Source organism: Streptosporangium sp. NPDC000396 (assembly GCF_042898655.1).
Lineage (GTDB): Bacteria > Actinomycetota > Actinomycetes > Streptosporangiales > Streptosporangiaceae > Streptosporangium.
Map to the genome: position 1 here is coordinate 1 of NZ_JBIAZA010000029.1, position 113,472 is coordinate 113,472.

General features: G+C 69.9%; 103 protein-coding genes and 1 pseudogene (1 of these 104 only partly in view). 38 read left to right on the forward strand and 66 right to left on the reverse strand.

Annotated elements, in window-relative coordinates:
- The first annotated feature begins 198 nt into the window (after positions 1 to 198).
- The gene (locus ACFY2X_RS35605) at positions 199 to 1,278 is read left to right on the forward strand and encodes an NAD(P)H-binding protein (protein WP_389947329.1); all 1,080 of its coding nucleotides are present in this window, start codon (positions 199 to 201) and stop codon (positions 1,276 to 1,278) included.
- A gap of 93 nt (positions 1,279 to 1,371) precedes the next feature.
- Here ACFY2X_RS35605 and ACFY2X_RS35610 read toward each other — a convergent pair whose 3' ends face one another.
- The 5 genes from ACFY2X_RS35610 to ACFY2X_RS35630 all read right to left on the reverse strand — a co-directional run bounded on the left by ACFY2X_RS35610 (position 1,372) and on the right by ACFY2X_RS35630 (position 5,603).
- On the reverse strand, positions 1,372 to 2,301 hold the full coding sequence (locus tag ACFY2X_RS35610) for a cation diffusion facilitator family transporter (protein WP_389947331.1): 930 nt from the start codon (positions 2,299 to 2,301) through the stop codon (positions 1,372 to 1,374).
- 43 nt (positions 2,302 to 2,344) lie between these two features.
- Entirely contained in the window at positions 2,345 to 3,451 is a 1,107-nt protein-coding gene (locus ACFY2X_RS35615) for a bifunctional phosphoglucose/phosphomannose isomerase (RefSeq protein ID WP_389947333.1), read from the reverse strand.
- A complete protein-coding gene (locus ACFY2X_RS35620; RefSeq protein WP_389947334.1) occupies positions 3,448 to 3,621 on the reverse strand; it encodes a Trm112 family protein in 174 nt (57 codons plus the stop codon). The genes ACFY2X_RS35615 and ACFY2X_RS35620 overlap by 4 nt, the downstream gene beginning before the upstream one ends.
- Positions 3,622 to 3,625: 4 nt before the next feature.
- Entirely contained in the window at positions 3,626 to 4,978 is a 1,353-nt protein-coding gene (locus tag ACFY2X_RS35625) for a phosphomannomutase/phosphoglucomutase (RefSeq protein ID WP_389947336.1), read from the reverse strand.
- Positions 4,979 to 5,234: 256 nt separating this feature from the next.
- Positions 5,235 to 5,603: a DUF3499 domain-containing protein gene (locus tag ACFY2X_RS35630; RefSeq protein ID WP_271216885.1), complete on the reverse strand. Its 369-nt coding sequence runs from the start codon at positions 5,601 to 5,603 to the stop codon at positions 5,235 to 5,237.
- A 227-nt stretch (positions 5,604 to 5,830) separates the two neighbouring features.
- Here ACFY2X_RS35630 and ACFY2X_RS35635 point away from each other — a divergent pair, with 227 nt between their 5' ends.
- Positions 5,831 to 6,226, forward strand: a complete 396-nt coding sequence (locus ACFY2X_RS35635; protein ID WP_389947338.1) for a metallopeptidase family protein — start codon at positions 5,831 to 5,833, stop codon at positions 6,224 to 6,226.
- A gap of 220 nt (positions 6,227 to 6,446) precedes the next feature.
- Here the strand turns inward: ACFY2X_RS35635 and ACFY2X_RS35640 are convergent, their stop codons facing one another.
- From ACFY2X_RS35640 to ACFY2X_RS35655, 4 genes are all read right to left on the reverse strand, one after another.
- Positions 6,447 to 7,862, reverse strand: a complete 1,416-nt coding sequence (locus ACFY2X_RS35640; RefSeq protein ID WP_389947340.1) for a DUF5719 family protein — start codon at positions 7,860 to 7,862, stop codon at positions 6,447 to 6,449.
- A complete protein-coding gene (locus ACFY2X_RS35645; protein WP_389947342.1) occupies positions 7,859 to 10,717 on the reverse strand; it encodes a glycosyltransferase in 2,859 nt (952 codons plus the stop codon). Before ACFY2X_RS35645 ends, ACFY2X_RS35640 begins: the two co-directional genes overlap by 4 nt.
- Before the next feature lie 156 nt (positions 10,718 to 10,873).
- Complete coding sequence (locus ACFY2X_RS35650) at positions 10,874 to 11,134, reverse strand: WhiB family transcriptional regulator (protein WP_012888122.1); 261 nt, start codon at positions 11,132 to 11,134, stop codon at positions 10,874 to 10,876.
- Positions 11,135 to 11,357: 223 nt separating this feature from the next.
- Positions 11,358 to 13,301 carry a hypothetical protein gene (locus ACFY2X_RS35655; RefSeq protein ID WP_389947344.1) on the reverse strand — a complete coding sequence of 648 codons (1,944 nt, stop codon included), beginning with the start codon at positions 13,299 to 13,301 and terminating at the stop codon, positions 11,358 to 11,360.
- A gap of 238 nt (positions 13,302 to 13,539) precedes the next feature.
- Here ACFY2X_RS35655 and cofD point away from each other — a divergent pair, with 238 nt between their 5' ends.
- From cofD to ACFY2X_RS35670, 3 genes are all read left to right on the forward strand, one after another.
- Positions 13,540 to 14,544, forward strand: a complete 1,005-nt coding sequence (gene cofD / locus ACFY2X_RS35660; RefSeq protein ID WP_389947346.1) for a 2-phospho-L-lactate transferase — start codon at positions 13,540 to 13,542, stop codon at positions 14,542 to 14,544.
- A 5-nt stretch (positions 14,545 to 14,549) separates the two neighbouring features.
- Positions 14,550 to 15,860: a coenzyme F420-0:L-glutamate ligase gene (locus ACFY2X_RS35665; protein WP_389947512.1), complete on the forward strand. Its 1,311-nt coding sequence runs from the start codon at positions 14,550 to 14,552 to the stop codon at positions 15,858 to 15,860.
- Between the two features lie 196 nt (positions 15,861 to 16,056).
- Positions 16,057 to 17,400: an FAD-binding oxidoreductase gene (locus ACFY2X_RS35670; protein ID WP_389947348.1), complete on the forward strand. Its 1,344-nt coding sequence runs from the start codon at positions 16,057 to 16,059 to the stop codon at positions 17,398 to 17,400.
- A 13-nt stretch (positions 17,401 to 17,413) separates the two neighbouring features.
- Here ACFY2X_RS35670 and ACFY2X_RS35675 read toward each other — a convergent pair whose 3' ends face one another.
- The 7 genes from ACFY2X_RS35675 to ACFY2X_RS35705 all read right to left on the reverse strand — a co-directional run bounded on the left by ACFY2X_RS35675 (position 17,414) and on the right by ACFY2X_RS35705 (position 27,224).
- Positions 17,414 to 19,111 carry a substrate-binding and VWA domain-containing protein gene (locus ACFY2X_RS35675; protein ID WP_389947350.1) on the reverse strand — a complete coding sequence of 566 codons (1,698 nt, stop codon included), beginning with the start codon at positions 19,109 to 19,111 and terminating at the stop codon, positions 17,414 to 17,416.
- A gap of 131 nt (positions 19,112 to 19,242) precedes the next feature.
- Positions 19,243 to 21,831, reverse strand: a complete 2,589-nt coding sequence (locus ACFY2X_RS35680) for a bifunctional FO biosynthesis protein CofGH (protein ID WP_389947514.1) — start codon at positions 21,829 to 21,831, stop codon at positions 19,243 to 19,245.
- A gap of 312 nt (positions 21,832 to 22,143) precedes the next feature.
- Positions 22,144 to 23,040: a DNA-3-methyladenine glycosylase family protein gene (locus tag ACFY2X_RS35685; RefSeq protein ID WP_389947516.1), complete on the reverse strand. Its 897-nt coding sequence runs from the start codon at positions 23,038 to 23,040 to the stop codon at positions 22,144 to 22,146.
- An 88-nt stretch (positions 23,041 to 23,128) separates the two neighbouring features.
- Positions 23,129 to 24,223: a sugar phosphate nucleotidyltransferase gene (locus ACFY2X_RS35690; RefSeq protein WP_389947352.1), complete on the reverse strand. Its 1,095-nt coding sequence runs from the start codon at positions 24,221 to 24,223 to the stop codon at positions 23,129 to 23,131.
- A 17-nt stretch (positions 24,224 to 24,240) separates the two neighbouring features.
- Positions 24,241 to 25,362, reverse strand: coding sequence for a glycosyltransferase family 4 protein (locus ACFY2X_RS35695; protein WP_389947354.1), 1,122 nt, complete (start codon positions 25,360 to 25,362; stop codon positions 24,241 to 24,243).
- A gap of 99 nt (positions 25,363 to 25,461) precedes the next feature.
- Entirely contained in the window at positions 25,462 to 26,388 is a 927-nt protein-coding gene (locus ACFY2X_RS35700; RefSeq protein ID WP_389947356.1) for a lysylphosphatidylglycerol synthase domain-containing protein, read from the reverse strand.
- The gene (locus ACFY2X_RS35705) at positions 26,385 to 27,224 is read right to left on the reverse strand and encodes a class I SAM-dependent methyltransferase (RefSeq protein ID WP_389947358.1); all 840 of its coding nucleotides are present in this window, start codon (positions 27,222 to 27,224) and stop codon (positions 26,385 to 26,387) included. The genes ACFY2X_RS35700 and ACFY2X_RS35705 overlap by 4 nt, the downstream gene beginning before the upstream one ends.
- A 140-nt stretch (positions 27,225 to 27,364) precedes the next feature.
- Between ACFY2X_RS35705 and ACFY2X_RS35710 the strand changes: the two genes are divergently transcribed.
- Positions 27,365 to 28,330, forward strand: a complete 966-nt coding sequence (locus tag ACFY2X_RS35710) for a lysylphosphatidylglycerol synthase domain-containing protein (protein ID WP_389947360.1) — start codon at positions 27,365 to 27,367, stop codon at positions 28,328 to 28,330.
- On the opposite strand, the gene ACFY2X_RS35715 is transcribed toward ACFY2X_RS35710, so the two are convergent.
- The 3 genes from ACFY2X_RS35715 to ACFY2X_RS35725 form a co-directional block, all read right to left on the reverse strand.
- Entirely contained in the window at positions 28,285 to 29,358 is a 1,074-nt protein-coding gene (locus ACFY2X_RS35715; protein WP_389947362.1) for a glycosyltransferase family 4 protein, read from the reverse strand. The genes ACFY2X_RS35710 and ACFY2X_RS35715 overlap by 46 nt on opposite strands.
- Before the next feature lie 3 nt (positions 29,359 to 29,361).
- Positions 29,362 to 30,255: a glycosyltransferase family 2 protein gene (locus ACFY2X_RS35720; RefSeq protein WP_389947364.1), complete on the reverse strand. Its 894-nt coding sequence runs from the start codon at positions 30,253 to 30,255 to the stop codon at positions 29,362 to 29,364.
- 206 nt (positions 30,256 to 30,461) lie between these two features.
- The gene (locus ACFY2X_RS35725; protein ID WP_389947365.1) at positions 30,462 to 32,585 is read right to left on the reverse strand and encodes a hypothetical protein; all 2,124 of its coding nucleotides are present in this window, start codon (positions 32,583 to 32,585) and stop codon (positions 30,462 to 30,464) included.
- A gap of 119 nt (positions 32,586 to 32,704) precedes the next feature.
- Between ACFY2X_RS35725 and ACFY2X_RS35730 the strand changes: the two genes are divergently transcribed.
- The 5 genes from ACFY2X_RS35730 (at position 32,705) to ACFY2X_RS35750 (ending at position 39,916) form a co-directional block, all read left to right on the forward strand.
- Positions 32,705 to 34,210 (forward strand): hypothetical protein, encoded by a 1,506-nt coding sequence (locus tag ACFY2X_RS35730; protein ID WP_389947367.1) that lies wholly within the window; start codon positions 32,705 to 32,707, stop codon positions 34,208 to 34,210.
- Between the two features lie 157 nt (positions 34,211 to 34,367).
- Positions 34,368 to 35,957 carry an LCP family protein gene (locus ACFY2X_RS35735; protein WP_389947369.1) on the forward strand — a complete coding sequence of 530 codons (1,590 nt, stop codon included), beginning with the start codon at positions 34,368 to 34,370 and terminating at the stop codon, positions 35,955 to 35,957.
- 233 nt (positions 35,958 to 36,190) lie between these two features.
- Positions 36,191 to 38,014: an acyltransferase family protein gene (locus tag ACFY2X_RS35740; protein WP_389947371.1), complete on the forward strand. Its 1,824-nt coding sequence runs from the start codon at positions 36,191 to 36,193 to the stop codon at positions 38,012 to 38,014.
- 49 nt (positions 38,015 to 38,063) lie between these two features.
- Positions 38,064 to 39,194 carry a glycosyltransferase family 4 protein gene (locus ACFY2X_RS35745; RefSeq protein ID WP_389947373.1) on the forward strand — a complete coding sequence of 377 codons (1,131 nt, stop codon included), beginning with the start codon at positions 38,064 to 38,066 and terminating at the stop codon, positions 39,192 to 39,194.
- Positions 39,179 to 39,916, forward strand: coding sequence for an acetoacetate decarboxylase family protein (locus tag ACFY2X_RS35750; protein WP_389947375.1), 738 nt, complete (start codon positions 39,179 to 39,181; stop codon positions 39,914 to 39,916). Before ACFY2X_RS35745 ends, ACFY2X_RS35750 begins: the two co-directional genes overlap by 16 nt.
- A gap of 20 nt (positions 39,917 to 39,936) precedes the next feature.
- Here ACFY2X_RS35750 and ACFY2X_RS35755 read toward each other — a convergent pair whose 3' ends face one another.
- The 7 genes from ACFY2X_RS35755 to ACFY2X_RS35785 form a co-directional block, all read right to left on the reverse strand.
- Positions 39,937 to 40,812, reverse strand: coding sequence for a sugar kinase (locus ACFY2X_RS35755; protein ID WP_389947377.1), 876 nt, complete (start codon positions 40,810 to 40,812; stop codon positions 39,937 to 39,939).
- Between the two features lie 239 nt (positions 40,813 to 41,051).
- Positions 41,052 to 41,933 (reverse strand): glycosyltransferase family 2 protein, encoded by an 882-nt coding sequence (locus ACFY2X_RS35760; protein ID WP_389947518.1) that lies wholly within the window; start codon positions 41,931 to 41,933, stop codon positions 41,052 to 41,054.
- Positions 41,934 to 42,128: 195 nt separating this feature from the next.
- The gene (locus ACFY2X_RS35765) at positions 42,129 to 42,896 is read right to left on the reverse strand and encodes a CDP-alcohol phosphatidyltransferase family protein (protein WP_389947379.1); all 768 of its coding nucleotides are present in this window, start codon (positions 42,894 to 42,896) and stop codon (positions 42,129 to 42,131) included.
- Positions 42,874 to 43,914: an iron-containing alcohol dehydrogenase family protein gene (locus ACFY2X_RS35770; RefSeq protein WP_389947520.1), complete on the reverse strand. Its 1,041-nt coding sequence runs from the start codon at positions 43,912 to 43,914 to the stop codon at positions 42,874 to 42,876. The genes ACFY2X_RS35765 and ACFY2X_RS35770 overlap by 23 nt, the downstream gene beginning before the upstream one ends.
- Before the next feature lie 5 nt (positions 43,915 to 43,919).
- Positions 43,920 to 44,654, reverse strand: a complete 735-nt coding sequence (locus tag ACFY2X_RS35775; protein WP_389947522.1) for a sugar phosphate nucleotidyltransferase — start codon at positions 44,652 to 44,654, stop codon at positions 43,920 to 43,922.
- Positions 44,655 to 44,757: 103 nt separating this feature from the next.
- Entirely contained in the window at positions 44,758 to 45,381 is a 624-nt protein-coding gene (locus ACFY2X_RS35780; RefSeq protein ID WP_389947381.1) for a DUF5941 domain-containing protein, read from the reverse strand.
- An 87-nt stretch (positions 45,382 to 45,468) separates the two neighbouring features.
- Positions 45,469 to 47,280: a CDP-alcohol phosphatidyltransferase family protein gene (locus ACFY2X_RS35785; RefSeq protein ID WP_389947383.1), complete on the reverse strand. Its 1,812-nt coding sequence runs from the start codon at positions 47,278 to 47,280 to the stop codon at positions 45,469 to 45,471.
- Between the two features lie 155 nt (positions 47,281 to 47,435).
- Between ACFY2X_RS35785 and ACFY2X_RS35790 the strand changes: the two genes are divergently transcribed.
- On the forward strand, positions 47,436 to 48,848 hold the full coding sequence (locus ACFY2X_RS35790) for an SDR family NAD(P)-dependent oxidoreductase (RefSeq protein WP_389947385.1): 1,413 nt from the start codon (positions 47,436 to 47,438) through the stop codon (positions 48,846 to 48,848).
- Positions 48,849 to 48,898: 50 nt separating this feature from the next.
- Positions 48,899 to 50,677 carry a CDP-glycerol glycerophosphotransferase family protein gene (locus ACFY2X_RS35795; RefSeq protein ID WP_389947387.1) on the forward strand — a complete coding sequence of 593 codons (1,779 nt, stop codon included), beginning with the start codon at positions 48,899 to 48,901 and terminating at the stop codon, positions 50,675 to 50,677.
- A gap of 22 nt (positions 50,678 to 50,699) precedes the next feature.
- Here ACFY2X_RS35795 and ACFY2X_RS35800 read toward each other — a convergent pair whose 3' ends face one another.
- Positions 50,700 to 51,731: a glycosyltransferase family 2 protein gene (locus ACFY2X_RS35800; protein WP_389947524.1), complete on the reverse strand. Its 1,032-nt coding sequence runs from the start codon at positions 51,729 to 51,731 to the stop codon at positions 50,700 to 50,702.
- 66 nt (positions 51,732 to 51,797) lie between these two features.
- On the opposite strand from ACFY2X_RS35800, the gene ACFY2X_RS35805 reads away from it, so the two are divergent.
- The 5 genes from ACFY2X_RS35805 (at position 51,798) to ACFY2X_RS35825 (ending at position 55,657) form a co-directional block, all read left to right on the forward strand.
- Positions 51,798 to 53,309 carry an LCP family protein gene (locus ACFY2X_RS35805; protein ID WP_389947389.1) on the forward strand — a complete coding sequence of 504 codons (1,512 nt, stop codon included), beginning with the start codon at positions 51,798 to 51,800 and terminating at the stop codon, positions 53,307 to 53,309.
- A gap of 57 nt (positions 53,310 to 53,366) precedes the next feature.
- Positions 53,367 to 53,717 carry an STAS domain-containing protein gene (locus ACFY2X_RS35810; protein ID WP_389947390.1) on the forward strand — a complete coding sequence of 117 codons (351 nt, stop codon included), beginning with the start codon at positions 53,367 to 53,369 and terminating at the stop codon, positions 53,715 to 53,717.
- 139 nt (positions 53,718 to 53,856) lie between these two features.
- A complete protein-coding gene (locus tag ACFY2X_RS35815) occupies positions 53,857 to 54,225 on the forward strand; it encodes a hypothetical protein (protein WP_389947392.1) in 369 nt (122 codons plus the stop codon).
- A gap of 261 nt (positions 54,226 to 54,486) precedes the next feature.
- Positions 54,487 to 55,326, forward strand: a complete 840-nt coding sequence (locus ACFY2X_RS35820) for a glycerophosphodiester phosphodiesterase (RefSeq protein ID WP_389947394.1) — start codon at positions 54,487 to 54,489, stop codon at positions 55,324 to 55,326.
- A gap of 58 nt (positions 55,327 to 55,384) precedes the next feature.
- The gene (locus tag ACFY2X_RS35825; RefSeq protein WP_389947396.1) at positions 55,385 to 55,657 is read left to right on the forward strand and encodes a CopG family transcriptional regulator; all 273 of its coding nucleotides are present in this window, start codon (positions 55,385 to 55,387) and stop codon (positions 55,655 to 55,657) included.
- On the opposite strand, the gene ACFY2X_RS35830 is transcribed toward ACFY2X_RS35825, so the two are convergent.
- Positions 55,637 to 57,007 (reverse strand): FAD-dependent oxidoreductase, encoded by a 1,371-nt coding sequence (locus ACFY2X_RS35830; protein ID WP_389947398.1) that lies wholly within the window; start codon positions 57,005 to 57,007, stop codon positions 55,637 to 55,639. The two genes, ACFY2X_RS35825 and ACFY2X_RS35830, sit on opposite strands and share 21 nt — an antisense overlap.
- 348 nt (positions 57,008 to 57,355) lie before the next feature.
- On the opposite strand from ACFY2X_RS35830, the gene ACFY2X_RS35835 reads away from it, so the two are divergent.
- The 6 genes and pseudogenes from ACFY2X_RS35835 to ACFY2X_RS35860 all read left to right on the forward strand — a co-directional run bounded on the left by ACFY2X_RS35835 (position 57,356) and on the right by ACFY2X_RS35860 (position 61,985).
- On the forward strand, positions 57,356 to 57,823 hold the full coding sequence (locus tag ACFY2X_RS35835) for a hypothetical protein (protein WP_389947400.1): 468 nt from the start codon (positions 57,356 to 57,358) through the stop codon (positions 57,821 to 57,823).
- Positions 57,824 to 58,234: 411 nt separating this feature from the next.
- Positions 58,235 to 58,969, forward strand: coding sequence for an HAD family hydrolase (locus tag ACFY2X_RS35840; protein ID WP_389947402.1), 735 nt, complete (start codon positions 58,235 to 58,237; stop codon positions 58,967 to 58,969).
- Between the two features lie 305 nt (positions 58,970 to 59,274).
- Complete coding sequence (locus ACFY2X_RS35845) at positions 59,275 to 59,859, forward strand: hypothetical protein (RefSeq protein WP_389947404.1); 585 nt, start codon at positions 59,275 to 59,277, stop codon at positions 59,857 to 59,859.
- 135 nt (positions 59,860 to 59,994) lie between these two features.
- Positions 59,995 to 60,378 (forward strand): hypothetical protein, encoded by a 384-nt coding sequence (locus ACFY2X_RS35850; protein WP_389947405.1) that lies wholly within the window; start codon positions 59,995 to 59,997, stop codon positions 60,376 to 60,378.
- A gap of 91 nt (positions 60,379 to 60,469) precedes the next feature.
- Positions 60,470 to 61,343 (forward strand): annotated as a pseudogene (locus ACFY2X_RS35855) (IS5 family transposase).
- Between the two features lie 75 nt (positions 61,344 to 61,418).
- Positions 61,419 to 61,985, forward strand: coding sequence for a DUF4291 domain-containing protein (locus ACFY2X_RS35860; RefSeq protein ID WP_389947407.1), 567 nt, complete (start codon positions 61,419 to 61,421; stop codon positions 61,983 to 61,985).
- Positions 61,986 to 62,101: 116 nt separating this feature from the next.
- Here ACFY2X_RS35860 and ACFY2X_RS35865 read toward each other — a convergent pair whose 3' ends face one another.
- From ACFY2X_RS35865 to ACFY2X_RS35880, 4 genes are all read right to left on the reverse strand, one after another.
- Positions 62,102 to 62,641 carry a GNAT family N-acetyltransferase gene (locus ACFY2X_RS35865; RefSeq protein ID WP_389947409.1) on the reverse strand — a complete coding sequence of 180 codons (540 nt, stop codon included), beginning with the start codon at positions 62,639 to 62,641 and terminating at the stop codon, positions 62,102 to 62,104.
- A gap of 437 nt (positions 62,642 to 63,078) precedes the next feature.
- The gene (locus tag ACFY2X_RS35870) at positions 63,079 to 63,771 is read right to left on the reverse strand and encodes a hypothetical protein (protein ID WP_389947411.1); all 693 of its coding nucleotides are present in this window, start codon (positions 63,769 to 63,771) and stop codon (positions 63,079 to 63,081) included.
- A gap of 1,119 nt (positions 63,772 to 64,890) precedes the next feature.
- Positions 64,891 to 65,241, reverse strand: a complete 351-nt coding sequence (locus ACFY2X_RS35875; RefSeq protein WP_389947413.1) for a DUF4240 domain-containing protein — start codon at positions 65,239 to 65,241, stop codon at positions 64,891 to 64,893.
- Between the two features lie 165 nt (positions 65,242 to 65,406).
- Complete coding sequence (locus ACFY2X_RS35880) at positions 65,407 to 66,570, reverse strand: acyl-CoA dehydrogenase family protein (RefSeq protein WP_389947415.1); 1,164 nt, start codon at positions 66,568 to 66,570, stop codon at positions 65,407 to 65,409.
- Positions 66,571 to 66,736: 166 nt separating this feature from the next.
- Here ACFY2X_RS35880 and ACFY2X_RS35885 point away from each other — a divergent pair, with 166 nt between their 5' ends.
- Entirely contained in the window at positions 66,737 to 68,038 is a 1,302-nt protein-coding gene (locus ACFY2X_RS35885) for a UDP-glucose dehydrogenase family protein (protein ID WP_389947526.1), read from the forward strand.
- 176 nt (positions 68,039 to 68,214) lie between these two features.
- Here ACFY2X_RS35885 and ACFY2X_RS35890 read toward each other — a convergent pair whose 3' ends face one another.
- The 5 genes from ACFY2X_RS35890 to ACFY2X_RS35910 all read right to left on the reverse strand — a co-directional run bounded on the left by ACFY2X_RS35890 (position 68,215) and on the right by ACFY2X_RS35910 (position 72,333).
- Positions 68,215 to 68,451, reverse strand: a complete 237-nt coding sequence (locus ACFY2X_RS35890; protein ID WP_389947417.1) for a DUF397 domain-containing protein — start codon at positions 68,449 to 68,451, stop codon at positions 68,215 to 68,217.
- On the reverse strand, positions 68,436 to 69,263 hold the full coding sequence (locus ACFY2X_RS35895) for a helix-turn-helix transcriptional regulator (protein ID WP_389947418.1): 828 nt from the start codon (positions 69,261 to 69,263) through the stop codon (positions 68,436 to 68,438). Before ACFY2X_RS35895 ends, ACFY2X_RS35890 begins: the two co-directional genes overlap by 16 nt.
- Before the next feature lie 187 nt (positions 69,264 to 69,450).
- The gene (purE, locus tag ACFY2X_RS35900; RefSeq protein WP_389947419.1) at positions 69,451 to 69,951 is read right to left on the reverse strand and encodes a 5-(carboxyamino)imidazole ribonucleotide mutase; all 501 of its coding nucleotides are present in this window, start codon (positions 69,949 to 69,951) and stop codon (positions 69,451 to 69,453) included.
- 67 nt (positions 69,952 to 70,018) lie between these two features.
- Positions 70,019 to 71,176, reverse strand: a complete 1,158-nt coding sequence (locus ACFY2X_RS35905; RefSeq protein WP_389947421.1) for a 5-(carboxyamino)imidazole ribonucleotide synthase — start codon at positions 71,174 to 71,176, stop codon at positions 70,019 to 70,021.
- A gap of 206 nt (positions 71,177 to 71,382) precedes the next feature.
- A complete protein-coding gene (locus tag ACFY2X_RS35910) occupies positions 71,383 to 72,333 on the reverse strand; it encodes a hypothetical protein (RefSeq protein WP_389947423.1) in 951 nt (316 codons plus the stop codon).
- A gap of 293 nt (positions 72,334 to 72,626) precedes the next feature.
- Here ACFY2X_RS35910 and ACFY2X_RS35915 point away from each other — a divergent pair, with 293 nt between their 5' ends.
- The gene (locus ACFY2X_RS35915) at positions 72,627 to 73,106 is read left to right on the forward strand and encodes a GtrA family protein (RefSeq protein WP_389947425.1); all 480 of its coding nucleotides are present in this window, start codon (positions 72,627 to 72,629) and stop codon (positions 73,104 to 73,106) included.
- On the opposite strand, the gene ACFY2X_RS35920 is transcribed toward ACFY2X_RS35915, so the two are convergent.
- The 9 genes from ACFY2X_RS35920 to ACFY2X_RS35960 all read right to left on the reverse strand — a co-directional run bounded on the left by ACFY2X_RS35920 (position 73,090) and on the right by ACFY2X_RS35960 (position 80,302).
- Positions 73,090 to 74,367 carry an ATP-binding protein gene (locus ACFY2X_RS35920; protein ID WP_389947426.1) on the reverse strand — a complete coding sequence of 426 codons (1,278 nt, stop codon included), beginning with the start codon at positions 74,365 to 74,367 and terminating at the stop codon, positions 73,090 to 73,092. The genes ACFY2X_RS35915 and ACFY2X_RS35920 overlap by 17 nt on opposite strands.
- A gap of 3 nt (positions 74,368 to 74,370) precedes the next feature.
- The gene (locus tag ACFY2X_RS35925) at positions 74,371 to 75,039 is read right to left on the reverse strand and encodes a response regulator transcription factor (RefSeq protein ID WP_012888073.1); all 669 of its coding nucleotides are present in this window, start codon (positions 75,037 to 75,039) and stop codon (positions 74,371 to 74,373) included.
- A gap of 249 nt (positions 75,040 to 75,288) precedes the next feature.
- Positions 75,289 to 75,771: a bacterioferritin gene (gene bfr, locus ACFY2X_RS35930; RefSeq protein ID WP_389947428.1), complete on the reverse strand. Its 483-nt coding sequence runs from the start codon at positions 75,769 to 75,771 to the stop codon at positions 75,289 to 75,291.
- A 15-nt stretch (positions 75,772 to 75,786) separates the two neighbouring features.
- The gene (locus ACFY2X_RS35935) at positions 75,787 to 75,966 is read right to left on the reverse strand and encodes a bacterioferritin-associated ferredoxin (RefSeq protein ID WP_389947527.1); all 180 of its coding nucleotides are present in this window, start codon (positions 75,964 to 75,966) and stop codon (positions 75,787 to 75,789) included.
- Between the two features lie 145 nt (positions 75,967 to 76,111).
- Entirely contained in the window at positions 76,112 to 76,729 is a 618-nt protein-coding gene (locus ACFY2X_RS35940; protein WP_389947430.1) for an MBL fold metallo-hydrolase, read from the reverse strand.
- The gene (locus ACFY2X_RS35945; RefSeq protein ID WP_389947432.1) at positions 76,726 to 77,811 is read right to left on the reverse strand and encodes an S-(hydroxymethyl)mycothiol dehydrogenase; all 1,086 of its coding nucleotides are present in this window, start codon (positions 77,809 to 77,811) and stop codon (positions 76,726 to 76,728) included. The genes ACFY2X_RS35940 and ACFY2X_RS35945 overlap by 4 nt, the downstream gene beginning before the upstream one ends.
- 94 nt (positions 77,812 to 77,905) lie before the next feature.
- On the reverse strand, positions 77,906 to 78,898 hold the full coding sequence (locus ACFY2X_RS35950) for an adenylate/guanylate cyclase domain-containing protein (protein WP_389947434.1): 993 nt from the start codon (positions 78,896 to 78,898) through the stop codon (positions 77,906 to 77,908).
- Between the two features lie 45 nt (positions 78,899 to 78,943).
- On the reverse strand, positions 78,944 to 79,444 hold the full coding sequence (locus ACFY2X_RS35955) for a PH domain-containing protein (protein WP_389947436.1): 501 nt from the start codon (positions 79,442 to 79,444) through the stop codon (positions 78,944 to 78,946).
- A 33-nt stretch (positions 79,445 to 79,477) separates the two neighbouring features.
- A complete protein-coding gene (locus tag ACFY2X_RS35960; protein ID WP_389947438.1) occupies positions 79,478 to 80,302 on the reverse strand; it encodes a biotin--[acetyl-CoA-carboxylase] ligase in 825 nt (274 codons plus the stop codon).
- A 170-nt stretch (positions 80,303 to 80,472) separates the two neighbouring features.
- Between ACFY2X_RS35960 and fdhD the strand changes: the two genes are divergently transcribed.
- From fdhD to ACFY2X_RS35975, 3 genes are all read left to right on the forward strand, one after another.
- Positions 80,473 to 81,318 (forward strand): formate dehydrogenase accessory sulfurtransferase FdhD, encoded by an 846-nt coding sequence (fdhD, locus tag ACFY2X_RS35965; protein WP_389947440.1) that lies wholly within the window; start codon positions 80,473 to 80,475, stop codon positions 81,316 to 81,318.
- A gap of 72 nt (positions 81,319 to 81,390) precedes the next feature.
- Positions 81,391 to 82,353: a sensor histidine kinase gene (locus ACFY2X_RS35970; RefSeq protein WP_389947442.1), complete on the forward strand. Its 963-nt coding sequence runs from the start codon at positions 81,391 to 81,393 to the stop codon at positions 82,351 to 82,353.
- Between the two features lie 123 nt (positions 82,354 to 82,476).
- Positions 82,477 to 83,160 (forward strand): response regulator, encoded by a 684-nt coding sequence (locus ACFY2X_RS35975; protein ID WP_389947444.1) that lies wholly within the window; start codon positions 82,477 to 82,479, stop codon positions 83,158 to 83,160.
- A gap of 9 nt (positions 83,161 to 83,169) precedes the next feature.
- Here the strand turns inward: ACFY2X_RS35975 and secY are convergent, their stop codons facing one another.
- The 3 genes from secY to ACFY2X_RS35990 all read right to left on the reverse strand — a co-directional run bounded on the left by secY (position 83,170) and on the right by ACFY2X_RS35990 (position 86,343).
- The gene (gene secY / locus ACFY2X_RS35980) at positions 83,170 to 84,465 is read right to left on the reverse strand and encodes a preprotein translocase subunit SecY (RefSeq protein WP_389947446.1); all 1,296 of its coding nucleotides are present in this window, start codon (positions 84,463 to 84,465) and stop codon (positions 83,170 to 83,172) included.
- A gap of 204 nt (positions 84,466 to 84,669) precedes the next feature.
- Positions 84,670 to 85,527 carry an alpha/beta fold hydrolase gene (locus ACFY2X_RS35985; RefSeq protein WP_389947448.1) on the reverse strand — a complete coding sequence of 286 codons (858 nt, stop codon included), beginning with the start codon at positions 85,525 to 85,527 and terminating at the stop codon, positions 84,670 to 84,672.
- A 90-nt stretch (positions 85,528 to 85,617) separates the two neighbouring features.
- Entirely contained in the window at positions 85,618 to 86,343 is a 726-nt protein-coding gene (locus ACFY2X_RS35990) for an alpha/beta fold hydrolase (protein WP_389947450.1), read from the reverse strand.
- Between the two features lie 196 nt (positions 86,344 to 86,539).
- Here ACFY2X_RS35990 and ACFY2X_RS35995 point away from each other — a divergent pair, with 196 nt between their 5' ends.
- Positions 86,540 to 87,493, forward strand: a complete 954-nt coding sequence (locus ACFY2X_RS35995) for an alpha/beta hydrolase (protein ID WP_389947452.1) — start codon at positions 86,540 to 86,542, stop codon at positions 87,491 to 87,493.
- Between the two features lie 71 nt (positions 87,494 to 87,564).
- Complete coding sequence (locus ACFY2X_RS36000; RefSeq protein WP_389947454.1) at positions 87,565 to 88,344, forward strand: alpha/beta hydrolase; 780 nt, start codon at positions 87,565 to 87,567, stop codon at positions 88,342 to 88,344.
- Here ACFY2X_RS36000 and ACFY2X_RS36005 read toward each other — a convergent pair.
- Entirely contained in the window at positions 88,319 to 90,616 is a 2,298-nt protein-coding gene (locus ACFY2X_RS36005; RefSeq protein ID WP_389947456.1) for a helix-turn-helix domain-containing protein, read from the reverse strand. The two genes, ACFY2X_RS36000 and ACFY2X_RS36005, sit on opposite strands and share 26 nt — an antisense overlap.
- Positions 90,617 to 90,938: 322 nt before the next feature.
- Here ACFY2X_RS36005 and ACFY2X_RS36010 point away from each other — a divergent pair, with 322 nt between their 5' ends.
- Positions 90,939 to 91,469, forward strand: a complete 531-nt coding sequence (locus tag ACFY2X_RS36010; RefSeq protein WP_389947458.1) for a GNAT family N-acetyltransferase — start codon at positions 90,939 to 90,941, stop codon at positions 91,467 to 91,469.
- A 330-nt stretch (positions 91,470 to 91,799) separates the two neighbouring features.
- Here ACFY2X_RS36010 and ACFY2X_RS36015 read toward each other — a convergent pair whose 3' ends face one another.
- The 4 genes from ACFY2X_RS36015 to ACFY2X_RS36030 all read right to left on the reverse strand — a co-directional run bounded on the left by ACFY2X_RS36015 (position 91,800) and on the right by ACFY2X_RS36030 (position 97,479).
- Entirely contained in the window at positions 91,800 to 92,246 is a 447-nt protein-coding gene (locus ACFY2X_RS36015) for a GNAT family N-acetyltransferase (RefSeq protein ID WP_389947460.1), read from the reverse strand.
- A 165-nt stretch (positions 92,247 to 92,411) separates the two neighbouring features.
- Complete coding sequence (locus tag ACFY2X_RS36020) at positions 92,412 to 95,051, reverse strand: phosphoenolpyruvate carboxylase (protein WP_389947462.1); 2,640 nt, start codon at positions 95,049 to 95,051, stop codon at positions 92,412 to 92,414.
- Positions 95,052 to 95,116: 65 nt separating this feature from the next.
- Positions 95,117 to 96,724: a hypothetical protein gene (locus ACFY2X_RS36025; protein WP_389947464.1), complete on the reverse strand. Its 1,608-nt coding sequence runs from the start codon at positions 96,722 to 96,724 to the stop codon at positions 95,117 to 95,119.
- Positions 96,700 to 97,479 carry an ABC transporter ATP-binding protein gene (locus ACFY2X_RS36030; RefSeq protein ID WP_389947466.1) on the reverse strand — a complete coding sequence of 260 codons (780 nt, stop codon included), beginning with the start codon at positions 97,477 to 97,479 and terminating at the stop codon, positions 96,700 to 96,702. Before ACFY2X_RS36030 ends, ACFY2X_RS36025 begins: the two co-directional genes overlap by 25 nt.
- A 122-nt stretch (positions 97,480 to 97,601) precedes the next feature.
- Here ACFY2X_RS36030 and ACFY2X_RS36035 point away from each other — a divergent pair, with 122 nt between their 5' ends.
- The 5 genes from ACFY2X_RS36035 to ACFY2X_RS36055 all read left to right on the forward strand — a co-directional run bounded on the left by ACFY2X_RS36035 (position 97,602) and on the right by ACFY2X_RS36055 (position 102,452).
- Positions 97,602 to 99,194 carry an acyl-CoA carboxylase subunit beta gene (locus tag ACFY2X_RS36035; protein ID WP_389947529.1) on the forward strand — a complete coding sequence of 531 codons (1,593 nt, stop codon included), beginning with the start codon at positions 97,602 to 97,604 and terminating at the stop codon, positions 99,192 to 99,194.
- Positions 99,191 to 99,388, forward strand: a complete 198-nt coding sequence (locus ACFY2X_RS36040) for an acyl-CoA carboxylase subunit epsilon (RefSeq protein WP_389947468.1) — start codon at positions 99,191 to 99,193, stop codon at positions 99,386 to 99,388. Before ACFY2X_RS36035 ends, ACFY2X_RS36040 begins: the two co-directional genes overlap by 4 nt.
- 101 nt (positions 99,389 to 99,489) lie before the next feature.
- Entirely contained in the window at positions 99,490 to 100,431 is a 942-nt protein-coding gene (locus tag ACFY2X_RS36045) for an NYN domain-containing protein (RefSeq protein WP_389947470.1), read from the forward strand.
- 120 nt (positions 100,432 to 100,551) lie between these two features.
- Positions 100,552 to 101,955, forward strand: coding sequence for an AlkA N-terminal domain-containing protein (locus ACFY2X_RS36050; protein WP_389947472.1), 1,404 nt, complete (start codon positions 100,552 to 100,554; stop codon positions 101,953 to 101,955).
- The gene (locus ACFY2X_RS36055; protein WP_389947474.1) at positions 101,952 to 102,452 is read left to right on the forward strand and encodes a methylated-DNA--[protein]-cysteine S-methyltransferase; all 501 of its coding nucleotides are present in this window, start codon (positions 101,952 to 101,954) and stop codon (positions 102,450 to 102,452) included. Before ACFY2X_RS36050 ends, ACFY2X_RS36055 begins: the two co-directional genes overlap by 4 nt.
- A gap of 65 nt (positions 102,453 to 102,517) precedes the next feature.
- Here the strand turns inward: ACFY2X_RS36055 and ACFY2X_RS36060 are convergent, their stop codons facing one another.
- Positions 102,518 to 103,687 carry an MFS transporter gene (locus ACFY2X_RS36060; RefSeq protein ID WP_389947476.1) on the reverse strand — a complete coding sequence of 390 codons (1,170 nt, stop codon included), beginning with the start codon at positions 103,685 to 103,687 and terminating at the stop codon, positions 102,518 to 102,520.
- Positions 103,688 to 103,815: 128 nt separating this feature from the next.
- On the opposite strand from ACFY2X_RS36060, the gene ACFY2X_RS36065 reads away from it, so the two are divergent.
- On the forward strand, positions 103,816 to 104,253 hold the full coding sequence (locus ACFY2X_RS36065; RefSeq protein ID WP_389947478.1) for a MarR family winged helix-turn-helix transcriptional regulator: 438 nt from the start codon (positions 103,816 to 103,818) through the stop codon (positions 104,251 to 104,253).
- An 87-nt stretch (positions 104,254 to 104,340) separates the two neighbouring features.
- Here ACFY2X_RS36065 and ACFY2X_RS36070 read toward each other — a convergent pair whose 3' ends face one another.
- The 11 genes from ACFY2X_RS36070 to ACFY2X_RS36120 all read right to left on the reverse strand — a co-directional run.
- Positions 104,341 to 105,279, reverse strand: coding sequence for a hypothetical protein (locus tag ACFY2X_RS36070; RefSeq protein ID WP_389947480.1), 939 nt, complete (start codon positions 105,277 to 105,279; stop codon positions 104,341 to 104,343).
- Positions 105,276 to 105,905, reverse strand: coding sequence for a hypothetical protein (locus ACFY2X_RS36075; protein WP_389947482.1), 630 nt, complete (start codon positions 105,903 to 105,905; stop codon positions 105,276 to 105,278). The genes ACFY2X_RS36070 and ACFY2X_RS36075 overlap by 4 nt, the downstream gene beginning before the upstream one ends.
- Positions 105,906 to 106,057: 152 nt before the next feature.
- On the reverse strand, positions 106,058 to 109,012 hold the full coding sequence (locus ACFY2X_RS36080; RefSeq protein ID WP_389947483.1) for a BTAD domain-containing putative transcriptional regulator: 2,955 nt from the start codon (positions 109,010 to 109,012) through the stop codon (positions 106,058 to 106,060).
- Between the two features lie 44 nt (positions 109,013 to 109,056).
- Positions 109,057 to 109,458, reverse strand: coding sequence for a pilus assembly protein TadG-related protein (locus ACFY2X_RS36085; RefSeq protein WP_389947485.1), 402 nt, complete (start codon positions 109,456 to 109,458; stop codon positions 109,057 to 109,059).
- Between the two features lie 118 nt (positions 109,459 to 109,576).
- On the reverse strand, positions 109,577 to 109,993 hold the full coding sequence (locus ACFY2X_RS36090; protein WP_389947487.1) for a TadE/TadG family type IV pilus assembly protein: 417 nt from the start codon (positions 109,991 to 109,993) through the stop codon (positions 109,577 to 109,579).
- Entirely contained in the window at positions 109,954 to 110,085 is a 132-nt protein-coding gene (locus ACFY2X_RS36095; RefSeq protein WP_389947489.1) for a hypothetical protein, read from the reverse strand. The genes ACFY2X_RS36090 and ACFY2X_RS36095 overlap by 40 nt, the downstream gene beginning before the upstream one ends.
- 66 nt (positions 110,086 to 110,151) lie before the next feature.
- A complete protein-coding gene (locus ACFY2X_RS36100; RefSeq protein WP_389947491.1) occupies positions 110,152 to 110,577 on the reverse strand; it encodes a TadE/TadG family type IV pilus assembly protein in 426 nt (141 codons plus the stop codon).
- Positions 110,552 to 110,794, reverse strand: coding sequence for a Flp family type IVb pilin (locus ACFY2X_RS36105; protein ID WP_389947493.1), 243 nt, complete (start codon positions 110,792 to 110,794; stop codon positions 110,552 to 110,554). The genes ACFY2X_RS36100 and ACFY2X_RS36105 overlap by 26 nt, the downstream gene beginning before the upstream one ends.
- 2 nt (positions 110,795 to 110,796) lie before the next feature.
- On the reverse strand, positions 110,797 to 111,726 hold the full coding sequence (locus ACFY2X_RS36110) for a type II secretion system F family protein (RefSeq protein WP_389947495.1): 930 nt from the start codon (positions 111,724 to 111,726) through the stop codon (positions 110,797 to 110,799).
- Positions 111,719 to 112,606 (reverse strand): type II secretion system F family protein, encoded by an 888-nt coding sequence (locus tag ACFY2X_RS36115; RefSeq protein ID WP_389947497.1) that lies wholly within the window; start codon positions 112,604 to 112,606, stop codon positions 111,719 to 111,721. The genes ACFY2X_RS36110 and ACFY2X_RS36115 overlap by 8 nt, the downstream gene beginning before the upstream one ends.
- A protein-coding gene (locus ACFY2X_RS36120; RefSeq protein WP_389947499.1) for a CpaF family protein crosses the window boundary here: on the reverse strand, positions 112,603 to 113,472 show its 3' portion. It continues 432 nt past the right edge of the window; the window shows 870 of its 1,302 coding nt (coding positions 433–1,302); the start codon falls outside the window, past its right edge — the gene reads right to left on this strand; it ends in the stop codon at positions 112,603 to 112,605. The genes ACFY2X_RS36115 and ACFY2X_RS36120 overlap by 4 nt, the downstream gene beginning before the upstream one ends.

The following is a 113,472-nucleotide window of genomic DNA, read 5'->3' on the forward strand; positions in this document are numbered from 1 at the left end:
GGCGGAGGCCACGCGCCCCCGGCGGACAAGGGCTAACCCCCCCCCCCCCCCCCGCGCGCCCGCGCCCCCCCCCCCCCCCCCCCACCCCCCCCACCCCCCCGCCACCCCCCCCCCCCCCCGCCCGCCCCCCCCCCCCCCCCCCACCACCCCCCCCTCGACTGATGTTGGCGTCATGGGGGCGACCGTAGCGTCGGCGTCATGCATGAGACGATTCTGGTGACCGGGGCCACCGGTCACACCGGTGGACATGTGGTACGGCAACTGCACGAGCGCGGCGGGGTGACGATCAAGGCGCTGAGCAGAAATCCGGAGCAGGCGACGTTCCCCGACGGGGTGCGGGTGGTCAAGGGGGACCTGGGTGATCCCGGCTCTCTTGACGAGGCGCTGGAGGGAGTCGACAAGATCTTCCTGGTGTGGCCGACGATGTTCACCGAGCACTCGCGGAACGTGGTGATCCCGAAGCTGGCGGCACAGGCGCGCAGGATCGTCTATCTGTCGTCGGCCGGTTCGGAGACCCACGGCGACGCTGACAACGCCTCACACGCCCGGATCGAGCGGCTGATCAGGGAACACGCCAAGGAGTGGACGTTCCTGCGGTCCGGCGGGCACATGAGCAACGACCTGGGGACTCCGGTGCCCACGGACGGCGTGGTCCGCGGGCCGTTCCTGAGCTGGGCGCGGTCGCAGATACATCCCAAGGACCTGGCGGCGGTGGGAGTGCACGCGCTGCTCACCGACGACCTGCTGAACACGGCCACGCCGATGCTGACCGGCGACGAGCTCATGACCGGCGCCGAACGGATCAGCATCGTGGGCGAGCTGGTCGGCAGGCCGGTGACGAAGGTGGAGGAGATCCCGCCGGAGCAGGCCAGGGAGTGGTTCCTCGCGTGGGTGCCGCCGGAGGACGTGGACTCCGTCGTGAAGGCCATGAAGGAGGTCTCCGCACGGCCCGAGCCGGTGGTCCCGGCGATCCGGGAGATCCTCGGGCGCCCGGCCACGTCCTATCGGGAGTGGATACTCGACTATCTTCCCGCGTTCGTGGAGCCGACGGCCGAAGGGGTGGGGCTGGCCTTCGTCAGTCTGGCCAACAAGGGCGAGACTGACGCGATCACCCGGCACCTGCTGACTTCGGGGCAGGTGAGCGGCCCCGTCGAGGGGCCGTACCTGCAGGCGGGCGGCGACCGCTTCGCCGTGCGGTTCACCGCCGACTCCACGATCGGTGTCTACACGGTGCGCGACGGGCGGATCGTCAGTGAGGAGAGGTTCTCTTCGCGGTGAAGTAGAGGAGGGCGTCCGGCGCAGCTCACCCCTCAACCGTCCCGAGCTCCGGAATCGCTCATCCGGAGCTCGCAGGGGCCGTGATCTGGGGGGTCAGACGGAGCCGTTGACCTTGGATCTGTCCAGGTCGGGCTCAAGGTAGATGACGCGGGCCTCCGGCACGGCGGCCCGGATGCGCTGCTCCGCCTCGTCGATGCCGCGGGCCACCTCGGCGGCCGTGTCGTCGTGGTCCACCGCGATCTTGGCGGCGACCAGGATCTCCTCCGGCCCCAGGTGGAGGGTGCGCATGTGGATGACCCGGGCGACCTCGGGCGTGCTCTCCAGAGCGTCGCAGATCTGCCTCAGGACCTCCGGGCCCGCACCCTCGCCGATCAGCAGCGACTTGGTCTCGATCGCGAGGATGACCGCGATGACGGCGAGCAGGACGCCGATCGCCATCGTGCCGACGCCGTCCCAGACGCCGTTGCCGGTGACCACGGCCATCGTCACGCCGAACAGCGCCAGGACCAGGCCGACCAGGGCGCCTAGGTCCTCCAGGACGATGACCGGAAGCTCCGGCGACTTGGACCGGCGGATGAACTGCACCCACGACTGGCTGCCGCGGATCGCGTTGGACTCCTTGATCGCGGTGCGGAAGGAGAACGACTCGGCGACGATCGCGAAGATCAGCACCCCGAAGGCCACGACGGGCGTTTCCACCGGGTGCGGGTCACTGATCTTGTGCCAGCCCTCGTAGAGGGAGAACAGCGCACCGATCGTGAACAGCACGACCGCCACGACGAAGGCGTAGAAATAGCGCTCCCGCCCGTAGCCGAAGGGATGCTCCGGGGTCCGCTTCCGCTCCGCCCGCTTACCCCCGACCAGCAGCAACACCTGGTTGCCCGAGTCGGCGAGGGAGTGGATCGACTCGGCGAGCATCGACGAGGACGTCGTGATCAGATAGGCCACGAACTTGGCCGCCGCGATCGCGAGGTTGGCGGCCAACGCCGCGATGATTGCCTTAGTACCGCCGCCCGCGCTCACGACAGCCTCCGCCTCATATATCCGAAAAAGACCAGACAGGATCCTATTGGGAAATTCTCGCCTTCAGTTCCGTTATCGCCGATACGGGGGTCGGGTCGATCCCGTACCCGAGGGCGAGGTACGTACTCGCGTAGTCGCCCAGCTCGATCAATGTCGCGAGGCGCTCCAGCGGATGCGTCCCCTCGGCGGCGACCTGGGTCACCCGCACACCACGGTCATCCGCCAACCGAATCGAAGCCTCGCGCCGCCGCGTCACCTGCGGATGTTCTTCCACGTCGTTCAGCACGAACAGGCGCAGTGACCGCCCGGCGTCGTCGGCGAAGATGTCACGCGTGGCCAGCGGGCCGTCGAACGCCACCACCTGGTTGTGGTTAGCCTCGGGAATCTCACCCCAGATGGCCGGGTATTTGCCGTTCTCGTTGAGCTGGCAGGCCCACCGGTAGGCCGCGACGGCGGCCAGCGAGGAGGACCCCCAGATCATCGGCACCGTCTCGGCCATCTCCAGAGCCAGCGACTTGCCGGGGTTGATGAACGACTCGCTCGTCGGGCGGCACCGATGGGCGACATCCTCCAGGCGCTTGGCCACGTTCTCGAACACGTCGCCGTCCGCCTGGACCAGACCCAGCTCCGCGGCGACGACGATCGGCGGAACCGACAGCCCCCAGACCGCGGCACGCGGCTGCCCTCCCGAGGCGACGGGCACGAACGGTGCGCCCGCCTGCTGGGCGATCGCGTGGAGGGGCGAGCCGGGGCTGCCCAGCACGAGCAGGCGGCACCCGCGGCGGACGGCCTCCGTCGCCACCGCGAGTGTCTCCTCGGTCTTCCCCGAACACGAGACCGCGATCACCAGATCGGTGCCGCCGACCCAGCCCGGCAGCCGGTAGGACCGCACGGTCACGATCGGCAGCGGAGCGCCGTAGCCGCACACCGCGTTCAGGATGTCACCGGCGATGCCCGAGCCCCCCATGCCCGCGACCACGATGGCCCGGGGACGGCCGTCCCTGACCAACGACGAGAGGTCTGTCTCCCGCGTGGCTCGATAGGAGGTGCGGACCTGCGCCGCCGAGGCCGCCACCGCAGGCAGCATGCCCGACGGATCACCGTCGGCCAGCTGCTGCTGATCGTCGAGCCGATCGGGCTCCCAGCTCACGACTTTCGCGCCTCGTCGACCAGCAGCACCGGGATGTCGTCCCGGACCGGATACACCAGGCCGCAGGAGGCGGATGTGCAGAACAGCTCATCCGCCTCGGGCTCGACGCGCAAAGGCGATTTGCAGCTCGGGCAGGCCAGGATCTCCAGCAGCCATTCGTCGATCTTCACTCGTTCAGCTCCTTACCACAGCGAGAACTTCGTCCCTGATCGCTGCCATCTGAATCTCGTCGGCCGCCTCGGCGTTCAGCCTGAGCAGCGGCTCGGTGTTGGACGGACGAAGATTGAACCACCATCCAGAGCCGGAGATGGTCAGACCATCCAGACTATCGAAGGTGACACCGTCACGACCGGCGAACGCCTCGCGGACCCGCGCCATCGCTCCCGCCTGGTCGGCGACCGTACTGTTGATCTCTCCGGAGGCCGCGTAGCGGGTGTAGTCCGTGAGGATCTCCGACAGCGGCCGGTCCTGCTCTCCCAGCGCGGCCAGCACGTGCAGCGCGGCCAGCATGCCGGTGTCGGCGGACCAGAAGTCCTTGAAGTAGTAGTGCGCGGAGTGCTCGCCGCCGAAGACCGCACCGGTCCTGGCCATCTCGGCCTTGATGAACGAGTGGCCCACCCGGGTGCGGACCGGCTCGCCGCCGTGCTCGGTGACGATCTCCGGGACGCTCCGGGAGGTGATCAGATTGTGGATGATCCTGGCGCCGGGGTGTTTGGCCAGTTCGCGCGCCGCGACCAGGGCGGTGATCGCTGACGGGGAGACCGATTCACCACGCTCGTCGATGACCCAGCAGCGGTCGGCGTCGCCGTCGAAGGCCAGGCCGATGTCGGCGCCGACGTCGAGCACGGCCTTCTGCAGGTCGCGCAGGTTCTCCGGCTCGATCGGGTTGGCCTCGTGGTTGGGGAAGCTTCCGTCCAGCTCGAAGTAGAGGGCGGTCAGCTCAAGGGGGAGCCCTTCGAACACCACCGGGACGGTGTGCCCGCCCATGCCGTTGCCCGCGTCCACCACGACCTTCAGCGGCCGGATGCCGGACACGTCCACCAGCGTGCGCAGGTGGTCGGCGTAGCCCTCCAGAAGGTCACGCTCGGACACGGTCCCGCCGCCGTCGCCGCCGACGCCGGAGGCGACGAGCTCGGCCGCCCGGTCGCGGATCTCGGCGAGCCCGGTGTCGCCGCCGATCGGCACGGCACCGGCCAGGCACATCTTCATGCCGTTGTATCGGGCGGGGTTGTGGCTCGCGGTGAACATCACGCCGGGCAGGGCGAGGCTCCCGCTCGCGTAGTAGAGCAGGTCGGTGGAGCCCAGACCCGCGTTGATCACGTCGACCCCGCGCGAGGTCACCCCTCGGGAGAAGGCCGCTGCCAGCGGCCGGGACGAGACGCGCATGTCGTGTGCCACCACGACGGTCTCGGCGCCGGTCACCTCCGCGAAGGCCGCGCCTATCGCCTCTGCGGTCTCCTCGTCGAGCTCATCCGGCACGACGCCGCGAACGTCGTACGCCTTGAAGATCTTGGCGAGGTCGCCCACTCCAGCTCCGCCCCTTGTGTCGTGTCTGCTGGCCCCAGCCTAGGCCCTGTCCCTGAGATCTTCCGCCCACTGTGGTCGCCCCGGCGGCGCCTTGCCATGTCGTCGCCCCGTCCCGCGGAAACGCTACGCGAACTCCGCGTTCGCCGCAGGGCGTGAGGGCTTGCCGCCCCGGGCACGACTCCCCCTCCGCCTCGCGGGGCGCCGTCCGGGCGACCGCGGCAGGCGGAGAGGTCCACAGAATCAGGCCCTGGCCGGATCAGCGGTCGCGTTGAGGCTGAGCGGAGCGGAGCACTCGCAGGTGACCGCGGCGCCCAACCTCGACCCCCTGGCCGACCGGCTCCGTGCCATTCGTCGGAGCGGGCCTGGCGGCCTCGCGGACCGCGTTGGCGAGTGCTTCGAGATCGTCCGTGCTCGGCGGCGCGCCGTCGGTGGGCAGGCGGACGACCTCCCAGCCCCGAGGCGCGGTCAGCCGCTCGGCATGCTCGGCGCACAGGTCGTAACAGTGCGGCTCGGCGTACGTCGCCAAGGGCCCGAGAACGGCGGTCGAGTCGGCGTAGACGTACGTGAGCGTGAATACGGCAGGCTGACTGCACGCGGTGCGGGAACAGCGGCGGACGGGGCTCACGGTGGGACCGTATCCGGTAAGCGTCCGAGGCGCCACTATCTGAGCGCTCTTAACGAGCGTGTCGCCACAATTCGGACACGTGTCCCCGCTTCCACCCGCCTGTACGGCTTATGCCCCCTGTCACGACCTCTTCCCTGCCTTGCTCCAGGCGCGTCTAAGCTTGGCCCGTGAGCTCGGCACCCGGCGGACCCCGCCCTCCCCGCAAGCGCGACCGGCACGGTCGCGGCATGCGCGGCCCACTGGCGCCCTCCCACGTGCCGATCTCCAAGTCGCGCAGCGAGCGCTTCGACGATCTCGTCCTGGACGCCGTGGACCGGCTCAAACCCCGCTGGAGCAGCCAGCTGGCGGCGGTGGAGTTCGCGGTTGAGGAAGTGCCTCCGGCCAGCGAGCTGGGCGACGGACCGGGGCTGCTTTCCGGCGAGCCGATCCCCTTCGGCCGATCCGAGCCCGCCACGGGCAACCGCCCGGCCGTGGTGATCATCTATCGACGTCCCCTGGAGGCCAGGGCACGCGATCGCGACCAGCTCGGCGCGATGGTGCACGACGCCGTGGTGGAGCAGGTCGCCGGGCTCCTGGGCCTGTCTCCGGAGTCGGTGGACCCGGGCTACGACGAGCGCGACTGAGCCGCGGCCAGGTTTCGGGGCCGGGCCCTCAGGGCGGCGCGAACCCCGGGCGGCACGGGTTCAGGACGGCACAAATCCAGAACAGCCCGGATCCGGAACAGCCCGGCACGGTACGACCCAGGCGACACGACCCAGGCGACACGACCCAGGCGACACGACCCCGGACGGCACAGGCTCAGGGCAGCACGGCTCAGAACAGCACGGCTCAGGACAGCACAGCTCAGGGCAGCACGGTCGCCACGGACTCGGTGATCGGCGGAACCAGCGCCCACATCCGGGCGGCGGCCAGCGGCTGGATGGTGAGCGCCAGGCCGTCCTTGATCCGCTCGTCCATCACCCGCCCGCCGTACACCGGGCCGGAGCCCGGCAGGGGCAGCACGACCACCGCGAAGGCGTCGTCCCGCGTGGGCAGCTTGACCTCCTTGGTGCGGGAGGCGGTGATGGTCACCTCGAACGGCTCCGGTGCCTCGCCCTTCTGCGGCAGCACCTGCACGCTCACCTTGCCCGGGGCGTTCGGCGCGGACAGCAGCAGCCGGGAACTCTTCTTCTTGCCCGTGCGGTTGTCGGCGACCACGCTGCCGAGGTCGATCGGGGCCGCCCCTGCGGTGAAGGCCACGTCGCTCTTCTTTCCGGTCCCGGTGACGATCAGTCCGGCCACGATCGGCGTCTCCGAGGTGAGCACGAGCGCCGAAGGCTGCCCGCCGATGCCGGTGGACAGGTCGAGGGTGGCGACGGACCCGGCGGCCACCTCGACCAGCTCGCGATCCTTGAGCGCGTAGGTTCCGTCCGGGGTCAGCGCCTGGACCTCGACCAGCGTGTCGGCCTCGCCGATGGAGGCGACCAGCAGCTCACGCCTGCCCCCGCCGCCCGGGATGCCCGGCACCACGACCCGGGTGGCCGGGGCGGCGGAGACCGGCAGCCAGTCGACGCCCCGCCCGCCGTTCATGATCGCCCGAGCCGCGGCGGTGACCCGGCTGGAGCTGGTGCGCACCTCGATCGCCATGACGAGCGGCGAGGGAGCCAGGTCCTTGACCTTGATCGTACGGTTCTCGCCCGGCTTGAGCGTGAGCCAGCCGCCGGAGTCGCCGACCACCGGGCCCTCGCCCGCGTAGACCATGATTTCCACGGTGGCCGGGGCGAGGTCCGCGTTGGTGAGGTGGAGCGTGACATCGGCCGCGGCCGGACCCGGTCCGACCAGCCAGGTGCTCGCCGCCGGCTCCACACACCGCACTCCGGCCAGTCCCCGGTGCTTGCCCGACTTCTCCTTCCGGGTCTGGGCCGACTCCAGGCCGGCGGCCATGCTCCCGGTGGCCGCCACGGTGAGCGGCCCCGACTTGGCGGGGGCCTTCTCGTGCCGGAGCACGCCGGGGACGTTCAGGGTGTCCACGGTCGTGCCCCCGGTGGTGAGCGTCGTGGTGCCCTGGCCTTTCCCGCCCGGCGGGGTGACGACGCTGACGGTGGTCTCGGCGGGGTCGGGGCAGACGGTCGTCACGGAGGCGACGGGCACCTTCCGGGGACCGGGCGCGGGGGTGACCGCGGCCTTCGGCTGGGTTGCGAAGGCCACGCCGTACAGGGCGATCAGGGCCACCATGACCAGGCCGAGCAGACTGAACCGGTTTTCGATCAGGGATTTCACCGGGCGGCCAGCTCTCTGACGGACTCGGACGGGTCTTGCGGAGGGTGACCGTCGGCGGTCCGCGAACCGGGGGCGGCCAGGACCAGGACGACCAGCACGATCACGGCCTGGGCCCAGAGCCAACGGCCGTGCCAGGGGTCGCCCCGCGGGGCCGGGGGCGTGGCGACCGGCTGGGTCAGCCGCCACATGCCGAGCGAGCGGGACAGGCTCATCCTGGCCAGTGCGGGCTGGGAGTCCAGCGCGCTGCTGATCTCCGGGCTCACCGGGGAGGCCACCACGACGAACCGCACACCGTGGGCGGCCAGCACGCGGGCGTCGTCGCCGCCCCTGCCGGAGACCAGTCCGGCCGCCGCCAGGCCGACACGTTCCCGTGCCCCCTGCGACGCGGGGATGTCGGACTCGCCGATCACCGGAGTACGGCCGCGCAGCACGGTGAAGGTCACGCCGTTCTCCCGGGCGCGCAGGAGCAGGGTCCGCTCGCCGTTACGCGAACTGACCTCGGCCAGCGCGGGCATCACGTCGCGCACGTTTCCGCTGATCGGGCCGTCGACGCCCTTCGCGATCCACAGGCCCGCCGCGAGCAGCGGGGTGGAGAAGGCGATCGCCACGACGACGAACGCGGCGATCCTGCGCAGACCACCCGCGAGCCGGAACTCGACGATCCTGTCGGCGGTGAGGGCGGCCACCACGAGCATGCCGGTGGCGGCGAAGGCCAGCGGGACACCCGGCCACGCCGGGGCCTGGGCGTCGCCGTTCAGGGAGGTGACCGGGGTCCGGCTGACCAGGATCCCCACCAGCACGCCGAAGAGCGCGACACCCCAGCCGATCGCGATGATCATCCGGTTACGGCGCATCAGCAGCGCGGCCAGGCAGGCGGCGATGAGGCCGCCGGTCACCCAGAGCGGCGGCATGCCGGGGCCGCCGGGGCTGAGAAGCAGCAACGACTGGGCGGGCAGCGCGGCGTCGACCAGAGCGGGCTGGTGCAGTCCTGCCTCCAGCAGGAGCTGGCCCGGGTTCCTGACGATCTGGGCCAGCCAGGGGAACAGCAGCACCACCGGAACGCCGAACGCGATGATCACGGAGATGACGACGCCCCGGCGGGGAAAGGCCAGCGCGGCCAGCCCGCCGAGAACCAGCGTGAGCGGGTAGACGAGCGGCGCGAAAGCCGTGCCGACGGCGAGAAGGAGACCGAGGCCCCAGGCGGCCCGGCGGGCCCGGCGGCTCTCGCCCACGAGCAGGGTGGTCGCCAGCGCCGCGTAGACGGGCAGCAGCACGAAGACCACGGCGGTGCCGAGCCGTCCGGCGGCGATCACGCCGGTGGCCACCGGGAGAAGCGCGTAGGAGGAGGCCAGCCAGATACGGGTCCACCGGCTTGGGATCATCGACCGGGTCGCCGCGTAGGCCGAGAACCCGGCCAGCGGCACGCAGCCGAGCAACAGCACCGAGACCGCGAGCCAGGTCTTGCCCAGCAGCACCGTGGACAGTGCGGCCAGCACCGCGACGTACGGCGGGGCCCACGCGTCGCTGCCCAGGCCCGCCTGGTGATAGCTCTCGACGTAGAGCTCCCACAGGTCCGAGGCACCGCCGATCACCGGGACCAGCGCGCCGCCGCCCAGCCTGGTGCCGCCGATCAGCGCGCGCTCGGCGATCAGGGTGACCACGGCCAGCGCCATGAAGAGCAGAACGCCCGGGTTGCCGAAGATCCGCTGCATGGCCCCGGCGTCGGTGAGCAGTTCCTCGCCGTCCTCCTGCGCGGCGGCCACGGCGTGGTGCCGGCCGGCCGACTCCACGAAGCCGGACCCGGACAGGTAGCTCTGAAGCCGGTCCATGAGCCGCCGATAGCCCGCGCCCGGCGGTGTGAGCAGGCGCCTGATCGCCGTGTAGTTCTGTTTACGGCCCCGGGCACGGGCGCGGCGAGCCTTGATCATGCGGCTGGGATGGGCGAGCACCGAGCCGAGCGCGACGGCCTCGTCCAGCGCGTTGGCCGGCTGTTTGGCCACCAGGAACAGCAGCGTGCGGAAGGCCGAGCCGACGAGGTTGCGCACCAGCGCCCACAGCAGCTGCCGGAACGGCAGGTTCGCCATGACCACGAAGATGGCGTTGCGGCGGTCGAGACGACGGGGGTGGTCCCCGCTGACGATGATGCGGCGCCGCCGCCGGGCGGCGGCCTCGGCGTGCCAGGCGACCGCCTGCGTGACGTTCTGCACCCGGTGGCCGGCGTTCCTGACCCGCCAGCATAGGTCGAGGTCGTCGCGGAACAGCGGCAGGAAGGGGTCGAGACCGCCGACCTCGTCCCACACGTCCCGGCGGATCAGCATCCCCGCGGTGGAAACCGAGAGCACGTCCCTGATCCCGTCGTACTGCCCCTGGTCGAACTCCCGGTACTCCAGCCCGGTGTCCCTGCGGCCGGTCCGGTCGACGGTGACACCGGCCTCGACCAGAATCCGCCTGTCCAGCCAGTCACGAAGCTTGGGGCCGAGCACCCCGGCCTTGGGGTCCTGGTCGGCGGCCCAGAGCAGGGCCTGCAGGGCTCGGGCGTCCGGCGCGCAGTCGTCGTGGAGCAGCCAGATCCACTCTCGCCCCTCCGCGGGTCCGAGCCGGTCCAGCACCTCGGCGACGGCCTGGCCGAAGCTCGTCGAGCGCGGGAGGGTGAGCACGGCCCTCGGGCCGAGGGCACTCGTCAGGAGCTCGGCGCTGCCGTCCCGGCTGCCGTTGTCCACCCCGACGGCCCGGTCGACCGGCCGGGTCTGCCTGAGCAGCGCGTCGAGGGTCTCGCCCAGCCAGCGGGCGCCGTCATGGGACACGACGATCGCGGTGACGGTGTGCTGGAGACGGGGGGAATCGGTGATGGACATGCGTCCCGTGGTTCAGGAGGGGTGATGATTGGCGCGACAACGATACGGCACCTATGTCTACCTATGTCTCGTGCATGAGAAAAGGGTCACGTGACCGACGATCACGTGACCCCTGGATATCGTCAAGCGCTCCGCAACGAGCGCCATAACTTCTTGTCAGACTGCCTCACGCTTGATCCGGCGGCGTTCCCGCTCGGAGAGTCCACCCCAGATGCCAAACCGCTCGTCATGCTCAAGCGCGTACTCAAGGCACTCAGCACGCACCTCACAAGAGCGGCAAACCTTCTTGGCCTCCCGAGTGGATCCCCCCTTCTCCGGGAAGAACGCCTCCGGGTCGGTCTGCGCGCACAAAGCGCGTTCCTGCCAGCCAAGCTGCTCTTCAGCGATGCTGTCCTGTGCGATGACCAGGTCGGCCACTGCACACCTCCCTGCCGCTCGCAAATGGAGCCCCCCTATGAACGCATCCCTCTTACCCACCTTGAGGAAGGCGTAACAACACGTGTGTAATTACACGCGCGTGTCCGGTGTGGCGTCAAGCGGCATGCCGGTATCCCGGGGAAAGACCTGCTCTCCCCGGTTCTGAGTCGTGTGCCTGCCACGACGGCAATTGCCCAGGCGATCGTGACGATCGCCTGGGGGTTCAGTGCTCTCGGCGGTCGGAACCGTACCAGGACATATTCTGCTCCTGACCGGGGCCCACCCTCTCTCTATCGGGGGTTTCCTCTCCCGTGACCTGAACCGAGCGCTCCGGCTTGTATATCGCGGTGGGGTCTATCGCAGGCTGCGAGTCCCACGGCCGCAGGGAGAGACTGGGATCACTGAGAGGATCACCCTGGTAGGCGTTGGGGTCGAAGCGGAGCGTCGTCTCGGCCGGTGACTCCCAGTGATGACCGGCCTGCTGGTGAGCGGACTGCTGGTGGTACGGCTGCGCCGGAGCCGGGGTCTGCGGGACCTGGGGGGTCTGCGGGTGTCCGAACGGGTCGTCGTAGGTCCCGCTCGCCTGGCTCGCCTGCGGGCTGGTGTACTCCGGGACGCGCAGCTGCGGCTCGGTCCCCTGAGACTGCTGCTGGTAGCTCTCCGCCTGCTGGTAGGCCTGGGCCATCTGCTGGGAGCGGGGGTCCACCGGGTCGGGGGCCGGGTAGTGCAGGTTGGGCTCGGTCTGCGGGGCGAACTCCGCGCCGGAGTAGCCGGTGAAGGGCTGGCCGTAGTTCTCCGGCGGCTTCGGGAAGGACGACTGCGGCTGGCTGTCGAACGACGCGTGCGGGTGGCTGTCGGCCGGTGCGTACGGCGCGGACGCCGGAGCCTCGGACGGCGCCGGGTAGAAGGGAACCTGCTGCTCAGGCTGGGGAGCGTAGCCGGGAAGCTGGGTGTCAGCCGGCTGGGCATAGCCCGGAAGCTGAGCGTCGGCCGGCTGGGCGTAGCCCGGAACCTGGACGTCGGCGTAGCCCTGCGACTGCGGCTGCGCCTGGGGCTGCTCCATGGGGGCGGCGTAGATCGGGGGCTCGTAGGCCGCCGCCGGCTCGTACGGCTTGGCCGGAGCCGGCGGCTGGACGTCCGCCGGCACGTATGGGCTGGGGGTGTAGGTCTCCGCCGGGGTGGGAGAGGCGGACAGCACCTGCGGGGCGGGGTGCGCGTGGGCCGGAGCGGCCGGAGCGGGAGCGTAGGAGGCGGGCTGGGCGCCGTACGGCTGGCTCGGCTGGCTCTCCACCGGCGGCGTGACCTGGGGGTAGCCGTCGCCCGTCTGCGGAGCGTAGCCCTGCGCCTGCTGCTGGCCGTACTTCTCGGAGGCCGCGGTGGAGCTGGGCGCGGGCGGGAGCGCGTAGGGAGGCTGCGGGACGGGGGCGGGCTGGGCCTGCTGCGGGTGGGCGTGCCCGCCCTGCGGGGCCTGGTCCTGAAGCGGGAAACCCGGCTGCGGGACAGGAGCCCCCTGGGGGGCGTGGTCGTGAGACGGGAAGCCCGGCTGCGAGGCGTGCCCGCCCTGCGGTGCCTGGTCCTGGAGCGGGAAACCCGGCTGCGGGACAGAGGCGCCCTGGGCATAGGCCTGGCCACCCTGCGGGGGTGCGTACTGCTCGTAGGGGCGCTGCTCCTGGAGCGAGCCGAACCCGCCCTCGGCCCCGAAGCCGCCGGCCTGGGGTTTGGCCGAGATCGCCTTTGGCAGCAGGTAGAGCAGGGCGATCACGGTGAGGGCCAGGGCCGGTGTGCTGACGAGGAGGAACTCCACCCTCTCGCGGAAGTCCGTACGGCCGGCGAAAAGGCCGCCGAGCAGACCGATCGTGCCGAACAACGTCGACAGCGCGAGCGTGCCCGAGGCCACCTGCGCCATCAGCTTCAGCCGCCCGATCACCGGGCCGAAGTGGCTGGCCAGCAGCATGGCTCCGACCAGCAGCGCGGCGGCCACGGGCGAGGCGAGCTCGTCCAGGTAGCCGGCCGCGCGGGTCGCGAAGGACGACCCGAAGGACGACGACACCCCGAACAGTAGCCGTTCGATGCCGACAAGGACGCCCGCGGACGCCGCGGCGACCATGAGCCACGCGGCCGGTTCTCGGAGCCGGTCGGCCTCGACATTGATCACAACTACCCCCATAGGGTCTTTTGGTAAACCCGGGCCAGTTTTGCACATGGCTGACTCCAGCGTCGGGAGTCCCAGCAGGCCCATAAGTCTCAAAAGAGTTTCATTACATCACATTGGCGTATATTTCGGGCATCCGTTAAGGCACACCTGCCAGCGGAGACAGCCCTCGTAACGATCAAGACAAGACCGCTCCCATCCGGGCCACAGGACTTCGGACGGGTACGTGCGGGTCAGTGGAAGACTGGATGGCATGCGCATTGTGTCCCTCGCCGGCGGAATCGGCGGCGCCCGTTTCCTGCGCGGTCTGCTCGCCGCGGCCCCCGACTCCGAGATCACCGTCATCGGCAACACCGGCGACGACATCGTCCTCTACGGCCTCCAGGTCTGCCCCGACCTCGACACCGTGATGTACACCCTCGGCGGCGGCATCAACGAGGAACAGGGGTGGGGTCGCCAGGAGGAGTCGCACGTCGTCAAGGAGGAACTGGCCGCCTACGGCGTCGAACCGCAGTGGTTCGGCCTGGGTGACCGCGACTTCGCCACCCACATCGTGCGCACCCAGATGCTCGACGCCGGGTATCCGCTGTCGGCGGTCACCGAGGCGCTGTGCGCGCGCTGGAAGCCGGGCGTGCGGCTGATCCCGATGAGCGACGACCGGACCGAGACCCACGTGGTCATCTCCGACGAGCGGGGCCGCCGGGCCGTCCACTTCCAGGAGTGGTGGGTACGGCTGCGCGCCTCCGTCCCGGCCGAGCAGATCATCCTGGTCGGCGCGGACCAGGCCCGTCCCGCCCCCGGCGTGCTGGAGGCCATCGCCGAGGCCGACGTGGTGATCCTGCCGCCGTCCAACCCGGTGGTCAGCATCGGCACGATCCTTCAGATCAAAGGCATCCGCGAGGCCCTCGTGTCCAAGACGGTCGTCGGCGTCTCCCCCATCGTCGGCGGCGCCCCGGTCCGGGGCATGGCCGACGCCTGTCTCACCGCCATCGGCGTGGACACCACCGCCCAGGCGGTCCTGGAGCTGTACGGCGCGCCTCTGGTGAACGGCTGGCTGGTCGCGGAAGAGGACGCGGGGGTTCACCTCGACGGCGTCCGCGTCGAGTCCCGCCCCCTGATCATGCATGACGTCGAGTCCGCCGCGGCGATCGCCAGGGCGGCCCTCGACCTGGCCACGGAGCTGGCGGCCTCCTCGGGGAAGACGGCCGCACCCGCCGGATCGCGGGACGTCGAGTCGCAGAAGGAGGAAGCACAGTGAGCAGGATCCGCCGCGTGCGGGAGGAACGGCCCGAGGCCAGGGTGGAGATCTTCCCCGCTCCCGGGATTCCCGAGGTGCAGGAGGGCGACGACATAGGCGAGCTGATCGCCACCGCCGTACCCGACCTGCGCGCCGGCGACATCCTCGTGGTCACCTCCAAGATCTCCAGCAAGGCCGAGGGCCGGGTTCGCCGGGGTGTCAGCCGGAACGAGGCGATCACCGCCGAGACCCAGCGAGTCGTCGCCCGCCGGGGCGAGACGGTGATCGCGCAGACCACCCACGGGTTCGTCATGGCCGCCGCCGGAGTGGACGCCTCCAACACCGAACCCGGCACCGTCGTGCTGCTGCCCGTCGACCCGGACGCCTCCGCCGTGGCCATCCGGAGGAGCATCCGCGAACGGCTCGGCGTGCCGGTCGGCGTGATCATCTCCGACACCTTCGGCCGCCCGTGGCGCAACGGCCAGACCGACCTCGCGATCGGCGTGGCCGGAGTGACCCCCGCGCTCGACTACCGGGGCCTGTCCGACGACCACGGCAACGCGCTGGAAGTCACCCTGACCGCGGTCGCCGACGAGTTCGCCGCGGCCGGAGACCTGGTCAAGGGCAAGCTCGCGCAGACTCCGGTGGCGGTGATCCGGGGCATGGCGGAGTACACGACCGAGGAGGACGGCCCGGGCATCCGCGAGCTGGTCCGCCAGTCCGAGGAGGACATGTTCCGATACGGCTCGCGCGACGTGGTCTTCACCCGCAGGACCATCCGCGAGTTCTCCGACGAGCCGGTGGACGGCGCCAAGGTCCGCCGGGCGGTGGACGCGGCGATCGCCGCCCCCGCCCCTCACCACACGACTCCCTGGCGGTTCGTCCTCCTGGAGTCGGCCGAGATTCGGGAGAAACTGCTCGACGCCATGCGTGAGGCGTGGATCGCCGACCTGCGCGGCGACGGCTTCTCCGAGGAGTCGATCACCAGGCGGGTCAAGCGTGGAGACGTGCTGCGCGCGGCGCCGTACCTCGCGGTGCCCTGCCTGGTCATGGACGGCTCGCACACCTACCGCGACGACCGGCGCAACGCGGCCGAGCGGGAGATGTTCGTGGTCGCGACGGGTGCCGGGGTGCAGAACTTCCTGGTCCAGCTCGCGGTGGAGGGCCTGGGATCGGCCTGGGTCTCCTCCACGATGTTCTGCCGCGAGGTGGTCCGTGAGGTGCTCGACCTGCCCCCGGCCTGGGACCCGATGGGTGCCGTGGCGATCGGCCGCCCGGCCGCCCCGCCCCGCGACCGCGCGCCCAGGAACGCCGCCGACTTCATCGTCACCCGTTAGCCGCACCGGTGCGATTGGCCGCCCGCGCCGGTGAGAGGCGCGGCGACGGCGAGCGCGTCTTCCGGATCCAGCCGAACGTCATCGGGACTTGAGGTCGACCTGAAAACGGACTTCAAGTCAGTCTCAAGTCGCGTCCAAACCGCGTACGTCAGAGTAGAGGCAACGCAAAAGCGAGGGCGACGAAAAGGGATTGACCGTGACATTCGAGAACGACCTGCGGCGCGCTGTCCAGGGACGCGTGCTGGTCGCCGGTGACGAGGGCTTCGAGCAGGCCAGGCGGCCGTGGAACCTGGCTGTGGACCAGCCGGTCAGGGCCGTGGTGGAAGCCGTGGACGCCGACGACGTGGCCTCGCTGGTCGGCTACGCCCGCCTCGCCGGGCTGACCGTCTCCACCCAGCCCAGCGGCCATGGCGCGACCGGTGACGTCGAGGACGTGATCCTGCTCCGCACCGGGCGGCTCGACGGCCTGGAGCTGCGGCCCGAGTCGCGCACGGCCCGGGTCGGAGCGGGTGTGAAGTGGGGCGAGGTGCTGACCGCCGCGAGCCCGCACGGCCTGACCGGGCTGGCCGGAAGTTCACCGGTGGTCAGCGTGGTCGGCTACACCCTCGGCGGCGGGCTGAGCTGGTTCAGCCGCCGCCACGGCTTCGCCGCCGACAGCGTCCGCGCCTTCGACGTCGTCGACGCCGATGGCTCCCGGGCCAGGGTGACCGCCGACTCCGACGCCGAGCTGTTCTGGGCGCTGCGCGGCGGCGGCGGCGACTTCGCGCTGGTGACCGCCGTCGAGTTCGACCTGCACCCGGCGCCCCACCTGTACGGCGGGCGCATGATGTGGCCCGCCGAGCGGGCCCCCGAGGTGCTGGCCGCCTTCCGGGAGATCACCGCCGAGGCCCCCGAGGAGCTCACCGCCTGGTTCGACCTGCTGAACTTCCCGCCGCTGCCCCAGCTTCCCGACCTCCTGCGCGGCCGGGCCGTGGTGACGGTGGACGTCACGTTCCTGGGCGAGACCGGCGAGGCCCAGACCCTGCTGCGCCCCCTCGACAAGATCGATGGGGTGATCATGGACAACCGGGGCTCGCTTCCCGTGGCCGACCTGGGCGACATCTGCGCCGAGCCGACCGACCCGGGCCCCGCCCTGTTCCGCGGCGAGCTGCTGACCGACCTGGACGACGAGGTGGCGGCGGTGCTGCTGGCCGGGCCCATCGACCCGCTGGTCAGCGTGCAGGTGCGCCATCTGGGCGGGGCCCTGGCCCGCCCGGCTCAGGGCGGCGGAGCCTGCGGGCACGTGGCCGAGCCCTACTCGATCTCCATGATCGGTGTCTCGGCCACCCCTGAGCTCGGGGACGCCGTACGGGCCCGCCAGGACGAGATCGCCCGCGCGCTCGTGCCGCACACCAGCGGACGCAAGCCGCACACCTTCCTGGGAGCCGGAGAACGGGCCGCGGCGGCCTTCCCCGGCGACGTCCTGGCCCGGCTCTGCGACGTCAAGCGCGCCCGCGACCCTCACGGCGTGTTCCGCAGCAACTATCCCGTCCTCGACTGACCCGCCGAGGTGATCACGGCGTCCTGCGGCAGGTGGGGTGACACAGACGTCTGGCCAGGGCCGAGAGGAAGACGTCGATGATCTCGCTGGGCTGCTGGGCGACGTGCAGGGAGCCGTTGGTGACACCGGCCACCTGGGCCAGGGTGGCTCGGTCGAGGTCGTCGCCGAAGGCGAGCACGACGATCTGGACCGGGTGCTGCGGATTCCACTCCTCGCGGAGCGCCCGCAGCAGTTTGCCGCTCGACATGCCCGTGCCGTCGTCCCTGCCCGCGGTGATGACCAGCAGGGTGTTGTTCATCTTCTCGTCGTAGGCGTCGGTCACCTCGCGGAACCCGGCGAGGATCGCGTCGTAGAGGGAGCTGGACAGCTTCGGGTCGGCGCGCAGCGTCCGGGTGAGCTCTTCGAGGCGGCTGCGCCGGATGACCTGGCCGCCGTCGGCCTCCATGATCGGGCCGAGCCGTACGTGCTCGCGGTGGTTCCGGCCCTTGGCCGCGGCGAACTCCCACATGCCCATCTGGGTGGAGTTGGGGAACAGCTGCAGGCCCAGCCGGGCCGCTTCGAGCGCGACGGTGAGCTTGGACTTCCCGCTCTCCCCCCTGATCGGCTGGGCCATGTGCCTGCTGGTGTCGGCCAGGACCAGGATGTTGGTCGGCGGGGCCAGCCTGCTCCACGCCTCCAGCGCGTCGTCGATCATCTGGGGCAGGATGGTCGGGCGGGTGCGGGGTGCCTCGGTGGGAATGTCCGGACCGGGTGAGTACGGTCCCTGGGTCCCGTCAGCCGAGCGGAAACCCGCCCGCCGTACGGCGTCCTGGGTCTCCGGGGAGCGCAGCCACGCGGCGAAGGCCCGCGACCCGCTCGCCTTCGCCCTGTCGGCCGAGGTGACCACGTAGGGGTAGTCCAGGTTGATGGTCCCCTCGCGGGGGTGGAGCGCGACCACCGGGTCGCCGGACGGCAGGCGGTTGTGCACCCACACGCTCTGCTCGGGGACGATGACGACCGGGCGCTTCCAGAAGGAGCGGTCGTCGACCGCGGCGAGCATGGTCCGGTAGTCGGGCGCCGACCCCGCCTGGGCCCAGCGGACGAACGCGGTGAGCGACCGGTCGGCCTCCGGCCCGGTTCCGACGACGTCCCTGGCCGCGGCCACCGTGGCGATCCCGGCCCCGGCGAGCGAGGGGTCCGGGACGCGGACCACGTCGGGCTCCTTCTCGGTGGGCTTGATCCGCCCGCGGGTGGTCGCCGGGAAGACCATCCGCCAGTTCATGTCGGTCTTGTCGACCGCGAAACGCTGGGCGAGGGACTTGCGGGTGGCGAAGACCAGGGGCGAGGTCGCCATCACGGTCTCGGTGCCCGCCAGGTCTCCGGCGCCCTGCTTGCGCGCGAGCCGGATCCAGGCCGAGGAGTCGGCGATCCAGCCGTCGGGGCGCTCGCTGAGCACCCCGGCGGTGTCACCGATCAGGGTGCGCAGCACGGTGGCCGGCGGCTGCTCCGTGACCTGTACCAGGACGCACCGGCCCTCGACGCCCGTCTTGCTCTGGTTGAACCGCCCGGCCGCCTCCATGACGGTCGGCGCGATGTCCACCGCGGCGGCGACGTCGACCAGGACCGGGTCCCGCCCCGAGCAGGCGCCGCCCTCCCGGCCGAACACCAGCACCAGGCTTCCAATGAGGGCGACCACGACCGCGACCGCTGCCAGCGAAAGACGGAGACGCAACTGCCGATGGCGCCTGTCGGCGCCGACGGCTACACGGTGTCGACCGGAGGGCACACGCGGACCTCTCGCTTCAGGGGAAAGACGATTGTCGCAACAAACCCCTTATACAACGCAAGCAAATGTAGAACTTGTTACAACCTCTCAAGCGGGAGGAAGGTGCGCACGCTCTGGCAGACGCCGTCGCTCGCCGCGGCCGCGGCCACCCGCTCGGAGTCCGGCACGCCGTAGGAGGTGGTCCGCTGCCGGATCCGGCGGCCGGTCGGGGCGACCATGGCCTCGATCTCGGTGATCGTCTTGAAGGAGCCGTTCTCGGACCCCGCCATGCGGCTGATCGTCTCCTCCATCAGCGTGCCGCCGAGGTCGTTGACCCCGCCCTGGAGCACCTGACGGCACAGGTCGTCCCGGAGCTTCACCCAGGAGCACTGGATGTTTTTGATCGCGCCGTGCAGGAGGATCCGGGCCAGCGCGTGCACGGCCCGGTTCTCCCGCGCCGTCGGTCCGGGCCTGGCGATTCCGGCCAGGTAGATGGGCGCGCTGTGGTGAACGAACGGCAGCAGCACGAACTCCGAGAACCCGCCGGTCTCCTCCTGGATGCGGCGGATCAGCCGGATGTGCTGGACCCAGTGGGCGTGGTTGTCCACGTGGCCGTACATCATCGTGGAGGTCGTCGGGATGCCGACCCGGTGCGCGGTGGAGATGACCTCGACCCACTCCTTCGTGGGCAGTTTGCCCTTGGTCAGCACCCATCGCACGTCGTCGTCGAGGATCTCGGCCGCCGTTCCGGGGAGCGAGTCGACGCCCGCCTCCCTGGCCGCGATCAGCCACTCCTCGACGGACAGGTTGGTACGGCTGGCGCCGTTGATGACCTCCATCGGGGAGAAGGCGTGGACGTGCATCTCCGGCACCCGCGCCTTGACCGCCCTGGCGATGTCGAAATAGGCACTGCCGGGAAGGTCCGGATGGATGCCGCCCTGCATGCACACCTCGGTCGCGCCCGCCTGCCACCCCTCCCAGGCCCGGTCGGCGACCTGGTCGAGGGAGAGGGTGTAGGCGTCGGCGTCGGTGCGGCGCTGCGCGAAGGCGCAGAAGCGGCAGCCGGTGTAGCAGACGTTGGTGAAGTTGATGTTCCGGTTGACCACGTAGGTCACGTCGTCCCCGACCGCCTCCCTGCGTAGGTCGTCGGCGATCCGGCAGAGCTCCTCCAGCGCCGCGTCGTCGGCTCCCACGCCGTTCTGGTCACCGGCCGCGTCGAGGAGGGCGAGCGCCTGCGCGTCGGTCAGCCCGGCGGGGTCGTCCGCGGCCTGCCGCAGCGCCTGCCTGACCTCTCCGAGGTGCACGCCGGGCCCCGCGCCGGGCGCGGAAGCGGGCGCAGAGGCGGGAAGGCGTTCCTTGAGGGCCTCCCAGTCGCCGTAAACGTGGTCGAAGTCGTCGCGGCGGTCGCCGCTGCGGCCCTCGGTGTCGATGGCCGTGTGCAGGTCGGTACGGCCCAGCGAGACGAAACCGCCGTCCGGCTCCTGCCAGGGCCGGCCGACGATGACGGCGTCCTCGCGGGCGAGGCCGGTCCGCGGGTCGGCGAGGGCGGCCACGTGGGCGTGGAGGCGGGGGTCGAGCCAGGGCTCACCGGCCAGCACGAATTCGGGATAGATGGTCAACCGCTCGCGCAGGGCGAACCCGGCGGTGGCCGTGTGGGCGGCGAGGTCGTCGATCTGGGGCCAGGGGCGTTCGGGGTTGACGTGGTCGGGGGTGAGGGGCGAGACCCCGCCCCAGTCGTCGATGCCGGCCCTGATCATCAGGCCGTACTCGGCGTCGACCAGGTTCGGCGGGGCCTGGACTCGCGCCTTCGGTCCCATCACCAGCCGGGTCACCGCGATCGTGGCGGCCAGCTCCTGCAGGTCGGCGTCCGGCATGCCCCGCATGGCGGTGTCGGGCTTGGCGCGGAAGTTCTGGACGATGACCTCCTGGAGCCCGCCGTACTCACGCGCCACCTTGCGCAGCGCGAACAGCGACTCGGCCCGGTCCTCGACCGTCTCGCCGATGCCGATGAGGATGCCGCTGGTGAACGGCACGTTCGTCCGCCCCGCGTCCTCCAGCACGCGCAGCCGTACCGCGGGGTCCTTGTCCGGTGATCCGTAGTGCGGCTGCCCCTTCTCCTCGAACAGCCGCCGCGAGGTCGTCTCCAGCATCATGCCCATCGACGGTGCGACCGGCTTGAGCCGCTGCAGGTCACGCCAGGTCATGACGCCGGGGTTCAGGTGCGGCAGGAGGCCTGTCTCCTCCAGCACCCTGATGGCCATCGCCCGGACGTAGGACAGCGTGTCGTCGTAGCCGTGCGCGTGCAGCCAGTCGCGGGCCTGGGACCAGCGGTCCTCCGGCCGGTCGCCCAGGGTGAACAGCGCTTCCTTGCAGCCCATCGCCGCGCCCTGCCTGGCGATCTCCAGCACCTCGTCGGGGCTCAGGAACATGCTGTCCAGCTTGTGCGGGGCGGTGGCGAACGTGCAGTACCCGCATCGATCGCGGCAGAGCCGCGTCAGTGGGATGAAGACCTTCCGGCTGTATGTGATGATCCCTTGCCGTCCGACGGCCTCCAACCCCGCGTCCCTGACCCGCCCGGCGTATCCGAGCAGGGTGTCGAGGTGCTCGTCTCTCGCGTGCAGCAGAACGGTGGCCTCGGCCAGGTCGAGAGCTTTTCCGTCACGGGCGCGGGCCAGTGCCCGGCGCATCGCGGTATCGGTGGGGTTCACGCTCATGGCCGCACATTACGGGGCGTCGTTCCTGAAACTGGCGCCGGGTTCCGGTAGCGCCTCAACACTTCAGGATTACTAAACCTTCCACTGAAGAAAGTCTCGATAGACGTAAATGCTTGCACTTACATACAATGGAGACATCCAACCGGAACTCCCCTCAGGAGCCGAAAATGATCTGGATTCTCCTGGCACTCGTCGCGCTCGCCATCATCGCCCCGCTGGTCGGAGCCGACACGCGCGACGGCCGCGACTGGCAGCCCAGCGAGCCCGCGCCGGAATACGGCTGGCTCAGAACGAGCGATAGTCGCGTGCGGGCATACGAGGGCCGCGAGCGGGTGGCCGCTCACCGCCCAACTCCAATAGCTTGCTGACCCGGTGCCGATGACCCCGGTAGGGGGCGAGCAGTCGCAGCATCCCCGCGTCATCGGCCCGCCGTCCGGTCAGCGACCAGCCGACCAGCGACGGCAGGTGATAATCACCCACCGAGATCGCGTCCGCGTCGCCGTGCGAACGCTGGCGCACCTCGGCCGACGTCCAGACCCCGATCCCGGGCAGCGCCCGCAACAGCCGATCCACGCCGGCGCTGCCCCCGGCCGCCTCCAGCTTCGCGGCGTGCCGGGCGGCGTTCGCGATCGTCCGCGCCCGTACGGCCTCCGCACCCGCCCGGTGCCAGTCCCACGACGGGATCGACCGCCACACCTCCGGCTCGGGGAAGACCCTCATTCCCTCGGGCGCGGGCCCCGGCGCGGGCTCGCCGTACCGGCCGAGCAGCCACCGCCACGCCCGCCAGGCCTCGCGGGAGACGACCTTCTGTTCGAGCACGGCGGGCACGAGAGCCTCCAGCACCCGAAAGGTCCGCCCAATCCGAAGCCCTTCGTGACGCCTGGCCGCGTCGCGGACCACCTCATGCTCGGGAACGAAGCCCGAGACGTCGTCGTCGGCGCCGAGCAGCGCGGGCAGCGTCTCCAGCAGCCACTCGGCTCCCGGCCCCCAGGCCTCGCCCAGGACGTGCCCGCCGCGGGCGGCCACCCGTAACGTTCCGGGGCCGTCGGGGGTTCGCGACGTCCGCCAGACGGCTCCGTCGGACGTCTTCCGCCAGGCGGGATCCCCGCTCCCGCGCCGATGCGGCCTCAGGGTCAGCTCCAGGTCGAGCGGGCCGCCCGGACACCACTCGCGCTCCCTCATGACGTTCACGGCGCTCCGCCGCCGGCGGACCCCGCCGAACCCCGGAAACCGCCGTTCGTCCCGGTCATCTCGCGCGAGCCGTACGGGATCAGACGTCGCTGGAGAAGCGGACGGCGCACTCGGGCAGCACGACGCCCGGCCAGATGCGGCTGCCCGCCATGAGCTCGTTGCCGGGACCGACCACCGCGCCGTCGCCGATGACCGCGTCGCGCAGGACCGCCCCGGAGGCGACACGGGCGCCGATGCCGATCACCGAGTCGACCACCGTCGCCCCCGAATGGATCAGGCAGTCGTCTCCGAGGATGCTGCCGGAGACCCGCGCGCCCGACTCCACTACCGCGCGGGCGCCGACCACCGAGCCGCCGTCGACCTTGGCCTCGGGCGAGATCATGGCGCCGGGCAGGGCGAGGAGGTCACCGGTGGGGCCGGGCAGGGCGGGTGAGGCGAGACGGCCGAGGACCAGGTCGCGGGAACCCCGCACGAAGGCGGCGGGCGTGCCCACGTCGAGCCAGTAGGACGCGTCGGCGTAACCGAGCACCAGTGCGCCCGACTCGATCAGCCCGGGGAAGGTCTCGCGCTCCACCGAGACGACCTCCCCGGCCGGGATCGAGTCGATCACCGAGCGGGTGAAGACGTAACAACCGGCGTTGATCCGGTTGGTGACCGGGTTCGGGGTCTTCTCCAGGAAGGCGGTCACCCGCCCCTCGGCGTCGGTCGGCACGCAGCCGAAGCGCGTGGGGTCCTCCACCTCGGTCAGGTGCAGGGTGACGGCGGCCTGCCTGCCGACATGCAGGGCGACCTGGTCGCCGATGTCGTGACCGGACAGGATGTCGCCGTTGAGCACCAGCACCGGCGCGTCGGGACCGCAGGTCAGCGCCTCTGCGGCGTTCCGGATGGCGCCGCCGGTGCCGAGCGGGGTCTCCTCGGTCATGTATTCGAGGGAGAGCCCGAACCCCGAGCCGTCTCCGAACGCCTCGGAGAACATCTCCGCCCGGTAGGACGTGGCGAACACGATCCGCCGCACGCCGAACGAGCGGGCCCTCGCGAGCTGGTGGGCAAGGAAGGGAACCCCCGCGGTGGGCAACAGCGGCTTGGGTGTGCCAAGTGTCAGCGGACGCAGCCGCGTCCCCTGTCCTCCGACGAGAAGGATCGCCTCAAGATCCGGCAAAGAGGTCTCCATCATTCCGCGAGGTTAGCTCACTATTCGACAGCGCGTTGATACGAGAGGAGATGCGCCTCGGCCGAGGCCTCCCAGGTGAACTCCTTGGCGCGGGCCAGCCCTGCGGCGGACAAGGCCTCGCGGCGCTCTTGCGACGACAGCAGCGCGCGCAGCGCGTCGGCGATGCTGGCGTCGTCCGGCTCGGTGTAGGCGACCGCGTCGCCACCCACCTCCGGCAGCGAGGTGCGATGTGTGGTGAGCACCGGGGCGCCACAGGCCATGGCCTCCAGCACGGGAAGCCCGAACCCCTCACCGCGCGAGGGGAACGCCGCCACGAGCGCGCCGCCGAGGAAGCCGGACAGGTCGGAGAAGGCGAGATAGCCCGGGCGAAGCACCCGCACGCTCGACGGCACCTCCTCGACCGCGGCGTCCACGTCGGCGTCGCGAACCCCTCCGGCCAGCACCAGGGCGGGCGGATCGGGCAGGTCCCGGACGGCCCGCACGAAGCCGCGGACCAGGTTCGGCACGTTCTTACGGGGCTCCAGCGGCCCGAGGAAGGCGACATAGGGGGTGCCGTGCAGGCCGAGCCGGTCCGAGGCGTGCCTGAGCTCCCGCTCGGACGGCCGGTGGAACAGCAGCGGATCCACACCGTGATAGGCGACGTCGATCCGGGTGGGGTCGGCGGCCAGCACCCGGGTCAGCTCGTCTCTGGTCGCCTTGGAGGGCACGATCACCCGGGCCGCGTGCCGGACGGCCGTCCGGGTCGCCGAGCGGAAGAACGAGGCCTTGACCGCGCTGTGGTGCGAGGGCTCGGTGAACCAGGTGACATCGTGCACGGTCACCACGGTCGGCAGGCCGGAACGCAGGGGCATCGAGTAATAAGGAGCGTGGATCACCTGGGCGCCGGCCTGCTGGGCGAGGAGCGGCACCCCGGTCTGCTCCCAGGCGAGCCGGGCGGCCCGGTTGGTGATCCCCGCGGGGCCCGGCAGGATCCGGGCGGAGGGCGCGAGGGCGGCATACCGCTCGGTGTCGGCCCGCTGGCAGACGACCGCCAGGTCGGCACCCACCCTGTCCAGCGCGGCGATGAGTCCGTCAACGTATCTGATCAGCGCACCGCGATCCGCCGGAACCGCGGCCGCGTCGATGAGCACCCGGGGCGTCAAGAAGGATCGCTCCCCTCAAGATCCACAAGACCCACGCGGGACGGGTCGTCCCTTCTCCTGCTCACTCTATTGCCAGAGTCTTCGAAAACGTGGGACAAATCACACGGCTTTTCCCCGGGCGGCATCGCCCCGGGGAGCGGTGACGCGCCTGGCCGCCAGACCTGCGAAACCCGCGCAGACGAGGTCGCCGATGATGATCATGATCCTGGAGCAGAGCGCCACGGCGATCGCCGATCCCCGGTCCAGGACGGGTGCCAGCACGGCCACCATGGCCACCTCGCGCACCCCCGCTCCGGCCGGGACCACGAACGTCATGATCCCCAGGCACCAGGACAGCGCGAACGCCCCGATGGAGAACAGCACCACCGAGACGCCCGAGGGCCCGAGCGCGTGAATGATCGCCGCCAGGTGCAGGCCGTAGGCGGTCCAGCCGAGCAGGGCCCAGCCCAGCGCGGTGAGCATGCCCCTGCGTGTGAGCGGGCGCTCCAGCGGCTCGCGCTTCAGCTTCCGCAGCCCGAACCCGAGGACCGCGTTGATCACCCGCGGCTCGAACACCACCGCGAGCACCGGGATCAGCAGGAAGATCCAGGCGTACGGCACGGCCGACCCCGGCAGGGCGGCCAGCAGCGTCACCCCCGAGATCACCAGCCCGCTGCCGAGCTGCACCGGCATCGTCAGGAAGAACGCCGCCGCGCTCCGCGACCGGGGCACTCCCAGCTCGCGCCCCATCTCCATCTGGGCGAGCACCGGCCAGAGCGAGCCGGGAATGTATTTGCCGAGCTGACCGACGAAGAAGACCTTCGCCGCCGAACGGAACGGCAGCGGCGAGCCGAGGTCGGCGAGCAGCGCCCGCCAGGTCATCATCCCCCCGCACAGCGCCGCGACCACGGCGACCAGCGACAGCACGAGGGCCTGCCAGGACAGTTCGGCGAACCCCGCGCGGATCTCGTCCCACTGGCCCGCCACCGCCCACGCGCCGAACCCGAGCGCGAGCAGCAGGAAAGCGACGCGAACCGGCCGTTTCACAGGGGAAGGACCGGGTCGGGCGGCTGCGGCAGGGACACCCCGGCCGGACGGCGGGTGCTCTTGGTGGCCACCCACAGGTAGGTCGGCACCACCGGCAGCAGCCCGCGCAGGACGGAACGGGGCAGCCGGGACAGCACGCCCTCGGCCACCCGGCCGATCGGACCGGGGAACAGCTCGGACCCGGCGAACGCGGCCGGGGTGGCGAGCACCGGGAAGGTGTAGTCCCACACCCGCAGGCCGCGCACCATCCTGCGCAGGCCCCGACGGGTCCGGTAACGCTCGTAGTAGCTGTCGGCCCGGCCGAACATCCGGACGTAGCGGTCGGCCAGCGAGGGCGGCAGATAGGACAGGAACGGCAGCTTGTAGTGCGGCTCCATCACCCCGAGCCGGTTGCCCAGCCCCAGATAGAGCACGCCGTCGTCGGTGAGCACCCGGCGCATCTCCGCCATGATCGCGTCGGGGTCCACCACGTGCTCGTAGATGTGGTTGAAGACCAGCACGTCGATGGAGCCGTCGGGAAAGGGCAGCGCGGTGCCGTCGGCGCACACGAACTCGACCCGTTCGCCGAACCGCTGGGCCGCCTTGCGCAGGCCGGGCACGTCGATGTCCACGCCGAACGTCCGGCTCGCGCCCGCGGCGGCGAGCTCGTCGGCGATGAACCCCGCCGAGCAGCCGATGTCGACGACCGTCAGCCCTTTGAGAACGTCTTCGTCCCGGCCCAGGAAGTGGCCGAGCACCGCCACGATCTTCGCGGCCTTGCGGCGGCGCTTCTCCTCGTCCAGCATCGCCGCCTGGAACTCGGAGTACTCCAGCTGCGCCACCCGTTTCGTGCTCACCGGTCGCTCACCACTCCTTGTTCGCCGCGCGTCAGCCGGTCGCTCGCCGCGTCGGGCTCGCTCGTGCTCATGAGTCGCTCAAGAGTACCGGCGGGCCCGAACCCTACCGCCGGGTAAGGCTCGCGTCGTACCCTGGGCGAATGCTCAGCCGACTGCGGTCAAGCCGTCTTCTCCGGGTCCTGCTGGCGCTGGTGGCGCTGGCTTTCATGGGCTACGGCCTGGCCCAGAACTGGGACGGCACACTCGAAGCGCTCTCCCGGCTGTCCTGGTGGTCGGTGGCGGGAGCCTGGGCGGCGGTGATGGTGGGAGCGGGGTGCATGCTCGTCGCCTGGCAGCGCGTGGTGGCCGGGCTGGGCTCGCCGCTGCCGCTGCGGGTCGCCGCGCGCGTGCTGTTCATCGGCCAGCTCGGCAAATACGTCCCGGGATCCGTCTGGGCCTACGCCGCGATGATGGAGCTGGGCCGCGACCACGGCTGCCCGCCGCGGCGCACCTTCAGCGCCACCTCCCTGGCCCTGGTGATCTCCCTGGGCTGCGCGGTCGGCCTCGCCGCCGCCACGCTGCCGTTCACCGCCAGGTCGGTGGCGGAACGCACGTGGTATCTCGCCCTGATCATCCCGGTGATCATCGTGTGCCTGCACCCGAGAGTCCTCACCTGGGGCCTGAACCTGGCACTGCGGATCGCCCGGAAGGACCCCATCGAGCAGGTACTGCCGGGCCGCGTCCTGCTCTCCACCGTCGCGTGGACGATCCTCGGCTGGCTGGTCTACGGGCTCCACGCCTGGCTCGTCCTCGGCGACCTGACCGGCGGCTTCTCGTTCTACCCGCTGAGTGCCGGAGCCTACGCCTTCGCCTGGGCGACCGGCCTGCTGGTCGCGATCGTCCCCGCGGGGGTGGGCGTGCGGGAGGCCGCGATGGTCGCGGTCATCGCACCGGCGCTGAGCACGAGCGGCGTCGTCTCGGCCGTGGCCGTAGCCGGGGTCGTCGCCCTGGTCTCCCGGCTGGCCTTCACCCTCACCGACGTGGCCTGGGCCGGGATCGGCTGGCTCCTCGGCCGCGGGGCTCAGGCTCCCGTGGAGACCAGGGCGTCCACGTATGCCGCCCAGTAGGGCTCGGGGTCCACGGCCTTGACTCCGGCGCGCAGCCGCTCGGGCTCGCCCGGCCGGTAGAACGCCGTCAGCGTCGCGCGCAGGTCCTCCACCGAGCCGGGCTCGACGAGCAGCCCGTCCACCCCGTCGGTGATGTGGTGGCCGAGCGTCCCCACCCGGCTGGCGATCACCGGCACCCCGTGCTCGTGGCCGAGCCACACCTGCTGGCTGGCCGTTCCGCTGCGGTACGGCAGGACCAGCGCGTCCACGTCCGCGAACAGTTCCGGCACGTCGTCGTCGGCCACGTAGCCCGGCCGGAGCTCCACCCTGCCGGTCAGGCCGAGCTCGGCGACCAGCGCCTTCGTCTCCTCCAGGCCGCCCCAGAACTCCCCGGCGACCCGCAGCGAGACGCCCTCGGGCAGCGCGCGGATCAGCAGGTCCAGCCCCTTGTACGGCCGGACCAGGCCGAAGAACAGCAGCCGGTTCGTCACCGCCCGGTCGCCGCGACGCTCCTGGGGCCCGACCGGCAGGTGAGGCGCCATCTCGGCCACCGTCACCGGCGCGGACGTCAGCCCGCGAGCCAGCCCGGCCTGCTGCTCGGAGTGGGCGAGCACCCCGTCCACCCGGCGCAGCAGCGCCTTCATCAGCGGGGTGTCGTACGGCTTGCGCTCGTGGGGCAGCACGTTGTGGCAGAGCGCGACGACCCGGGTCCGGCGGCGCAGGCCGTACAGGATGCCCAGGTAGGGCGGCACCTGCACCGGGCTGAGCACGGTGAGGATCACCAGGTCGGCGCTCGCGAGCCGCCGGCCGCGGCGGATCCAGCCGTCCGGACGGCGCCAGTCGAGGTCACGGCGGACATTCGGGAACGGGGCTCCGGCGGGGGTGTCCACGGTCTGCCGACCCGGATAGAGGAAGGACGGGTACTGCGCCTTCCACGACTCGATCACCACGTCGTGCCCGGCGGCCCGCAGGCGGTGGGCCAGCTCGGTGGTGTGCGCGGCTCCGCCGCCCTTGTAGGGGTGGGTCGGCCCGACGATCGCGATCCGCATCGGCTACTCGTTCCTGGACCGCACGATGAGGTCGGCCAGCAGCGCCAGCGAGCCGATGAGCAGGCCGGACAGGAAGATCACGATGGTGTTGCTGGCCAGGTAGAACGGCGTCTTGATGTTGTCGTAGATTCCCTTGCCCAAGCCGATGGTGACCAGCCAGATGGCGGGCGGCATGAGGACCTTGAGCGGGTTGAAGTACATGACCATCCGCAGGACCTGCAGGATGTAGCGGTAGGCGTCGGAGATGAAGCTGAACTTCGACTTGCCCGCCCGCTTGCTGTATTCGATCGGCAGGTAGTAGACGTCGTGCTGGTTCGACAGGAACGACAGCGTGATCGTGGTGACGCAGGAGAACCCGGGCGGCAACAGCCGCAGGTACGGCCTGGCCACCGACTTGCGGAACGCCCGCAGCCCGCTGTTGAGGTCGGGGATCTTCTGCCCCGCCAGCCGCTCGGCCACCTTGCGGATGAACCACTTCGCCGGCACCCGGAGGAACTTGTGCGAGCCCTCCTCGGTCGTCCGCGCGCCCACGACCTGGTCGACCGTCTGGTCCTTCTCCAGGATCTGGACGAGCTCGGGAATGCGCTCGTTCGGATACGTCATGTCCGCGTCGGTCCACACGACGATCTCGCCGCGGGCCTCCTGCGTGCCGATCCTGCGCACCGTGCCCGACCCGCCGTTGCGGTGGAAGGCCCGGACCCGCATGTTGGGAAACCGCGGGGCGGCCTCCTGCAGCCTGGCCAGGGTCTCGTCCGTGGAGAAGTCGTCCACGGCCACGAGCTCATAGGTGTAACCGCTGTGGTCCATGGCCTCGCAGATGCGCTCGACCTCGTCGATGACATGGTCCTGCTCGTTGTAACAGGGCAGGACGATCGTGACGTACGGTGTTGCGTCCACAGCTGATCCACTCTCGGAGGTCTCGGGCGTGCTCACGTCGGGCGAGGATACTCTGCCCGGCTGAGAGCTGAACCCACATCGTCTCCTTCAAGGTTCACACGGACGTGTGCCGGGGTCCTCCCCGGCCGCCGGTGCGGCGGCCCGGGGCGGTCCGAGGCGGTCCGGGACGGTCCGGGGACACCGCCTCCCCGGCCTGGGAATCCTCGTCAGACGACGGCCATCCAGAGGTCCATGTACAGCGACCAGGTGCCGTTGGGAGGATCGACGAGCGATCTCTCGTCCTGGCGGGTCTGGAGCTTCATGACCTGGACCGGCCTGCCGTACCGGGAGAGCTGGTCCGGCTTGACGGCGAGGAGGACCGGGACGCGGCCGGCGGCGCGGGTGCGGTCGATCAGGCGGGTGACGTCGGACCGGCGCGGGACGTCGGTACCCCGGCGGACCCTGACGCTGGCGGTGGGGACGTCGCAGGTGCCCCGGATGACCTGGGGGAACCGCTCGCTGGTGACCCGCTCCACGATCAGTACCGAGGCCCGTTCCGGGATGGCCGCGCACACCGCCTCGACCGCCGCGCGCTCGCCGCGCTCGACCGGGGTGAACGCGGTCCCGATGGAGGTGATCGCGGGCGGGACGAGGAGGAGCACCGCGCCGAAGGCGGCGAGGCCGTTCTGGGCGGCCGGGCCGTACCCCATCCGGCGCGCCTTGTCCCGCACCCAGCGCAGCCCCCAGACGGCGAGCAGGATCAGGCCGGGGATGACGATGGGGACGAGCCGCCGGGAGGCCCAGGGGTGGTCGGGGGTGATGGCCGGGCGGTAGAGCGTGGTGACCGTGGTCCAGCCGATGACGGCCAGCGGCAGGAGCCAGCCGAAACCGTTCCCCCTGACCAGCCTGCGGGTGAGCAGGGCTCCGGCCAGCGTGGCCAGCACCACCACGGGGACGCCGACGTACCAGATGACCCAGTAGAGCGAATTCTCGTAGTAGAGCCGGGAGCCGTCGACCGGCAGCCCGTTCGACCGCTGGGTCATCTCGATGAACAGGAAGTTCAGCCGGTCGGCCGAGTTGGTCGGCTGCCGGGTCACGGTCTGCAGCCATGGCCGGGCCGCGAAAGCCGCCATGAGCAGGACGACCAGGCCACCGGCGATCTCCGGCAGCCACCGGATCCCGGCGGCCCGCCGCAGGACGGCCGCGAGCTGCGGGGCGAGAGCCGTGGCGATCAGGGTCAGCACCAGGACCGCGCCGCAGATGGCCAGCAGCGGCTTGAGCGAACTCGACAGATAGGTCAGGTAGGGCCTGGACAGGAGGTAGCCGCCCGCGAACCCCAGGCCGGTCCCCACCACCAGCCCGCAGAGCAGCGGAACGCCCAGTCTGCCCTTCCCCTGGTCGCCGACCCGGCGCAGGGCGATCAGCAGCCCGGCGTAGACGAGCACGGGAAGCACGTCGCGCAGGCCGTCGATCCTGACCAGGACGGCGAGCCCGAACACCAGACCGGCCAGGACCGCTCCGACCACGGCGCCGTCCGACTGGGCCGAGCGGACCAGTCCCGGCTGCTCGCCGGAGGGAACGGACGGCAGGTAGCCGAGGCCCGTCATGCCGGAGCGGAGCCTGACCTGGGCGTCGAGAAGCAGGGCGAGGCCGCCGAAGAGCAGGACCAGGGACGGGATCTCGCTGAAGGTGGTGCGCGAGGTGTAGAGGACGGGGAGACTGACCGCGAACACCAGCGCGGCGAGCGCGGCCCAGCGTCCGCCGGCCAGCCGGGCGACGACCCCCGCCAGGACCAGCACCGCCAGGGCCCCCAGCAGCGCCGGCGTCAGCAGGAGGCCGGAAAGGCCGCCCAGCCAGTGCCCCACCGCCTGGATCAGCGGCGGCCCCGGCATGAACTGCGGCACGATCGCGCCGCCGAAGTCGTAGAAGCCCGCGCTGTCGAAGCGCAGCGCCGCGTCCGCCCCGCCGAAGGCCGCCTCCTGATGCGGGATCGGCAGCGAGCCGTGGCCCGCCACCCAGATGGCGGTCTGCGCGTAGGTGGCGGGGTCACGGCGGACGACCAGCTGCTCGCTGTGGAGCAGTCCGTTGAAGACCCCCGCGGCCAACGCGACGGCGACGACCGCGGCCGTCTGCCAGGCGGTCGCCTCGACGGTCTCGGGCAGGCGGCGCAGGCCGTACCGGCACAGGAGCGCGACGGCCGCGAGGCCCAGCGGCACCGCGACGAGCGGCCGGAACCAGCCGAGCAGCAGCAGCGGCAACCCGGCCAGCAGCCAGCCCGCCAGCACGAGCGCGGGCACGACCGACACCACGGCGAGCACCCGGCCCGCCGACGGCCTTCGCGCGCGATCCAACCACGTGATCCTCATAGTTGGTCCCGAGCGTAGTGGCAGGCCGCCGCGACGGCGCTGAGCGCGCGCGACGCCCCGATGGAAGCCGGTAGCGTACGCGCAGCGCGCGAAGGGGGCGAAGAGTGGGCGGGTGGGCACGGCGGCACCGGTGGTTCCTGGGGGTCGTGGGCCTCGGGACCGTCCTGCGGGTGATCACCATGCTCGGGTACCGGCCCGCGCTCTGGTTCCCCGACTCCTACACCTACGTCGTCACGGCGCTCCGGCCCCGGCCCGACCTGGTCCGCCCAGCCGGATACTCGATGTTCCTGCGACTGCTCGAACCGTTCCACAGCTTCGCCTTCGTCGCGCTGGTCCAGCACCTGCTGGGACTCCTGGTCGGCGTGCTCGTCTACGTCACCGCCCGGCGGCTGCGCGTCCCCGGCTGGGCCGCGGTACTCGCGTCCGTTCCCTCCCTTTTGGACGCTTATCAGATTGAGTTGGAGCACCTGCTGGTCTCCGACACCCTGTTCACCGCGCTGGTGATGTCCGCGGTCTGCCTGGCCCTCTCACCCGCCGCTGGGCAGCGCCGGGAACAGCCGGAGAAGGCCGAGGAGAAGGGTGAGGAGAAGCGCGCGGAAGCCGGGAACGAGGTCCGGGCGGGAGCGGCCGTCGCGGCGGCGTGCGGGATCGGGCTGCTGCTCGCGGCCGCGACGCTGACCAGGACCGTCGGGCTGCCACTGGTCGCGGTCTTCGCGGGCTGGCTGATCTACCGGGCGCGTGGCAGGGTTCTGACGGCCGCGGTGATGCTGGCCGCGGCGGCGGTGCCCATCCTGGGCTACGGGGCCTGGTTCTACACGACCTACCAGCGGGTCGGCCTGGTGGGCGCGAACGGTGTCTTCCTCTACGCCAAGACGATGACCTTCGCCGACTGTGCGGCGATGAGGCCTCCGCCGGACCTGGCCGTGCTCTGCGACCCCCGCCCTCCCGAGCGACGGCCCCCCGCGCAGGAATACATCTGGGCCCAGGACTCACCGCTGGTGAAGCTGCCCGGCATCACCTTCACCAAGGAGAACGACACGCTGGCCGGGCGATTCGCGTCGCTGGCCATCCAGAGCCAGCCGCTCGCCTATCTGGGCTCGGTGACCTCGGAGCTGGCTCGCTCGTTCACCCTGGACCGCCCGGTCTACCCGGATCGGGAGATCTACGACCACTACGAGTTCCCCGTGACGCCGCCGGCGCCGCCGGGCCGCTACCCGGCCACGGTGGGCGCCGAGTTCGCCCAGCGCTACGAGCAGGGCCCGATCGCCCCCCGGATCGTCGAACCCTACGCGGGCTGGATGCGCGCCTATCAGCGCGTCGCCGGGCTGCCCGGCGCGGCGGTGCTGGTGATCCTGCTCGTCCCGCCGGTGGCGGCGGGCGTGCGGCGGTTCCGGCCGTCCTCCCCGGCGGGGACCCTGCCGCTGCGGCCCGCCCCCGCGGCATGGGCACTGCCCTGGATGACGGCCGCGGTGCTGCTCGTCATGCCCGCCGCGGTCGCGGAGTTCGACTACCGCTACGTCCTGCCCGCCGTACCGGCCGTATGCCTGGCAGCAACCCTTGCTGGGAGTAAACCTCAGCTCTACAACATTCCAAGAAATGTCCGCATTTGAGTATGCTGGGCCGCCAGATCACCACGGGGGCTGCAAGGAGGAGCCATGACCAAATTCGCATCATCATGGCTCGCGGCACTCGCCTCGTGACCTACTCTTTGGGCGCAATGAGCGAGCTGAACCAGCAGCGGACATTGCCGCCAGGCGAGGAGATCGCATGAGCGACCATCGGCAAGTCGCCGTGAGGGACCGCCAGGCCGAACCCACCCTCCCCGGCCGCCGGGCGGCCCGGAGAGCCGGTGGAGACGGCGGACCTCCCCCCGACAAGCAGCCCGAGTCGTACGGCAGGCCGCCCCGCCGGGCCGGTCGGAAGACCAACCGGCTGAGCATGGGTGCCTGGATCAGCATCGGGGTGACCGGCGTCCTGGTGATCGGCACTCTCACGGGCTACAAGTTCTACCGCGACCTCGAAGGCAACATCACGCGCGAGGAGGTCGAGAGCAAGCTCGGCGCGAACCGCCCGCCGGAGACCGGCGCGCTCAACGTGCTCATCGTGGGCTCCGACAGCCGTAAAGGCGCGGGGAACAAGAGGTACGGCCAGCACATGGAGAACGAGGGCGAGCGGACCGACACGATCATGCTGCTCCACCTCTCCCCCAACCGCGACAAGGCGACCCTGCTCAGCTTCCCCCGCGACTCCATGGTCCAGGTCCCCAACTGCGAGAACCCCAGGACGAAGGCACTGGTCCCCGGCGGCGTCAAGCAGATCAACGCGGCCTTCAACGACGGCGGTATCGTCTGCACGTGGAGGACGATCGAGTCGCTGACCCAGATCCACATCAACCACTTCGTCAAGGTCGACTTCGCCGGGTTCAAGGGCATCGTGGACGCCCTCGGCGGCATCGAGATCTGCCTGTCCAAAGACGTGCAGGACAAGCAGGCCAAGCTGGACCTGCCCAAGGGCAGGCAGACCGTGAAGGGCGAGCAGGCCCTCGCCTACGTCCGCGCCCGCCACGGGTTCGGCGACGGCAGCGACATCGGCCGGATCAAGCGCCAGCAGATCTTCATCAACCAGGTGATGAAGAAGGCCACCAGTTCCGACCTGCTCACCGACATCGGCAAGCTGACCGGCTTCCTGAAGGCCGCCACCTCCTCGGTGACGATGGACCGCAACCTCGACACCACGCGCCTGCTGGAAATCGCCCAGAGCGCGAAGGCCCTCACCGCCAAGGGGCTGAAAGCCACCACCATCCCATGGGGCCCGGACCCCGCCGACAAGAACCGGGTCGTCTGGAAGCACCCCGACTCCGACCGGCTGTTCGAGTCGATCCGCAGTGACATCGAGGTGACCGCCAGCCCGACCCCCAACGCCTCCACCAAGCCGGCCATCAAGCACGAGCTGGTCCAGGTGCAGGTCTTCAACGGCACCGACAAGCCGGGCGTGGCCAAGGAGGTGGCCGACAAACTGGCCGACCAGGGCTTCAAGGTGATCCAGGTCGGCAACGCCCGGCCGGCGACCGGCAACGTGCCCACCACGACCCTGCGATACGGCAAGAAGGACGCCCAGGGCGCCGACTACGCCGGCGCCCTGGCCCCCAGGCTCTCCGGCGACCCGCTCACCCCGGTCGCGGGCAAGGTGAAACCCGCCAGCGTGGAGAACTACGTGTCGACCATCCCGGCCACGGCGCCCATCCAGGGCCCGGTCGTCCAGCTGATCATCGGTGACGACTGGAAGGGCGTCCGGGCTCCCAGCCCTGACTCCATCAAGGGCGACGTGGTCGACAGCAAGACCGACCCCTGTCAGTAGTAACCCCCGGCCGTAAGACGGGCGGGTTACCGCCCGCCTTACGGCCCCGCAGGCCCGGGAGTCACGATTCCCCGGGAACCCGTGGCACCGTGCGACAGACGGTGGGCCGTCGGTTTAGGGTGTTCAGGTCGGTGAGGCGAATCGCACTTGGCCGCACCCCGGCGACCCATGGGCGTCTTCGTCAGCGTGTCCGACTCCTCCCAGTCTCCGACAGATAGCTGAGCGTCTTCCCCGTGAGCGATCCCCGACCCCCCTTCCAGGTACCGACCCCCCGGGACAACGGCGCCCCCGACGCCGGCACCGGCAGGTCCGCCGACGGACAGGGCCGGGCGCCCGCCCCGTGGCCGATGCCCGAATACGCGAAGGCATCCCCACCCGACCAGGCCTCCTGGCCCGAGCCGCCGGACCAGCGCCCGGCCACCTCCACCTGGCGAACCCAGCGGGACGGGCAAGGCTCGGACGAAGACCCCGGCGAGGTCACCGCATGGGGCTACCAGGCGTACCAGGAGCCGCAGCCGCCCGCCGCCCAGGAGGCGCGGGCACCGCACTGGAACACCCAGCCGCCCACCGCCCAGGAAGCCCGGGCACCGCACTGGAACGACACCCAGGAGGCGCGGGCATCCGGCCGGTATGACACCCAGCCGCCCGCCGCGGGAAACCCGACGTCGCGCTGGGACACCCAGCCGTCCCTCCCGAGGGAGACGCGCACGCCGTACCCGGACGCGCGGCCGTCCGCCCCCGGAAGCCCCCTGGACGCGGCGCCCGCGGGCGCGCCCGCCGCGAGACGTCTGGACCCGCTGGATCCGGCGTGGTCGCCCGAGACCGGCGCCCCCCATGCCTCGGCCAGACCGCCCGCGTGGGCGCCCGCGACTCCCCTGAGGCAGCCGCAGGAGACGCGGACCGCCTCCGAGCACGAGTTCTCCTACTGGGAGAACTCCAGCCGGGCGCCCGAGTCGCCGTACTGGAGCCAGTTCTCCGACCCGGTGCAGGAGCAGCAGCCGGATGAGCCTCCTACTCCCCCCGGCAGGAAGAAGCGCGACCCCTACCTCGACAACGCGAAGTTCGTTCTGATCGCCTTGGTCGTGGCCGGGCACTCGCTGGTGCCCACCCTGGCCGCGCACTCCGCCAAGTCGGCCTACCTGTTCATCTACACGTTCCACATGCCGGCGTTCGTGTTGATCAGCGGCTATCTCGGCCGCAACTTCTGGAACTCCAACGCTAAGATCAACAAGCTGGTCGACACCATGCTCGTCCCCTATGTGGTCGTCGAGATCGGTTACGCGTTGCTCCGTTTCGGGCTGGGCCAGAAGTGGACCCTGACGATCATCGACCCCGCCTGGCTGAACTGGTATCTGCTCGCCCTGGTGCTCTGGCGGATCTCCACGCCCATCTGGACGCGGATGCGGCAGCCGCTGGTGGTCGCGGTGATCATCTGCCTGGTCGCGGGGTTCTCGGAGATCTCCGGCGACTTCAGCCTCGATCGCTTCTTCGGCCTGCTCCCGTTCTACGTGCTCGGCCTGCTGCTCAAGCCGGAGCACTTCGACCTGCTCAAGCCGCTCTGGGTAAAGATCGTTTCGGGGATCACGATGATCGCCGCCGTCGGGGTGGCCATCTTCGTCGCCCCGCGCATCGGACTCGACCCGGTCTACTTCCGCTACAGCTTCAAGTCCATGGACATGACCTGGTGGGTCGGTCTCGGCGTGCGCGCCGCCATGCTGGTCGCGGCGCTGGTCCTGTCGGTCGCGCTGCTCGCGCTGATCCCCCGGCGGGAGACCTGGTTCTCCGACCTCGGCACCCGCACGCTCTACGCATACCTGCTCCACGGCGTCGTGGTGGTCATCGCCAAGGACCAGGGCTGGCTGAGCTTCCCCTGGCTGTACGGCCCGCTGGGCGTGCTGGCCATCATGTCGAGCTCGGTGGTGCTGGCCATCGTCCTGTGCCTGCCGACGACCCGCACGCTCTTCAAGTGGCTGCTGGAGCCCCGCCTGGTCTGGCTCTACCGCCGGCCCGCCGAGGGCCCGGCCCGCAGGGAGAGTTCAGCGGCAGTTCCCCGGTAATTAACTCAACACATCCGGTGATGACGGAACCGACACTCAGCATCGGCATATGCGGGTATGTGTCGGGACAATCGTTCATCACCCCGAAGACGCCCGGATCATGCACCGACAGATCCGGGCGCTCCTCGATGCAGGGCACGACATCACCTATGTCGCGCCCTTCACCGACTGCAACGTCACCCCCGATCCCCGGATCCGGGCGATCGACGTCCCCCGCGCGGTCGGCCGTCGCCGCAGGCGTGCGCTGAAGGCCGCCCGCGGGGCCCTGAAGCGCGGAGCCGAGGGCGCCGACCTGTTGATCGTCCATGACATCGAGCTGCTGTTCCGGTTGCCCAGGCGCCGTCCCGCCACCGTGTGGGACGTGCACGAGGACACGGCCGCCGCGCTGGAGGCCAAGCCGTACCTCCCGGAGCCCCTGCGCCGGATCCTGCCGCCGCTGATCCACCGGGTCGAAGCCCGCGCGGAGCGCCGCCTCCGCCTGATCCTCGCCGAGGAGTCCTACCGGGAGCGGTTCGCCCAGCCCCATCCCGTGGTGCTCAACACCACCTACGTCCCCCGGCGGCCGCCTCCCCCGCCCGGCGACAACCGGGTGATCTACGTGGGCCAGCTCTCCCGGGCCAGGGGTGCGGCGGAGCTGATCGAGCTGGCCCGGCGGCTGCTCCCGCACGGGATCAGGATGGACCTGGTGGGCGCCGCCGACATCGAGATCCGGCCGCTGCTGCGGGACGCGCAGCGGGAGGGGCTGCTCGACTGGTACGGCTACGTGCCCAACCAGCACGCGCTGCGGATGGCCGAGGGGGCCCTGGCCGGGATGTCGCTCCTGCACGACGTGCCCAACTACCGGCACTCGATGCCGACCAAGGTCGTCGAGTACATGTCCCGCGGGCTGCCCGTGATCACCACACCGCTCCCGGCGGCCGCCTCGATGATCGACCAGGTCGGCTGCGGCGTCGTCGTGCCCTTCGGGGACGTGGACGCGGTGCTGCGCGCCGTACTGGCCCTGCGGGACGATCCCGGAGGAACCGCGGCGATGGGCGCGCGTGGTTACGAGGAGGCGTCGCTCCGCTACAACTGGCCTGACCACGCGGGCGAGTTCGTCGGACAACTGGAGGAATGGGCGGGCAAACCAGTGACGTCCGGACAGGAGATTGGTGTACTGGAGGCATGGCACGCCATCTGATCCAGGGACGCGAGATCGAAATGCCGGTGCGTGTCCGGGACGCCGCGATCTGCAGTGCGTCCTACCTGGTCCGGGCCGACGCGGCCCGAGCCGTGATCGCCTACTCGGGGCTGGACGTCGCCGAGGTGCTGCCCGGCAAGGCCCTCTGCTCGCTGGTGTTCGCCGAATACACCGACGGTGATCTGGACGCCTACCGCGAGTTCGGCGTCGCCTTCCTGGTCCGGCCGCCCGGCTCGGCGCCACCGCTCCGGCGGGGGGTGCGCGCGGGCCTGTCCGAGCTGCGCAGGACCGGGGCGGGGGCGTTCGTCCACTGGCTTCCCGTCGACCAGGGGTTCACCCTTGAGGCGGGCCGCGCGATCTGGGGCTTTCCCAAGGAGCTGGCGGACATCGACCTGCGGCTGTCGTCCCCCTACAAGCGGTGCATCGTCCGCAAGGACGACCGTCTGGTGCTGGACCTGCTGATCAAACCCGGCACTCCCATACCCGCCCGCGGCACGATGGCCCCCGTCGACGCCTACAGCCACCTGGAGGGCGTCACCCGGCGCACCTCCTGGTCGATGTCCCCCCGCAGTGTCCGCGTGCGCCCCGGTGGTGCCCTGATCCGGCTGGGCAACCACCCCGTGGCCAAGGAGCTGAGCGAGCTCGGGCTGCCCAAACGCGCCCTGATGACCACCACGGCCTCCCACCTCACCATGACCTTCGGCGAGGCGAAGGAGCTGTAGGCCGGCCCCCTGCCGGTCCGCTAGCCCTCGATTTCCAGCAGCGGCAGCTCGGCCGTCGTGGGGAGCCCCTGCCAGTCGCTGGGTCCCGAGGCCGCGAAGGCCGTCAGCAGGTTTCCCCTGCGCAGCCGGTCGGCGGGGTGCAGGTACTCCAGCAGCGCGCTGAGATAGCCCGCGACGAAGGCCTCTTCCGAACCTCCGGGGTCGACCACGGGTGTGGCGGGGCGCGGGAGGTCGTGGCGGACGCCGTCCACCCGGACGCTCACGCCTCGGGTGCCCCGCATCACGATGATCTCCCGATCCCCGGTGAGAGCGGGCTTGACCAGGTCCAGCTCGCTCTGCCGGACGAACAGCACGTCGGCCGAGCACGCCAGCGCGCCGAGCTCCTCCGTGGCCTCCCTCAGGTCCGGCCAGAGCTGCTCGCGGTAGTCGACGGCGACCGAGACGGTGACTCCCGCGGCTCGCGCCGCCCGCACCGCGGCGTGCATGGCGTCGCGCGCGTTCAGCGCGGCGGTGATCCCGCTGACGTGCAGGAAACGGGAGCCCGCGATCCGGTCCACGGGGACGTTTCCCTGCGCGAGCCGGGTACCCGTCCGGTAGTAGGTCGTCTTCGCCTCCTGCCCGGCCCTGACCTCCTTGAGGAGCATCCCGGTCGGGGACCCCTCCTGCGCCCGCGCGTCCGAGACGTCCACGCCCTCCCCGCGCAGCACCGTGAGGATCCGCGCGCCCGCCTCGTCACCGCCCACCTTGCCCAGCCAGGCCACCTCGTGCCCGAGCCGGGCCAGCCCGACCGCGACGATGAACTCGGCCCCCGTCACGTCCAGCCTGGCCTCGTGCTCGTGACGGACCCGACTGCTGGTGACGACGGCGAAGGCCTCGCCAAGGGTGTAGACGTCCACGCCGGAACCTTTCGCGGCGCCCCTGCGGCGCCCATGGAGCCATCGTTCGGGTTCCGGCCCCAAAACCCACTCGAACAAGGCCGGAACACGAAATCTAGCGGCATGTCCCGTCGTTCATCCGGCGATCGCGCGTCCGGGCCCTGCCGTACCTGCGCCACGAGAAGGTGTTCGGGGACGGGGTCGCTTCACCGTTCGGAAACGTGGTCGCGGGCCGGGCGTCTCCCGGCCCCGTACCGGCGTCAGACGATGGGCGGGCGGCCCAGGCGGAGCATGCGCCAGGCGGTTTTCCAGCCCATGGGGCGACGCTCGCCCGCGGGCTCGCGAAGGCCCTCGACGAAGCCCTTGAACCAGGCCCGCAGGGCGGGCCGGGAACGCTCGCGGATCAACGTCAGGGCGACCCAGTTGAGGAGGTAGAGCGCGGCCAGGGGCCAGGGCAGGTTACGGCGGGCCAGCCAGACGCGGTTGCGGGCGTTGAGGCGGTAGAAGTCCGCGTGGCGGGTCGGCGGAACCTGCGGGTGGTACATGACGGTCTGTGCGTCGTATTCGATGCGGTAGCCCTCGCCGAGCAGCCGCCAGGCCAGGTCGGTCTCCTCGTGGGCGTAGAAGAAACGCTCGGGGAGCCCGCCGACCTGGAGGAAGGCGGAGCGGCGGATGGCGCAGGCTCCCCCCAGGAAGGTGGTGACCGGGGAGGACCGCCCGGGGTCGCCCGCACGCAGGCGGGGGACGTGGCGGCGCTGGCCGACGCCTCCGTCGGGGTCCATGACCCGGAAGGAGACGACCGCGAGATCGTGCTCGGTGGAGAAGCGCTCACGCAGGTGGGAGACGACGTTCATCGCGCCGTACCAGCCGTCGTCGTCCAGGAAGAGCACCACGTCGCCCGAGCACTCCTCGACGCCGCGGTTGCGACCTGCCGGGATGCCCGTGTTGTGGCTCAGGCGCACGGTCTTGATCGAGGCGGCCGAGCCGGGAGGCACGGTGACCGGCAGCTCGGGAACGTCCGCGCCGTTGCCGACGATGACCACCTCGACGTCGCCGTCGATCTGGTTCAGCGCGGACTCGACCGCCCGGCCCAGCTCGGGGACCCGGTTGCCCATGGTGAGGATGACGCACGAGATCTTCAACGGGTCATCGCCTTGACGCGTCGAGAGCACGTACGGAGCATACTTTCATGATCACCGAGTCTGTGTGGCGGGCAGTGCGGGCATAGCTAGAGGTTCCTGCTTTACCAGGAAATAAGCGTATCGGAACCCAGGGCGAACACCCACCAAACAGTGAGATGTTCGCACCTAGGACGCACCGCAACGCCATCCGGTTCCTCATGAGAGCCGCCTCGACGCCAGGATGCTCACCAGATGCAGGATCATCTGCAGCACCGCGACCACCACGCAGGCCACCGTGAGCACCCTCGTGGCGGCCAGACCGCCGCTGAGCATATCCCAGACCGCCGCGACCACCACGAGGATGGACAACTCGACCGCCTGGACGACCCTGTGGAACTTCAGGGCGGCGGCGGCCTTGCGGGCCAGGCTCAGGCCACGCGAACGGAACTGCTCGGCCGCGGCCTCGGTCGCCGCGACCAGGCCGGACCGGGCACGGGCCACGTCGACCAGGTCGGTCTCCGCCTTGATCAGGATGGCGCCGAGCGCGGCGGCGAAGCCCATCACGGTGTACCAGTCGGGAAGGACCTCGGACGCGCGGAAGCCCAGCCCGATGAGCAGGGCGGCCTCGGCGAAATAGTGGCCGACCCGATCCAGGTAGACGCCGGTGATGGAGGTCCGCCCGGTCCACCGCGCCAGCTCGCCGTCGGAGCAGTCGAGCAGCAGGTAGATCTGGATCAGCAGGGCCGCGCCGACCGCGGCCCAGACGCCGGGAAGCGCGAGGACCCCGCCCGCCAGCAGCCCGGACAGGATCATCAACCAGGTGGTCTGGTTGGGCGTGATCGGCGTCTTGGCGAGGAACCAGGTGACGTAGATCGACAGCTTCCGCATGTAGAGCACGCCGGCCCAGTGCTCGCCGCTGTTGCGGCCCATGGTCGAGTGCGGCTGGGCCACCGCACGCAGCTCAGCGACCGACGGCCCGGACATAGTCCCCCACCCGATCGCGAATCTCCGGCTCGGACAGGCGCAGGTGCTCCAGGATCGTGTAGCGCCCAGGACGCGTCGAGGGCGCCAGCATGACCGCGGCGGTGAACTGGTCTTCGGTCAGCCCCACGTCGGCGGGGGTGACCGGCAGCTCGTGCCCGCGCAGGCAGTCGACGACCTGGGTCAGCCTCCGGGAGTCTTCTCGGAGGAAGAAGCAGAAAGCGGCACCGATCCCGGCAAGCTCGCCGTGGTTGGATGTGCCGGGAAAAAGCTGATCCACGGCATGCAGGATCTCATGATCCCCACCGCTTGAGGGACGGGAAGACCCGGCGATCACCATCGACATCCCCGAGAGGATGAGCGCCTCGGCCAGCACGGTCAGGAAGGCGTCGGACTCGATCGAGTCCGACCTGCCGATCACCGCCTCCGCCGCGGTGCGGGCCATCGAGCAGGCCAGGCCGTCGATCGGCTCGCCCCGCTCGGCGTTGCCCAGCTGCCAGTCCTCGATCGCCGACAGGTTGCTCACCACGTCGCCGACCCCGGAACGGACCAGAGACTCGGGCGCGTCATGCACGAAGTCGAGGTCCACCATGATGGCCAGCGGCATGGGAACGCCGAAAGAACCCTTGCCCCCGTCGTGCGTCAGCGACGCCACCGGCGAGCAGATCCCGTCGTGCGACAGGTTGGTGGCCACCGCCACCATCGGGATCCCGGCGAGCGACGCGGCGTATTTGGTCGCGTCGATGGTCTTGCCGCCGCCGATGCCGACGACCGCCTCGTAGGCGCCCTTACGCAGGTCGGCGCCGAGCGCGACCGCGGCGTCCACCGAGCCGTCGGGCACCCGGAAGACCTGGGCCTCGTCGAGCGAGGGTGCGATCACCGAGGCGATCTTGTCTCCCTGGCCCACGCCCACCGCCACCGCCACCCGCCCGGAGGTCGCCACCCGGCTGTCGGCGAGCAGCGAACCGAGCTGCGCGATAGCGCCCCGCCGTACCTCCATGGTCAGCGGGGCGGGCAGCATCCTGGCTAGTATCGGCACGCGATCTCCCGCGCCTTCGCGAGGTCGTCGTGGTTGTCCACTTCGACCCACGAGACCTCGCCGATAGGGGCGATCGCGATCTTCTCCCCACGGGCGACCAGCTCCTGGTAGCCGTCCTCGTAGTAGAGCTGCGGGTCGCGCTCGAAGGTGGCCTGGAGCGCGTCGGCGAGGCGCTCGCCGATGCCGGGGCGGATCAGCGTGGCGCCGATGTATTCGCCCGCGGCCTCGGCCGGGTCCATCAGCTTGGTGATCAGCTTGAGGTGGTCGTTCTCGTCGAGGGTGACCTTCATCTCCTCGTCGGCGAGCTTCTTCACGTTGTCCACCGCGAGCAGGATGTCACTCGTCACCGGTGCGGACAGCAGCGTCTCCTCGACGGAGACCGGGTGCACGGTGTCGCCGTTGACCAGCAGCACGCCCTGGTCGAAGTAGTCGCGCGCGCACCACAGGGAGTAGGCGTTGTTCCACTCCTCGGCCTTGTCGTTGTGCACGAGGGTGAGCTTCACGCCGTGCCGCCGCTCCAGCTCGGCCTTCCGCTCGTGTACGGCCTGCGCCTGGTAACCGACGATGACCACGACGTCGCGGAGGTCGGCCGCCGCGAGGTTCCGCAGCGAGATGTCCATGATCGTGGTGTCACCGTCGACCGGCACGAGCGCCTTGGGCAGCGTGTCCGTGTACGGCCGCAGGCGTCGTCCGGCCCCGGCGGCCAGCACCATTCCCAGCAACGTGCACTCCTCATCCAAGTGAGCCCCTCGGCGGGCACTCCTGGCCCCAAAGGTTAGTTGCCTTTAGGCCCTGATCGTGTAATTGGAGGTTTGCCAGGTGTTCTCAGTCGTGCGCGCCCAGATCGGCCGCGTCCGCCCCCGAGCGCGGCGCGGCCAGCCAGCACGTGATGCTCTCCCACCCGAAGAGCCCCCACAGATACAGCGGGAGCAGGGCGAACACCAGCGTCACCTGGCCGACGAGGCCGCCCAGCGCGATCAGCAGCATACGGCCGTCCCAGCCCAGGCCCAGCGTCGCCAGCCAGGCCGGCGGATAGACGCGCTGCCGCACCCGGTAGACGACGTCGTAGTGGTGGAAGGCCATCGCGCCGAGCAACAGGAAGATCAACCCGGGCGGCACGTCGTGCGCGAACCCCACCGAGGCCACGAACCCGTATTCGGTCAGGCGCAGGATCGGCGGGACCAGCCAGTCGATCCGGCCGTCGTGGGGATGTGAGCTGCCGGGGCCGGCCAGCAGCAGCGCCGCCGCCGGGGCGAACACCGCCAGGCCGTCGGTGCCGGCCACGCCCACCATCAGCAGCACCCCGGTCACGAACATCCCGACCAGCGCGGGCGGCAGTGGCGGGAGCTGTCCGAGCACCAGCGTGCCCATCGCCCGCGACAGCACCCCGTCGTCCCGGTAGGCCACCACGGTGCTGCGCGGCACCGGCGTCATCTCCACGGAAGTCATGGTCGAACCCGTCTCCTCACTCGCTTCGCGGAATGCTCGCTGCGTTTCGCCTCCCGCTCCGCTCGCCGCGGAGCCCGTCGTCCCCGGTCATTGGCTGAGTGACCTGCCGATCCTGCCGACGAGCGTGTAGAGGGCGGCGACACCGCCCCAGGCCAGCAGGGCGACGAAGGTCACCCGCGCGTCGAACAGCGCGGCGGTCACCGCGATCAAAGCCATCCGCTCACCGATGGGAAGCACAATCATCTTCTTGAACCATCGGGTGACGGAGTGCCGCTCCAGGTGCCGCGACATCCGTATGATCATGCCGGCCAGGCCCGTTCCAGGTCGCCGGCGGTCGCGGAGATACCGCTCCGCGGCGGCGATTCCGGCCTCCGTCCCGGCCCGCCGCTCCGGCGGCGTCGGAGGCGGCACGACCTCGTCGGCGGGCGCGTCGGGGACGGCAGCCAGGTCAGCGGGCGTGTCGGGGACGGCCGCTCCGGCCCGGGTCACGTCCGCCCGACCCGCCGAGGTCATGTCCGCCCAGTCTTCCGGGGTCACGTCCGCCCAGTCCGCCGGAATCGCCTCCGTCCAGCCCGCCGGGGTCACATCGGTCCGGGCCGCATCCGCCCGGGTCACATCCGCCCGGGTCACGTCCGCCCGGTCCGCGAAGGTCACGCCCGCCCGGTTCGCCCCGGCCGCGTCCGCGCGGGACCCCGCGTAGGAAAAGTCGATCATGTGACGGATGGCCTGCATGATCATCGCCGCCACGGCCAGCGTCCAGATGCCGTCCGGGTCACCGCCGGACTCCCCCGGCTGCGCCGCGTAGCCGAAGGCGAGGCCCACGTAGACGACGTATTCCTTGACGCGGTCGAAGGTGGCGTCCAGCCACGCCCCCATCGGGGAGAACGCGCGGGTGTAACGGGCGAGCTGGCCGTCCACGCAGTCGAGGACGAACGACAGGTAGAGGAGAACCGCCCCGACGATCAGCGCCGGGCGGACGCCCGCCGAGAACCAGAGCGCGGCGAGCGCGGCCAGGCCGACGGAGATCCCGGTGACCGCGTTGGGCGTCAGGCCCAGCCGGGCGGCCAGTTTGACCACGTGCGTGGACCAGGAGCTCACGAAGTAGGTGGTGAAGAAGCCGTCGTTGGTCTTGACCGCGGCGTCCAGCCGGGCGTTGGCCTCGTCCACCTCGCCCAGCCGGGTCACGGCCGAGTCGGCGCTCTCCTGCTCGGCCACCCGGTCACAGTGCAGCCGCCCGAGCCCGGACGCGCGCACCTGGACGCCGGAGCCGATCAGGCCGGCCAGGAGCAGCTCACCGACCTCCGCGCCGTCCGTCGGCCCGAAACCGCCGGTCTCGGACCGCTCGGCCAGCGCGTCCGCGGTCTTGGCGAGGCTCACGAGGTCGGACAGGCCCACCTGGAACGCGCCCCTGAAGGTGCCGTTGGCTCCGGGGACCTCGTCGGCCGAGCCGCCGGCGGCCACCACCAGGCCTCCCTCGACCCTGACCGGCGGGTGCAACGGCCCCGGCTCGTCGCCGTCCGTGGCCACCAGCGCGCCCGTGTCCCGGGCGGGGTGTTTCAGGAGCATGGCCAGCGCCTCGGTGTGGGCCACGAGGTCTCCGGCGACCACGGCCACCGGGCCGCTGGACGCGCGGGCCACCTTGGCCACTCTGCGCAGGTCGTCGGCGAGCCCGCGCGACCCCTCTGAACCGATCATGTAGGTGCCGCCGGGGGCGTGGATGACGTCGCTGGACCGGGCCACCACATGCACGTCTCCGACTGGGAGCGCGTGAAGCTGGCCGGTCAGCCGGTCGAGCAGCGTGCCTTCGGGGCAGCGCAGAGTCGCCGCCGCGGTGGTGGCGAGCACGACGGCGGCCGTCTGGGAGGCTCCAGACGTTGCGGAAGCGCGAGAATCATGCAAACCGGGCTCCTTCGTATCCGACGGGGTCACCGTACGAATCGGGGAGTGCGCACTTAGCGTAGCGAGATCTTGACTGGATAGCACGGGAGCGCGATCCGCGATCGGGTACGCAACCATTACGCTCGCCATATCCAGACTGTTGAAGGAAGCTGACCTTGGCCGCTCTTGAACCACGCCTTCGTACCGTCGGGGTCGTCCTTGCCGGCGGAGTCGGCCAGCGTGTCGGCCTCAACACCCCCAAGCAGCTCATCAAGATCGCCGGAAAGACGATCCTTGAGCACACCCTCGCCCTGTTCAGCGGTGCCCCGGAGGTCGACGAGATCATCGTGCTGATGACTCCGGGCTTCACCGAGGACGTGGAGCGCATCGTCGCCCGCAACGGCTTCAGGAAGGTCAGCAAGATCCTGGAGGGGGGCGCGAGCCGTACCGACACCACGTGGCGGGCGCTGAAGGCCCTGGGCTCCCAGGAGTGCAACGTGCTCCTGCACGACGCGGTGCGGCCGCTGCTGGAGCCCCGGATCATCACCGAGTGCGTGGAGGCCTTGAAGATCTACTCCGCCGTCGACGTGGCGATCCCGAGCTCGGACACGATCGTGGTCGCCGCCCCCGGCCCGCGCGGGGAAGTCATCCGGGACATCCCGGAACGCTCCAGGCTGCGGCGCGGGCAGACCCCGCAGTGTTTCCGGCTCTCGGTGATCCGCGAGGCCTATGAGCGGGCCTTCGCCGACCCCGACTTCGACCGGCAGCCGCCCACCGACGACTGCGGGGTGGTGTTGCGCTACCTGCCCGACGTGCCGATCTACATCGTGCCGGGCAGCGAGCACAACATGAAGGTCACCCACCCGGTGGACGTGTTCATCGCCGACAAGCTCTTCCAGCTCGCCGCGAGCAGTGCCCCCGAGCATTCCTCCCTCGCCTATCGGGAGGCGATGGAGGGCAGGACCATGGTGGTCTTCGGCGGCAGCTACGGCATCGGCGCCGACGTGGTGGCCCTGGCCGAGCGCCACGGCGCCGAGGTCTTCTCCTTCTCGCGCTCCCTGAACGGGGTGCGCGTCGAGGACCCCCAGACGGTGAGCGACGCGCTCGCCCACGTGGCCAAGGAGACCGGCAGGATCGACTACGTCGTCAACACCGCCGGGGTGCTCCACATGGGCAAGCTCGGCGAGGTCAACGACGCCACGATCGCCGAGACCGTGGGCGTGAACTATCTCGGCCCCGTCAACATCGCCAGGGCGGCCATCCCCCACCTGTGCGAGACCCGGGGTCACCTGCTGCTGTACACCTCCTCCTCCTACACGCGGGGGCGGGCCGACTACAGCCTCTACTCCTCGACGAAGGCCGCCGTGGTCAACCTGACCCAGGCGCTCGCCGACGAGTGGGCCGAGTACGGCGTGCGGGTCAACTGCGTCAACCCGGAACGGACCAGCACCCCGATGCGGTCCCGCGCGTTCGGTGAGGAACCGGCGCATACCCTGCTCTCACCGCGCGCCGTCGCCCAGACGTCGATGGACGTGCTCATCTCCGACCTCACCGGACACGTGATCGACGTCCGCATCGACGGAACCTGACACAGCGCGCCTACCAGGGCAAATGCCAGCACACGGGTTAACGTCGGAAGGTGAAGCGTGACCTTCGTGTGCCGGCGGTGGGCGCCGCACTGCTCGGTTCGTACCCGCTGCTGATCATCACGGCCGTGTGGCCCCGGCCGTGGCCGTTCCTGGCGCTCTGCGTGGTGTCCTACGCGGCGGAGATCGCCGCCAGGCGCCGGGCCCGCCCGCTGATCGATCTGCTGAGCAAGATCTACATGGGCGTCACCCTGCGGTTCGCGATCCGCGAGATGGCCGCGATCCTCCTCGTCGCCCGTACGGCGGGCACCGACTCACCCTGGTTCGCGGCCCTGGCCGTGGGGCTGTTCGCGATGCACGGCGCGCGGGCCGCGCAGACCTGGCTGGCGCTCCTCTACAACCGCGTCCTCAGCCAGTTGCCGGTGCTGACCCGCAACATCGACGCGATGAGGATCCCGGCACCGCCTCCGGACGTCCTGGTCAACTACAAGGGGATGCGCTTCCTCTATCTCGACATGCTGCCGGTGGGCGGCGCGGCCCTGGACGCGGTGCGCGGCACCGGCCACCTGGGTGCGGCCGGGGCGGCGATCGGGCTGGGCCTCGAAATCGCGGGAATGATCGGCCTGCTGCCCCACCTGCTCCGTGTCCGGCCCCTCAAGAACAGGCGTCAGGTGCTGAAAGCGGTCGGGAAAAGCCTTGGAAAGTACCGGCCCGAGGTGATCCTCTACTTCTCCGGGCCGAACGACTCGGCCTACCAGGCGACCATGTGGCTGCGCCCGCTGGAGCGGATCGACCGGCCGGCCGTGGTGGTGCTGCGGGAGCGGGACATGCTCAAGGTGCTGGGAGAGACCTCGCTGCCGGTGGTCTGCATCCCGGTGGCGGCCGACCTGATGAGCTTCAGTGCGTTCCGCACCGCGCGGGTGTGCCTGTACCCCTCCAACGTCGGCAAGAACATCCACATGCTCCGCCTCCAGGGGATGCGCAGCGTCTTCGTGGGGCACGGGGACAGCGACAAGGAGGCGTCGTTCAACCCGTTCACCAAGGTCTACGACGAGGTCTGGGTGGCCGGGCAGGCCGGCCGCGACCGCTATCTCCGCGCCCAGGTGGGCGTGCGGGACGAGGACATCCACGAGGTGGGCCGTCCGCAGCTCACCGGCATCCGCGCCTGCGGGCCGGGCCTGCCGTACCGCACGGTGCTCTACGCGCCCACCTGGGAGGGGTGGACCGACGACCTGTTCCACACCTCGATCATCGCGATGGGCCCGGAGATCGTCCGCCTCCTGCTCGCCCGCAGCCCGGCGCTCCGGGTGATCTACAAGCCTCACCCGCTGACCGGCTATCGCAACCCGGCGGCGGGCCACGCGCACCGGCAGATCTGCGCACTGCTGGAGAAGGCGGAGCTGTCCCGGTCCATCGCCCGCCACCCCGCCGGTACGGCCCGCGCCGAGCCGATCAGGCACCAGACCGTCACCGCCCCGGAACCGGCCCTCTACGACTGCTTCAACCAGGCCGACCTGCTGATCACCGACATCTCCAGCGTGGTGGCGGACTTCATCGCCAGCGGCAAGCCGTACATGGTGACCAACGTTTCGGGAATGCCGGAGCAGGACTTCCGCGAGCGCTACCCGAGCGCGGAGGGGGGTTATCTCCTCACCGAGGACCTCAAGGAGCTGCCCGCCGTGCTCCAGGCTCTGGAGCACGGCGACGAGGACGTCCTCGCGGCCACCCGGCGCAAGCTGAAGACCTACCTGCTCGGCCTGGACCACCCGGACGCCATGACCCGCTTCAACGACGCGGTGAACCGCGCCTACGACCGCGCCGGAGGCGGCTGAGGCCGCCTCCGGCGCGGTCGGGTCAGCCGTGCGTCTTCGGGGGCCTGGCGAGGCTCTTCGGGCTCGTGAGGAAACCCCAGCCCCATGACATGTGCATGGTGGCGTAGGCCAGCGGCAGCCGGACGAGCGCGGCGGCGGGCAGGCCGCTGCCGGTCACCGCCGAACCGGCCAGGATCGCCACCACGTAGCCACCCGGGATCAGCAGGCCCGGCCAGAAGAACGGGGAGACGAGCAGCCCGGCGAGAATGGCCAGCACGGCCATCGGGGGCGCCAGGTAGCGCAGGTTGATCGTGCCCTCGTGGGTGCGGGCGACCACTCTCCGCCAGCGGCCGTAGTGGAAGTACTGCTTGGCGAGGGCACTGATGTTCGGCCTCGGCCGGTAGGAGACGCGCATCCGGGGCTGGAACCAGACCAGGCCGCCCGTCTCGCGGATGCGGTGGTTCATCTCCCAGTCCTGGGCCCGCTGGAAGTGCTCGTCGTAGCCGCCGACCCGGTCCAGGGCCTCACGGCGGAACACGCCGAGGTAGACCGTGTCGGCCGGCCCGGCGGTGCCGCCGGTGTGGAACCGGGCCCCGCCCACACCGATCTTGGAGGTCATGGCGCGGGCGACGGCCTGCTCGAACGGCGTGACACCCTCGGCGGCCATGATGCCGCCGACGTTGTCGGCACCGGTCTCCTCCAGGGTCTCCACCGCGACCTGGAGATAGTCCTCCGGGAGCATGGCGTGGCCGTCGACCCGGGCGATGATCCCGTTACGGGACGCGCGGATGGCGGCGTTGAGGGCGTTGGGGGTGCGTCCGGTCGGGTTCGGGACCACCGTCACCCGGGGATCTTCGGCCGCTATCGCGTCCGCGACCTCCTGGGTGCGATCCCGGGAGGGGCCGATCGCGAGCACGACCTCGATCGGTCCTGCGTATCGCTGCGACAGAACCTGCCGCACCGCCTCCCGCAGATGGCGCTCCTCGTTCAGCACCGGGATGACGATGGAGATGGGCGGCCAGACACGCGTCTCGGGAGACGACGCCGGCGCGGGCGAGTCGGGGAACTGCTTCATGGCGTCGCTCACGCTACTGTACGAACGGGTACCTCATCGACCCAGCCGAAGCCTAGGGGGCCACGCATGCGCGACCCGGAAGACGAGGACTCGGGTGTGCAGGTGGGCGGTGACGCCTACGGCAAGGTCCGGGTGAATCCCAGACGTGACCGCAGGTCCGTCAGGGGAGCTCGCTCCCGGCGCCGCGGCCTGGTCATCGCCGGCGCGCTGTCCTGCCTGGTGCTGGGCGGCTCCGGGGTGTCGTGGTCGCTGACGAACTACGCGGAGCTCACGATCCAGTCGGTCGACGCGGGCGTGCCGGGGTCGCAGTCCACGGGCGCGATGAACATCCTCGTCGTCGGCGTGGACAAGCGCGACAACCTCACCCGCAAGCAGCAGAACCAGCTCAAACTGGGCCGCGAGTCCGGTGAGCGCACCGACACCATGATGGTGGTCCACCTGTCCGAGGATCACAAGAAGGTCACGGTGGTCAGCCTTCCCCGCGACACCTGGACGACGATTCCCGGCCAGGGCATGCACAAGATCAATGCCGCCTACCAACTCGGCGGCCCCAAGCTCGCCGTGCGCGCCGTACAGAACGCCACCGGGCTGACCATCAACCACTACGTCGAGGTCAACGTGCTCGGCTTCATCGACGTCGTCGACGCGCTCGACGGCGTCTCGGTCTGCACCCCGGTCGCGATCAACGACCCGAAGACCGCGCTCACACTCCAGCCCGGCACCTACTCCCTCGACGGTGTCAAGGCCCTCGCCTACGCCCGCACCCGGGCCACCGCCCGCTCCGACCTGGACCGCATCGACCGTCAGCAGCAGGTCATCTCGGCCCTGCTGCACCGGGCCCTGAGCAGCGACACGCTGACCAACCCCGCCAAGCTCGCCGCGTTCGTCAACACCACCCTCGGCACGCTGCGCGTGGACGACCCGCTCCGCAAGAACCTGCTCGGCCTGGCCAATCAGCTCAAGGCCATCTCCACCGACGACGTGGCCTTCGCCACGGTCCCGCTCGCCGACGTCGACTACAAGACCCCGACCGGCGAGTCTGCCGTGCTCTGGGACAAGGAGGGGGCCAAGGACCTGTTCCGCCGGATCGCCGCCGACGAGCAGCTCATCAAGCCCGCCAAGCCCACGGCGAGCGTGACACCGTCGACACCGGCGCCGACGCCGTCCCCCTCCGCCTCGGCCACCGCGCTGACCGTGCCGCCCTCACGGATCGCCGTCAGGGTGCTCAACGGCACCCTGATCACCGGCCTCGGCTCGCGGACGAGAGCCGACCTGCAGAAGGCCGGGTTCCTGGTGCCCGAGGCCGCCGGCGACACCCGCGAGCGCGACCACGAGAAGACGGTCATCCGGTACGGCCCGGGCCGCGAAGACTCGGCGCGGACCCTTGCCGCCGCGCTGCCCGGGGCGGAGGTGCGCCAGGTGGACGGCATCGGCGACCGGGTCGAAGTGATCGTCGGCCGGAAGTATCCGGGAGCCAAGAAGGTCACCGTGGAGGAAACTCCCAAGCCGACGCAGACCCCCACCTCGACGTCTCTGCCGACGGCCAAAACCGCGACCGAGAACATCTGCAAAAAGTGAACCGGGCGCATAACAGTCACCTGTAAGGGCAGGTAAACCTGCACGGAGGTGACGATCGTGACTCCGAAATTTGATGTTCAAAGATGGCACAGGGACCCGTGCGAGGTGGTGCGGGTGGCCGGTGATCTGGACATGACGGCCGCCCCTCGGCTCCGCGCGGAGGTGGACCGCGCCCTTGAGGTTCCGGGACATCCGTGCCTGGTGATGGATCTGACCGGGGTGCCGTTCTGCGACTCCGTGGGCCTGGGTGTCCTGCTGGAGGCGCTTGCGAGGATCAAGGACACTCATGGCCGCCTCATACTGGTGGTGAGCCCTGGAATGATCACCCACCTTCTGACGATCACCAATCTCGACTCGCACTTCGAGACCTGCGGCAGCCTGCGCGAAGCCCTCGACTCCGCCGCCTGAGCACCCGGTGCGGCCGATGATGTGACAACTCCGGGCGCCGGTCCGGACGGACCAGCACGGTCAGACCTCCCGCCCAGAGCTCAAGAATGATGTTCTGATATCTCCCATGGCCGCTGCACGGGTGGGACAGAATCTCCGCATGACACCCCTGGTGCCCCTGGTGCCCCTGCCCGAATCACGCGACGAGCTTCCCCAGGACGCCGCCGGTCTTCCGACGATCGATCGACGGTTCGATCTGGTCGCCGTCTGTCGCACGATGATGACCGACGCGGCGGCCGAGCTCTCCAGCGGGATGGCACACGCACGTGTGGGCAACGGCTACGTGTCATGGGACTCGCTCAGTGACGCCACCGCTGCCGCCGAGCTCATCCATCTGATGACGTCGGCGTTGCCGATCATGTACCGCCTTGAGGCAACGGACGGCGAGCTCGACGCGTTCCCCGCCTCCCTCCACCACCTGTGCATCGACCTGGAATCCTGTCCGAACCTCGGCAGCGCCCTGGAATAGGGGGTTCATGGCGACCGAGGGGGCCTGTACGGCCGCTCCGCCACAACACGCGTCTCCCGCATCTCCGGCCGTCCGGACAGATGATCGGCATGGCCGCGATCTTCGTCACTGTGGCGAGCACGGCCCCGGCCGCCATGGGCGCCGGGGTCTGGATCGAATGCTCATCCGTTCGGCACCAGCGAGTTACCCGCCTATCAACTCAACGTCATATGTGGTCGTCAACTTCGAGTCGTAGGCCGCCTCCCACGCCCGAGGAGACCCATGTTCCGACGACTCGGCCTCATCATCACGACCACGCTGACGGCCCTGGCGGCGCTCGCTCCCCCGGCGACCGCCGCCCCTCCATCGACGATCACCGATGTCGCCCATCGCGGAGCGTCCGCGTACGCGCCGGAGAACACCATCGCGGCCTTCGAACTGGCACGCGAGCAGCACGCCGACATGTTCGAGCTCGACGTCCAGGAGACCAGGGACCACGAACTGGTCCTGATGCACGACACGACCCTGGCCCGCACCACCAACGTCGAGAAGGTCTTCCCGGACCAGGCCCCCTGGCGGGTCGGCGACCTCACGCTCGCGGAAATCCGCAAGCTGGACGCGGGCTCGTGGTTCGCCTCGAAATACAAGGGCGAACCGGTGCCCACGCTCGGAGAAACGCTGCGCGCGATGAGCGGAGGCCGGCTCGGCCTGCTGCTGGAGATCAAGGCTCCGCAGCTCTACCGGGGCATCGAGACCCGCGTCGCCGACGAACTGCGGCGCAACCCCTCGTGGCTGAGCCCTGGCCGGCTCATCGTGCAGTCGTTCAGCTGGAACTCGATGCGCACGTTCCACCGGCTCATGCCCCAGATCCCGATCGGTCTGCTCGGCACGCCGACGGCCGGGGAACTCCCGGAACTGGCGGACTTCGCCAGCCAGATCAACCCGCCGCACGACGATGTCACCCCGGAGTACGTCCGGCGCGTCCACTCCCACCGCATGGAGGTCTTCACCTGGACCGTGGACGACCTGGACGTCGCACGCCGCCTGGTCTCCTATGGGGTGGACGGCATCATCACCAACAAGCCCGACGTGATGCGCGCGATCGCCTCCACCTCGCGGTAGCACGCCGTTCAAGGAAAGTCCCATCCAAGGAACCTGATATTTGAGCATGATCTCTTGTATGGCGACCAAGAAGGTGACGGTGACGATCCCCGAGGAGCTCCATGACGAGATTCGCGTGGATGCGGCAGAGCGAGGTCTGTCGGCATACGTCATCGGGGCGCTGCGCTTCAAGCGTGACCGGGATCGGTTGCTGGAACCGGTGAACTGGCTGGAGGAAGAATACGGCCCGGTCAGCGACGACGAGCGCGCGGCAGCGATCGAGGAGCTGGAAGGTCTCGACGCTGAGCGCGGGCGTCGCCGCGCCGGCCGATCAGGCGGCGCCGGCGCCTGATCGCTGTTGCGCCCTGCCTGCTCCGGGGTTTCGACGATCCGCGCCGGCCCTGCCGGAGCCGCCCGCGCTGCCAGCGCCGGCGCCGCGGAACACGCGGAGCAGGCAGGCCGGTCGCAGGAGAGCCGACGGAGGGTCGATGAGGTTGGCCACGCGCAGGAAGCGACGGCCGAGCTCGACGTCGTGCTCGGCGGCGCGGTGGAAGCGCTCCAGGTAGGCGTTGATCATCCTGATCTTGGATGTTCGCCGCCCGCGGACTCCGGGCAGCCGCAAATCACCGCTGACCACGACGTCCCACGGCCCGTCGACCACCCGGGCGATCGACCGGAACAGCTCGCCCGCCGGCCGTTCCCGACCTGCCCACTCCCCCAGCCTCAGCGCCTCCACCGCGGCCACGCTCATGCCTTGGCCGTAGATCGGGTTGAAGGCACACACCGCGTCGCCCACGACCGCCAGGCCGCGGGGAAAGCGGGACAGCCGCTCGTACCGCCGCCGCACGCTGGCCGGCGTACGGTGGTGGCACCCCTCGTCGAGCGGCTCGGCCGAGGCGACCAGCTCATGGATGTCGGGCGCAGGCAGGGACTTCGCGTAGGCGACGAAGCCCTCGTAGTCGGACGGTGGCGCGTCGCCGTACCCACCGATGGTGACGATCCACCGGTCACCCTCCATGGCCAGCGCCACCCCGGCACGAGGGATCGCCCGGGTCGCGGCCATGATGACCACCGGGTCCCCGGCCAGGTCGCCGGCACTCCGGCGAAACACCCGAGTGGTGTAGGTCAGGTCGATCTCGACCCGATCCTCCTCGGGCACGGGGAAGCCGAGTCGGCCCAGCCAGGACGGGGCGCGTGAGCCTCGGCCTGACGCGTCGACGACCAGGTCGGCGCTGATCGTCTCATCGGAGACGAGACGGACACCGGTGACCCGGTCGCCGCTGCGGGTGAGGTCGAAGACCTGGCTCTCGCCGATCACCTCCACCCTGGGGAGCCCGGCCACTCGTCGCCGGATCTGGCCCTCCAGGAGCAGGCGGCTGACCAGGAGTCCGGGCATGTCGCCCGGCGCCGGGGCCAGGCGGCGCCCCTCGTTGATCCACCGGCAGTCGGCCTGCAGATCTCCGTCGAACGCCCCACGGGCCATCAGTTCGGCGGTAAGACCGGGCAGCAGCAGTTCCATGACCTCCAGACCCCGGGCCAGGAGGCCGTGAGCATGCCGGCTCTGCGCCGTACCGCGGCGGTGAACGTCCTCCTCGGGCAACTCGTCCCTGTCCAGTACGGTGACCCGCTCGGCGATCCTGCTGAGCGCGGCGGCGGCCAGCAGACCGGAGATGCTGGCTCCGATGACGACGGCGTGCCTCATGGCCTCTCCGCGGAATGGGGTGGAATGCCGGTTCCACGATGACTCGGGCATCGGCGACCGCTCCACCCCTAACATCCCGGATCGGCCCCTAAGGTAATGAGCTCAGCGGAATTCCCACCGCAGTGGGGTCTCACCGATCAGAGCGCTGTTTCAGAAGCTGACGGGCCATGACCATGCGCTGGACCTGGTTGGTGCCCTCGTAGATCTGGGTGATCTCCGATGTGTGATCAGGCCACCTGCGAAAACAACTCGATCATGGGGATGAGCAGCGGTTACGTTTGCGGACGTCGCGTCATTTCTCGCTGCTTTTGGTACTCCCACGGACAGAGCAGAAGCCTGGAGGCGCCCGTGACGATGCCCAGGAAGGGGTCACGGCTCATCACCGTCGACGGCACCGCCTTCCGCTGGCGGATCCGGCACAGGCCCACCTACCGCCAGGGCAACGGCTGGAGTCCCCTCACCGTCACCGTTGAGCGGGCCGATGAGCCGGGGCGTGTTCTCGTGGTGTCACTTCCCTGCGCCCGGCCGGACAACTGGCTCGGAGAACGGGCGATCCCGGTCCGCCCCGTCCTCGTCGCCGGGTGCATCCGGCGAGCCCTCGAACAGGGATGGCACCCCGGGCAACCAGGCTCGGCATTCACCCTCACCGTCACCGAGGACGACCTGGCCGTCCTCTTGGGCGAACCGCCTCAGTACCTGACCCCCTTCCTCTGGGGCATGATCCCTGAAGGCGGAGGCATCAAGGACCTCCCTCGGTGCACCGAAATCTGGAGCCGGGACAAACAGAACACCAGCCGGACGCCTTCTGATCCGTAGCCAGTTCGAGATCGTCCACGGACGTCTAGCGGCGTCAGAAAGACCTGTTCAGAGACACCTCACACTTGCTCATTTTCTTTCGACGACATCGCCATCCGCCCCTTCCGCCACGAGTTCGACGGCGCGCTGTTCGGCCTCGTCATCGAGACCTTCGAAGGCACCGAACACGCCGAGCTCTACCCGGACGACCTCGGCTTCTACGAACCCTGGGACGGCTCCTACGACACCTGACCACCCGACGCGCAAAAGGACAGGTAGCTCATCCCTGGAGCCCTGCCACGATCAGACGGTTGTCGCAGGCCGGCGACATGTGATCATCTAAGGCGTTGTCGCCGCACACCGCTCCGTCGGCCCTCGGGCTGTAGGCAACGCCTACGATCGGTCGTGACGCCATGATCAGGAGGATTCCGGTTGACGAGCACGAGGGTACGCCCCCATGTCGCCCGTGTCCTGGAGCGGACCCGCGCCGTGCTGTTCGTCTTCGACGGCACGACCTGCGATCTTTTCTCCGGCGTGGACACCGCGGCGATCGCCTACGGCATCCGTGACCGGCTCTTCGCCCAGGGGCACAGGATGTCGCTCCTGACCGCCATCGCGACCGACCCACTGTGGATGCTGGCCTACGCCCACGGTGTCAGCCGGGACCACGGGATCGAAGCCGAGAAAACCGTACGAGACGCCGAGATGGCGGCCGCCCTGACGGCCGTGCCCACCCCGGGGACGGACGAGGTGCTGCAGGCCTGCCAGGCAAGCGGCAGGCGCGTCGCGGTGGTGGGCGACACCTCCTCGGCCGCCATGGAGGCCTACCTCCATGCGCACGATCTGCGACACCTGGTGGGACCGATCATCGGACGTGAGCAGCGGCCCTCTTCGCAGGAGCCGGGTGTCGCCCTCGCGCGGCAGGCGGTGAAAGCACTCGACGCGGAACCGTCCAACTGCACGCTGGTCAGCCTGTCCCCTCACGGAATGTCCGTAGCGGCAGAGGCCGGTGTCCAGGCGATCGGTGTGGTCAGCAAACACGCCAACCGCAAGCATCTCGCCAACGTCGGCGGTTCGGTCGCCGTCTCCTCCATGCATCAATTAGCCGGGGCGCTCACAACCGTCTCCGTCACAGACGCCTTCGAGACCTCGCCCGAACAGCTCTAGCCGCCGGTGCGCCCCTACGAAGGCAGAACTCATGCGCCGTCATATGCGCTGATCGCTGAGCGCCCACTGTAAAGCCACAAGACCACTTCATTACGAGATTCTCTATGACTGTCCAACGGCGTCCGTTGCCATCCCTCCGGCCCTGGTCGGCGGCCTGTTCGCCAAGATCCCGGTCCACCAGTGTCCACGGCTGTTCGGGGTCGTTGTCAGCAACCGCGTTAGCAAGATCACCTAGGCCGTTTATCGAAAGTGGATCAATAGGGTTGGGCCGTGATGGGTGTCGCGCCAGGGCTGAGGAGGTCGCCATGTTGTTCGGGTCGCGGACCGGATTCGGTTTGGAGTTCCACGTCGAACAGGACCCGGGGCTGCTGTGCGTCGACGTCTTCGTCGGAGGGCTCCATGTGAACACGTGGGACAACGCGTTCTATCCGCCACTACTGGTCAAGAAGCTCAAGGACGAGCTCAGCCGCTTTCGCACGCCGACTGCGCCGCCGGTGGGGTTCACCTCGCCGTCTGAGTCCTTCCGCATTGCCGAGAGCTGGATGTACGACGACGCCAGCACCGGGGCCTCACCTGGGGCCGAGGCGGCACTCGCACGGTATGTGTTCCTGGAGTGGGGGGAGTGCACCGACGAGGTGACAGCGTTCGCGTTCCCTGACGGGGACCGGGTGCACCTCGCCTGTCGGGTACGCGATGGAGGCGGTCCTGCCTGGGGCACCGAAGCCCGGCGTGAGCCAACGGTGGTGTCGGTGAGCCGGACGTTGCTCGTCGAGACGCTGGAGGGCGGCCTCGTCATCGCCGAACGCGAGTGGTCTGCCCGGCTCGCCGCCATCAAGGCCCGCAGTGACACATGTGACGGTGAGGACGTGTCCAGCATGCGTTCTCCGTAGTACTTCAGCCGTAGATCGTGATCATGTTGGGGCCGCCGTCGGCCGGTTGTAGTGGTTTGCTTGGGAGCGGTCCTGGTGGGAGTGGCTGTGCCGCCGCTTGTCAGGGCGGCCGGAGTCTGTTGGGAGGGGTGCAGGGTGGCGGGGTCGGTTTCGAGGCCGGCGGCGGCAACGCCGGACGATGTGATGCGGGCGCGGGCCGAGACGGCGATGAGCCTTCCAGCTCCGCTGGTGGCACTGTGGAGCGTGAGGGACGGCCTTCACACAGAATCCGGTGTCGCGGTGTACTCGGCAGGGGACATCGGTGAACGCAACGCCACTTACGAAGTCGCGCAGTATGCACCAGGATTCCTCCTCGTCGGCGATGACAGTGGTGGCCGCGGATTCCTCCTGCGTGCCGATGCCCCGGACTCCGCCGTGTTCTCCTCCGGCCTGGGCGATCTGGAGCCTGCGGACTTCGACGTCGTGTCCGCGGACTTCGCGTCCTGGATCGAATCGCTTGGTCCTGCCCCTTCCTGCTGACAAAGGGCATTCTCGGGTTCGCTTACCGGCGTGGGCTGAACGAGTCAGCGTGTGTCGAAAGTGGATCTTGGCCGTGGGAAGATCACGGTTTGTGGCGCGTGGGGATCTGACGGACGAGCAGTGGGCGGTGCTGGGGCCGCTGTTGTCAAAGAACAAGAAGCCCGGTCGGCCGCCGGTATGGCCTCGGCGGCATTGATCGACGGCATACGGTTCCGGGTCCGCACCGGCATCCCGTGGCGGGACATGCCTGAGGAGTATGAGCCGTGGGGTCGGGTGTACGACTTGTTCCGGCGCTGGCAGCGGGACGGCACTTGGCATCGCATTTTCGAGCAGCTTCAGGCCCGTGCAGACGCTAAGGATCTGATCACCTGGGACATCGACATCGACTCCACGGTATGCCGAGCCCACCAACACGCTGCCGGAGCGCGAAAAAGGGGGACCTGCAGAAGGAGCCGCCCGGCGGGGTCGCCGTCGAACCGGACGATCATGGGCTTGGGCGCTCGCGCGGCGGCCTGACCACCGAACTGCACTTGGCTGTCGAGCAGGGCCAGAAGCCAATGTCGATCGTGATCACGGCCGGGCTGCGTGGCGACGCCCCGCAGTCCGAGGCCGTTCTGGGCCGTATCCGGGCGCCCCGCCTCGGGCCCGGCCGACCGCGCACCCGGCCCGGGCGGGTGCGTGCCGACAAGGCATACACTTCCCGTAAGAACCGTGCTTACCTGCGCCGACGCGGCATCCGCTGCACGATTCCGGACAAGGCCGACCAGGCCCGCAACCGCAAGAAACTCGGATCCAGGGGCGGTCGTCCGCCGAAGTTCGATCCGGAGGATTACAAGGCTCGGCAGGCGGTGGAGTGCGGCATCAACCGCCTCAAAAGGCACCGTGCCGTGGCCACCAGATACGACAAGCTCGCGGTCCGCTACGAGGCGACCGTCCTCGTAGCAGCCATCAACGAGTGGCTATGACCAGCACATTCGCTTCGGCCGAGGGCGGGGAAAAAGCTTCGCGATGCGAGTGCACCGGATGGCAGGGTGCAACGCATGGCACCCCAGTACCAGATTCGCGCAGACTACGATGCTGACACGATCGTGGTCTACCAGGCATACGCGCCTGCCATAGCCGACGCAGCGCTGCGAGCGGGCCGCTTCGTTGCGCCGTTCTCATTCCACAGGATGACATGGATCAAGCCCTCATTCCTGTGGCTCATGCATCGCAGCAACTGGGCCCGCAAACCCGGTCAAGAGCGCGTTCTCGCAGTGCGGATAACCCGGCAGGGCTGGGAGGAAGCTCTGTCCCAGGCCGTGCTCACGACCGCGGATCCGGCAGCTGTGACCCAGGCAGCCGTACATGTCCAGTGGGACCCGGAACGCTCGTTGCGCGGAGCGGCACTGAACCACTACAGCATCCAGGTCGGCATCGGCCGCAATCTGATCCGCACATTCACCGACGACTGGATCGTCAGCCTCACCGACCTCACCCCCCAGGTCCGCAAGGCCGCGGTATTGACACAAACCGGGCACGCTACCCAAGCCCAGCGGCTATTCCCCGCAGAGCGGGTGTATCCACTGCCACGGACGCTGGAAAGCCTCCTTTCCCCGGGTAGATGACGGCCGACTGGCGAGGGATAGGTTGCCCGCGCCTGAGGCACTACGAGTCCTTTCGCAACAGGCCTTAATAGGGTGCTCTTCGAGGAGTGGATCGCGGCCGGGGCTCACGTCCGTCTCTATCTCGGGTCGAGTACGCGCGTCATCCAGATCGTGTTGCCGCGTTCGGCGTCCTCGGTGATGCGGTCGCTTCGGTGGAAATCGAGCTTCTCGAGGACGCGGAACGAGGGTGCGTTCCACTCCCGCACGGTCGCCCAGAGCCGTCGACGTCCTGTTCGAGTCGCGGCTTCGATGACCGCACGGGCGGCTTCTGTCGCGTAACCATGGCCGTGAGCTCGTTGTGCCAGCTCGTACGCGATCTCAGGTTCGTCGAGAGATCCCTGGCCGACAGTCAATCCGCAGTATCCAATGAACTCACCGGTGTCTCGCAGCTCGATCGGCAGCAACCCGAGCCCTGGATCCGCCGCCAGCGGATTGTTGAGGAGCCAGCCGCGGATGTCCTCGACCGTCGGGCGTCCCTCGGCGTCGATCCGCCGTACCGCTCGTGGATCGCGCTCAAGCCATAACCCGCGGTACTCCTCGGCATCCGACGGCACCCACCGCCGTAACCGCAGCCGCTCGGTCACCAGTTCCGCCGGTAGATCCCCATAGGTCCCCACCCGTCCAACCTAACCCGGTGCTGACCAAGAGACGAAAAAGCGCCATCGTCGCCATCGGTAATTCCGTGCTGACCGTCATCTGGCACCTGCTGTCGAACCCTGAGGCTCGCTTCATCGACCTTGGGCCCGACTTCTATCAATCCCGCCTGGCCAGCGCCGTGAACGTGACCTGGTCCGCCAGCTCGAACACCTCACCGGCAAGAAGGCCACCCTGCGACCAGCCGCCTGACCCAGCCGGCTCTGCGAAACCAGTTCCGAAATCACCGGTCGATGTTCGCTGCCGCCTGCCCACTAATTCACCGATTTTCGAGCCAGGCGGAGCACTCACCCTGTTTGCTGGGTTCCACCCAAGGTCAGATGGGTGTTGTACGGCTGCCGCAATGCGCCACTGGTGGCCGACATCGCTGTCACCGTCGCTGTCAGTTGCCGTCGACACCTCACCTTGAGCAAGGCTGTGCCGCGATGCGAGCCAGGTCCACAACGACGAACCGGTTCTGGGTGGTTCGCCAGTACACGATAGGGCCGTCCGGCGCGTGAGATCCCATCTTGATCACATTCCACGGCATCTCAGCCTTCAATAGCTTGGAGGACCCGAGAAATGCGTTCTGACGAGTGCAGACGTCGTAGAGCTGGATGATCGGCCCTAAAGCCGATCCGCCCCAGGTCCTGGGAATGGAGTCGTCACCGATGACGGTGGGCATGCCGAGGAACACAAGCCGATTGTGGATCGGTGGCCTGAATCGGAGCGCATCCCCTGGTACCGAATGACGATTGGCACCGTTAATCTGCAGCATCGTCGCCTGCGTAACCTTCCACAGCTCTCGCCGCTCCTCCCCCACACACCAGGCAGGCCCGCACGCGAGGCTACTGAGGTCGTCCGCCCCGGCAACCCTGATCTCCTGACCGGTGTCTAGATTGACCACTGTCCGCTCGCCCTCGTCGTACGCCCACGGCCACGTGCTCACCTGGACGCTTCCATCCGGAAGGATCTGCTCAGGATGCCCGCCAACGAGCGGAACCTTCCAAATGTCACCGCGATATCCCCCCCAAACTGCGACATCTCCGATGATCTGAAACCCATCGATATAGGCTTTCTCGGCCTGAACGTTTTCGGGCAGGCGCGCGACCATACGCATCGCTCCACCCGTTCGAGGCATGGCCCACAGTTCATAATGCCGCTTCCCACCATAGGAGGCACCAGGGGCATAACCTCTAACGATTATGGCTACCTGGTCGGCGCCGATAGCAGTTGCTTGGACATCGAAGCATCCTCCGCATGAGGCCCACTCGGGCGCCCGTGTCAGGAGACGCTGATTCTTAGTCCGCGTATTGAAGCTGAGGAACGCAGGACGACGCTTGTCGTCCATCAGGAGTATCTCGTCTCGGCTGAGCGCTCCAATCGGCCACAGCCAGGTGCCATCCTTAAGCTCAGCAGGCACCATGCTGACCGCTTCAGGCCAAACCTCCGTGACAGGTGCCAGGGCCGGCAACGCGGGGAGATGATCAGGTCGCTTAGGCATCTCTCCTTCCCCGTGGGACTTCCAAGAAATACCCAACACAATCAGAAGCAATAGCACCGCTGCTGCGCGCAGCATTGCGCCAGAATCAATCTGATGTCTCACCTAACGCAACCCTCGACGCCCACTCCCGACCCCATTTCAAGATTACAAATGCCTCAAAGGATAGACGGGCTCAGGCTGCCGAGTAAACCGCTCGCTTTCTCCTGATCACCTCGTATGCCGTCGACTTACCGCGGAGCGGCAGCGGGCCGGTTCCGGAGTGTCAAGCCCGGCTTCGCGTGCACCTTGGCCGGTCGCCGTTCCTCGGTCATCTGTTGTCCTGCCTGTACAGCCGGGCTTGCTGCGGAGGGGCCGGCCTGCTGGGCTCGCCTGGGTCGATGGTTGCGACGTGATCAGGATTCCACCTCAGCCACTCCACCGGTTCAGCCCGCACGTGGCGATCACCTCGGGGCCGGAGATCCCCGTCGGAGGCATGCCCTGACGATCACGAGCCGTGGTCCGTACGTCGGCCGACTGGCCGTGCCCAGTGATGAGCTTCGACGGCTACGGATGGCTCATCGTGGTGGTTCAGCGCGTGGGCGGCGCGGGCCGCGACCGGCCGGAGACCTCTTCGACGTGACGGATGCCGGCCAGGCGCCGCTTGGCCTCACGATCGAGCGGGGGTTCGGGTTCGACATGGATGATCTCCGTAGTGGCCGGAGACCCAGGTGTCAACGATGATCGTCAGTTTTATAGCCTCGTGCGGCGCAGCTTGAGCACGTGGAGGACCTGAGACAGTTCGATCACCCTGTCCGGGCACTCTGTCACCCGCTCGAACGCCTCGCGTCCCAAGCTCATGAGCCAGTACACGAAGTATTCGAAACCATCGGTCGACCCCATGCCGAAGACGGACCAGTACGCCGCGTACATGTCCCAGGTGCAGCCCTGGTTCGCGGCGGAGGTCGACCACGTCTCAAAGTCGACGATCTCTTCGGCCGAGCACCGCGAGAGCTCCCCGTCCAGCCAGGCCAGGCGCCCGTCCTTGGTGTCGGCCTCCCGGCCGGACCGCTCGATCAGCTCCCAGAAGGCATCCGCGTCCATGAGGCGTGATCGTGGCATGCACGATCATCCGCGTATAGATCACGACCGTCCTGGTTCATGACTTGCGGAACTCTCACGGAACAGAGCCTCTCCGAAGATCCACCCGGTATGGGCGAGCCCCGGCCCGGGAGCCTCGTCCGGACCGGGTTTCCGCTGTTCAGAGCCCTACTTGAGCAGCTGGCGGGCCATGACCATGCGCTGGATCTGGTTGGTGCCCTCGTAGATCTGGGTGATCTTGGCGTCGCGCATCATGCGCTCGACCGGGTAGTCGCTGGTGTAGCCGTACCCGCCGAGGAGCTGGACGGCGTCGGTGGTGATCTCCATGGCCGCGTCGGAGGCGGCGCACTTGGCGGCGCTGGAGAAGAACGTGAGGTCCCGCTGCGGTTCGCCGTGCATGGCCAGCTCGGACTTGGCGGCGGCGGCGTAGGTGAGCTGCCGGGCCGCCTCCAGCTTCATCGCCATGTCGGCGAGCATGAACTGGACACCCTGGAACTCGGCGATGGCCTTGCCGAACTGCTTGCGCTCCTTGACGTAGCCCACTGCGTAGTCCAGCGCGCCCTGGGCGATGCCGAGCGCCTGGGCGGCGATCGTGATGCGCGTGTGGTCCAAGGTGGCCAGGGCGGTCTTGAAGCCGGTGCCGGGCTCGCCGATCATCCGGGAGGCCGGGATGCGGACGTTCTCCATGATGACCTGGCGGGTCGGAGAACCCTTGATGCCGAGCTTCTTCTCCTTCGGGCCGAAGCTGACGCCCTCGTCGTCCTTCTCCACGACGAACGCGGAGATGCCCCTGGCACCGGCACCGGGCTCGGTCACGGCCATCACCGTGTAGTACTCCGACACCCCGGCGTTGGTGATCCACATCTTGGCGCCGTTGAGCACGTAGTGGTCGCCGTCGGCCACCGCGCGGGTCTTCATCGAGGCGGCGTCGCTGCCCGCTTCCGCCTCGGACAGCGCGTAGGAGAACATCGCCTCACCTCGCGCGACCGGTGCGAGGTAGCGCTGCTTGAGCTCCTCCGAGGCCGACAGCAGCAGCGGGACGGTGCCGAGCTTGTTGACCGCGGGGATCAGCGACGACGAGGCACAGGCCCGCGCCACCTCCTCGATGACGATGACGGTCGCGAGGGCGTCCGCTCCCGCTCCGCCATACGTTTCGGGAACGTGAACGGCATGCAGCTCCGCGGCGACGAGTGCCTTGTAGACGTCCCAGGGGAACTCCCCCGTTTCGTCGGCCTCGGCGGCACGAGGGGTGATTTTCTCGTCGGCAAGGGCACGAACGGTCTCCCGGAGCATCTCGTGCTCTTCGGGCAGCGCGTAGAGAGGGAAGCTCATGGGCAAATAGTAGGACGTCCAACAAAGTGTGGACCGATCCCTCCCCTGTGATATGTATCGCTGCCTGTTTGTCCAGGTGGAAAAGCGCAGCCGTGGGATGCCGATACCCTGACGACACAGAATTTGGGCAGAACCGAAAGGAACGCCAGTGACCTACCGCCTGACGATGGTGGGAACCGGATACCTGGGTGCGACCACGTCCGCGTGCATGGCCGAACTCGGCTTCGACGTCCTGGGCGTCGACGTGGACGCGGAAAAGATCGCCCGGCTCCAAGCCGGAGACCTGCCCATCTACGAACCCGGCCTGCAAGACCTTCTACGCCGCAACCTCGCCAACGGCCGCCTGCGCTTCACCACCTCCTATGAGGAGGCCGCCGCGTTCGGCGACGTCCACTTCCTCTGCCTGGGCACCCCCCAGAAACCCGGTGAATACGGCGCCGACGTCTCCCACCTCGACGCCGCGATCGAAGCCCTGGCCCCCCACCTGAACCGCGAATGCCTGGTGGTCGGCAAGTCCACCGTCCCGGTCGGCACCGCCGCCCGCCTGGCCGACAAACTCACCCGCCTGGCCCCCGTCGGCCCCGCCGCCGAACTCGCCTGGAACCCCGAATTCCTCCGCGAAGGCTTCGCCGTCGCCGACACCCTGCACCCCGACCGGATCGTCCTCGGCACCGCCTCCGAAAAAGCCGAAAAAATCATGCGGGAGGTCTACGCCTCCATGCTTGAGGCCGGCACCCCCCTGATCGTCACCGACTACCCCACCGCCGAACTCGTCAAGGTCGCCGCCAACGCCTTCCTCGCCACCAAGATCTCCTTCATCAACGCCATGGCCGAGGTCTGCGAGGCCGCCCACGCCGACGTCAAACAACTCTCCCTGGCCCTGTCCTTCGACGACCGCATCGGCGGCAAGTTCCTCAACCCCGGCCTGGGCTTCGGCGGCGGCTGCCTGCCCAAGGACATCCGCGCGTTCATGGCCCGCGCCGGAGAACTCGGCGCCGACCAGGCCCTGACCTTCCTGCGCGAGGTCGACGCGATCAACATGCGCCGCCGGGCCCGCATGGTCGACCTGGCCCGCGACCTGGTCGGCGGATCCTTCCACGGATGCACCGTCGCGGTGCTGGGCGCGGCGTTCAAACCCAACTCCGACGACATCCGCGACTCCCCCGCCCTGGACGTGGCGGCAACCATCGGCCGCCAGGGCGGCCAGGTCACCGTCTACGACCCCGCCGCCCAGGACAACGCCCGCCGCGCCCACCCGGAGCTGGCCTACGGCACCTCGGCGCTGGAGGCCGCCCACGGCGCGCACGTGGTGCTGCTGCTGACCGAATGGCAGGAGTTCGTCACCCTGGACCCCGAGACCCTGGGCTCCGTGGTCGCCTCCCGCAAGATCGTCGACGGCCGCAACGCCCTGGACGCCGAGACCTGGCGAGCCGCCGGCTGGCACTACCGCGCCCTCGGCCGGCCCTGACCGGCGGGGAACGGCCCGCCTCTCTCCTTGGACGGGTCTTCTCCTCAGGCTCACCCTTAGCCGTATGGCCCAGGCCCGCCCTTAGCCGTACGGCCCAGGCCCGCCCTTGGCCGTACAGCGGGTCTCGTCCCCGCTCCGTACGGCGGGCCCCGTCTCCGGCGGGGCCCGCCGTACGGTCAGGTGTCGAACTCGCCCAGTTTCACCCCTCCGACGAAGGCCTCCCACTCGGATCGGGTGAAGAAGAGTTTGGGCCCGTCGGGGTTTTTGGAATCACGCAGCACGTAGAGGGGACCGAGGCCGGCCTTGTGCCCCCCTTCGGGGGCGTCCACCATCGCCACCTCGACGCAGTCGCCGCCGTTGTCACCGCTGGGTGACGCCTTGTGCCAAACGGCCTTGCTCAGGTCTGGGTCCATGTCGCCATCACCTTCGTCATCAGCTCGATGCTCGCTCGCGCGGGCAGGGCCTCCGAGCGGAGCTCTTCATAACGCGTGCAGATCTCCGCCACGTCGCGAGGATGGTCGGTGACACGCCCTTCGACGGCGCAGTCCGCATACACAGTATCCGGCCCACCCTCGATGCTCGCTATGGCAAAGGCTCCGCTCAGGCCGGCCGTGACGGTGACATCTCCGGGCAGGACCTGGATCGAGACGTGACGGTTCTCCGTCGCCGCCAGGATGGCCGCGATCTGGCCGCGCATGATCTGGGGGCTGCCGATCCGGCGGTGGAGCACGCTCTCGTCGATCACCGCCCACAGCATGGGCGGACGGGCGCCGTGCAGCAGGCTCTGACGCTCGATCCGCCCGTCCAGCAGTTCCTCCACCCGCTCCTCCGCCGTCCCCCGCCTTCCCCTCAGGAGGGCGCGGGCGTAGTCGGGGGTCTGCAGCAGGCCGGGGAACACCAGTGGTTGCCAGCTCTTGAGGGTGTGGGCCTCACGCTCGACCTTCACCCACGGGCGAAACCACGAGGGATAGGCCGCCTGGTTGAGCAGGGGCCAGACGCGCATGAGTATCCCGCCGGTGTTCAGCATCCGGTCGCATCGCTCGGCGAAGTCGCGAGACGGGCTGCGCTTGGCGGCCTCCACCATGCCGATCATGGCGGTGGAGTAGGAGATCGCCTCGCCGAGCTTTTCCTGGGTCCAGCCGGCCTGGTCGCGCAGACGACGAAGCTCCGCGGCGAAGAATCCGAGCGGGCTGGACCCGCCGTCGAGCTCACGCGAGGGGGGCATCATGGTCTCCTGTCTCACGCCGGGATCGCACCGCAATCAGTCAAGATCGCGGCCGCAAAGTTGTAATCAACTTTTTACGTACGGTAATCGCCGCCTGTCAACGACGAAAGCGCATCCCTCAAAAAGCCTTGAGACGAGAGCGACGGCCGGGTCCGCGCACCGGGCGGCCCGAGCCTGCCCCCTCCGGTCAGCCCAGGTCGGCGGCCTCGGCGCGGAGCTTGGCACCCTTGGCGTGGGCCTGCTCCTTCAGGGTCGCCTGGAACTCCTCCATCTTGACCCGCAGGTCCTTGTCGGTGGTGGCGAGAATGCGTACGGCCAGCAGCCCGGCGTTGCGGGCGCCACCGATGGCGACGGTCGCGACCGGGACCCCGGCGGGCATCTGGACGATCGAGAGCAGGGAGTCCATGCCGTCGAGATACTTCAGGGGGACGGGGACGCCGATCACCGGTAGCGGGGTCACCGAGGCGAGCATGCCGGGCAGATGCGCGGCTCCTCCGGCCCCCGCGATGATCACCTTCAGACCGCGTCCGGCCGCCTGCGCGCCGTACGCGATCATCTCTTCGGGCATGCGGTGCGCCGAGACCACATCGGCCTCGAACTCCACCCCGAACTCGGCGAGCGCCTCGGCGGCGAGCTTCATCACCGGCCAGTCGGAGTCGCTGCCCATGACGATGCCAACGGTGGTCATGCGTTCTCCTCGCCTCGCGGTCCGCCGACCGTGTTCACAGTGGTGACGTGCCTGCCGATCCGCTCGCTCACGTGTAGACGCCCTCGGAGAGGTAGACGGCGGCGTGCCGGGCCCGGGCCCGGACCTCGTCCAGGTCGGTGCCCAGGGCGGTGACGTGGCCGATCTTACGGCCGGGCCGTACTCCCTTGCCGTAGAAGTGGATCTTGATTCCCGGGTCGTGGGCCATCACGTGTTCGTAGCGGGAGAAGATGTCCGGGTCGTCGCCGCCCAGAAGGTTGGCCATCACCACGACGGGGGCGGCCAGGGACGGTGAGCCCAGCGGGAGGTCGAGCACGGCACGCAGGTGCTGCTCGAACTGGGAGGTGCGAGCGCCGTCGATGGTCCAGTGGCCGCTGTTGTGGGGGCGCATGGCCAGCTCGTTCACCACGAGACCGGAGGCGGTGGCGAACATCTCCACGGCCAGCAGCCCCGTCACGCCCAGCTCGTGTGCGATCTTCAGGGCGATCCGCTGGGCCATCGCGGCCTGCTCGGGGTCGAGCCCGGGCGCCGGGGCGAGCACCTCCACGCAGATCCCGTCGCGCTGGACGGTCTCCACGACTGGGTAGCTGACACCCTGCCCGTGCGGCGACCGGGCGACCAGGACGGCCAGCTCGCGCTCGAACGGCACGAACGCCTCGGCCATCAGCGGCACCCCGCTGGCCAGCACCTCCGCCGCGTCCTCGGCGGACCGGCAGACCCAGACGCCGCGACCGTCGTAGCCGCCGCGGACGGCCTTGAGCACGACCGGCCAGCCGTTCTCCTCGGCGAACTCCTCGACGTCGGCGGCCGTGACGATCCGCCGCCAGGGCGGGCACGGGGCGCCGATCGCGGTCAGCCTCTCGCGCATCACCGCCTTGTCCTGGGCGTGGACGAGGGCGTCGGCACCGGGGTGTACGGCGAAGCCGTCCTCGGCCAGCGCGCGGATGTGCTCCGTGGGCACGTGTTCGTGGTCGAAGGTGAGCGCGTCGCATCCCTTGGCGAAGTCGCGCAGGTCCGCCAGGTTCCGGTAGTCACCCAGACGGACATCGGAGATCACCCGGGACGCGCTCTCGTCCGGCGAGTTGGCCAGCACCCGGAGGTCTATCCCGAGGGCGATCGCCGCCTGTTGGGTCATCCGGGCCAGCTGGCCCGCTCCGATAATGCCGACGACGGGTCCAATGGGACTGGCGGAGGAAGTGCTGCTCACGACGGTTGAGTTTACCGGCCCTCAATACGACGTCAGGCGGGGGGCGAGGCGGCCGAGACGGCAGGTCACGGGCGGCAGGGCGGGACACCGGGCGGACGGGAAGCAGGTGGCGAAGCAGGACACGGGTCTGCGGATGGGCCGCAGGACACCGGGCGGACGGGAAGCAGGTGGCGAAGCAGGACACGGGTCTGCGGATGGGCCGCGGGTCAGCGGGCGGTGAGGGTCGCGAGCGAGTCGCGCATGGCGACCGTGGACAGCGCGGCACCCGCGGCACCGCCGGTGACCTTGGTGGCGAGGAGCACGATCTCGGTGCCGGTGAGCTCGGCGGCCCTGCTTCTTCCGGTGAAACCGCGCAGCTCATCCTCGCCGTAGATCGGGTGGGCCAGCGAAGGGCGCCCGGGGCCGGCCTTCTGCCGGTATTCGATCTCCAGGCCGTGGATGACCAGCGCCTCCCCGCCGGGCAGGAGCAGCGCCCGCTGCGGGCCGACGAGCAGCCGGACGTCGGCGGTGAGGCGGTCGGGCCGCGCCGCCCGCGGCCGCCGGACCAGCGTGTCGAAGACCTCCCTGATGGCGTCCCCCTTGGGGAAGGTCACCCCGCTCACTCCGGCGGGGTCGGTCAGGTAGGTCAGGTAGCGCTGTGGCACCAGGCGGGCCCTGACCCCGATGGCGGGGTCGCCGGTGGGCGCCGTCCCCTCGGCGAGCCCGCGCGGCTCGCCCCTCACCGGGATGGGCCCGGCGCCGAGCTTCCAGCGGCCGTCCTCGTGGACGAACAGGAAGTAGGCCGGGTCGGGTTTGCGGGCCAGGGCGACGAACCAGCGGTCCTCACCGGCCGTGGCCGGCAGGAAGAACTCCGCGTCGGCGTATCTCCTCCTGGCGGGGGCTGGGCGGCCGTTCCGGGTCGCCTCGCAGGCACGGCCGCCCAGCGTCTTCTCCGCCCAGGTGGTGAGCTTCTCGACCGCCGGGCAGTCCCGTTTCCTCCAGGCGTCGTCGAGCCGGTTCAGCAGCGTGAAGGCCCGGGCCGCCTCGGCGGGATCCACCGCGCGGGAGGGTGTTCTGGACGGCTTGGCCTCCCGGATCGGGACCTGCCCGCCGGTTCGCGCACCGCAACCGGCGATCGCGGACAGTCCGAGGAGCAGGGCGAGCATTCGGCGCGGCAAACGGGGTCCCGTGGTCGTGGCCGTCACGTGCGGCGATCCGTCTGGACCGATCGCAGGGGGCAGAGCTCCCCGAAAGTCCCCTGCGATCTACGGGCTCAGAGTAACCTCAGATACCCGGATTTATCCGTCACCGTGCGATATTTCTTGAAATATTCTTGGCTGACTGCTATGCACGACATCCCGTCAACCAGCAGGCGGGACGGGCGGGTATCCCGGTAGCCTGACAGGACAGTGTCCAAGGTCCCCCGAGCGGCGGATCCGCAGCCCAATCTGGAAAGGACCGTGCAGGAGACGTGCACTTCCTCCGACGCACCTACGAGCGAGTCTCCGGCCTGGTGCGTGAGCTGTCGAAGTTCGGAATCATCGGGGCGATCGCATTCGTCATCGACACCGGCGGTCTGAACTTCCTCCAGTACGGCCTGCACTGGGGGACCCTGACCTCCAAGGTCGTCGCCACGACGGTCGCGGCCACCTTCGCCTACCTGGGCAACCGCTACTGGACCTTCCGGCACCGTGAGCAGAGCGGCCTGGCCCGGGAGTATTTCCTGTTCTTCCTGCTCAACGGGATCGGGCTGCTGATCGGGCTGCTCTGCATCGGCTTCACCCGCTACACCCTGGAGCTGACCGACCCGTTGAGCATCAACATCGCCAACCTGATCGGCGTCGGCCTGGGAACACTGTTCCGGTTCTGGTCATACAAGAAGTGGGTCTTCCTGGCCGCCACCGAAGAGGTGCCCAAGGAGCTCCCCACCGAGGTCACGCCGGCCCACTGACCACCCGGTTCCTGCTGGTGTCACCGGCCTCCCGCAGGAAGAGCGCGAACACCGCCGGGCGTGGCCGTACCAGCTCCAGGCGGCCGCCGTCGGCGGCGGCCAGCGCCCGTGCGAGGGTCAGCCCCAGGCCGGTGCCGCCCGCCCCGCTCACGTTCCGCTCGAAGACGCGGGTGGCGAGGTCGTCGGTGACGCCCGGTCCCTCGTCCGCGACCTCGATCACGATGGATCTGTCCTTGTCGCTGGTGGTCACCGTCACCACGCCGCCGCCGTGCTCCAGCGAGTTCTCCAGGAGGGTGGAGATCACCTGGCTGATGCCGCCGCTGGTGCCCAACGCCTGGAGGCCCCGCGTGCCCGACAGCTTCAGTTGCCGCCCGACCCTGCGGAACGCCGGGCCCCACTCGATGAACTGCTGGTCCAGCAGGTCGTCGAGCTCGACCGGCTCGGCCTGGGCGTGCCGCTGCCGCCTGGCCGCGGCCAGCAACTCGTCGATCACCGCGGTGAGCCGCTCGGCCTGCACGATGGCGGCCTCGCCCTCCTCCTTGACGATCTCGGGCTCGTGCGCGGCCGCCACGATCTCCTCCAGCCGCATGCTCAGGCCGGTGAGCGGGGTGCGGAGCTGGTGCGAGGCGTCGGTCGCGAACTCCCGCTCCCTGGCCAGGAGATCGGAGATGCGGGTCGCGCTGCGGTCCAGCACCTCGGCCACCCTGTCGAGCTCCTGAATGCCATAGCGGTGTTTGCTCGGCCTGGCATCCCCGGAGCCGAGCCGCTCAGCGATCATCGCCAGGTCGCTGAGCGGAAGCGTCAGACGGCGCGACTGCACGATGGCGAGCCCGACCGCGACCGCGAGAGCCGCCGCGGCGAGCGCCAGGATGAGCAGGAGCCATGCCCTGACCTCCCGCTCCACCTCCGTCTTGTCCCGGCTGACCGCGACGTACACCCCGTTCTCCGACTGGGCGTCCTCGGTCATCTTGTGGTCTTCGGAGGGCTCGATGCCCACCGTCGTCACCTGGGGAGGTGTGCCCTTAGCGTAGATCTGGATGTATCGGTCAGGGTATTTGCGCTTCAGCTGCTCGGGATCGACGGGCTGGTCCTGAATCCGGGCATACTCCACTTCCCCAAGCAGGCTCTTGGCCTGGGAGGAGAGTTCCTGAGTGGCCTCTTCCTCGATCAGCCGGTTGACTGCCACGCCCAGCGGAATGCCGAGCAGCAGCACTCCGATGACCGCGACGAGGAGAGTCGAGGAAAGCAGACGGCGGCGCATCCCCTACTCGCGTTCGAACCGGAAGCCGACCCCTCGAACCGTCGTGATGTAACGCGGCTTGGCCGCATCGTCGCCGAGCTTGCGTCGCAGCCACGAGATGTGCATGTCCAGAGTCTTGGTGGAACCCCACCAGTTGGTGTCCCACACCTCGCGCATGATCTGCTCGCGGGTGACGACCTTGCCGGCGTCGCGGACCAGGACGCGCAGGAGGTCGAACTCCTTGGTTGTGAGGTGCAGCTCCTTGTCGCCCATCCACGCGCGACGGGAGTCGGCGTCGATGCGGACGCCCTGCACCACGGGCGTCTCCGACGTGCCGCGCCGCAGCAGGGCGCGGACCCGGGCGAGGAGCTCCGCCAGGCGGAAGGGTTTGGTGACGTAGTCGTCGGCTCCCGCGTCGAGGCCGACCACGGTGTCCACCTCGTCGACGCGGGCGGTGAGAATGAGGACGGGCGTGCCGTGCCCTTCGGCACGTATGCGCCTGGCCACTTCGAGGCCGTCCATCTCTGGCAGGCCCAGGTCAAGAACGATCAAGTCGATGCCACCCGACAGAGCCCGCTCCAGGGCTTGCGGGCCGTCGGGGCTCACCTCAACTTGATAGCCCTCGCGGCGCAGAGCACGCGCCAGCGGCTCGGAGATCGAGGTGTCATCCTCGGCGAGAAGTACACAGGTCATGTTGCGATCGTAGGACCTTAAGGGATCGTTTCCCGGGTACAGCGCGCGGTTTGACTCGTCATTGACTTATCCATTGACCTGGGCAAACACTGATAAATCCCGGATAGTCGTCCCGCAACGGTTCAGGACCGCGGGGTACGGCTCCCGCCTCGGAAGTCCATTGAAAGGACAGGCCTGCCAAAGATCTCCCCGACAAAACAGAACACGCCCATCCGTAAGGGACAGAGTGGGCGTGTTCGGGCGATCGGCTCAGGAAGCCGACGGCGGCTCGGCGTAGCGGGCCAGGTAGAGCTGCTCGCCAAGGGCCTCGATAAGCCCCAGCTCGGTCTCCAGGTAGTCGATGTGGTGCTCTTCGTCTTGGAGGATCTCCTCGAAGAGGCGGGCCGAGGTGTGGTCACCCTTTTCGCGCATCAGGATGATGGCGGGCCGCAGACGCGCGACGACCCCGAGCTCAAGCTCGAGGTCGGCGCGGATCTGCTCCGCGACGGTCTGGCCGATGTGGAGCGTGCCCAGCCGCTGGTAGTTGGGCAGGCCTTCGAGAAAGAGGATGCGATCCGTCAGCTTCTCCGCGTGACGCATCTCGTCGAAAGACTCCGCACGGGTGTATTCGGCGAGTTTGGTATATCCCCAGTTCTCCTGCATCTTGGCATGCAGGAAGTACTGGTTGATCGCGGTCAACTCGGAGGTGAGCTGCTCGTTGAGCAATTCGATGATCTTCTTGTCGCCCTGCATGGCGGGCACCTCGTGCTATCCGGTCGGCAGCAAATCTTCAGACCGCTTCAGGATTGCACAGATCTTGCGCACACAAGTAGCACAGTCGCTACCGGCGCCGGTGGTGTCACGGATCTGCTTCGCACTCCTCGCCCCCGCCGCGATGCAGTCATGCACCTCATTCTCGGTGACCGCGCGGCAGACACATACATACATGGCAGGGGAGAAACCTCTCAGGAGCCAGCGAAGGTTAGGCACACCTAAGATAGCTCATTCGGTAAGGCTTGCCTATGTTAGGTGGGACACACAGGCATGATTCCCCTGCCATTCCGGCGAAAATCCGGCAAAACTCGGGCGACGATCAGTGTCCCCTGGCCAGCCACTCCTCCAGATGCGGCTTCTCCACGCCGATCGTGGTGGACTCACCGTGCCCGGTGTGCACGGTCGTGTCCGGCGGCAGGACCAGCAGCCGCTCCTCGATCGACTTGATGATCGTCTCGAAGGAGGAGAAGGACCTGCCCGTCGCGCCGGGACCGCCCTTGAACAGGGTGTCGCCGGTGAAGACCACACCGAGCCCGGGGGCGTGCAGGCAGACCGCGCCCGGCGCGTGCCCCGGCGTGTGCAGCACGGTCAGCTCCACCCCGCCCGCCGAGAGCACCTGGCCGTCCTTCAACGGCGTGTACGGCGTGCCGGGGTAGACCATCTCCCACAGGACCTGGTCGGCCGGGTGGAGCAGGATCGGCGCGTTCACCCGTGCGGCGAGGTCGGCCGCCGCGTTGATGTGGTCGTTGTGCCCGTGGGTGCAGACGATCGCCCTGACCTCACGGCCGCCGATCCCCTCGGCGATGGCGCCGGCGTCGTGGGCCGCGTCGATGACGAGGACCTCGCTGTCGGAGCCGACCAGCCAGACGTTGTTGTCGACCTCCCACGTCCCGCCGTCCAGCGAGAACGTTCCCGAGGTGACGATCTTGTCGATCACAGGACCACCACCGATCGGAGAACCTCGCCGCGATGCATCTTGGCGAACGCCTCCTCGACATCGCCGATGCCGATCGTCTCGGTGACGAAACGGTCCAGGTCCAACCGTCCCTGAAGGTAGAGGTCGATGAGCATGGGGAAGTCACGGCTGGGCAGGCAGTCGCCGTACCAGGAGGACTTCAGCGCCCCGCCGCGGCCGAAGACGTCCAGCAGCGGCAGCTCCACCGTCATCTCCGGAGTGGGCACGCCGACCAGGACCACGGTTCCGGCCAGGTCACGGGCGTAGAAGGCCTGCTTGTAGGTCTCCGGGCGGCCCACCGCCTCGATCACCACGTCCGCGCCGTTGCCGTCGGTGATCTCCCGGATCGCCTCCACCGCGTCGGCGGTGCCGGAGTTGATCGTGTGAGTGGCGCCGAACTCCTTGGCCCAGGCGAGCTTGCGGTCGTCGATGTCCACCGCGATGATCTTCGTCGCGCCCGCCAGCAGGGAACCGTGGACGGCCGCGCTGCCGACGCCGCCGCAGCCGATGACGGCCACGCTGTCGCCGCGGGTCACGGCGCCGGTGTTGACGGCCGCGCCGATGCCCGCCATCACGCCACAGCCGAGCAGACCGGCCGCCGTCGCGGGAGCCTCCGGGCTGACCTTGGTGCACTGTCCCGCCGCGACCAGGGTTTTCTCGATGAAGGCACCGATGCCCAGGGCGGGGCTGAGCGGCGTGCCGTCCTCCAGCGTCATCTTCTGGGTCGCGTTGTGGGTGCTGAAGCAGTACCACGGACGGCCGCGCCGGCAGGCGCGGCAGGTGCCGCAGACCGCTCGCCAGTTCAGGATCACGTAGTCGCCGGGGGCCACCTCGGTGACGCCCTCGCCCACGGCCTCGACCACACCCGCGGCCTCGTGGCCGAGCAGGAACGGGAAGTCGTCGCTGATCCCGCCCTCCCGGTAGTGCAGGTCGGTGTGGCAGACGCCGCACGCCTGGACGTTCACCACCGCCTCCCCCGGACCGGGATCCGGCACATGGATCGTCTCCAGGGAGACGGGTTCCCCCTTGGCCCGCGCGACCACACCTTGCACGGTGTACGGCATGTTCATGCACCTCAGATCTGTGAGCTGGATTGCAGGTTGACTGGACTACAGGTCGAACGGCACGTCTACGACGCGCCCCCTACGCCCATGCTTATCAAGCGCGGCGAAGCACGTACGGCTGGACCAGACCGAGGCCGCGCGCCGGTCTCCGGCGGATGCGGGTCACCTCGGTGCCGGGCGCCCCTGTCACGGCATCGGCGAGCCCGCTGTCGATGATGATCGTTCCAGGGCGGGCGATGGCCGTCAGCCGGGCGGCCAGGTTGACGGTGGTCCCGAACACGTCGCCCATCATCGGCAGGACCGGGCCGTAGGCCAGCCCGATCCGCACGTCGGGCCCGTCCCGCTGGATCGCGTCGACGAGCTCCAGCGCGATCGCGGCGGCCGCGCGGGGATCGGCCGCGATGAACAGCACCTCGTCGCCGAGCGTCTTGACCAGCCGTCCCCCGTGGGCGGCGACCACGTCGGAGGCCCGGGACTCGAACCCCTCGACCAGGTCGGCGAGCCCCCGCTCGTCCAGCTCGCGGGAGACCCGGGTGAAGGAGACCAGGTCGGCGAAGCCCACCGCGAGGGTCACCCGGGTCGGCACGACCTCCTCGGTGATGTCGGCGATGGCCAGCAGGCGGGTGCCTGCGGCGGCGAGTTGGGCCCGCCACACGTGGATCAGCACCTGCTCGAAGTCGGGGAGCAACTGGCGCGAGGTCTCCAGGATCGCCGCCAGATCGGCGTCGGTGGGCGGCTGTGCCGGGTCGAGCATGGCACCGATCATGATCTCGGCCTGCCACTGCGCGAGCCTGGCGGTCGTCTGGCCGAGCGCCCGGGCCATCCGGATGACCGCCCGGTCGTCCAGCAGGCCGCTCTCCATCATCGCCCGGACCCGCTTGAGCGCGGCCACGTCGGCGTCGGTGAAGGCCACCGCGTCGTCGGCGAGCGTGGCGAACCCGAGCGCCCGCCAGATCCGCTCGGTGAGATCCTGCGGCACCTCGGCCATCTTGGCCACCTGGACCCGGGTATAGCGGGGCGGCGAGCCGACGAAGGTGTGTTCGATCTGCTCGGCCGTCGGACGACCCGACGTTTCCCTTCCGCCCATCATCTCCCCCAGACCAGGAGGTTACGCCACATGGCCCATCGCCCCCTATGGTTCTCCGTCGGCCGCGTCGTCGAGCACGCGGAACAGCTCTGCCCGCACGTCCTGGATGTGGGGGATGTCACGCAGCGTGATCCTGCCCTGCTCACCGGCCGACTCGACATTGAGCGTGCCGCAGCCGAGAATCCGCTCCAGCAGCGTCTGGTCGGCGCTGACCGTGTTCACCTTGCTCATCGGGATGTCGTCGTTGGACTTGTTCAGCACGCCCGTGCTGATCGTGAACCGGTGCGAGGTGAGCACGTAGGAGGTGTTCTTCCACTGGAGATACGGCACGAACGACCACACGGTCAGCAGCCCGACCGCGATCACGGCCACCGCGATGCGGGCGTAGGACTCGTACTCGAAGGCGGGTATGAAGAACATCGCGGCGCCGGAACCGGCGGCGATGACGATCAACGCGAGGAGCGGGACGACGAGGCGCTTCCAGTGGGGGTGGAACGAGCGGATGCGCTGTTCCCCCTCCGTGAGGTGGTGATCAGGGAGACCCATGGGGCAAATCGTGGCACGCCTGGATGCCCCGCGTCACGATGTGTGCGGACGAACATGCACGACGTCACCCGCGCTCAGCGTGTGCTCCTCCCCCTTGGCCTGGACGAGCAGGTGACCGGAGCTGTCGACGCCGGTGGCCGTCCCGGTGAGCACCCGCTCTCCCGGCAGCTCGACCCGGACCTCACGGCCGACCGTCGCGCTGATCGCGAGGTAGGCGGCCCTCAGCCCGCACGCGTCGGCGTCGCCGTCGGCCTCGGACCACTCCCGGTAGTGGGTCTCGACCTCCCGCAGCACCGCCCGGATGATCGGGTCGCGGTCGACGCAGGCGGCCTTCTCGATGGCCAGCGAGGTGGCGGTTTCGACGGGCAGCTCGTCGGGACGGACGCTCACGTTGAGCCCGACCCCGACGATCACCGCGTTGTCCACCCGCTCGGCGAGCACCCCGGCGAGCTTGCGCTCGCCGATCAGCAGGTCGTTGGGCCACTTCAGGCGGACGTCCACCTCGGCGATCTTCCGCACGGCCGACGCGGTGGCCAGGCCGACGAGCAGCGGCAGCCAGCCTTGCCTGATCGGGGGCGGATCGGGACGCAGGAGCATGGAGAAAGCCAGCCCGGAACGCGGCGGCGCGCTCCAGGAACGGCCGAGCCTGCCGCGACCGGCGAACTGCGCCTCCGCGATGACCACGGCACCCTGCCGGGCACCGTCGCGCACGGCCTGGGCGAGATCGGCGTTCGTCGAGCCGGTCCTGCCGACGACGGCGATGTCCGACCACAGGCCCCCGGGGCGGACCAGGGCATGGGTGAGAGCCGCCTGGGAGAGCGGCGGGCGGTCGAGATCGGTGAAGGGCGAGTCGAGCACTTAACCATCTTCCCTCCCTTACCGACCGCCTGTTACCGAATCGCGGCAATGACCAGGGAATACTGTCAACGTGCACGGGATACGCGGGCAGATCCGACTATCCGTACAGGTCGGGCACAGAAAGATGGGGAAAATGAGCAAAAGTCTCCGCTCACATGCCTGGGCCACCCGTGGATAGCGTCACGAGGCCGGGGCCGACCACCGTGGTCCGGATCCGGGAAGTCTCAGGCGGGATCGCCAGAGACCGCCGTGACGACCTGGCCACCGAGGAGCCGCTGGAGATCCGGATCCAGGCGGGTGGCGCGCGCCGTACGGTCGCGATCACCATGCGGACCCCGGGCGCCGACTTCGAGCTCGCCGCCGGGTTCCTGCGCGGCGAGGGCATGGTCTCCGGCGAGGAGATCGTCTCCATCGCCTACTGCACCGACGACGACGTGGCGCCCGAGGCCCGCTACAACACGGTGACGGTACGGCTGCGCGGTCCCCTGCCCGACCTGCCCTCCCTGGACCGGCACTTCATGACGTCGAGCGCCTGCGGCGTCTGCGGCACCGCCAGCCTCGACGCCCTCCACTCCCGCCACCTCCCCCCGATCGAGGCGACAGGGCCCACGGTCTCCCCCGAGACCCTGTACGGCCTGCCGCACCGGCTGCGGGAGGCCCAGGGCGTGTTCGGCAAGACCGGGGGCCTGCACGCGGCCGGGCTGTTCTCACCGGACGGCGAGCTGGTGGCACTGCGTGAGGACGTGGGACGGCACAACGCGGTGGACAAGCTGGTCGGCTGGGCACTGATGAGCGGGAGACTGCCGCTGAGCGAGCACATCCTGATGGTCAGCGGACGGAGCAGCTACGAGATCATGCAGAAGGCCCTCACCGCCGGCCTGCCGATCGTCTGCGCGGTCTCCGCGCCCTCGTCCCTGGCCGTCGACCTGGCCAGGGAGTTCGGGATGACGTTGGTCGGCTTCCTCCGCGACAGGCGGTTCAACCTCTACTCGGCCCCCGAGCGGGTGACAGGCTGAGCTCGCGCCGTCGAGCCGTCGAGTCGCCACTGGCTAAGATCGAGGCACCGACGACTCTTCGGGTGGGAGATGGTGACCGAGCAGACACGCCCGATCCGCCGCATGTGGTCGTCCATGACCACGGCGGCGTCGCGTGCTGCCCGGCTCGGTGATCTGCCCGTCATCTTCATGCTGGCCTGGGTCGGCTGGCTGGCCGTCCCGTGGTCGCTCAGCGGGCTCGCCCAGGCCCGCGCGGCGGCCGCCGCCAGCGCCAGCCACGACCGCGCCACCGAACCGGCGCACACCGGCTCGTCCCGGCATGTGGTCGCGGCCACCGCCCCGGACCCGGCCGGTCTCGACGCGATCCCGCCTCTTCCCGCTTCGACCGGCCTCGGCGCGACCTCACACCTCCCCGCCTCCTCGGTTCCGACCGGCCTCGGCGCGGCCCCTCCTCTTCCCGCCGCCGACGATCTGATCGCGCGGGAGCGGGCGAGGATCGCCGGAGAGGTGCACGACGCCGCCGGGCACGGCCTCGCCACCATCGCCATGCATGCCGGGGTCGCCCTTCTCCTGCTCGACGAGCGTCCCGAGCAGGCCCGCGCCTCACTGGAGGCGATCCGCGACACGAGCGTGCGGGCGCTCACCCAGCTTCGCACCGCGCTCGACGTCATCGACCCCGGCACTCCCGCCGAGGAAGACCTGCCCCGCCTGATCGACGGCGTCCGGGCGGCGGGCCTGCCCATCGACGTCGAGCCCGCCGAGCCCACGGTGCCCGCGCATCTCCAGGGCACGGTCTACCGTGTCGTGCGTGAGTCGCTGACCAACGTCCTGCGCCACGCCGGCCCCACCCGGGCGCTGGTCCGTGTCGCCAACGATCCGTGCGAGTTCGTGCTGGAGGTCGCCGACCGGGGCCGGGGCGGCTCAGGATCGGGTGAGGGCCGTGGCCTCGCGGGGATGCGCGCCCGGGTGACCGCGGCGGGCGGAGACTTCAGCGCGGGCCCGCGAGAGGGCGGCGGCTTCCGGGTGATGGCCCGCTTCCCCGGGGAAACCACCTGACCGCGGGGGACCCGGCGGGTGAGATCATGGCTTGTCGACCGGGCACGCCGTCTCACCACGCCCTCACCATGCCTCCTCACCACGTCTCTTCACCACGCCTCTTCACTACGCCTCGGAGTCCCATTGACCACCCAGTCTCCGGAAGTGATCCGGGTCGCCCTGGCCGATGACCAGGCCGTCGTGCGCATGGGGCTGCGAGCACTCATCGACCGGGAGCCCGACCTGGAGTACGTCGGCGAGGCCGGTGAGGGCGCCGCCGCACTGGAACTGGTCCGCGGCACCCGCCCCGACGTCCTGCTGCTCGATATCCGCATGCCGGGCATGGACGGTCTCGACACCCTCCGCGCCATCGCCGCCGACCCCGGCCTGCGCGGCACCCGGGTCGTGATCGTGACCACGTTCGCGGTCGACCAGTACGTCTTCACCGCCCTCCAGGCGGGCGCCAGCGGGTTCGTGCTCAAAGACAGCGCCCCGGCCGAGCTCACCCAGGCGATAAGAGTGGTCGCCTCGGGCGAGGCGCTGCTGTCGCCCTCCATCACGAAGAAGGTCATCGGTCTCTTCGGCCGTCACGACATCGCACCGGACATCGCACCGGTCGAAGGGCTCGACACGCTCACACCCCGCGAACGCGAGATGGTCGCCTGGGTGGCCACCGGCCGGTCGAACAGCGAGATCGCCAGGGAGCTCACGCTCAGCCCCGACACCGTGCGCACGCACGTCAGCAGGGCCATGGTGAAGCTCCACGCCCGTGACCGGGCCCAGCTGGTGGTGTTCGCCGTACGGGCCGGGCTGACCCTCCCCGCCTGAGCGTCCCCCTCAGCGGAGGAAACCCTCGTAGTTGCGCTGCTGCAGCTGCGCCTCGATCTGCTTCACGGTCTCCAGGCCGACCCCGACCATGATGAGGACGGTCGTCCCGCCGAAGGGGAAGTTCTGCTGCGTCGAGGGGTCGCGAAGCATCACGAACGCGATGAGCGGGATCAGCGAGAGCGCTCCCAGATAGAGCGCGCCGGGCGCGGTCAGGCGGGACAGCACGAACCGGAGGTATTCCTCCGTGGGCCGCCCCGGACGGATCCCCGGGACGAACCCGCCGTAACGCTTCATGGTGTCCGCCACCTCCACCGGATTGAAGGTGATCGACACGTAGAAGTAGGTGAACCCCACGATCAGCAGGAAGTAGGCGGCCATGTAGAGCGGGTGGTCGCCCGTGACCAGATAGGTCGAGATCCACCGCGTGACCGGGTCGGTCCCGCCGCCCATCGACACCGCGAGCTGCGGCAGGTACAGCAGCGACGAGGTGAAGATGACCGGGGTGATCCCCGCCTGGTTGACCTTCAGCGGGATGTAGGTCGAGGTCCCGCCGTACATCCGCCGCCCGACCATGCGCTTGGCGTACTGCACGGGAATCCGCCGCTGGGCCTGTTCCATGGAGACCACGGCCGCCACCACGAAAACGCCCCAGACCAGCATGAGCACGAGCGCGAAGGGGTTCGTCGCGAAGATGTTCGACAGATAGGACGGGAAGACCGCGACGACCTGCGTGAAGATCAGGATGGACATGCCGCTGCCGACGCCCCGCTCGGTGACGAGCTCACCGAGCCACATGACGACGCACATGCCGGCCACCATCGTGATCACGATGACCGTGACGGACAGCGGGCTCTGGTCGTACAGCAGCCGCTCGCGGCAGTTCGGGAAGATCTGCCCGGTGCGGGCCATCGCCACGACCGCGGTCGCGTTGATCACCGCGAGCCCGACGGTCAGGTATCTCGTGTACTGCGTGATCTTCGCCTGACCCGCCTGCCCCTCCTTGCGCAACGCCTCCAGTCGCGGGATCAGCACCGCGAGCAGCTGGATGACGATGCTCGCGGTGATGTACGGCGCGACGCCGAGGGCGAACGCCGACAGCTTGAGCATCGCGCCCCCGCTGAAGAGCTGCACCATGTCCGCGAACCCGCCTCTGGCCCCCGCCAGGCACCGCCGTACCCCTTCGACGTCGACCCCGGGGGACGGCAGAATCTGGCCGAGCCTGAACAGCGCGACGACGCCCAGCGTGAAAAGCAGCTTCTTCCGCAGTTCGGGCACGCGCAGGACCCGGGTGAGCACGATCAGCATGCCGCGAGTCTGGTCGCACCCGCGAAAAGAGACATCCGCACGAAAGCGGCTTCCTCCTACGCAGATCTGCGTAGCCACCTCACCGCGGGGGAATCTCTCGCTCGAGACTCGATGCCCGCCCACTGCGCCTGCGAACGCGCCCACCGCGTGGCTCGCCGAGCCCGCCTGCCATCGAGCTGGATACGACCTTCGGCCCGTGATACTTCAGCGGATGTCGCGGGCTGCGCGGCGGATGAGGTCAGTGACCGCTTCGGGCTCGGAGACGGAGATCGCGTGTGAGGCGCTATCGACGGTGACGGTGCGGGAGTGGGCGCGCTCGGCCATCCACTGCTGGGCCTTCGGCGGGATGTTGTGGTCCTTGCCCGCGATCAGGGCGTAGGAGCGGATGTCCTTCCAGGCGGCCTTCGTGGCCTTCTCCTCCAGGGCGAGGGTGGAGACCGGCCGCTGGGTGGCCGCCATGATCGCGGCGGTGGTGGCGGGCACGTCGGCGGCGAACTGTTTGCGGAACCTGTCCTGGTTGATGGTCAGCTCGGTGCCGGTGCCGCCGCCGGGCCGGGGGTAGGAGGCGGTGTTCAGGGTCTCGCCCAGGGTGCTGCCGGGGAACTTGCCGGCCAGTTCGCCGGCGCTCTCGCCGATGTCGGGAATGAACGCGGCGATGTAGACCAGCGCCTTGACGTCCGGGTCGTCGGCGGCGGCGGCCTGGCTGATGACCGAGCCGCCGTAGGAGTGACCGGCCAGCACCACCGGCCCGTCGATGCTGTCCAGGACGCTACGCAGGTAGGCGGCGTCGCTGCTCAGTCCGCGCAGGGGGTTGGCAGTGGCGATGACGCGATAGCCGTCGCGTTGCAGGCGCCGGATAACGCCGGACCAGCTGGAGGCGTCGGCGAAGGCGCCGTGGACGAGCACGATGGTCGGCTTGGCCTTGGCCGTCGCGGCGTTGCGCGAGGCGGCGGCGCTGCTGCTCGCCGTACTGGTGGCCAGCAGTGCGCCGGTCACGATCGAAGCGACGGCCACGCCGGCGAGTGCGCGGGCGGCCGAGCGGGTGCGAAGGAAACGGGACATGGCGGTTCTCCTTGGAACTTGACGCCGGTCAGATGGTCGTGCGGGGGATGGCGGCGGAGGCGATGAGGAGGTGGCCTCCTGCCTTGCCGGTCAGGCCGTGCCGGCGCGGACGGCGTCTCGGATGACGTCGGCTACCTCTTTGGGCCGGGATACCGCGACGGCGTGCGAGGCGCCCCCCACCTCGACGATCGTCGCTCCGGCCCGCTCCGCTCCGAAGCGCTGGACCTGCGGGTTGATCGCCTGGTCGCCGGTGGCTATCACCGCCCAGGAAGGCTTGGTCCGCCAGGCGGCCGCGGTGGCCGGCTCGGTGAACGCCACGGCGGCGAGCGGGCGCTGCGCCACCGCTAGCACCGTGGTCACCTCGACGGGAACGTCCGCGGCGAAGACGGTGGGGAACGCCTGCGGGACGATCGTGAACTCGACCGCAGGCTCACCGCCCGGCACGGGGTAGGTCGTGGTGCGCAGGCTGGTCGCCAGTGGCGGCTCGGCGAAGCGCCCCTGGAGCTCGCCGAGGCTCTCGTTCTCTTCCAGGGCGTAGGCGGCGACGTAGACGAGGCCGACGACGTTGTCGGTCGTGCCGGCCACGGTGATGATCGCGCCGCCGTAGGAGTGGCCGACGAGCACGACGGGGCCGTCGATCTGGGCGGCCACGGAGGAGATGTAGGCCGCGTCGGAGGCCAGACCGCGCAGCGGGTTGGGCGGCGCCACCACGGGAATGCCGTGGTCCTGGAGGTCGGCGATGACGCCGGACCAGCTGGAGGCATCGGCGAACGCGCCGTGCACGAGGACGACGGTCGGGGTGGTGCTTTCCCTCATGGATGTGCTCCTTGCCAACAAGGTGTCAGTCGGACGGGAGCGATCCAAACAGGCCACGACAGGGGAGAACGAGGTGGAAACGTACTTCTGCCTGTGCTTCTGCCTCGTCTTCCCTGTTGCCGCTTGTTTGGATGTGTGGCGAACGGGAGCTCCCCCTTGTGCTGGAGCCCGCCTCTTTCACCCCTTTGGAGAAATCATGAGCAAGCCTGTCCTGGAACCCGCCGCGAGAGCCTTCGCCGAGGCCACCGCCCAGCCGCCCTACCTCTTCCAGATCCCGCCGAGCGAGGGCCGCAAGGCCGTGGACGAGGTCCAGTCCGGCCCGATCGACCTGTTCGCCGTGGACGAGGAGTGGGTGACGATCCCCGGCGGCCCCACCGGTGAGGTCAGGGCCCGCATCGTCAAGCCGGCGGGCAGCACCGGCGACCTCCCCGTGATCATTTACATCCACGGCGCGGGCTGGGTCTTCGGCAACGCCCACACCCACGACCGGCTGGTACGCGAACTCGCCGTGGGCACGGGCGCCGCCGTCGTCTTTCCCGAGTACGACCTGTCGCCCGAGCACCGCTACCCGGTCGCCATCGAGCAGAACTGGACGGTGGCCCAGTGGATCGTCACTCAGGGGACGTCCAAGGGCCTGGATGCGTCCAGGATCGCGGTGGCCGGCGACTCCGTCGGCGGCAACATGAGCGCCGCCCTGACGCTGATGGCCAAGCGGCGCGGCGGGCTGCCGCTGGTTCAGCAGGTGCTGTTCTACCCGGTGACCGACGCCGCCTTCGACACCGGCTCCTACCAGCAGTTCGCCGAGGGCTACTTCCTGCGCCGCGACGCCATGCAGTGGTTCTGGGACCAATACACCACCGACGAGGCCCAGCGCGCCGAGATCACCGCCTCCCCGCTGCGCGCCACCACCGAACAGCTGACCGGCCTGCCTCCGGCGCTGATCATCACCGGTGAGGCGGACGTGCTGCGCGACGAGGGCGAGGCGTACGCGAACAAGCTCCGCGCGGCCGGGGTGCCCGTGACCGCCGTACGCTACCAGGGCATCATCCACGACTTCGTCATGCTCAACGCGCTGCGCGAGACCAACGCCGCCGCCTCGGCGATCGAGATGGCCATCAGCACGCTCCGCCGGGCCCTGGCCGAGAACTGACACGCTTTGTCCTGGGTCGGGGCGGAGCGAAGGGCCCCCGCACCGGCCCGCACACGGCCTCAGGACGGATTATGCCCTCCACCCTCGAATGCGCCCGGATCCGCCGTGTCAACGCCACCGGCCGGATCCCGGTCGTCTTCATCCACGGCCTGTGGCTGCTGCCCATGAGCTGGGAACGCTGGGCTCAGGTGTTCGGCGAGGCGGGATTCGCTTCCCTCAGCCCGGCCTGGCCATGCGCGCCGCCGCCCACCGTAAGGACAGCCGACGAGGTGGCCGACCACTTCGCGGCTCTGATCGGCGGGCTGGAGCGCAAGCCTGCCGTGGTCGGCCACTCCACCGGGGGCCTGCTCGCCCAGATCCTCGCCGGGCGCGGCCTTGCCTGCGCCGCCGTGGCCATCGGCCCGGCGCTCTCGCAGGATGTGCTGTCGCTGCCGGTCTCCCCTCCGCGGGTGCCGACCGATCCGGCCTGCCCGCTCACCTACGACCGGTTCCGCCACGCCTTCGCCAACGCCGTCGGTGAGGAGGAGGCACTGGAGCTGTACGAGACGTTCGCCGCGCCGGGCGTGCCGCCGTACCCGGCGTCCGCCGGGGCCTTCGGTCCGTGGAGCGAACCGGAGGTCGACGCCGTCGCGAAGGATCGGGGTCCGCTGCTGCTCATCTCCGGTGAGATGGATCACATCGTCCCCTGGGCCGCCGCCCGCGCCGCCTATGACAAGCAGGTCCGCAACGAGCACCACCTGACGGAGATCATCGAGATGCCCGGCCGCGGGCATTCGCTGACTGTCGACAACGGCTGGCGTGAAGTCTGCGGCACCGCCCTGACGTTCATGCAGCGCTTTGTGGATCCGTGACGGAACCCGCCGCCTGCGTGATCTGGCCGAGTTCCTTGCGTACCCAGGCCACACGGGCGGTGTCACCGGCGCTCTCGAACAGCTCCACGGCCTCCCGAAACGCCTCGCGGGCCTGCTCCACCTGCTCCAGCCGGACCAGTGCCTTGCCCAGGTTGGTCAGGGAGGTGGCCATGGCCCGGCTGATCGGGCGCTCGCGCATCTCCCGCAACGCCTGGCGGTAGTGGTCGGCGGCCTCCTGCCAGCGTCCGAGGGTGAAGTAGCCGTCACCCACCAGGTCCAGCGTCGAGCCCACGGCCTGGTTGACGATGGCCGGCGAGCCGCCGAAGGAGGGATCGCGCAGCCGGTCCAGCAGGGCGAGGTTGTGCTGGACAGACTCCTCCACCCGGCCGAGCCGTCGCAGGCAGTTCCCTATGCTGATCATGGCCTGGGCGTAGCCGTCCATGTCTCCGACCTGCTGGAAGCACTCCGCCGCCTGCCGGGTGTAGCTCATCCCGCTTTCCTTGCTCTGCTGGTCGTCGCGAGCCCACAGCGACCAGGTGGCGTAGATCAGCGCCCAGCCCTGCTGGCGCACGTCGCCGATGTCGCGGGCCAGCTCCAACGCGCGCAGGGCGGTCGCCTCCGCCTCGTCGTAGCGGGCCTGGCAGTAGGTCTGCGCCCAGGACAGGTAATTGAGATGCACCGCCTCCAGCCCCGGATCGTCCATGGCGCGGGCGGCAGCGGCGGACAGGGCGAACACCTCGGGCCAGTGGCCCCAGTGCATCCACAGGTCCGAGAACCAGTGCATGGCCTCGGCCACCTCGACGACGCGCGCGTGCTCACCGACGCGGGCCGCCTGCCGCAGTGCCGCCAACCAGGCCTCACCCTCCACCTGGAGCCACTCCTGCGCCTGCCCCGCGGTGTCCAACTCGACGAGGGAGTCCCAGCCCGGCGGCGGGGCGCCGTAGTCCGGCTCGAACCAGCGCCCGGCGACCGTGGCGACCTCGAGCAGCCAGTCGTCCATGCGCCGCCGCGCCCGCCGCTGGGACTCGATGGGTTCCTCCTCCGATAGCCGGGCGCGGGCGAACAGCCGTACCAGGTCGTGGAAGCGGTAGCGGGCTAGGTATGGCGACTGCAGCAGACCGAGATCGACCAGCTCCTCCAAGGCGTCCTCCGCCTCGGCCAGGCCCAGCTCGGCCAGGACCGCCGTCATCGGCACGCCGAAGTCCGGCGCGGCGACCAGCGCCAGTCGCCGGAAGCACTGCCGTGCCGACGGGGAGAGCTGCCGGTACGACAGCGCGAACGCGGCGGCCACCGACAGGTCACCCGCGGCCAGCGACTCCACCCGGCGTCCCTCATTACCAAGGCGCGCTGCCAGTTGCCCAACCGTCCAGCCGGGCCTGCTCTGCAACCGGTTCCCGGCGATGCGCAGCGCCAGCGGCAGGTTCCCGCACAAGCTCGCCACCTGCGTCACCCCATCCGGATCGGCCTCGGCACGCTCCGTGCCCACGATCGTGCGCAGGAGCGCGGCCGCTTCCTCAGCGGCCAAGTGCTCCAGCGGGAACTGATGCGCGCCTTCCAGCCCGGCCAGTGGACGGCGGCTCGTGATCAGCGTCATCACCGGCCCACTCGACGGCAGCAGCGCACGCACCTGGCCTTCGTGGGCCGCGTTGTCCAGGATGATCAGGCAGCGCCGTTCGCGTAGCAGGGCCCGGTAATGGCCCGCGCGTTCCTCCTCGTCGGCGGGGATGCGCCGCTCGGCCACACCCAGGGCTTTGAGCAGCCGGGACAGCGCCGTCCCTGGCTCCAGCGGGACCGGATCCATGCCACGCAGGTCCAGGTAGAAGCGGCCGTCGGGGAACAGCTCGGGCACCTGCCCAACGGCTCGTACGGCCAGCGCCGTCTTCCCGATGCCGGCGGCACCGGAGATCGCGGCGACGACGGCGGCCTCTTCGTCTCCGGCCCGGCCCGACAGTTCGCGCAAAGCACGTAGCTCCCATGCCCGCCCGGTGAAGTCGCCCACTCCGCGAGGCAGCTCACACGCGCCCGGTGCGGGCGCCTCCTGGCGCGGTCGTCCGGCTCGTGCCGCCTCCGACAGCGCCGATCGCTGCGCGTCCCCGAGCCGCAGCGCCACGGCCAGCGCCTCCACGGTGCGCCGCTGCGGACCCCGACTGGTTCCTCGCTCCATGTCGCCGATGGCCCGAACGCTCACGCCCGACGCGTGGGCAAGCTCCTCGATCGTCAGCTTGGCGGCGTGCCGCAACCTCCGCAGCAACCCGCCGAACGCCTCCGCCATCCGCCCCACTACCTCCCGCCAGTGAAATATTGAAAATTGCATCATATTCGCCCATCCCCGCCGAGAACGGACGTCTCCGGCCCCGGCACCTGGCTCCTGGACCCGATCGACGCCCGCGAGCACTCCCTGGCCTGCCAGATCGAGCAGGCTCAGGCGGAGATCGACGCTCTCACCGCGCCGAACTCAAACGCCTGGTCAACCGCAGCATCCTCGTCGAGACCGAGCCGGGATCGTTCACCCGGCCGCGCCCATGGCTCGGCCGGTGAGCCACGCGTTCATGCCCACGTTGAACGTCGTCCTACAGGGTTGTTAGCCTGCGCGCATGTCAGATCTAGGACATGTGGCTTGGCCGCCTGAGCTGATCCGGACCGAGCGGCTCGTGCTCCGTGAGCCCGAGGCGCGGGACCGTACAACGTTCATCGAGCTGCTCGCCTCGCCAGAGGTGCACACCTACCTCGGCGGTCCCCGCCCGCGTGACGAGCTTGAGCGTGAGATGCCCGAGGTGCCCGAGCGATGGCCCGGGAGTTTCGTCGTCGAGCTCGACGGGGCGATGATCGGCCAGATCCTGCTCAGGAGAGCAGCCGGGCACCATCGCCCGGCTGCTGCGGGGAAGGCCGATCTCGGTTACCTGTTCCTGCCGAAGGCCTGGGGGCAAGGGTACGCCGCAGAGGCGTGCGCGGCGGCACTCGACTGGTTTGACGGCGTCCTTCCCGGCGAGCCGGTGGTGCTCACCACCCAGAGCGCCAACGTCGGCTCGATGCGCCTCGCGGCAAAGCTGGGGTTCACCGAGGTCGAGCGGTTCCAGGCCTGGGGCGCCGAGCAGTGGCTCGGCCTGCGGCCCCCGGCCACGTGATGGGGCTACGCGATTTCGGCTCTGACGCTTTCCCTGGATGCTGTTGGTGATCTTCACGATGGTGGCAGGTCGTGGATGAGGCGTTCGAACGGTCGAAGAGAGCGAGTCGGCCGTCGGGGGTAGACGTCCTGATCGGCAAGCCGGAGAAGGTTGGTGCCCGCGGCGACGAGGACGAGCCCGGATTGTTCGCTCAGCCTCGACCGTAGCCCCGAAGAGCCCTTGACCAGCACGCCATCCCGAGCGCAAGCGACGGTAGGGACATCAACGTGCGTAACACCCTCTAAGAGCTCATCTACCGCGGAATCAGACGCCTGGCGTGTCGAAACAAGTTCACTCGGTGAGCCGTTTCCTCATGAAGACCACATCGCGTGGACCCGAGCGGCGGCGGTCGGTGATCTCGTAGCCGAGGCGTTCGTAGAGCGCGATGTTCGGCTTCATCAGGGCGTTGGTGATCAGCCGCAGTGCCCCCAGGCCCGCCTCACGGGCCTGGGCCTCGGCGAAGGCCAGGAGCCTCTTGCCCAGCCCCCGGCCGTGGCGGCCGGGGGCGACCGCCACGTTGTCCACCAGCAGCACGCCGTCTTCGGGGATCAGCACGATCAGCCCGGCGGTCTCCCCCTCCTCCTCCAGGAGGTGAACGTAACCTGCCGCGACATGCGCGGCGTAGTCGTCGTCCATCGGCTTGGGGCGGATGCCGATCAGCTCGGCCCACGGCTGGTAGGCCTCCGCCACGATCCCCTCGATGACCGGCAGGTCCTCGGGACGGGCGAGGTGGATCATCGCGGCTCCTTGGGTGTGAGGGCCCCGGGCTTCGAGGGCGGGGGCGGGGAAGAGGTCGAGTGCTGTCAGGAGGTCTGGCGGCCTTCCGCGGGCCCGCGGGAGAAGGTCGGCCGGTGTTCGCGAAGAGAAAGCCGGCCGGTGTTCCGCGGGCCCGCGAGGAGAGGGTCAGCCGGTGTTCTGCAGGCCCGCGGCGACGCCGTTGACCGACAGGAGCAGCAGCGTGGACAGCCGCTCGCGCTCCTCCTCCGACACGTCGCCGTCGGCACGGAGCGTGGACAGCGCGCGGAGCTGGAGGTGGGAGAGCGCGTCCACGTAGGGGTCGCGCAGCTGGACCGCGCGGGAGAGCACCCTGCGGTTCTCCAGCAGGCGGGTGTGGCCGGTGACCTCCAGGACCAGGCGGCGGGTGAGGTCGTATTCGCGCAGGACCTGCTGGACGAAGTCGTCCCGGCCACCGAGCGCGAGGTAGCGGGCGGCGATGTCCCGGTCGGTCTTGGCCAGCGACATCTCCACGTTGTCCAGCAACGAGGCGAACAGCGGCCACTCTTGGTAGGCGGCGCGCAGCTCGTCCAGGCCGGACTCGGAGATCACCGCCTCCAGGCCGCTGCCCAGGCCGTACCAGCCGGGCAGGTTGACCCGGGTCTGGGCCCAGGCGAACACCCACGGGATGGCCCGCAGGTCGTCCAGGGACCGGGGCGCGCCGAGGCCGCGCCGGGCGGGCCGGGAGCCCAGGCGCAGCGAGCCGATCTCCTCCAGCGGGCTGACCAGGGAGAACCACTCGGGGAAGCCGGGCGCCTCGGTCAGCGACCGGTAGGCCTTCTCCGAGGCGGAGGCGACCTGTTCGGCCATGCCCCGGAAGCGTCCGGCGGCCCGCGCCGTACGGGCCTCGATGGACGGGGTGGAGGCGAGCAGCACCGCCGAGGTGACCTGCTCCATGTGGCGGCGGGCGATGGCGACGTGGCCGTAGCGGGCGAAGATGACCTCGCCCTGTTCGGTGACCTTGAACCTGCCGCCCACCGAGCCGGGAGCCTGGGCGAGCACGGCCCGGTTGGCCGGTCCGCCGCCCCGGCCCAGGGCGCCGCCCCGGCCGTGGAACAGCGTCAGCCGCACATCGTGCTCGGTGGCCCAGGCGGACAACTTCTCCTGGGCCTCGTACAGCTTCATGGTCGCGGCGGCCGGGCCGAGTTCCTTGGCGGAGTCGGAGTAGCCGAGCATGACCTCCAGGCGGCGGCCGCCCGCGGCCAGGCGCTCCTGGATCCCCGGGATCTCCAGCATCCCCGTCAGCACCGTGGGGGCGTTGGCCAGGTCGGCGCCCGACTCGAACAGCGGGACCACGTCGAGCTGCGGGGCCTTGTCCCCGAGCGCGTGCCTGGCCAGCTCGTAGACTGCGGCGATGTCGTCGGCGGAACGGGTGAAGGAGACGACGTAGCGGGAGGCGGCGGTCACGCCGAACCGCTCCTGGATCCAGCCGATCGTCCGGATGGTGGCCAGGACCTCCTCGGTCCGCTCGGAGATCCGCCCCTCGGCGATCTCGGCCAGCGCCTCGGCGTGGACCTGCGAGTGCTGGCGCACCTCAAGCTCGGCCAGGTGGAAACCGAACGTCTCCACCTGCCAGATCAGGTGCTGCAGCTCGCCGTACGCCTGCCGCTTCGCCTTGGCCTCGACCAGCGACGCCTGGGCGACGCGCAGGTCGGCCAGGAGCTCCTCGGGCGAGCGGTAGGCCAGGTCGATGCTGCGCTGCCGGGTGGCCGCGATCCGGGCGGCGACGAACATCAGCCACTGCCGGTGCGGCTCCTGGGGGGAGCGGGTGGACAGCTCCGAGACCAGTTCGGGGTGGTCGTTCTCGGCGTCGGCGAGCGCGGTCCGCAGCTGCGGCGAGGCCGGGGTGTAGCCGGCGGTCAGGGTGAGGGTCCGGCCGATCCTGTGGGTGGCGTTCTCCAGGGCAATCAGCACGTGCTCGGACTGGATGAGCATGGCGTCCCTGGTCACCCTGGCGGTGACGTTGGGGTTGCCGTCCCGGTCGCCGCCGATCCAGCTTCCGTAGCGGATGAAGGGGCGGGCCAGCGGCTCGCGGGTGCCGGTTCCCTCCCCGAGCGCGGCGTCCAGCGAGCGGTAGACCATCGGGACCGCCCGGAACAGGGTCTCGTCGAAGGCCGCCATGGCGGTGCGGACCTCGTCCAGCGGGTCGAGCTTGGTGGACCTGAGCTGGGAGGTGCGCCAGAGCAGGTCGATCTCCTCCAGCAGCCGCCGGCGGGTCTCGGCCCGTTCGGCGGCGCCCCTCTCGGGGCTGTTGTAGGCGGCGAGCTGGCCGCTGATCCGCTGGATCGCGGTGACCACCGCGCGCCTGCGCGCCTCGGTCGGGTGCGCGGTCAGCACCGGGTGCAGCCGCAGTCCCTCCACCAGCTCGGAGACCTTCTCTCCGCCGAGTTCCTGCACGACCTGCGCCAGGGACTCGGGCAGCGGCTCCTTCCCGGTGTCGCGGACCCGGAGCGTGCGGATGCGGAAGTGCTCCTCGGCGAGGTTCGCCAGGTGGAAGTAGCAGGTGAACGCGCGGGCGATCTGCACCGCCCGGTCTATCGGCCACTCGGCGACCATCGCGGTGATCTCGTCGCCCGAGACCTTCCCGCGACGGGCCGCGATGACGGCCTTGCGTAGGCGTTCGACATCGGCGAGCAGGTCGTCGCCGCCGTGCTCGGCGATGACCTGCCCCAAAAGCTCTCCGAGCAGTCGCACATCCGCGCGTAGCTCTTCGGGCATCTCGGTGACGGCGGATGAACGTTCTGCCTGGTTGTTCGCGATGGCGGACATGCTCGTCAGCGTATCCAGTCCGTTTTCCCCGGCGGAGACCGGTCTCATCTATTGGACTAGACCACTCAGTTCGGCTGGGAGATCGCGGTCAGGATCTCGGGGTATCTCCTGAAGCCGATGCCGCCCGCGATCCGGCGGCCTCCCCAGGCGACCAGCAGGCCGTACGGCACCGCCAGCGCGCTGACCCCGGTGAAGCCGATGGCCACCGGCAGCGCCATCGGTACCGCCAGGACGCTCGTGCCGATCATCGCGCTGAACGAGGTCACGAAGGCGACGCCGCCCTGCCCCGGTGCGGCGCCGGTGAAGGCGTTGATCCGCTCGGGCACGGTGTACGGCAGAAGCACACTGGTCATGGCGCCCACGCCGAGCCCGACGCCGAGGATGCCCCAGGCGGTGAGCGCGGCGGGGACGGCCCAGAGCAGGTTGCCCGCGAGGAAGGCGGCGACCCCGGCCAGCAGGACCAGCAGCGGCATGGCGATCGTCATGACGGCCAGGTGCCGTCCGGCGAGGTCGGTCCGCCAGTCGCGGCCCGTGCCGTAGATCATGGAGTTCATCCACAGCGAGCGGCCGTCGATGCCGAAGGAGTTGGACGACTGCAGGCCGATCATCACCGCGCCGATGCACGCCGGGATGACCGCCAGCGCGACGCCCGTGGGCCCGACCCCGCCGTTCCTGCTCATGGAGAAGGCCATGATGCCGGTGACCGCGATGGCGGCGAACCAGCCGACCCGGCCCCGGGGGTCGCGGCGGGCGTACTTGAGCTCCTTGGTGGCGATCGCCGCGAGCGGGCCGTCGGGCAGGATCCGGGTCAGCAGGCCCCTGGAGTTGCGGACCGAGGCGCCCTGGGTGGAGGCGTCCGCGGAGACCAGCGCCCGGCGGAGCGCCACGATCCAGAGCCAGCCGACCACGACGACCACGACGGCGAGGAAGGCCAGCTCAGCGACCGCCACGAGGCCGCCGTCGGTGATGGCGTGCGCGGCCATGCCGGGCGGGGTCCAGCGCAGCACCGAGGCGATGACCCGCAGCATCCTGCCCGGGTCGCTCATCAGGCCGCCGTTGAGCATCAGGTTCGGCAGCTGGGCCGCCAGGATGAAGAAGACCACCGCGATGGCGAGCACGTCACGGCCCCTGCGCGTGCGCAGGATGCCGGAAAGGGACGTGGTGATCAGCCGCGAGGTGACGATGCAGAGCGCGAACTGGAGCAGGACGGCGACGATGCCCAGGAGCACGCCGCCGATCCCGGTGGCCAGGCCGACGATCGCGCCGAACGTGATGATCAGCGTGGCCGCCGGCCAGACGCCGGTGACCGAGGCGGCGAACATGCCGACCGCGAGCTGGCCGGTCCGCAGCGGGAACAACGACAGCCGGGACGGGTCGAGCGTGTCGTCCACGCCGAACGCCAGCAGCGGGACGACCGCCCACCCGACCAGGAAGACGGTGAACAACACGATCCCGACGTTCGCGGCGATGTCGGCGGGCGCCAGCCGGAGCATGGTCATCACGAAGAACCCGAAGCCCGCCACGACGACCGCGGCGATCACGGTGAAGACGAACCCGAGCAGGCGTTCGGTGCTGCCACGCAGGTTTCCGGCGATCAGACGGAGCTTGAGCCGGACGAAGACCGAGGGACCCACCCGGGGGGTGCCGCTCACGCCGAGGTCGCGCCCAGCCATGACAGCCCCTCCTCTCCGCCGTCGTGGCCGCGGACGCCGACCAGGCCGAGGAAGGCCTCGTTGAGGCTCTGTCCGGCCCGGACCTGGTCCAGCGGGCCCTGCGCGACGATCTGGCCACGGCTCATCACCGAGACCCAGTCACACAGGCGCTCGACGAGCTCCATGACGTGGCTGGAGAAGACGACGGTCGCGCCGGAGGCGGTGTAGCGCTGGAGCACCTCGACCAGCGTGTTGGCGCTGACCGGGTCCACGCCCTCGAACGGCTCGTCGAGAAAGAGCACCTTGGGGTTGTGCAGGAGCGCGGCGGCCAGGCCGATCTTCTTGCGCATGCCGGTCGAGTAGTCGACGACGAGCTTGTCCGCCGACTCCGTCAGATCCATGACCTTGAGCAGTTCGGCGGCCCGCTGCTCCACCTCGGCCCTCGGGATGCCCCGGAGCTGGCCGTTGTAGGACAGCAGTTCCCGGCCGGACAGCCGCTCGAACAGGCGCAGCCCTTCGGGGAGCACGCCGATGCGGCCCTTGACCGCGACCGGGTCTCGCCAGACGTCGAGACCGTCGATGTGGATCGCGCCGCCGTCCGGGCGGAGCAGGCCGGTCACCATACTGAGCGTGGTGGTCTTGCCCGCGCCGTTCGGCCCGACCAGGCCGGCGAAGCTGCCTCGTGGCACGACCAGGTCGACGCCGCCGACGGCGATCTGCTGGCCGAATCTTTTGAACAGCCCTTGCGTCCGTACCGCCTCGGTAATGCCCGTCATGGCCCCTACTTTGTCAGAATTTCCGATTTGACGGCCTGTTATATCTGGGGGGCAAACGAACGACCGCCCCCGATAGTTCTCCATGTCAGGAGACGGTTACCCTGCTGGGCATGAGTCACCCGATGAGCGCTGAGCCGATAGCCGCCGGAATCGATATTCACACCACAGCGGGAAAACTCGCCGACCTGGAGCGCCGCCTGGACGAGGCGACCCACGCCGGTTCCGCGCGTGCGGTGGAGAAGCAGCACGCCAAGGGCAAGATGACCGCCAGGGAGCGAGTGCTGGCATTCCTTGACGAGGACAGCTTCGTGGAGTTCGACGAGCTGGCCAGGCACCGGTCCACGAATTTCGGCCTGGAGCGCGAGCGTCCGTACGGCGACGGCGTGGTGACCGGCTACGGCACGGTGGACGGCCGCCCGGTGGCGGTGTTCGCCCAGGACTTCACGGTGTTCGGCGGGTCGCTGGGCGAGGTCTTCGGCGAGAAGATCGTCAAGGTCATGGACCACGCGCTGAAGACCGGCTGCCCGGTGATCGGCATCAACGACTCCGGCGGGGCGCGCATCCAGGAGGGCGTCGTCTCCCTGGGCCTGTACGCCGAGATCTTCAAGCGGAACGTGCACGCCTCCGGAGTGATCCCGCAGATCTCGCTGATCATGGGCCCGTGCGCGGGCGGCGCGGTCTACTCCCCCGCGCTCACCGACTTCGTGCTGATGGTCTCGGAGAAGTCGCACATGTTCATCACCGGCCCGGACGTCATCAAGACGGTCACCGGCGAGGAGGTGACGTTCGAGGAGCTGGGCGGCGCGCACACGCACAACTCCAGGTCGGGCGTCGCGCACTACGAGGCCGCCGACGAGGCCGACTGCCTGGAGTTCGCCAGGGCGCTGCTGTCCTACCTGCCGTCCAACAACCTGGACGAGGCTCCGGCCTTCGACGTCGACCCGGTCCTTTCGACCACCGCCGATGATCTCGAACTCGACACGTTGATCCCGGATTCGGCGAATCAGCCGTACGACATGCACACGGTGATCGAACATATTCTCGACGACGGCGAATTCCTGGAGGTGCACGCGCAATTCGCGCCGAACATCCTCGTGGGCTTCGGCCGGGTCGAAGGTCGTTCCGTGGGGATCGTCGCCAACCAGCCGATGAGTTTCGCGGGCACGCTGGACATCGCGGCGTCGGAGAAAGCGGCGAGATTCGTCCGCACGTGCGACGCGTTTAACATTCCGGTTCTGACATTTGTCGACGTTCCGGGATTCCTCCCCGGCACCGACCAGGAATGGAACGGGATCATCCGCCGCGGCGCGAAGCTGCTCTACGCCTACGCGGAGGCGACCGTCCCGCTGGTGACGGTCATCACCCGCAAGGCGTACGGCGGGGCCTACGACGTCATGGGGTCCAAGCACCTGGGCGCTGACATCAACCTGGCCTGGCCGACCGCGCAGATCGCGGTGATGGGCGCGCAGGGCGCGGTCAACATCCTCTACCGGCGCGAACTCGCCTCGGCCGACGACCCCGACGCGGAGCGGGCCCGTCTCGTCACCGAATATGAAGACACTCTCGCCAATCCGTATCTTGCGGCCGAACGTGGGTATGTGGATGCGGTGATCCGCCCGTCCGACACTCGCGTACAGATCATCAGGGCATTGCGCGCCCTGCGTAACAAGCGCGCGACACTGCCCCCGAAGAAGCATGGGAACATCCCGCTATGACGCACTTGAAGATCGTCCGTGGGGACGCGACCCAAGAGGAGATCGCCGCGCTCGTGATCGCGCTCACCTCACGGGCGATCCCAGTGGCGAAAGCAACACAAAAGCAGGAAACTTGGCGTAATCCCTCACATCGCATGCGAAAACCTCTCCCCGTTGGACAAGGTGCATGGAGATCAAGCGCACTGCCGAGATAGATCCTCAGAACAGGGTGTCAAGTTGCGCGAGAGTTGGGACTATCTAAGAAATGGGCGCATATAGTCAGCCGATCAGCTAGTTCCGAGGCCTGGAGGACGACATGACCATCCTGGACCTCACGTCCCATCCCGTCGTCGCGAAGTACGCCGTCCTGGTGGACGTGGGATATCTCTATGCGGCCGCGGGGGAAGTGCTTCTGGGCGCCAAGGAACGCAAGGAATACCGTGTCGCGGCTGACGAGCTCATCCAGGCGCTGCAGAAGCACGCGGAAGCGCGCATTCACGGCGAGCTGCTGAGAATCTACTGGTACGACGCCGCCCGCGACCGGGTTCCGACCGTGGACCAGCGTGTCATCGCCCAGCTCCCCTGGGTCAAGGTGCGCCTGGGCAACCTCAACGCGCGAGGGCAGCAGAAAGGCGTGGACGCGCAGATCCGGAGCGACCTGGAGGCGCTGGCCAGGCACCACGCGGTGAGCGACACGATCCTGCTCGCCGGAGACGAGGACATGGTCCCCGCCGTCGAGGCCGCCCAGGCCTACGGCGTGCGGATCCACCTGTGGGGCGTCGAACCGCCCTACGGCACCAACCAGGCCGAACGGCTCGTCTGGGAGTCCGACACCGTCGAGATCATCAGCGCCGACTTCCTCCGCTCCTTCTTCAGCCGCGCCCCCGCCCCCGTCCCGGTCCCCCCGACCGCCCCCTCTCCCGCCCAGGTCTTCGCCGGCCGCGCACCCACCACGGTCAAGCCCAAGGTCCCCGTCGGCCCGATCACCAAGCTCGGCCCCAGCCGTCCCCGGGTCGAGGAGGTGGGCGAGCACGTGGCCCAGAAGTGGATCCTCACCCGCGGCCGTGACAACATCCGCGACCTGCTCCCCGGCCCGATCCTCCCCACGGTCATCGACACCGAGCTCCTCATCGAGGCGGAGAAGGAGCTCGGCCACTCCCTGCGCCCGTACCCCGAGGCCCGGGTCTGGCTTCGCGACGGTTTCTGGGCCCGGGTCTACCGCGAGTTCGAGATCGGGGTCGGCGTCTCCTCCAAGTGACGGCTTCGCGTGACCGTTTCGGGTGACCGTTTCGCGTGACGATCCCGCCCGGCGGCCGCGTGACGGTCATGTCCGATTGTCGCCAGCCGTACCGTCTGTGCTGGGGATAGCGTCGTCGATGTGTCCGTGAGAGAGCTCGATTTCAATTCCTGTTACCGTGCCGTGGTCGCGAGAGACGCCCGCTTCGACGGGCGGTTCTACACGGCGGTCACCTCCACCAACATCTACTGCCGGCCGATCTGCCCGGCCCGCACACCCGCTTCACGCAACGTACGGTTCTACCGCCATGCGGCCTCCGCCGAGGCGGCCGGTTTCCGGCCATGCAAGCGGTGCCGGCCGGAGCTCAGCCCCGGCGATCCCGGCTGGGACCACCGCGGCGACCTGATCGGCCGGGCGCTGCGGCTGATCGACGAGGGCGCGGCCGATGACGGCGGGGTCGCGAGGCTGGCCAGGCGGCTGCACATCACCGAACGGCACCTGCACCGGCTCTTCACCACCGAGATCGGCGTGGGGCCGCTGGCCGTGGTCAAGACGAAACGCCTGCTGCTGGCCAAGCAGCTGCTGACCGAGACCAGGCTGCCGATCACCGATGTGGCGTTCGCGTCGGGCTTCGGGAGCGTGCGGCAGTTCAACGCGACCATGAAGGAGACCTATGGCTTCACCCCCGGAGAGCTGCGGGCCACGGCGGGAAGCGCCGCCGCCCACGACTCGCTGACGCTCCGGCTGCACCTGCGCGAGCCGTACGACGCCGAGACGCTGATGGGGTTCCTGAGGGCACGGGCGATTCCCGGGCTGGAGCATGTCGACGAGACGGCGTACAGCCGCGCCGTTCCCGGCGGGGCGATCACCCTCACGCCGGCGTCCGGCTACGTCCAGCTGGACGTGTGCCTTGCCGACACCCGCCATCTGGCTCGCGTCGTCGCCCGCTGCCGCAGGCTCCTCGACCTCGACGCCGATCCCGAGGCCATTTCCCGCGCTCTCGGGGAGACCTCTCTCGGCCCGCTCGTCGCCGCCCGGCCCGGCCTGCGCGTCCCCGGCGCCTGGGACGGCTTCGAAGTGGCCGTCCGCGCCGTGGTCGGCCAGCAGATCTCCGTCGCAGGCGCCCGCACCATCCTCGGCCGCATCGTGAGCCGTGCCGGCCGCCGCACCGGCGCCGACGGGCTCACCCACCTGTTCCCCACCGCCGAAGAGCTCATGGAGGCCGACCTCAGCGAGCTGGGGATGACCGGGCGGCGGGTGGCCACGTTGAAGGCGCTCGCCGGGAAAGTGGCCGGCGGGGAGATCGACCTGGACGGAGCCCAGGAGCCGGGGCAGACCGTGGCCCGGCTGCTGGAGGTGCCGGGGATCGGGCCGTGGACGGCCAGTTATGTCGCGCTGCGGGCGCTGCGCGACCCGGACGCGTGGCCCGAAGGAGACCTCGTGCTGCGCCGGACCATGGCGTGCCTGGGCATCCCCGACAGCCACATCGAACAGTGGCGGCCCTGGCGGGCCTACGCCGCACTACACCTATGGAGTTCCCAATGATCGAGGCACAGGTTCTTCCCACCCCCGTCGGCCCGCTGGCGCTGCTCTCCCACGAGGGGGTCCTCATCGCGGCCGGTTTCACCCCCGACCCGCAGGAGATGTTCGTACGGCTCTCGCCCCAGCTCCAGGCCCGCGGCCTGACCAGGACCGACGATCTGGGCCGCCCGGCGCAGGCCGTACGGGATTATCTGGACGGCGACCTCAAGGCCCTTGACGACGTCGAGCTGGCGCAGCCCGGCTCACCCAAGCGGCAGCGGTTGCTGACGGCCCTGCGGGAGGTGCCGCCAGGCGTCACGATCAGCTACGCCGATCTCGCCGAGCGGGCGGGGTTGCCGAGGACGGCGGCCAGGGCGGCGGGGGCGGCGTGCGCGCAGAACCTGATCGCGCCGTTCGTCCCGTGCCACCGCATCCTGCCGTCCACCGGCGGCTTCGGCGGCTACTACTACGGCATCCCGGTCAAGCAGTGGCTGCTGACCCACGAGAAGGCTCTCGCCTGAGCCGGCGAAGGGCCCTCTCCGCCGACGGTCCAGACAGCCCAGACGGCTTCGGCGGCTTCGGCGGCTCAGACGGCTTCGGCGGCGAGGACCCGCTCACGGCCGATGCCGCGGACAGAGAGCGCCACGACGGCCAAGCCCGCCAGGCCCAGCAGCGCGGCCGCCCAGGCGGGCGCGGTGTAGCCGAGGCCACCCTGGATGACGAGGCCGCCGGCGAAGGAGCCGAGGGTGTTGGCGAGATTGAAGGCGGCGATGTTGGCGGCGGAGGCGAGCATGGGCGCCCCCGCGGCGGCGTCCAGCACCCGGGTCTGCAGCGGAGGAACGGTGGCGAATCCGGCCACCCCGAACAGGGCGAGCGTGACGATGAACGCGATCTGTCCGTGGGCGGTGAAGGTGAGCAGTGCCGCCAGAACGGTGAGCCCGCCGACCGAGAAGTACAGGCTGGCGCTCAGCGCCCGGTCGGCCAGCCTCCCGCCGAGCAAATTGCCGATCACGACGCCCACTCCGAACAGGGCCATCAGCAGCGGCACGGATCCGGCCGGCAGCCCGGCCACCTCTGTGATCATGGGCGCGACGAAGGTGATGACGGTGAAGACGGGGGCGAAGCCCAGGGTCGTCATGAGCAGCGCCAGCCAGACCTGGCCGCTGCGGAAGGCGGCGAACTCCCGCCGGAGGCTCTGCCCGGTGGGGCGAGGCTGGGCGGGAACCAGCGCGGCGACCCCGGCCAGGCCGGCCACACCGATCGCGGTGACGATCCAGAAGGTGGCGCGCCAGCCGAGGTTCTGGCCGACGGCGGTGCCCAGGGGCACGCCGAGGACGTTGGCCAGGGTGAGCCCGGTGAACATCAGCGCGATCGCGCTGGCTCGCTTCTCCGGCGCGACGAGGTCGGCGGCGACGACCGAGCCGATGCCGAAGTAGGCACCGTGCGCGAAGGCGGCGACCACCCGGCCTGCCATCAGGCTCCCGTAGCCCGGCGCGAGCGCGCAGAGCAGGTTGCCCACGATGAACACGACCATCAGGGCCAGCAGCATGGTCTTCCTGGAGAACCGGGTGCCGAGCATGGTGAGCAACGGGGCACCGACGACGACCCCGAGGGCATACCCGGAGACCAGCAGCCCGGCGGTCGGGATCGACACCCCGAAGTCGGCCGCCAGTTCGGGCAGCAGCCCATTGATCACGAATTCGGTGGTGCCGATGCCGAAAGCGCTGATCGCGAGGGCGAGCAGGGCGAGAGGCATGAAGAGACTCCTCGACTACAGTGAGGTACATAGCCAGCGTCAGCATTATTTGCAGACGCCGACTATTTGCAGACGCCCGCTATCTCACCATGCAATCACTTGGAAAGCCAAAGAAACGAGTGTGAGCCGTGCCACTCCCCGACGACGCCGTGGAGGCCCGCGCCCATGGATGGCGCACGCTGGCCGCCCTGCACGCCCGTATCGAAGACCGTCTGGAACGGGCGCTCCAGGCCGGACACGGCCTGAGCGTGAGCGAGTTCACCGTGCTGGACGTCCTGGCCCGCCAGGACGGCTGGCACATGCGCATGCAGCAGCTCTCCCGGGCGGTCGTGCTCAGCCAGAGCGCGACGACCAGGCTGGTGACGCGCCTGGAGGAGCGGGGGCTGCTCTCCCGCTACCTGTGCGAGGACGACCGCCGCGGCATCTACACCGAGGTGACCCCGGCCGGGTGCGATCTGCTCGCCCAGGCCAGGCCCACACATGACACCGTCCTGAAGGAGACGTTGACCGAGGCGCTGGAGGTGCCCGAGCTCGTCCCGCTCGTGCGCGTCATCGAATCCCTCTGACTTCGCGCCCCGGCCCCTTCGACACCCGCGTCACCGCGTCTCCGGGACGGGCCGGGCGGGCCGCTCGCAAGCCAGGCGGCCCATGGCTCAGTTGTTCCCCCTGACCGTGCTCTGCACCTCACCCACCTCGACGTCACGGGTGGCGCTCATCTGGATCGGGTCGTAGGCGAAGGGCACCACGTTGTCCTGCACGGCGACGTCCCACGACGAGGTCACCGTCAGCTCGTAGACGTCACGCGGCTGGTCGACCGAGGCGCGGAGATACCGGACACCGCATGTGAAGTCCTTGGCCCCCTTGACGTACGGCCTGCCGGTCGGGCCACAGGCGTCCTTGTCCTTGACCTCGGCGCGCTCGCCGGTCGTCCCCGGGTCGATGTCGATGTTCCTCAGGGTGGCGGTCACGGTCGCGCTCATGACCCCCGGGAGCGTCGCGGTCACGGACCTGGTGGTGTCGCCGGTCCCGTCCAGCCAGACCCAGGTCGGCAGGTTGACGTAGCTCTGGGCGTCCGGGCTCAGCCGGATCTTCGGCTCGGGCACGGTCAGCGCGGCGCGGGCGATGTCGACGAGGTCCTGGATGGTGATCCCGTTGGGCGGGGTCGTGCCGGGCGGCACGAACACGTAGGGCTCCATCGCCAGCTGGCAGGCCACACCCTTGGGGTCGGACGCGTCGTGGGCGACCGTCCACCAGCGCCCCTCCTCACCGACCTTCTCCTGGAACCTCTTGAGGGTCTCGTTGCGGCGTTTCTGCTCATCGGGATGCCACGCTTCGGAGGGGTGCGCCTTGCGCTGGAAATCCAGCATGTCGGCGGCGTTCTGAGCGGGTTCGTACCAGCAGGGACGCTTGAGCCGATACCCGTCGCTCTTCCCTCCGCCCCCGTTCCCGCTGACGATGATCTGGGAGTTCGTCAGCTTGATCTCGGCCGTGTTCCCGTGCTGGCTGGTCTCGGCCCGCACACCCGGCCCGGGATCATCGCCACCGGCTCCGGAGACGAGCAGCAGCCCCGCAACGACCACATTAATGATCATCGAAGACACCCCTTCACACGCTCATCCGGAAGAGAGGCGTACTGGAACAACTTGATCCGCCAGACCCCGTCGTCGCCCCGCCGAAGGCCGACGATCTGCAGGAAGGGTTCCCTGGCCCACCCGGATCGGCCACCGATCACCTTTCCGGTCCTTCCGTTCAGGAGCCGCATCTCCGTCTCGTCGACGCATATGTTGAGCTGGGCTCCCCGGTCCACGACCGCGACGAGGTTCGGCGCGTACAGCCGGGAGGTCCCTCGCACCGACTCGTGCCTGTCCAGGTATTTCCGTATCCACGCGCTCGCCGCCCAGGTCGCGTCATCCTGGACCGTGTCCAGGTAGGTGGCGTCGCCGCCGCCGGCGATGATCGCCTTGAACGCCCTGGCGCGGTATTCACGGTACGTGTCGATCATTTTCACCATGTCGGGGTCGGCCCCGGCCGGCCACTCGACGACCACCCGCACTCCGGGCCCGGCCTCGACCGCCTCCGCCTTCGGCGCGAGGGTGGGCGCGGGCTCCTCCAAAGAACTCGCGGCACCCGCGGGGAGATCGACGGGGGTGAACGGCCGAGCGGCCGGCGAGGAACAGCCCGCCAGCGCGACCAGAGCCAGTGCGATCACCGCGCGCATGCCGGTCACGCTAGGCGTGCCCGCCGTACGGAACCACCGGTATGCACCGATCGGTATGGATTCATCCGCCCCCTCAGGCCGGCCCGTCCCGGCTCCCCAAGGTCTGCGGGTCGTCACGGCGTTCTCCGCGGGTGCCGGGCCCGTCACCCCGGTCATGCCGACGGCGCCGAACTCATCCGCCATGAGGGCAGCAGCTCGTCGATGAGCGCCTCGGTCTCCGGCGCCATCCCGCCGCCCTCGGGATGAGACTCGGCCCGCCGGTGCAGGGCGTCGACCACGGCCCGCAGACGGCCGGAATCACCGGTGAGGTGGGTGGCCCGCAGCAGGTCCCGCCAGAGCCTCTCGTCGTCGGCGGCCAGCAGCAGCCCGGCCCGCACCGCCGCCACGGCCCGGTCCACCTCGCCGCGGGCCAGCCGTGTCTCGCAGAGCCGGTGCGCGGCGTCGGCGACGGCGGCGGTCACGTCGTACTCCAGGTCGTCGGCTGCCAGCCAGGTATAGCGACCACGCGGGCGGTCGTTCAGCAGCGGGCCCCGCACCAGGCTCAACGCCTCCTCCAGAAGTGCGACGCTCGCGACGGGGTCCGCCTGCGACCGGCGGACGAGGTCGCGGAAGAGCATCCAGTCGGTCCTCACCTCAGGCCCCAGACGCAGACGTCCCGAGTCGTCGGTGAAGAGGTTGGGCCGCCCGGCGCTGTCGGCGCCCAGCCACGCGACGACCCTGGCGATCGTGGCGTCCCTGACCGCGGCCTGCACGCCCCGCGGCCAGAGGATGCCGCCGAGCACGACCGGGTGGACACCGCCCGGATGGGTGGCCAGGTAGACGACGAGCTCGGCGGCGAGCACCGCGCGGCCCTCCTCCATCGGCGGCGGGCCGCCGATTTCGACCGGGCCCAGAATCCGCACCTCGACCGAGGGCGTCCGCGGAACCGGCCCCGGCTCGTCGGGCAGGAGCTCGCCGTCGAGGCGCTCGGCCGTACGGAACAGGTCGATCAGGGCACGGTAGTGGCGACGGGGCAGCAACTGCGCGGACACCTCGAACCCGAGCGCGTCCACGGCGGCCCGGCCGTCCTCGGTGATCTCCCAGTTCCAGGTGGCGTGCGGGACGTCGCCCGCCACGACGTATCCGGCGGCCGTCCGGGCGCCCTTCCTGGCGAGGGCCGCCAGGCGGCGGCCCTCGTCGGCGTTCGGCGCGATCGAGGACAGCAGGTAGTGCGGCGGCCAGATCGGATCGGCGGCACGGCCGTGAATCCGGCCGGTGAGCACCTCGTCGCCGTGACCGCGCTCGGAGGCCCTGACCTCCAGGTCGGGCAGGACCTCGGCCAGGCTGCCCGCGTATCGGATGCGGTCGGGGGCGATCACGGCCAGCTCCTCTCCGAAACCGACGAGCGTGATGCGCATCCGATCCGACCAGCGGTTGGTGGCCAGCTCCACGGCGAGGGCGGCGAGGGCGGCTGTGGTCTGGGGGCCCCTGACACTGATCAGCCCGTGGGCCGCCTCCAGGTCGACGAGCACCCGCCCCTCGCCGTCGGAGCCCAGCGAGACCAGACCCGGGTACGGCGCGGGCGCGTCGGAGAGCGCCCGCTCGTCGAGCATCCGGCCCTCGTGAGCCGGGAGCCGCCAGACCTGACCGCCGTCATGGGCGGTCCAGGGTGCGGGGGCGTCGGCGTCGGGCGGGTGGATCCACAGGTCGAGGGTTCGCGGGGACAGGTGCGCGGCGTAAATCGTGGGCGGAACGCGGGTCTGGGCCGCGAGGGACCTGCCGAGGAGCCGGAGTCCCATGTCCAGCATCCGGCTGCCCGGGGCGTCGGCACCGAGCCGGAGCGCGAGCTCGGCCTGGGCTGCGTCGCCTCTCGGCCGGACGATCCGGCGCCCGAACGCCCGATGCCACAGTTGCCGTCTGCGCCTGCGGCCGAGCGCCGCCAGCAGCCCCGCTGCCGCCAGCGAGGCCCCGGCCAGGTAGTCGAGCACTCCCAGCCCGGAGTCCTGACCGGAGTCCTGCCCGGTGTCGCTCCCGCCGGTCGCCGCCCCCGCATCCCGGTGCTCCGCCCGGCCGGGGTCGGTGGCCGCGCGCGGATCCCCCTTGGCGCCCTTCGCGGTCGCATCCCCGCGCTGCCTGTGGGAGGTGTCGCGCTCGGCGGTGCTCTCCCGGTGGGAGCGCCCGTGCTCGGCGGTGCTCTCCCGGTGAGACTCCTGCGAGGAGCCGGGATCCCGGCGCGTCTCGGCGGCGCCGGTCTTGCCCTGCCCGCCGCCGGATCGGTCGCCCGGGATGACGGAGGTGTCGGGAGGGAGGGAGACCTCCGCCGGCAGCCCCCAGCCGTCGGGGGTGAAGGTCTGGGTGTGGCCGTCGAGATCCGAGGGCTTGCCCGGATGGTCCTTGAGGGTCTCGCCCCGGGGCTGGGTGGCCGGGACGATGTGGACGTTCCTGGCGTCATCCGGCATGTCGAGAACCCAACCGGGCCTGATCAGGTCGGCCATGTGGAGACGGCTGCCGTCGGGCTGCTCCTTGTGCTGGTTGAGCCGGTAGATCTCCGGGTAGCGCCGCCCGTCGCCCAGGCACTTCTCCGCGATCTCCCACAGGCTCTCGTGGTGGCGCCCGTGCGGCGGCTGCACCACGTAGACCTTCTTGGCCTTCTCCACCGGCGCCAGCGACGCCCGCTCGACCGCGACCGGAGCGGACAGCACGGCCGAGGCGACGACGGGACGTGCCACCGGCGGACCGCTCAGCTTCGCGATCGGCACGGCCACCGCCGACACGGTGAACAGCAGCAGGACCGCCGAGACCAGGCGGTTGGCCAGCATCTGGGTGCCACCGGCGAACGGAACCCTGGCGGGCATGCCGACCCGGCGCACCCCGGCGTAGATCTCGACGATCACGCAAACGGTCAGCTGCAGCCATGCGAGCCAGACCAGGAGCACGAGGATCGCGACGACCGTACTGACACCGACCTGGCTGGTCAGCAGGTCGAGATCGAGCAGTTCGGGCGGGAGCGGCGGCCCGGCCAGCCTGAGCAGGGCGTAGGGGACTCCGGCGACGAGCGCGATCAGCACGACCAGCGCACCGAGCCCGGCGGCCAGGTCGCCCGCGGTGCGCTTGGGCCTTATCCGCACGGGCTGTCGCGTGGGCGTGCGTCTCCCCCCGGCCGGGCCACCCATCAGACGTCCTCCCCCGTGTCCGGACCGGCGGTTGCCGTCGCCTCCATCTCGGAGCCGGGAAAGCCGAAGGCCACCAGGAAGAAGGCCTTCCAGGAGACCGAGACCGCCACCGTGACCTCGGCCTGCCCCGCGCCGATCGTGCACTCGCCGAGGCGGACATCGGCGGTGGCGTAGGCGGAGACGATCTCCTCCGCCTTGCCGCAGACCGTGCCCTCCTCCAGCAGCCGAGCCTGGTTGGTGGCGCGGAGGTGCTCGACGTCGATCTGGTCGGCGGCCGACCGGGCCGCCTGCTCCGCGATGTCGGCGGCCCGCAGCCGGGCGTTGATGGCGGCTCCGCCGTCCACCAGAAGCCCGGCCAGCAGGAAGACCACCACCGAGAAGATCACGGTGAACACCGACATCGACCCCCGGTCGTCTCCACGCCCTTTCCCCCCGTCGAGTTCAGGGGGCCGCGGCGCCACCCCCTGGGACGCAGGCCGGGGCATCGGGCCGGAAAGGGGCCGGGACGCCGGTCTCTCCTCACTCCTGAGAGTCATCCACCCTCCGGAACTGCTCAAGCGGCACCACCGAATCGCCCTTCATCTCCTTGGCGGCGCCGAAGCCGAGGAAGTCCAGATTCAGCGAGCAGGTCACCTCCGCCCGCACCTGGCCGCCCTCCTCCCATTTCGTGCCGGTCGAGAGGTCGACCTCGGGCTCGCACTCACCCGACAACGCGGCCTTGGCGGCCTCGTCGGCCGCGTTCTCGGCGTCGGCCAGTGTGCGTTCGACCGAGGCGGCCCTGGCCGCGTCTCTGGCCGCGCCGTTGACCTCGCCCTGGGCCTCCACCACCCTCCCGGCGCCGACCAGGAAGAGCAGGAACAGCAGGAAAACCGGGGCCAGCAGCACCGTCTCGGCCGTCAGCGACCCGCGCTCACCACCGCACCGTCCGCACCGCACGTGTCCACACCGCGCATGTCCACACCGCGCATGTCCGCACCGCAGGTGACCACACCGCAGGTGACCACACCGCAGGTGACCACACCGCGCATGTCCGTATCCGCGTTCGCCGTGCCCTCGTCCGCGTTCGCCGTGGGAAGGGGCCGCGGTCACGGGGGTCATGGGCATCCCTCGCTCCCGTCGTCGGGGCGGAAGCACTCGACGGGACCGCCGAAGCGCGCGGTGACGGTGAAGGTCGTGGACGGCAGCAGCGGGACGACCTGGACCGCCGTGGCGGTGATCTCGACGCCTCGCCGGTCTCCTTCCTCCCAGGTCGTCACGGTCGCGCCGTCGAGGAGCTTCGGCCCGACGGCCCTGAGCACCTGCTCGGCCCGGTCCTTGGCGTCGGACTCCCAGGAGTCGGTGTCGATCCGGGCCAGCCGGGCGCCTTCCCTGGCGGCGGCGTCGGCGACCTGACGCCCGTGGAACCACAGGGCGAACTGCACGACGAGCAGGATGACGGCCAGCACCACCGGCATGATCATCGCCAGCTCGATGACGGCGGCGCCCCGCTCCCGGTCACGGCTCCCCGCCGCCCTGGCCACCTCCACCTCCCCCGCCGAACTGGCTGGAGATCTCGTTCTGCTTCCCCTCGACCAGGGTCTTGATGAGGGTGGCCAGGCCGAGCGCGACCCCGGCGATGATGGCCGTGATGATGACCCACTCGACGGCGGAGGCCCCCCGGGTGGGCGCGTTGCGTGCCTTGTCGATGCGCACGCTCAGAAGGGCGGCCGTGTAAACGATCCACGGATGACTCAGCATGGTCAGGACCCCAACATCTTCATAGCGGCCGGAAAACTCAGGAAGATCACAAAGCCCGCGCAGAGCAGGAGCTGGGCGACGAGCATCGACTGGGACCGCTCGCCTGCCTGCCCCTCCACCTCTGCCAGCTCACGCCGTCGCAGGGTCGCGGCGCGGGCGGTCAGGGACGCCCGGACCTTCGCGCCATCGTCGGCCACCAGCCCGAGCGCGGCGGACAGGTCGCGCAGCTCGTCCACGTTGATCTCGTCGCCGAGCTGCCCCAGGGCCTGCCAGGGGGTGATCCCGACGATCCTGGCGTTACCGAGCGCCTCACGGATCCGGATCATCGCCCAGTTGGCCCCCTCCTCGTCGGCGCCGCCCACCGAGACCGCCATCATCAGCGCCTCCGGCACGCCACGCCCACCGGCGAGGTTCATCGCGACCAGGTCCAGGAAGGCACCGACGACGTGCCGGAAGTCACGGCGCATCCGGGCCGCGTCCCGTTTGATCTGCAGATCGGGGAGGACGAAGAAGACTCCGGCGACGGCGAGCGCGACCCACAGCGGGACGGTGAGCGAGACGCCCCACTCCATCAGCACCAGCCAGCCGACCAGCAGCGGGAACGCCAGCAGCCCGGACACGGCCAGCAGGGCCTTGGTCGCCAGGAACCCCTCGAACGACTTGCCGAGCAGGGCCAGGTCCGCCTTGACCGAACGGGCCTCCCAGCCCCGGGCCGCGTAGAAGCGCGCCAGCCGTACGCCCAGATTCCGCCGGAAGGCGCTGACCTCCTCATCGGGAAGGACGAGCCGCAGGCGCGGAGCCTCGGTGCCCTCCCTGGCCGCGTCGAGCGCCAGCAGCCGCGTCACCAGCCCGGGTCGAGCCGGGAACAGCGCCCGCAGCAGCAGGAACAGCCCCAGCCCGAGTACGGCTCCCGCGAGCAGCGGCTCAGTCATCGCGCACCTCACCTCCCGAAGGCAGACCCAGCAGCCGGGCGGGCTTGTCGAAACGGGCAAGGCGGCGCATCCAGGCGAACCCCGCGCCGAAGAACCCGGCGACCACCACGAGCACGGCCTGGCCGAGGGCGTTGTCGTACTCCTCGACGTAGTCGGGGTTGAACACGACCAGCGCGACCGCGAAGGCGATGGCCGTGCCGACCACGATCTGCACGCTGCGCCGGGTGGAGCGGCGCTCGGCCTCGACCCGGCGGCGCATGTCGAGCTCCTCGCGGGCCGAGACGGCGAGCGCGCCGAGCACGTCGCGCAGGCCGGGGCCCCGCAGCCTGGAGTTGAGGATCAGCGCGGCCACGACCAGGTCGGCCGAGGGGTCGTCGAGCTCGTCGGCGAACAGCCGGAGCGCGTCGGCCAGCGGCATCCGGGTGTGCAGGCGGTCCACCAGCGCGCGCAAGTGAGGGCGGAGCATGGGGGCCGCGGCCCGGATCGACGACGGAATCGCCTGCTCCAGGCCCGCGGCTCCGGCGATGGTGTCGCGGAGCGACTCGGTCCAGGCGGCCAGTCCCTCCAGCCGCCGCATCGCCGCACGCTCCTCGGCCGCGCCGCCGGACAGGCCACGCCATCCCACGGCCAGAAGCACCGCTCCCACCGCCATGACCGGCCAGCCGGTCACCACGAGCACGGCCACCCCGGCGATCGCACCCACCGCGGACCGGGTGGACAGGGCTCGGAGGATCTCGCGCCTGCCGGTCTTCCTACCCGGGGCGGCCGGTCGGGGGCGCACGCCGTACAGGGCGACGCCGAGCAGGAACAGTCCCGCGCCGACCGCCGCGCCGGCGAGCAGCGCCAGCGGGGTGAACAGCCCGGACGGGACGGAGATCATGCCCAGCCTCCCGGGTCGTAGCCGTGGTGGGCGAGCTCCTCCAGGCAGGACAGGGGGGCGTGCGGCAGGACCTGGCCGTCGGGCGAGAGGGCGAACACCTCGGAGGAGAGCACCCGGCCGTCCACCCCCGCCACCTCGCGCACGCTCGACACGAAACGGCGCAGTCTCCCGCCCTCCGCGTAGTCGTTGCGCTTCTCGATGAAGACGACGAAGTCGATCGCGCCGGCGATGAGCATGTGGGTGGCATCGATCGGCAGGCGTTCGGCGGCCTGGAGGGCGTAGGTGGCGATGCGGTTGAAGACCTCCATCGAGGAGTTGGCGTGGATGGTGGACAGCGAACCGTCGTTGCCCTGCGTCATCGCGTTGAGCATGGTGACGATCTCGTCACCGAGGACCTCGCCGACGATCACCCGTGACGGGTTCATGCGCAGGGAACGGCGGACCAGCTCCGCCATGGTGATCTCGCCCTGGCCCTCGGAGTTGGGCAGCCTCTGCTCGAAGGCCACCACGTTGGGATGGAGCTCGGAGAACTGGTCGAGACCGAGCTCCAGCGCGCGCTCCACGGTGATCAGCCGCTCGGACGGCGGGATCTCGTTGGCCAGCGCGCGCAGCAGGGTCGTCTTCCCCGCGTTGGTGGAACCGGAGATCATGATGTTCTTCCTGGCCGCCACCGCGGCCGAGAGGAAACGCCCCAGTTCCGGGGTCAGCGTGCCGTTTCCCACGAGGTCGCTGAGAAAGACCTTGCCCAGCCGGGCGCGGCGGATGGAGACGGCTGGGCGGACCGTCACGTCCATCACCGCCGAGAGCCGGGAGCCGTCCGGCAGGCGCAGGTCGAGCTGGGGGTTGGCGGTGTCGAACGGCCTGCT

What these genes read in the sequence shown, in the direction of transcription:
- ACFY2X_RS35605 (WP_389947329.1), top strand. Translation starts at nt 199, where the DNA reads ATGCATGAGACGATTCTGGTGACCGGGGCCACCGGTCACACCGGTGGA.
- ACFY2X_RS35635 (WP_389947338.1), top strand. Translation starts at nt 5,831, where the DNA reads ATGCGCGGCCCACTGGCGCCCTCCCACGTGCCGATCTCCAAGTCGCGC.
- ACFY2X_RS35645 (WP_389947342.1), bottom strand. Translation starts at nt 10,717, where the DNA reads ATGTCCATCACCGATTCCCCCCGTCTCCAGCACACCGTCACCGCGATC.
- ACFY2X_RS35655 (WP_389947344.1), bottom strand. Translation starts at nt 13,301, where the DNA reads ATGGGGGTAGTTGTGATCAATGTCGAGGCCGACCGGCTCCGAGAACCG.
- cofD (WP_389947346.1), top strand. Translation starts at nt 13,540, where the DNA reads ATGCGCATTGTGTCCCTCGCCGGCGGAATCGGCGGCGCCCGTTTCCTG.
- ACFY2X_RS35680 (WP_389947514.1), bottom strand. Translation starts at nt 21,831, where the DNA reads ATGCGCCGGGCACTGGCCCGCGCCCGTGACGGAAAAGCTCTCGACCTG.
- ACFY2X_RS35685 (WP_389947516.1), bottom strand. Translation starts at nt 23,040, where the DNA reads ATGAGGGAGCGCGAGTGGTGTCCGGGCGGCCCGCTCGACCTGGAGCTG.
- ACFY2X_RS35690 (WP_389947352.1), bottom strand. Translation starts at nt 24,223, where the DNA reads ATGATGGAGACCTCTTTGCCGGATCTTGAGGCGATCCTTCTCGTCGGA.
- ACFY2X_RS35710 (WP_389947360.1), top strand. Translation starts at nt 27,365, where the DNA reads ATGCTCAGCCGACTGCGGTCAAGCCGTCTTCTCCGGGTCCTGCTGGCG.
- ACFY2X_RS35715 (WP_389947362.1), bottom strand. Translation starts at nt 29,358, where the DNA reads ATGCGGATCGCGATCGTCGGGCCGACCCACCCCTACAAGGGCGGCGGA.
- ACFY2X_RS35735 (WP_389947369.1), top strand. Translation starts at nt 34,368, where the DNA reads ATGAGCGACCATCGGCAAGTCGCCGTGAGGGACCGCCAGGCCGAACCC.
- ACFY2X_RS35745 (WP_389947373.1), top strand. Translation starts at nt 38,064, where the DNA reads ATGCGGGTATGTGTCGGGACAATCGTTCATCACCCCGAAGACGCCCGG.
- ACFY2X_RS35750 (WP_389947375.1), top strand. Translation starts at nt 39,179, where the DNA reads ATGGCACGCCATCTGATCCAGGGACGCGAGATCGAAATGCCGGTGCGT.
- ACFY2X_RS35765 (WP_389947379.1), bottom strand. Translation starts at nt 42,896, where the DNA reads ATGTCCGGGCCGTCGGTCGCTGAGCTGCGTGCGGTGGCCCAGCCGCAC.
- ACFY2X_RS35770 (WP_389947520.1), bottom strand. Translation starts at nt 43,914, where the DNA reads ATGCTGCCCGCCCCGCTGACCATGGAGGTACGGCGGGGCGCTATCGCG.
- ACFY2X_RS35780 (WP_389947381.1), bottom strand. Translation starts at nt 45,381, where the DNA reads ATGACTTCCGTGGAGATGACGCCGGTGCCGCGCAGCACCGTGGTGGCC.
- ACFY2X_RS35800 (WP_389947524.1), bottom strand. Translation starts at nt 51,731, where the DNA reads ATGAAGCAGTTCCCCGACTCGCCCGCGCCGGCGTCGTCTCCCGAGACG.
- ACFY2X_RS35805 (WP_389947389.1), top strand. Translation starts at nt 51,798, where the DNA reads ATGCGCGACCCGGAAGACGAGGACTCGGGTGTGCAGGTGGGCGGTGAC.
- ACFY2X_RS35815 (WP_389947392.1), top strand. Translation starts at nt 53,857, where the DNA reads ATGACACCCCTGGTGCCCCTGGTGCCCCTGCCCGAATCACGCGACGAG.
- ACFY2X_RS35820 (WP_389947394.1), top strand. Translation starts at nt 54,487, where the DNA reads ATGTTCCGACGACTCGGCCTCATCATCACGACCACGCTGACGGCCCTG.
- ACFY2X_RS35825 (WP_389947396.1), top strand. Translation starts at nt 55,385, where the DNA reads ATGGCGACCAAGAAGGTGACGGTGACGATCCCCGAGGAGCTCCATGAC.
- ACFY2X_RS35830 (WP_389947398.1), bottom strand. Translation starts at nt 57,007, where the DNA reads ATGAGGCACGCCGTCGTCATCGGAGCCAGCATCTCCGGTCTGCTGGCC.
- ACFY2X_RS35845 (WP_389947404.1), top strand. Translation starts at nt 59,275, where the DNA reads ATGTTGTTCGGGTCGCGGACCGGATTCGGTTTGGAGTTCCACGTCGAA.
- ACFY2X_RS35860 (WP_389947407.1), top strand. Translation starts at nt 61,419, where the DNA reads ATGGCACCCCAGTACCAGATTCGCGCAGACTACGATGCTGACACGATC.
- ACFY2X_RS35870 (WP_389947411.1), bottom strand. Translation starts at nt 63,771, where the DNA reads ATGGTCGCGCGCCTGCCCGAAAACGTTCAGGCCGAGAAAGCCTATATC.
- ACFY2X_RS35875 (WP_389947413.1), bottom strand. Translation starts at nt 65,241, where the DNA reads ATGGACGCGGATGCCTTCTGGGAGCTGATCGAGCGGTCCGGCCGGGAG.
- ACFY2X_RS35880 (WP_389947415.1), bottom strand. Translation starts at nt 66,570, where the DNA reads ATGAGCTTCCCTCTCTACGCGCTGCCCGAAGAGCACGAGATGCTCCGG.
- ACFY2X_RS35885 (WP_389947526.1), top strand. Translation starts at nt 66,737, where the DNA reads ATGGTGGGAACCGGATACCTGGGTGCGACCACGTCCGCGTGCATGGCC.
- ACFY2X_RS35890 (WP_389947417.1), bottom strand. Translation starts at nt 68,451, where the DNA reads ATGGACCCAGACCTGAGCAAGGCCGTTTGGCACAAGGCGTCACCCAGC.
- ACFY2X_RS35895 (WP_389947418.1), bottom strand. Translation starts at nt 69,263, where the DNA reads ATGCCCCCCTCGCGTGAGCTCGACGGCGGGTCCAGCCCGCTCGGATTC.
- purE (WP_389947419.1), bottom strand. Translation starts at nt 69,951, where the DNA reads ATGACCACCGTTGGCATCGTCATGGGCAGCGACTCCGACTGGCCGGTG.
- ACFY2X_RS35920 (WP_389947426.1), bottom strand. Translation starts at nt 74,367, where the DNA reads ATGCGCCGCCGTCTGCTTTCCTCGACTCTCCTCGTCGCGGTCATCGGA.
- ACFY2X_RS35925 (WP_012888073.1), bottom strand. Translation starts at nt 75,039, where the DNA reads ATGACCTGTGTACTTCTCGCCGAGGATGACACCTCGATCTCCGAGCCG.
- bfr (WP_389947428.1), bottom strand. Translation starts at nt 75,771, where the DNA reads ATGCAGGGCGACAAGAAGATCATCGAATTGCTCAACGAGCAGCTCACC.
- ACFY2X_RS35935 (WP_389947527.1), bottom strand. Translation starts at nt 75,966, where the DNA reads ATGTATGTATGTGTCTGCCGCGCGGTCACCGAGAATGAGGTGCATGAC.
- ACFY2X_RS35945 (WP_389947432.1), bottom strand. Translation starts at nt 77,811, where the DNA reads ATGCCGTACACCGTGCAAGGTGTGGTCGCGCGGGCCAAGGGGGAACCC.
- ACFY2X_RS35950 (WP_389947434.1), bottom strand. Translation starts at nt 78,898, where the DNA reads ATGGGCGGAAGGGAAACGTCGGGTCGTCCGACGGCCGAGCAGATCGAA.
- ACFY2X_RS35955 (WP_389947436.1), bottom strand. Translation starts at nt 79,444, where the DNA reads ATGGGTCTCCCTGATCACCACCTCACGGAGGGGGAACAGCGCATCCGC.
- secY (WP_389947446.1), bottom strand. Translation starts at nt 84,465, where the DNA reads ATGCTGATCGTGCTCACCCGGGTCCTGCGCGTGCCCGAACTGCGGAAG.
- ACFY2X_RS35985 (WP_389947448.1), bottom strand. Translation starts at nt 85,527, where the DNA reads ATGTCCCGTTTCCTTCGCACCCGCTCGGCCGCCCGCGCACTCGCCGGC.
- ACFY2X_RS35990 (WP_389947450.1), bottom strand. Translation starts at nt 86,343, where the DNA reads ATGAGGGAAAGCACCACCCCGACCGTCGTCCTCGTGCACGGCGCGTTC.
- ACFY2X_RS35995 (WP_389947452.1), top strand. Translation starts at nt 86,540, where the DNA reads ATGAGCAAGCCTGTCCTGGAACCCGCCGCGAGAGCCTTCGCCGAGGCC.
- ACFY2X_RS36000 (WP_389947454.1), top strand. Translation starts at nt 87,565, where the DNA reads ATGCCCTCCACCCTCGAATGCGCCCGGATCCGCCGTGTCAACGCCACC.
- ACFY2X_RS36005 (WP_389947456.1), bottom strand. Translation starts at nt 90,616, where the DNA reads ATGGCGGAGGCGTTCGGCGGGTTGCTGCGGAGGTTGCGGCACGCCGCC.
- ACFY2X_RS36010 (WP_389947458.1), top strand. Translation starts at nt 90,939, where the DNA reads ATGTCAGATCTAGGACATGTGGCTTGGCCGCCTGAGCTGATCCGGACC.
- ACFY2X_RS36015 (WP_389947460.1), bottom strand. Translation starts at nt 92,246, where the DNA reads ATGATCCACCTCGCCCGTCCCGAGGACCTGCCGGTCATCGAGGGGATC.
- ACFY2X_RS36020 (WP_389947462.1), bottom strand. Translation starts at nt 95,051, where the DNA reads ATGTCCGCCATCGCGAACAACCAGGCAGAACGTTCATCCGCCGTCACC.
- ACFY2X_RS36025 (WP_389947464.1), bottom strand. Translation starts at nt 96,724, where the DNA reads ATGGCTGGGCGCGACCTCGGCGTGAGCGGCACCCCCCGGGTGGGTCCC.
- ACFY2X_RS36030 (WP_389947466.1), bottom strand. Translation starts at nt 97,479, where the DNA reads ATGACGGGCATTACCGAGGCGGTACGGACGCAAGGGCTGTTCAAAAGA.
- ACFY2X_RS36035 (WP_389947529.1), top strand. Translation starts at nt 97,602, where the DNA reads ATGAGCGCTGAGCCGATAGCCGCCGGAATCGATATTCACACCACAGCG.
- ACFY2X_RS36040 (WP_389947468.1), top strand. Translation starts at nt 99,191, where the DNA reads ATGACGCACTTGAAGATCGTCCGTGGGGACGCGACCCAAGAGGAGATC.
- ACFY2X_RS36045 (WP_389947470.1), top strand. Translation starts at nt 99,490, where the DNA reads ATGACCATCCTGGACCTCACGTCCCATCCCGTCGTCGCGAAGTACGCC.
- ACFY2X_RS36055 (WP_389947474.1), top strand. Translation starts at nt 101,952, where the DNA reads ATGATCGAGGCACAGGTTCTTCCCACCCCCGTCGGCCCGCTGGCGCTG.
- ACFY2X_RS36060 (WP_389947476.1), bottom strand. Translation starts at nt 103,687, where the DNA reads ATGCCTCTCGCCCTGCTCGCCCTCGCGATCAGCGCTTTCGGCATCGGC.
- ACFY2X_RS36070 (WP_389947480.1), bottom strand. Translation starts at nt 105,279, where the DNA reads ATGATCATTAATGTGGTCGTTGCGGGGCTGCTGCTCGTCTCCGGAGCC.
- ACFY2X_RS36075 (WP_389947482.1), bottom strand. Translation starts at nt 105,905, where the DNA reads ATGCGCGCGGTGATCGCACTGGCTCTGGTCGCGCTGGCGGGCTGTTCC.
- ACFY2X_RS36085 (WP_389947485.1), bottom strand. Translation starts at nt 109,458, where the DNA reads ATGTCGGTGTTCACCGTGATCTTCTCGGTGGTGGTCTTCCTGCTGGCC.
- ACFY2X_RS36095 (WP_389947489.1), bottom strand. Translation starts at nt 110,085, where the DNA reads ATGCGCGGTGTGGTCACCTGCGGTGTGGTCACCTGCGGTGTGGTCACC.
- ACFY2X_RS36105 (WP_389947493.1), bottom strand. Translation starts at nt 110,794, where the DNA reads ATGCTGAGTCATCCGTGGATCGTTTACACGGCCGCCCTTCTGAGCGTG.
- ACFY2X_RS36110 (WP_389947495.1), bottom strand. Translation starts at nt 111,726, where the DNA reads ATGACTGAGCCGCTGCTCGCGGGAGCCGTACTCGGGCTGGGGCTGTTC.
- ACFY2X_RS36115 (WP_389947497.1), bottom strand. Translation starts at nt 112,606, where the DNA reads ATGATCTCCGTCCCGTCCGGGCTGTTCACCCCGCTGGCGCTGCTCGCC.